This is a genomic window from Streptomyces wedmorensis, from assembly GCF_000716445.1.
Classification (GTDB): Bacteria; Actinomycetota; Actinomycetes; order Streptomycetales; family Streptomycetaceae; genus Streptomyces; species Streptomyces wedmorensis.
This window is the reverse complement of sequence record NZ_JNWK01000005.1, coordinates 230,192-343,756: the sequence shown is the minus strand read 5'-3', so window position 1 is coordinate 343,756 and position 113,565 is coordinate 230,192. Positions and strand designations below refer to the sequence as shown.

Annotated in this window: 100 protein-coding genes and 2 pseudogenes (2 of these 102 only partly in view); 52 read left to right on the top strand and 50 right to left on the bottom strand. The window is 73.5% G+C overall.

What is annotated here, in order from left to right:
- The 3 genes from ureG to OO54_RS05975 all read left to right on the top strand — a co-directional run.
- Positions 1-483 carry the 3' portion of an urease accessory protein UreG gene (gene ureG, locus OO54_RS05985; RefSeq protein ID WP_033201781.1) on the top strand. The gene continues 195 nt to the left of window position 1, outside the view, so the window shows 483 of its 678 coding nt (coding positions 196-678); its start codon lies beyond the left edge, outside the window; the stop codon is at positions 481-483.
- Positions 480-1,223: an urease accessory protein UreD gene (locus OO54_RS05980; RefSeq protein ID WP_033201780.1), complete on the top strand. Its 744-nt coding sequence runs from the start codon at positions 480-482 to the stop codon at positions 1,221-1,223. Before ureG ends, OO54_RS05980 begins: the two co-directional genes overlap by 4 nt.
- A 168-nt stretch (positions 1,224-1,391) precedes the next feature.
- On the top strand, positions 1,392-2,969 hold the full coding sequence (locus OO54_RS05975) for an alpha/beta hydrolase (RefSeq protein WP_017241407.1): 1,578 nt from the start codon (positions 1,392-1,394) through the stop codon (positions 2,967-2,969).
- 63 nt (positions 2,970-3,032) lie between these two features.
- Here OO54_RS05975 and OO54_RS05970 read toward each other — a convergent pair whose 3' ends face one another.
- Together OO54_RS05970 and OO54_RS05965 are read right to left on the bottom strand one after the other, a co-directional pair.
- Positions 3,033-4,073, bottom strand: coding sequence for an NAD-dependent epimerase/dehydratase family protein (locus OO54_RS05970; protein WP_033201778.1), 1,041 nt, complete (start codon positions 4,071-4,073; stop codon positions 3,033-3,035).
- Positions 4,074-4,137: 64 nt separating this feature from the next.
- Entirely contained in the window at positions 4,138-4,857 is a 720-nt protein-coding gene (locus OO54_RS05965; RefSeq protein ID WP_033201777.1) for a lysophospholipid acyltransferase family protein, read from the bottom strand.
- A 78-nt stretch (positions 4,858-4,935) separates the two neighbouring features.
- On the opposite strand from OO54_RS05965, the gene OO54_RS05960 reads away from it, so the two are divergent.
- On the top strand, positions 4,936-5,964 hold the full coding sequence (locus OO54_RS05960) for a DUF3048 domain-containing protein (RefSeq protein ID WP_033201776.1): 1,029 nt from the start codon (positions 4,936-4,938) through the stop codon (positions 5,962-5,964).
- Positions 5,965-6,017: 53 nt separating this feature from the next.
- Here the strand turns inward: OO54_RS05960 and OO54_RS05955 are convergent, their stop codons facing one another.
- The 5 genes from OO54_RS05955 to OO54_RS05935 form a co-directional block, all read right to left on the bottom strand.
- Entirely contained in the window at positions 6,018-6,239 is a 222-nt protein-coding gene (locus OO54_RS05955) for a hypothetical protein (protein ID WP_033201775.1), read from the bottom strand.
- 208 nt (positions 6,240-6,447) lie between these two features.
- Positions 6,448-7,392 carry a cytochrome c oxidase assembly protein gene (locus OO54_RS05950; protein WP_033201774.1) on the bottom strand — a complete coding sequence of 315 codons (945 nt, stop codon included), beginning with the start codon at positions 7,390-7,392 and terminating at the stop codon, positions 6,448-6,450.
- A gap of 104 nt (positions 7,393-7,496) precedes the next feature.
- Positions 7,497-8,522 carry a 6-phosphofructokinase gene (locus OO54_RS05945; RefSeq protein ID WP_033201773.1) on the bottom strand — a complete coding sequence of 342 codons (1,026 nt, stop codon included), beginning with the start codon at positions 8,520-8,522 and terminating at the stop codon, positions 7,497-7,499.
- Positions 8,523-8,680: 158 nt separating this feature from the next.
- Positions 8,681-9,409, bottom strand: a complete 729-nt coding sequence (locus OO54_RS05940) for a type 1 glutamine amidotransferase (protein ID WP_017241400.1) — start codon at positions 9,407-9,409, stop codon at positions 8,681-8,683.
- A 19-nt stretch (positions 9,410-9,428) separates the two neighbouring features.
- A complete protein-coding gene (locus OO54_RS05935; protein ID WP_017241399.1) occupies positions 9,429-10,676 on the bottom strand; it encodes a Mur ligase family protein in 1,248 nt (415 codons plus the stop codon).
- A gap of 125 nt (positions 10,677-10,801) precedes the next feature.
- Between OO54_RS05935 and def the strand changes: the two genes are divergently transcribed.
- A complete protein-coding gene (gene def, locus OO54_RS05930; protein WP_033201772.1) occupies positions 10,802-11,362 on the top strand; it encodes a peptide deformylase in 561 nt (186 codons plus the stop codon).
- A gap of 137 nt (positions 11,363-11,499) precedes the next feature.
- On the opposite strand, the gene OO54_RS05925 is transcribed toward def, so the two are convergent.
- Positions 11,500-12,147, bottom strand: a complete 648-nt coding sequence (locus OO54_RS05925) for a TetR/AcrR family transcriptional regulator (protein WP_033201771.1) — start codon at positions 12,145-12,147, stop codon at positions 11,500-11,502.
- Positions 12,148-12,310: 163 nt separating this feature from the next.
- Here OO54_RS05925 and OO54_RS05920 point away from each other — a divergent pair, with 163 nt between their 5' ends.
- Positions 12,311-13,522, top strand: coding sequence for an acyl-CoA dehydrogenase family protein (locus OO54_RS05920; protein WP_033201770.1), 1,212 nt, complete (start codon positions 12,311-12,313; stop codon positions 13,520-13,522).
- A gap of 8 nt (positions 13,523-13,530) precedes the next feature.
- Here OO54_RS05920 and OO54_RS05915 read toward each other — a convergent pair whose 3' ends face one another.
- The gene (locus OO54_RS05915; protein WP_033201769.1) at positions 13,531-13,998 is read right to left on the bottom strand and encodes a VOC family protein; all 468 of its coding nucleotides are present in this window, start codon (positions 13,996-13,998) and stop codon (positions 13,531-13,533) included.
- Positions 13,999-14,161: 163 nt separating this feature from the next.
- Between OO54_RS05915 and OO54_RS05910 the strand changes: the two genes are divergently transcribed.
- Positions 14,162-15,535: a cytochrome P450 gene (locus tag OO54_RS05910; protein WP_033201907.1), complete on the top strand. Its 1,374-nt coding sequence runs from the start codon at positions 14,162-14,164 to the stop codon at positions 15,533-15,535.
- Positions 15,536-15,596: 61 nt separating this feature from the next.
- On the opposite strand, the gene OO54_RS05905 is transcribed toward OO54_RS05910, so the two are convergent.
- Together OO54_RS05905 and OO54_RS05900 are read right to left on the bottom strand one after the other, a co-directional pair.
- Positions 15,597-16,376 (bottom strand): putative protein N(5)-glutamine methyltransferase, encoded by a 780-nt coding sequence (locus OO54_RS05905; RefSeq protein ID WP_033201768.1) that lies wholly within the window; start codon positions 16,374-16,376, stop codon positions 15,597-15,599.
- Positions 16,369-16,851 carry a glutathione peroxidase gene (locus OO54_RS05900; RefSeq protein WP_033201767.1) on the bottom strand — a complete coding sequence of 161 codons (483 nt, stop codon included), beginning with the start codon at positions 16,849-16,851 and terminating at the stop codon, positions 16,369-16,371. Before OO54_RS05900 ends, OO54_RS05905 begins: the two co-directional genes overlap by 8 nt.
- 36 nt (positions 16,852-16,887) lie before the next feature.
- Between OO54_RS05900 and OO54_RS05895 the strand changes: the two genes are divergently transcribed.
- The gene (locus OO54_RS05895; RefSeq protein ID WP_033201766.1) at positions 16,888-17,115 is read left to right on the top strand and encodes a DUF6011 domain-containing protein; all 228 of its coding nucleotides are present in this window, start codon (positions 16,888-16,890) and stop codon (positions 17,113-17,115) included.
- Here the strand turns inward: OO54_RS05895 and OO54_RS05890 are convergent.
- Positions 17,104-17,853 (bottom strand): hypothetical protein, encoded by a 750-nt coding sequence (locus OO54_RS05890; protein WP_033201765.1) that lies wholly within the window; start codon positions 17,851-17,853, stop codon positions 17,104-17,106. The genes OO54_RS05895 and OO54_RS05890 overlap by 12 nt on opposite strands.
- Before the next feature lie 147 nt (positions 17,854-18,000).
- On the opposite strand from OO54_RS05890, the gene OO54_RS05885 reads away from it, so the two are divergent.
- Positions 18,001-19,071, top strand: a complete 1,071-nt coding sequence (locus OO54_RS05885; RefSeq protein WP_033201764.1) for an RNA ligase (ATP) — start codon at positions 18,001-18,003, stop codon at positions 19,069-19,071.
- A gap of 9 nt (positions 19,072-19,080) precedes the next feature.
- Here the strand turns inward: OO54_RS05885 and OO54_RS05880 are convergent, their stop codons facing one another.
- Both OO54_RS05880 and OO54_RS05875 read right to left on the bottom strand, forming a co-directional pair.
- Positions 19,081-19,944 carry an acyl-CoA thioesterase gene (locus tag OO54_RS05880; RefSeq protein WP_033201763.1) on the bottom strand — a complete coding sequence of 288 codons (864 nt, stop codon included), beginning with the start codon at positions 19,942-19,944 and terminating at the stop codon, positions 19,081-19,083.
- Positions 19,945-19,971: 27 nt separating this feature from the next.
- Positions 19,972-22,485, bottom strand: coding sequence for a DEAD/DEAH box helicase (locus OO54_RS05875; RefSeq protein ID WP_033201762.1), 2,514 nt, complete (start codon positions 22,483-22,485; stop codon positions 19,972-19,974).
- Positions 22,486-22,617: 132 nt separating this feature from the next.
- Between OO54_RS05875 and OO54_RS05870 the strand changes: the two genes are divergently transcribed.
- Together OO54_RS05870 and OO54_RS05865 are read left to right on the top strand one after the other, a co-directional pair.
- Positions 22,618-23,409 (top strand): metal-dependent hydrolase, encoded by a 792-nt coding sequence (locus OO54_RS05870; RefSeq protein WP_033201761.1) that lies wholly within the window; start codon positions 22,618-22,620, stop codon positions 23,407-23,409.
- 21 nt (positions 23,410-23,430) lie between these two features.
- Positions 23,431-24,255, top strand: coding sequence for a DUF429 domain-containing protein (locus OO54_RS05865; RefSeq protein WP_051786738.1), 825 nt, complete (start codon positions 23,431-23,433; stop codon positions 24,253-24,255).
- Between the two features lie 70 nt (positions 24,256-24,325).
- On the opposite strand, the gene OO54_RS05860 is transcribed toward OO54_RS05865, so the two are convergent.
- Positions 24,326-26,107 carry an ABC transporter ATP-binding protein gene (locus OO54_RS05860; RefSeq protein ID WP_033201760.1) on the bottom strand — a complete coding sequence of 594 codons (1,782 nt, stop codon included), beginning with the start codon at positions 26,105-26,107 and terminating at the stop codon, positions 24,326-24,328.
- A complete protein-coding gene (locus OO54_RS05855) occupies positions 26,104-27,912 on the bottom strand; it encodes an ABC transporter transmembrane domain-containing protein (protein ID WP_033201759.1) in 1,809 nt (602 codons plus the stop codon). The genes OO54_RS05860 and OO54_RS05855 overlap by 4 nt, the downstream gene beginning before the upstream one ends.
- Positions 27,913-28,113: 201 nt before the next feature.
- Here OO54_RS05855 and OO54_RS05850 point away from each other — a divergent pair, with 201 nt between their 5' ends.
- Positions 28,114-29,733 carry a peptide-N4-asparagine amidase gene (locus OO54_RS05850; protein WP_033201758.1) on the top strand — a complete coding sequence of 540 codons (1,620 nt, stop codon included), beginning with the start codon at positions 28,114-28,116 and terminating at the stop codon, positions 29,731-29,733.
- Positions 29,734-29,782: 49 nt separating this feature from the next.
- Here OO54_RS05850 and OO54_RS05845 read toward each other — a convergent pair whose 3' ends face one another.
- The 3 genes from OO54_RS05845 to OO54_RS05835 all read right to left on the bottom strand — a co-directional run bounded on the left by OO54_RS05845 (position 29,783) and on the right by OO54_RS05835 (position 34,905).
- The gene (locus OO54_RS05845; RefSeq protein ID WP_051786737.1) at positions 29,783-31,204 is read right to left on the bottom strand and encodes a Gfo/Idh/MocA family protein; all 1,422 of its coding nucleotides are present in this window, start codon (positions 31,202-31,204) and stop codon (positions 29,783-29,785) included.
- 244 nt (positions 31,205-31,448) lie between these two features.
- Positions 31,449-34,373 (bottom strand): FAD-binding and (Fe-S)-binding domain-containing protein, encoded by a 2,925-nt coding sequence (locus OO54_RS05840; RefSeq protein WP_033201756.1) that lies wholly within the window; start codon positions 34,371-34,373, stop codon positions 31,449-31,451.
- A 40-nt stretch (positions 34,374-34,413) separates the two neighbouring features.
- Positions 34,414-34,905, bottom strand: coding sequence for a MarR family winged helix-turn-helix transcriptional regulator (locus OO54_RS05835; RefSeq protein WP_033201755.1), 492 nt, complete (start codon positions 34,903-34,905; stop codon positions 34,414-34,416).
- A 90-nt stretch (positions 34,906-34,995) separates the two neighbouring features.
- Here OO54_RS05835 and OO54_RS05830 point away from each other — a divergent pair, with 90 nt between their 5' ends.
- Together OO54_RS05830 and mltG are read left to right on the top strand one after the other, a co-directional pair.
- Positions 34,996-36,840, top strand: a complete 1,845-nt coding sequence (locus tag OO54_RS05830) for an ABC transporter ATP-binding protein (RefSeq protein WP_017241382.1) — start codon at positions 34,996-34,998, stop codon at positions 36,838-36,840.
- 288 nt (positions 36,841-37,128) lie between these two features.
- Entirely contained in the window at positions 37,129-38,049 is a 921-nt protein-coding gene (mltG, locus tag OO54_RS05825) for an endolytic transglycosylase MltG (RefSeq protein WP_234439437.1), read from the top strand.
- Positions 38,050-38,081: 32 nt separating this feature from the next.
- Here mltG and OO54_RS05820 read toward each other — a convergent pair whose 3' ends face one another.
- The 3 genes from OO54_RS05820 to OO54_RS48715 all read right to left on the bottom strand — a co-directional run bounded on the left by OO54_RS05820 (position 38,082) and on the right by OO54_RS48715 (position 40,687).
- The gene (locus tag OO54_RS05820; protein WP_399522605.1) at positions 38,082-39,209 is read right to left on the bottom strand and encodes an NAD(P)-binding domain-containing protein; all 1,128 of its coding nucleotides are present in this window, start codon (positions 39,207-39,209) and stop codon (positions 38,082-38,084) included.
- A 94-nt stretch (positions 39,210-39,303) separates the two neighbouring features.
- Complete coding sequence (locus OO54_RS05815) at positions 39,304-40,461, bottom strand: LLM class flavin-dependent oxidoreductase (protein ID WP_033201754.1); 1,158 nt, start codon at positions 40,459-40,461, stop codon at positions 39,304-39,306.
- Between the two features lie 142 nt (positions 40,462-40,603).
- On the bottom strand, positions 40,604-40,687 hold the full coding sequence (locus OO54_RS48715) for a putative leader peptide (RefSeq protein WP_367821903.1): 84 nt from the start codon (positions 40,685-40,687) through the stop codon (positions 40,604-40,606).
- 187 nt (positions 40,688-40,874) lie between these two features.
- Between OO54_RS48715 and OO54_RS05810 the strand changes: the two genes are divergently transcribed.
- The gene (locus tag OO54_RS05810) at positions 40,875-41,423 is read left to right on the top strand and encodes a nitrobindin family protein (RefSeq protein ID WP_033201753.1); all 549 of its coding nucleotides are present in this window, start codon (positions 40,875-40,877) and stop codon (positions 41,421-41,423) included.
- A gap of 3 nt (positions 41,424-41,426) precedes the next feature.
- On the top strand, positions 41,427-43,445 hold the full coding sequence (locus OO54_RS05805) for a prolyl oligopeptidase family serine peptidase (protein ID WP_033201752.1): 2,019 nt from the start codon (positions 41,427-41,429) through the stop codon (positions 43,443-43,445).
- A gap of 73 nt (positions 43,446-43,518) precedes the next feature.
- Here the strand turns inward: OO54_RS05805 and OO54_RS05800 are convergent, their stop codons facing one another.
- Complete coding sequence (locus tag OO54_RS05800) at positions 43,519-44,502, bottom strand: LuxR C-terminal-related transcriptional regulator (protein ID WP_200146684.1); 984 nt, start codon at positions 44,500-44,502, stop codon at positions 43,519-43,521.
- A gap of 150 nt (positions 44,503-44,652) precedes the next feature.
- On the opposite strand from OO54_RS05800, the gene OO54_RS05795 reads away from it, so the two are divergent.
- The 7 genes from OO54_RS05795 to OO54_RS05765 all read left to right on the top strand — a co-directional run bounded on the left by OO54_RS05795 (position 44,653) and on the right by OO54_RS05765 (position 51,571).
- Positions 44,653-46,065: an aminopeptidase P family protein gene (locus OO54_RS05795; protein WP_033201903.1), complete on the top strand. Its 1,413-nt coding sequence runs from the start codon at positions 44,653-44,655 to the stop codon at positions 46,063-46,065.
- A 206-nt stretch (positions 46,066-46,271) separates the two neighbouring features.
- On the top strand, positions 46,272-47,471 hold the full coding sequence (locus tag OO54_RS05790) for a sialidase family protein (RefSeq protein WP_051786753.1): 1,200 nt from the start codon (positions 46,272-46,274) through the stop codon (positions 47,469-47,471).
- Positions 47,472-47,621: 150 nt separating this feature from the next.
- A complete protein-coding gene (locus OO54_RS05785; RefSeq protein ID WP_033201902.1) occupies positions 47,622-47,975 on the top strand; it encodes an STAS domain-containing protein in 354 nt (117 codons plus the stop codon).
- A 102-nt stretch (positions 47,976-48,077) separates the two neighbouring features.
- Entirely contained in the window at positions 48,078-48,593 is a 516-nt protein-coding gene (locus OO54_RS05780; protein WP_033201901.1) for a PadR family transcriptional regulator, read from the top strand.
- Between the two features lie 85 nt (positions 48,594-48,678).
- A complete protein-coding gene (locus OO54_RS05775; protein ID WP_234439438.1) occupies positions 48,679-49,890 on the top strand; it encodes a DUF2306 domain-containing protein in 1,212 nt (403 codons plus the stop codon).
- A complete protein-coding gene (locus tag OO54_RS44920; RefSeq protein ID WP_033201748.1) occupies positions 49,887-50,891 on the top strand; it encodes a hypothetical protein in 1,005 nt (334 codons plus the stop codon). Before OO54_RS05775 ends, OO54_RS44920 begins: the two co-directional genes overlap by 4 nt.
- Before the next feature lie 101 nt (positions 50,892-50,992).
- Positions 50,993-51,571 carry an isochorismatase family protein gene (locus OO54_RS05765; protein ID WP_033201900.1) on the top strand — a complete coding sequence of 193 codons (579 nt, stop codon included), beginning with the start codon at positions 50,993-50,995 and terminating at the stop codon, positions 51,569-51,571.
- A 42-nt stretch (positions 51,572-51,613) separates the two neighbouring features.
- Here OO54_RS05765 and OO54_RS05760 read toward each other — a convergent pair whose 3' ends face one another.
- From OO54_RS05760 to OO54_RS05750, 3 genes and pseudogenes are all read right to left on the bottom strand, one after another.
- Positions 51,614-52,210 (bottom strand): TetR/AcrR family transcriptional regulator, encoded by a 597-nt coding sequence (locus OO54_RS05760; RefSeq protein WP_033201747.1) that lies wholly within the window; start codon positions 52,208-52,210, stop codon positions 51,614-51,616.
- Positions 52,211-52,293: 83 nt separating this feature from the next.
- Complete coding sequence (locus OO54_RS05755; protein WP_078905067.1) at positions 52,294-53,052, bottom strand: NADPH-dependent F420 reductase; 759 nt, start codon at positions 53,050-53,052, stop codon at positions 52,294-52,296.
- A gap of 289 nt (positions 53,053-53,341) precedes the next feature.
- Positions 53,342-54,154: pseudogene (locus tag OO54_RS05750) on the bottom strand (AraC family transcriptional regulator); the annotation flags it as partial.
- 49 nt (positions 54,155-54,203) lie between these two features.
- Here OO54_RS05750 and OO54_RS05745 point away from each other — a divergent pair.
- Both OO54_RS05745 and OO54_RS05740 read left to right on the top strand, forming a co-directional pair.
- Positions 54,204-54,638 carry a DUF2000 domain-containing protein gene (locus OO54_RS05745; protein WP_033201746.1) on the top strand — a complete coding sequence of 145 codons (435 nt, stop codon included), beginning with the start codon at positions 54,204-54,206 and terminating at the stop codon, positions 54,636-54,638.
- 140 nt (positions 54,639-54,778) lie between these two features.
- Positions 54,779-57,874 carry an AAA family ATPase gene (locus OO54_RS05740; protein ID WP_033201745.1) on the top strand — a complete coding sequence of 1,032 codons (3,096 nt, stop codon included), beginning with the start codon at positions 54,779-54,781 and terminating at the stop codon, positions 57,872-57,874.
- Here OO54_RS05740 and OO54_RS05735 read toward each other — a convergent pair.
- Positions 57,856-59,676, bottom strand: coding sequence for a serine/threonine-protein kinase (locus OO54_RS05735; protein ID WP_051786736.1), 1,821 nt, complete (start codon positions 59,674-59,676; stop codon positions 57,856-57,858). The genes OO54_RS05740 and OO54_RS05735 overlap by 19 nt on opposite strands.
- Positions 59,673-61,211 (bottom strand): hypothetical protein, encoded by a 1,539-nt coding sequence (locus OO54_RS05730; protein ID WP_033201743.1) that lies wholly within the window; start codon positions 61,209-61,211, stop codon positions 59,673-59,675. The genes OO54_RS05735 and OO54_RS05730 overlap by 4 nt, the downstream gene beginning before the upstream one ends.
- 497 nt (positions 61,212-61,708) lie before the next feature.
- Here OO54_RS05730 and OO54_RS05725 point away from each other — a divergent pair, with 497 nt between their 5' ends.
- Positions 61,709-63,769 carry a SpoIIE family protein phosphatase gene (locus OO54_RS05725; RefSeq protein WP_033201742.1) on the top strand — a complete coding sequence of 687 codons (2,061 nt, stop codon included), beginning with the start codon at positions 61,709-61,711 and terminating at the stop codon, positions 63,767-63,769.
- Positions 63,770-63,853: 84 nt separating this feature from the next.
- Here OO54_RS05725 and OO54_RS05720 read toward each other — a convergent pair whose 3' ends face one another.
- Both OO54_RS05720 and OO54_RS05715 read right to left on the bottom strand, forming a co-directional pair.
- Positions 63,854-64,480 (bottom strand): DinB family protein, encoded by a 627-nt coding sequence (locus tag OO54_RS05720; protein ID WP_033201741.1) that lies wholly within the window; start codon positions 64,478-64,480, stop codon positions 63,854-63,856.
- A 75-nt stretch (positions 64,481-64,555) separates the two neighbouring features.
- A complete protein-coding gene (locus tag OO54_RS05715; protein ID WP_033201740.1) occupies positions 64,556-65,041 on the bottom strand; it encodes an Lrp/AsnC family transcriptional regulator in 486 nt (161 codons plus the stop codon).
- A 113-nt stretch (positions 65,042-65,154) separates the two neighbouring features.
- On the opposite strand from OO54_RS05715, the pseudogene OO54_RS47165 reads away from it, so the two are divergent.
- Positions 65,155-65,946 (top strand): annotated as a pseudogene (locus OO54_RS47165) (serine/threonine-protein kinase); the annotation flags it as partial.
- A gap of 296 nt (positions 65,947-66,242) precedes the next feature.
- The gene (locus OO54_RS47160; protein WP_167348122.1) at positions 66,243-67,025 is read left to right on the top strand and encodes a hypothetical protein; all 783 of its coding nucleotides are present in this window, start codon (positions 66,243-66,245) and stop codon (positions 67,023-67,025) included.
- 69 nt (positions 67,026-67,094) lie between these two features.
- Here the strand turns inward: OO54_RS47160 and OO54_RS05695 are convergent, their stop codons facing one another.
- The 3 genes from OO54_RS05695 to OO54_RS05685 form a co-directional block, all read right to left on the bottom strand.
- Entirely contained in the window at positions 67,095-67,430 is a 336-nt protein-coding gene (locus tag OO54_RS05695) for a YnfA family protein (protein ID WP_033201736.1), read from the bottom strand.
- Positions 67,431-67,535: 105 nt separating this feature from the next.
- The gene (locus OO54_RS05690) at positions 67,536-68,360 is read right to left on the bottom strand and encodes a dienelactone hydrolase family protein (RefSeq protein WP_033201735.1); all 825 of its coding nucleotides are present in this window, start codon (positions 68,358-68,360) and stop codon (positions 67,536-67,538) included.
- A 98-nt stretch (positions 68,361-68,458) separates the two neighbouring features.
- A complete protein-coding gene (locus OO54_RS05685) occupies positions 68,459-69,967 on the bottom strand; it encodes a DUF4246 domain-containing protein (RefSeq protein ID WP_033201734.1) in 1,509 nt (502 codons plus the stop codon).
- Positions 69,968-70,142: 175 nt separating this feature from the next.
- Between OO54_RS05685 and OO54_RS42270 the strand changes: the two genes are divergently transcribed.
- Positions 70,143-72,353 carry a protein kinase domain-containing protein gene (locus tag OO54_RS42270; protein ID WP_051786735.1) on the top strand — a complete coding sequence of 737 codons (2,211 nt, stop codon included), beginning with the start codon at positions 70,143-70,145 and terminating at the stop codon, positions 72,351-72,353.
- 107 nt (positions 72,354-72,460) lie between these two features.
- On the opposite strand, the gene OO54_RS05675 is transcribed toward OO54_RS42270, so the two are convergent.
- Positions 72,461-73,642 carry a hypothetical protein gene (locus OO54_RS05675; RefSeq protein ID WP_033201733.1) on the bottom strand — a complete coding sequence of 394 codons (1,182 nt, stop codon included), beginning with the start codon at positions 73,640-73,642 and terminating at the stop codon, positions 72,461-72,463.
- Positions 73,643-73,810: 168 nt separating this feature from the next.
- On the opposite strand from OO54_RS05675, the gene OO54_RS05670 reads away from it, so the two are divergent.
- The 3 genes from OO54_RS05670 to OO54_RS05660 all read left to right on the top strand — a co-directional run bounded on the left by OO54_RS05670 (position 73,811) and on the right by OO54_RS05660 (position 77,630).
- The gene (locus tag OO54_RS05670; RefSeq protein WP_017241334.1) at positions 73,811-74,506 is read left to right on the top strand and encodes an ester cyclase; all 696 of its coding nucleotides are present in this window, start codon (positions 73,811-73,813) and stop codon (positions 74,504-74,506) included.
- Between the two features lie 315 nt (positions 74,507-74,821).
- The gene (locus OO54_RS05665; protein WP_033201897.1) at positions 74,822-76,318 is read left to right on the top strand and encodes an FUSC family protein; all 1,497 of its coding nucleotides are present in this window, start codon (positions 74,822-74,824) and stop codon (positions 76,316-76,318) included.
- A gap of 262 nt (positions 76,319-76,580) precedes the next feature.
- Positions 76,581-77,630, top strand: a complete 1,050-nt coding sequence (locus tag OO54_RS05660; RefSeq protein ID WP_033201732.1) for a lactonase family protein — start codon at positions 76,581-76,583, stop codon at positions 77,628-77,630.
- A 152-nt stretch (positions 77,631-77,782) separates the two neighbouring features.
- On the opposite strand, the gene OO54_RS05655 is transcribed toward OO54_RS05660, so the two are convergent.
- Positions 77,783-78,706, bottom strand: coding sequence for a sirohydrochlorin chelatase (locus OO54_RS05655; RefSeq protein ID WP_078905065.1), 924 nt, complete (start codon positions 78,704-78,706; stop codon positions 77,783-77,785).
- 144 nt (positions 78,707-78,850) lie between these two features.
- Positions 78,851-79,846, bottom strand: a complete 996-nt coding sequence (locus OO54_RS05650; protein ID WP_078905064.1) for an N-acetylglucosamine kinase — start codon at positions 79,844-79,846, stop codon at positions 78,851-78,853.
- A 71-nt stretch (positions 79,847-79,917) separates the two neighbouring features.
- On the opposite strand from OO54_RS05650, the gene OO54_RS05645 reads away from it, so the two are divergent.
- Complete coding sequence (locus tag OO54_RS05645) at positions 79,918-80,595, top strand: uracil-DNA glycosylase (protein WP_033201731.1); 678 nt, start codon at positions 79,918-79,920, stop codon at positions 80,593-80,595.
- A 77-nt stretch (positions 80,596-80,672) separates the two neighbouring features.
- On the opposite strand, the gene OO54_RS05640 is transcribed toward OO54_RS05645, so the two are convergent.
- Positions 80,673-81,755: a WD40/YVTN/BNR-like repeat-containing protein gene (locus tag OO54_RS05640; RefSeq protein ID WP_033201730.1), complete on the bottom strand. Its 1,083-nt coding sequence runs from the start codon at positions 81,753-81,755 to the stop codon at positions 80,673-80,675.
- Positions 81,756-81,857: 102 nt separating this feature from the next.
- The gene (locus tag OO54_RS05635; protein ID WP_033201729.1) at positions 81,858-82,940 is read right to left on the bottom strand and encodes an NADH:flavin oxidoreductase/NADH oxidase; all 1,083 of its coding nucleotides are present in this window, start codon (positions 82,938-82,940) and stop codon (positions 81,858-81,860) included.
- 123 nt (positions 82,941-83,063) lie between these two features.
- Here OO54_RS05635 and OO54_RS05630 point away from each other — a divergent pair, with 123 nt between their 5' ends.
- Complete coding sequence (locus OO54_RS05630; RefSeq protein ID WP_033201728.1) at positions 83,064-83,441, top strand: ArsR/SmtB family transcription factor; 378 nt, start codon at positions 83,064-83,066, stop codon at positions 83,439-83,441.
- 21 nt (positions 83,442-83,462) lie between these two features.
- Here the strand turns inward: OO54_RS05630 and OO54_RS05625 are convergent, their stop codons facing one another.
- A complete protein-coding gene (locus OO54_RS05625) occupies positions 83,463-84,113 on the bottom strand; it encodes a DUF305 domain-containing protein (RefSeq protein ID WP_051786733.1) in 651 nt (216 codons plus the stop codon).
- 245 nt (positions 84,114-84,358) lie between these two features.
- Here OO54_RS05625 and OO54_RS05620 point away from each other — a divergent pair, with 245 nt between their 5' ends.
- The gene (locus OO54_RS05620) at positions 84,359-85,828 is read left to right on the top strand and encodes an LVIVD repeat-containing protein (RefSeq protein ID WP_051786732.1); all 1,470 of its coding nucleotides are present in this window, start codon (positions 84,359-84,361) and stop codon (positions 85,826-85,828) included.
- Here the strand turns inward: OO54_RS05620 and OO54_RS05615 are convergent.
- The 4 genes from OO54_RS05615 to OO54_RS05600 all read right to left on the bottom strand — a co-directional run bounded on the left by OO54_RS05615 (position 85,807) and on the right by OO54_RS05600 (position 89,048).
- Positions 85,807-86,478: a TetR/AcrR family transcriptional regulator gene (locus tag OO54_RS05615; RefSeq protein ID WP_033201727.1), complete on the bottom strand. Its 672-nt coding sequence runs from the start codon at positions 86,476-86,478 to the stop codon at positions 85,807-85,809. The two genes, OO54_RS05620 and OO54_RS05615, sit on opposite strands and share 22 nt — an antisense overlap.
- Before the next feature lie 129 nt (positions 86,479-86,607).
- Positions 86,608-87,297: a phosphatase PAP2 family protein gene (locus OO54_RS05610; RefSeq protein WP_051786731.1), complete on the bottom strand. Its 690-nt coding sequence runs from the start codon at positions 87,295-87,297 to the stop codon at positions 86,608-86,610.
- Positions 87,298-87,387: 90 nt separating this feature from the next.
- On the bottom strand, positions 87,388-88,323 hold the full coding sequence (locus OO54_RS05605) for a M56 family metallopeptidase (RefSeq protein WP_033201726.1): 936 nt from the start codon (positions 88,321-88,323) through the stop codon (positions 87,388-87,390).
- 128 nt (positions 88,324-88,451) lie between these two features.
- Complete coding sequence (locus OO54_RS05600; protein ID WP_033201725.1) at positions 88,452-89,048, bottom strand: DUF5134 domain-containing protein; 597 nt, start codon at positions 89,046-89,048, stop codon at positions 88,452-88,454.
- A gap of 212 nt (positions 89,049-89,260) precedes the next feature.
- Here OO54_RS05600 and OO54_RS05595 point away from each other — a divergent pair, with 212 nt between their 5' ends.
- From OO54_RS05595 to OO54_RS05575, 5 genes are all read left to right on the top strand, one after another.
- The gene (locus OO54_RS05595; protein ID WP_033201724.1) at positions 89,261-89,812 is read left to right on the top strand and encodes a GNAT family N-acetyltransferase; all 552 of its coding nucleotides are present in this window, start codon (positions 89,261-89,263) and stop codon (positions 89,810-89,812) included.
- Positions 89,813-89,968: 156 nt separating this feature from the next.
- A complete protein-coding gene (locus OO54_RS05590) occupies positions 89,969-91,375 on the top strand; it encodes a DUF6421 family protein (protein WP_033201723.1) in 1,407 nt (468 codons plus the stop codon).
- Positions 91,376-91,410: 35 nt separating this feature from the next.
- On the top strand, positions 91,411-92,172 hold the full coding sequence (locus OO54_RS05585; RefSeq protein WP_033201891.1) for an SDR family oxidoreductase: 762 nt from the start codon (positions 91,411-91,413) through the stop codon (positions 92,170-92,172).
- The gene (locus tag OO54_RS05580) at positions 92,169-93,248 is read left to right on the top strand and encodes a threonine aldolase family protein (protein ID WP_017241316.1); all 1,080 of its coding nucleotides are present in this window, start codon (positions 92,169-92,171) and stop codon (positions 93,246-93,248) included. Before OO54_RS05585 ends, OO54_RS05580 begins: the two co-directional genes overlap by 4 nt.
- A gap of 77 nt (positions 93,249-93,325) precedes the next feature.
- Positions 93,326-93,925, top strand: coding sequence for a transglutaminase-like domain-containing protein (locus tag OO54_RS05575; RefSeq protein ID WP_033201722.1), 600 nt, complete (start codon positions 93,326-93,328; stop codon positions 93,923-93,925).
- 66 nt (positions 93,926-93,991) lie between these two features.
- On the opposite strand, the gene OO54_RS05570 is transcribed toward OO54_RS05575, so the two are convergent.
- Positions 93,992-94,717: a lysophospholipid acyltransferase family protein gene (locus OO54_RS05570; RefSeq protein ID WP_033201721.1), complete on the bottom strand. Its 726-nt coding sequence runs from the start codon at positions 94,715-94,717 to the stop codon at positions 93,992-93,994.
- A 222-nt stretch (positions 94,718-94,939) separates the two neighbouring features.
- On the opposite strand from OO54_RS05570, the gene OO54_RS05565 reads away from it, so the two are divergent.
- The 6 genes from OO54_RS05565 to OO54_RS05540 all read left to right on the top strand — a co-directional run bounded on the left by OO54_RS05565 (position 94,940) and on the right by OO54_RS05540 (position 101,653).
- On the top strand, positions 94,940-95,251 hold the full coding sequence (locus OO54_RS05565; RefSeq protein ID WP_017241313.1) for a TlpA family protein disulfide reductase: 312 nt from the start codon (positions 94,940-94,942) through the stop codon (positions 95,249-95,251).
- Between the two features lie 264 nt (positions 95,252-95,515).
- A complete protein-coding gene (locus tag OO54_RS05560) occupies positions 95,516-96,040 on the top strand; it encodes a flavin reductase family protein (RefSeq protein WP_033201890.1) in 525 nt (174 codons plus the stop codon).
- Positions 96,041-96,234: 194 nt separating this feature from the next.
- A complete protein-coding gene (locus OO54_RS05555) occupies positions 96,235-97,020 on the top strand; it encodes an electron transfer flavoprotein subunit beta/FixA family protein (RefSeq protein ID WP_017241311.1) in 786 nt (261 codons plus the stop codon).
- 65 nt (positions 97,021-97,085) lie between these two features.
- A complete protein-coding gene (locus tag OO54_RS05550) occupies positions 97,086-98,048 on the top strand; it encodes an electron transfer flavoprotein subunit alpha/FixB family protein (RefSeq protein WP_017241310.1) in 963 nt (320 codons plus the stop codon).
- Between the two features lie 156 nt (positions 98,049-98,204).
- Entirely contained in the window at positions 98,205-99,494 is a 1,290-nt protein-coding gene (locus OO54_RS05545; RefSeq protein WP_033201720.1) for a DUF6986 family protein, read from the top strand.
- A gap of 101 nt (positions 99,495-99,595) precedes the next feature.
- Positions 99,596-101,653, top strand: coding sequence for a serine/threonine-protein kinase (locus tag OO54_RS05540; RefSeq protein WP_033201719.1), 2,058 nt, complete (start codon positions 99,596-99,598; stop codon positions 101,651-101,653).
- Positions 101,654-101,712: 59 nt separating this feature from the next.
- Here the strand turns inward: OO54_RS05540 and OO54_RS05535 are convergent, their stop codons facing one another.
- Positions 101,713-102,744, bottom strand: coding sequence for a LacI family DNA-binding transcriptional regulator (locus tag OO54_RS05535; protein ID WP_033201718.1), 1,032 nt, complete (start codon positions 102,742-102,744; stop codon positions 101,713-101,715).
- A 145-nt stretch (positions 102,745-102,889) separates the two neighbouring features.
- Here OO54_RS05535 and OO54_RS05530 point away from each other — a divergent pair, with 145 nt between their 5' ends.
- Together OO54_RS05530 and OO54_RS05525 are read left to right on the top strand one after the other, a co-directional pair.
- Positions 102,890-103,885, top strand: a complete 996-nt coding sequence (locus tag OO54_RS05530; protein ID WP_033201717.1) for an ROK family protein — start codon at positions 102,890-102,892, stop codon at positions 103,883-103,885.
- 168 nt (positions 103,886-104,053) lie between these two features.
- Positions 104,054-105,088: an NUDIX hydrolase gene (locus OO54_RS05525; RefSeq protein WP_033201716.1), complete on the top strand. Its 1,035-nt coding sequence runs from the start codon at positions 104,054-104,056 to the stop codon at positions 105,086-105,088.
- A 9-nt stretch (positions 105,089-105,097) separates the two neighbouring features.
- On the opposite strand, the gene OO54_RS05520 is transcribed toward OO54_RS05525, so the two are convergent.
- Positions 105,098-105,787: an MBL fold metallo-hydrolase gene (locus tag OO54_RS05520; RefSeq protein WP_033201715.1), complete on the bottom strand. Its 690-nt coding sequence runs from the start codon at positions 105,785-105,787 to the stop codon at positions 105,098-105,100.
- Positions 105,788-105,872: 85 nt separating this feature from the next.
- Positions 105,873-107,237: a dipeptidase gene (locus tag OO54_RS05515; protein WP_033201714.1), complete on the bottom strand. Its 1,365-nt coding sequence runs from the start codon at positions 107,235-107,237 to the stop codon at positions 105,873-105,875.
- Between the two features lie 407 nt (positions 107,238-107,644).
- On the opposite strand from OO54_RS05515, the gene OO54_RS05510 reads away from it, so the two are divergent.
- Positions 107,645-108,904: a geranylgeranyl reductase family protein gene (locus OO54_RS05510; RefSeq protein ID WP_234439363.1), complete on the top strand. Its 1,260-nt coding sequence runs from the start codon at positions 107,645-107,647 to the stop codon at positions 108,902-108,904.
- A gap of 74 nt (positions 108,905-108,978) precedes the next feature.
- On the opposite strand, the gene OO54_RS05505 is transcribed toward OO54_RS05510, so the two are convergent.
- Positions 108,979-109,476, bottom strand: a complete 498-nt coding sequence (locus OO54_RS05505) for a nitroreductase family deazaflavin-dependent oxidoreductase (protein WP_033201712.1) — start codon at positions 109,474-109,476, stop codon at positions 108,979-108,981.
- 130 nt (positions 109,477-109,606) lie between these two features.
- Between OO54_RS05505 and OO54_RS05500 the strand changes: the two genes are divergently transcribed.
- The 3 genes from OO54_RS05500 to OO54_RS05490 all read left to right on the top strand — a co-directional run bounded on the left by OO54_RS05500 (position 109,607) and on the right by OO54_RS05490 (position 112,434).
- On the top strand, positions 109,607-110,302 hold the full coding sequence (locus OO54_RS05500) for a TetR/AcrR family transcriptional regulator (RefSeq protein WP_017241301.1): 696 nt from the start codon (positions 109,607-109,609) through the stop codon (positions 110,300-110,302).
- Positions 110,303-110,494: 192 nt separating this feature from the next.
- Complete coding sequence (locus tag OO54_RS05495) at positions 110,495-111,700, top strand: sensor histidine kinase (RefSeq protein ID WP_033201711.1); 1,206 nt, start codon at positions 110,495-110,497, stop codon at positions 111,698-111,700.
- A gap of 68 nt (positions 111,701-111,768) precedes the next feature.
- On the top strand, positions 111,769-112,434 hold the full coding sequence (locus OO54_RS05490) for a response regulator (protein ID WP_033201889.1): 666 nt from the start codon (positions 111,769-111,771) through the stop codon (positions 112,432-112,434).
- Between the two features lie 112 nt (positions 112,435-112,546).
- Here the strand turns inward: OO54_RS05490 and OO54_RS05485 are convergent, their stop codons facing one another.
- Together OO54_RS05485 and OO54_RS05480 are read right to left on the bottom strand one after the other, a co-directional pair.
- Positions 112,547-113,296: a maleylpyruvate isomerase family mycothiol-dependent enzyme gene (locus OO54_RS05485; RefSeq protein ID WP_033201888.1), complete on the bottom strand. Its 750-nt coding sequence runs from the start codon at positions 113,294-113,296 to the stop codon at positions 112,547-112,549.
- A 97-nt stretch (positions 113,297-113,393) separates the two neighbouring features.
- On the bottom strand, positions 113,394-113,565 hold the 3' portion of the coding sequence (locus OO54_RS05480; RefSeq protein WP_033201710.1) for an MFS transporter. It continues 1,058 nt past the right edge of the window; only the last 172 of its 1,230 coding nucleotides appear in the window; its start codon lies off the right edge, out of view — the gene reads right to left on this strand; its stop codon occupies positions 113,394-113,396.

Below are 113,565 nucleotides of genomic sequence, written 5' to 3'. Positions count from 1 at the left end.
CGAGAGGACGCCGAGTTCCTGCTCCGCAACGCGGTCCTGCCCCCGGAGCGGATCAGGGCCGTGGAGACCGGAGCCTGCCCGCACACGGCCATCCGCGACGACATCTCCGCCAACCTCGAGGCCGTCGAGGAACTGGAGGACGCCGTCGGCCCGCTCGACCTGATCCTCGTCGAGTCCGGCGGCGACAACCTCACCGCCACCTTCTCCAAGGGGCTCGTCGACGCACAGATCTTCGTCATCGACGTGGCCGGCGGCGACGACATCCCGCGCAAGGGCGGTCCCGGCGTCACCACCGCCGACCTCCTCGTCGTCAACAAGACCGACCTCGCCCCGCACGTCGGCTCCGACCTGGAACGGATGGCCCGCGACGCCGAGGAGCAGCGGGGCGAACTCCCCGTCGCCTTCACGTCGCTGCGCGCGGAGAACGGCATCGGCCCCGTCGCCGACTGGGTCCTGGCCCGACTCGGGGCCTGGACCGCGTGAGCCTGCGCGCCACCGCCCGGATCACCGCCGACGCCGACGGGGGACTGCCGCTGCTCGTCGGCGACGGCCCCCTCGCCCTGCGCCGCACCCGGGCCCAGGGGCCGTACACCAGGGTCACCGTCGTCGGGGCGATGAGCGCCCCGCTCGGCGGTGACCGGCTCGCGATCGAGGCCGAAGTACGGGACGGGGCCCGGCTCCTGGTCGACGCGGCCGCCGCCACCCTCGCCCTGCCGGGCCGGAGCACCGAGCCCGCCGCGTACGACGTCCGGATCTCCGTCGGCGAGGAGGGCGTGCTCCGCTGGCTGCCCGAGCAGCTGGTCTCCGTCCACGGTTCGGAGCTGCGGATGCGGACGACGGTCGAACTCGCCGCCACGGCCCGGCTCGTCCTGCGCGAGGAGCAGATCCTCGGCCGGCACGGCGAACCGTCCGGCACCCTCGTCACCCGGCTCACCGTCCGCCGCGCCGGACGTCCGCTGCTCGACCAGGAGCTGGCCTTCGGCCCGGGTGCCCCCGGCGGCTGGGACGGCGGCGCGGTCCTCGGCGGCCACCGGGCCACCGGTCAACTCCTCGTCGTCGATCCCGCGTTCGCGGTGAAGCCGGTGGACGCCCGGCCGATCGGGGAGCACGCCGTGGTCACCCCGCTCGCCGGGCCCGCGGCCCTCGTCACGGCCGTCGCTCCCGACGCCCTCGTGCTCCGCAGGCTGCTCGACGCGGCCCTGGCCGACCTCGCCCCCTGCTGACCGGCTCCGACACCGCACCGCTCAGCGGTACACACCTCTCCGGTTATTGGTTCGGCAAAGAAACACACGTTCGGTCTTTCATCGTGTGCCCCAGGAACGAAAGGATCCAGCGGACAACCCGATACGCGGCGCCGCCACGGGGGTGGCGCCCACCCTGGGGGAGGACCTTTGAGACGTACAGCCATGCTCGGCTCGGCGGGCACGCTGATAGCCGGCACGCTGGTCGCGGGCGCGATCGCCGCCCCGGCGGCGAACGCCGACAGCCGGCACCTGCGCGACGCGGAGTCGATCGGCGTCGCCGTCGCCGCCGCGCGTGCCGCCCAGGCGGGCATCGACTGGCAGGACTGCCCCGCCGACTGGGGCCTGGAGAAGCCGATCCAGTGCGGCTGGGTCACCGTCCCGGTCGACTACGCCAAGCCCAACGGCAAGAAGATCAAGATCGCGGTCGACCGCATCAACGCCACCGGCACTCCCGCCGAGCGTCAGGGCGCCCTGCTCTACAACCCGGGCGGCCCCGGCGGCTCCGGCATGCGCTTCCCGCGCCGGGTCACCACCAAGAACAAGATCTGGGCGGGCGCCGCCAAGGCCTACGACTTCGTGGGCTTCGACCCGCGCGGTGTCGGCCACTCGGCCCCCATCTCCTGTGTCGACCCGACCGAGTTCGTCAAGGGCCCCAAGCTCGACCCGGTCCCGGACAGCGAGGCCGACAAGCTGGCGCAGCGCAAGCTCGCCGCCGAGTACGCCAAGGGCTGCGCCGAGAAGAGCGGCGACATGCTGCCCTTCATGACCACGCCCAACACCGCGCGTGACCTCGACGTCATCCGGGCCGCCCTCGGCGAGAAGAAGCTGAACTTCGTCGGCGTCTCGTACGGCACCTACCTCGGCGCGGTCTACGGCACCCTGTTCCCGACGCACGTCCGCCGCATGGTCCTGGACAGCGTCGTGAACCCGTCGACCCGCTCCATCTGGTACGAGGCCAACCTCGGCCAGGACATCGCCTTCGAGGGCCGGCTGACGGACTGGATGACCTGGGTCGCCCAGCACGACGCCACCTACCACCTCGGCGACACCCTCGACGAGGTCCGGCAGCAGTGGAACACCCTCCGCGCCGACGCCAAGAAGGCGCCCCTCGGAGGCAAGGTCGGCCCCGCCGAACTCATCGGCTTCTTCCAGAACGCCCCGTACTACGACTCCATGTGGGCCCCGGTGGCCGAGGCGTGGAGCGCGTACGCCGCGGGCGACCCGCAGCCGCTGATCGACAACGCGGCCGCGGACCTCACGGACACCGCCGGCAACATCGCCTCGGAGAACGGCAACGCCGTCTACACCGCGGTCGAGTGCGCCGACGCCCCCTGGCCGACCAGCTGGAAGAAGTGGGACCGGGACAACTCCCGCCTCCACGAGCAGTACCCGTTCATGACCTGGGCCAACGCGTGGATGAACCTGCCCTGCGCGACCTGGTCGGCCCCGCGCCAGCGCCCGACCGTGGTGAAGACGAACAAGGGCCTTCCGCCCGTGCTCATCACCCAGTCCGAGCGCGACGCGGCCACCCCGTACGAGGGCGCCGTCGAGCTGCACAAGCGCTTCAAGGGCTCGCGCCTGATCACGGAGAAGGACGCCGGTTCGCACGGCATCACCAGCCTGGTCAACCCGTGCCTGAACCCCAAGGTCGAGGACTACCTGCTGACCGGCAGGCTCGACGCCACGGACCAGACGTGCGCCCCGCACGCCACCCCGCAGCCGTAGTACCCGGCACAGCGGGATGAGGGAGGGGCGGCCGTCCGACGGCCGCCCCTCCCGTCGTCCCGGCTACCGCGCGGAGGACGCCAGCCAGGCGTCCTCCGCCGCGTAGTCGAAGAAGTCCACCCCGTACTTCGCGAGACCCGGGAACGCCTCCCGCCAGTCCCGGTCCGCCAGATGACCTGCCAGCCACTCGACCGTCTCCGGCAGCGACCCGGCGTACGACACCACCGGCCGGTACCCCAACTCCCGCTCCGCGGCCGTCATGTCGTAGACGACGGGGTGCTCCGCGGTCCACGGGGTGAGCCCGACGAGGCCCTCCGGCGGCGCGCCCCCGATCAGCACCGTCTCGCTCTCCACGCCCATGACCGCGTCGATCGCGGCCCCGATCCCGGCCACCGTCGGCGCCTCGGGGTCGGCGCCGTTCAGCACCCGGCTGCCCGGATTCGACGCGGCGAGGCGGACGAGCTCGGCGAGGTTGTCCACGTGGACCGGGTGGAACCGCGAGGCACCGTCGTACGCCAGCGGGCGCACCGAGCGCCCGTCGAGCGCCCGCTTGACGAACCACAGCTCGCGCGGCCCCGGACAGTACGGCCCGTGGATGGCGCCCGCCCGCAGCAGCGTCGCCGGCAGCGCGTCGCCCGCGGCGAGCAACTCCCGCTCCAGGGCCACCTTCCGCGTGCTGTACGTGCCGTCGCCGGGCGCGACCGTCCGCCAGTCCTCCGCCACCGGCACCGGGAACGCGGGGAAGCCGTCCGGCCGGTCCTGGGTGTCGAAGCTGCGGCCCTCGGCGTCCTCGTAGACCGCGCCGCTCGACACCACGACCGCCGAACCGATCCGGCCGGCGAGCCCGGTCAACTGCCGCCCGTGCGCGCCGTCGTAGGCGACGATGTCCACGAGCACGTCACAGCCGTCGCCGAGCGCCGCCGCGAGCGCCCCCTCCTCGGTCCGGTCGAGCCGAGCCGTCCGGACCTCCTCGGGCCACCTCGCGTCCCTGCCGCCGCCCCGCGAGGCGGCCGTCACCTCCCACCCGTCCGCGGCGAGGGCCCGCACGGCCGCCCGCCCCACCTGTCCCGACGCACCCAGCACGAAAGCGTTTCCCTTGGTCATGGGTGCGACGCTACGGCCGCCGGGACCGGCGGCCCAGGCGATTGCGCCGTGCGCGGATCCGCCGTCAGCGTTCCCGGCGGGGGAACTTTCGCGGGGCTCCGCCGTCGGAGGCCTCCGCGGCCTTCACCACCGCCGCGTAGTCGTCGACGTACTCCTGCCCCGACAGGCGCAGGATCTCGTACATGATCTCGTCCGTCACCGCGCGGACCACCGCCCGCTCGTCCGCCGAACCCGCGAAGCGGGAGAAGTCCAGCGGCGCCCCGAACCGGATGGTGACCCGGCGGATCCTCGGCACGACCTTGCCCGGAGGCTGGATCTCGAACGTGCCGACCATCGCGCACGGCACCACCGGAACACCGGCCGTCAGCGCCATCACGGCCACCCCCACCTTCCCCTTGTAGAGCCGCCCGTCGTGCGAGCGGGTCCCCTCCGGATAGATGCCGAGCAGCTCGCCCTTCGCCAGCACGCCGAGCCCCTCGCGGATCGCCGCCTGGCCGGCCTCCTTCCCGGACCGGTCCACCGGGATCTGCCCGGCGGCCCGGAAGAACGCGGCTGTCAACCGCCCCTTGAGCCCCGGGCCCGTGAAGTACTCCTGCTTCGCGAGGAAGGTGATCCGCCGGTCGAGTACCACCGGCATCAGGAAGTGGTCGGAGAAGGAGAGGTGATTGCCCGCGACGATCGCCGCGCCCTCCTCCGGGATGTGCTCGAGCCCCTCGATCCGCGGCCGGAACAGCAGCTTGAGGAGCGGTCCGAGCAGTACGTGCTTCATCAGGTGGTAGAACATCCGTGACCCCCGTTCGTCGTCCGTCAAGCCCGTTGTATCCGTGCGCGCGCCCGTGGTCCACTGGTGGGGGAGCGTCACATGACAGGCGAGCGCGGAGCCGGGCGCCCCGGCCGCGCCCTCACGGCGCTCCTGTGCGCGGTGACGGCGGCCGGGCTGTACGGCTGCTCCGACTCCGGCCCGCCGGAGCCGAGCCCCGTGCCGACTACCGCGCCCGCCACGACGTCCGCGCCCGCCACGACGTCCGCCGCACCCACCGGCCGCTCGCCCTTCACCGGGCTGCCCGCGCGCCCCGCGCCCGTCCTCGCCGTGAAGCTCGACAACGTGCCGGCCGCCCGCCCCCACACGGGCCTCGGCGCCGCCGACCTCGTCTACGTCGAACAGGTCGAAGGCGGTGTCACCCGGCTCCTGGTCGTCTACTCCTCCCGCCTTCCCGACCTCACCGGACCCGTCCGCAGCGCCCGCGAGTCGGACATCGCGCTGCTGGGCGACTTCGGACGGCCCGCCCTCGCCTACTCGGGAGCCCAGTCAGCCCTGAACCCCCTCCTGGAAGCCGCGCCCCTCGACCTCGTCACGGAGGGCAGCGCGCCCCAGGCCTTCCGGCGCTCCGCGGACCGCCCCGCCCCGCACAACCTCTACCTGCGTCCGGCACGCGCCCTCGCCGCCGCTCCGGGGGCCGCCGACGCCCGGGACATCGGATTCCGCTTCGGGCCCGCGCCGGCCGGCGGCACCACGGTCGAGTCCTCGACCGTCCGCTACCCGGCGGCCCGCTACACCTTCACCTGGTCCGCCGCCGACCGCGCCTGGCGCGTGGCCATGGACGGCCGCGAGGCCCGCGCCACCGACACCGGACCCGTGAGGCCCGCCACCGTCGTCGTCCAGCGCGTCACCGTCCGCCCGTCCCGCTTCCATGACCGGTTCGGCGCGGTCTCGCCGTACAGCGAGACCGTCGGCAGCGGCACCGCGCTCGTCCTGCGCGACGGCCGCGCGCACGAGGCCCGCTGGTCCCGCCCCACGGCCGCCTCCGGCACTGCCTTCACCACCCCGTCCGGCGCACCGCTCGCCTTCGCCCCAGGCCAGGTATGGGTGCTGCTCGCACCGCGCGCCTGAGGGGTGTCCCGCCGGTCGGGCGGGCTCGCGGCGACGGAGACACCCCTGGACGGTCAGGGCCGCGTCGGGCCGCCGGGGCGTTCCGGTGGGCGGGGCCGGGGGCGGGGCGCGGACGGCACCGCGCTGTCCGACGCGGTCATCCCGATCGTGGCCACGATCAGCACCACCACACCGAACCAGAGCCAGCCGCTGCTGCCGAGCGCCACCGTGTAGGCCGTCGTGAGCACCAGCGCCGCGCAGGTGAGCACCGCCATCGTCTTCGTGGGACCGGTCATCGATCCGCCTCCTCCCGACCCGGGCCGTGGAAGCCGTCCCTGCCATCGTGACCCCGTGAGAGGGGCGCGCGCTACTCCCCGGACGCGCCGGCGTGCGCTGAAAAGCGAACCCTCCCCGTGCGGACATCCAGCCGGAGACGCGAACCGGGTCCGGCGCCGGAGACGGCACCGGACCCGGAAGCGGTCCGCGGGGGAGTCGGTGACGGGGTCAGCGGCTCCGGAGCGAGGCCAGGTACGCGTTGTACGCCTCCAGCTCCTTGTCCCCGTCACGGTCGGCGGCCCGGTCCTTGCGGACGGCCTGCCGCTGCTCGGAGTGGTACCACTGGTAGACCAGGGCGATCAGGACGATCACCGACGGGATCTCGCTGAACGCCCAGGCGATGCCGCCCGCCGCGTTCTGGTCGGCGAGCGCGTCGATGCCGAGCGAGGCCGGCGGGTTGCTGTACGCCTTCACCAGCGGCTCGGAGGCCATCATCATCGCGATGCCGAAGAACGCGTGGAACGGCATGCCTGCGAAGAGCTCCAGCATCCGCATCACGTAGCCCGGCCGGTGCGGGCCGGGGTCGACGCCCATGATCGGCCAGAAGAAGACCAGGCCCACCATCAGGAAGTGCACCATCATGCCGATGTGCCCGGCCTTCGAACCCATCAGGAAGTCGAAGAGCGGCGAGAAGTACAGCGCGTACAGGCTCGCGATGAACATCGAGATCGTGAACGCCGGGTGCGTGATCACCTTCATGTACCGGCTGTGCAGCAACTTCAGGAGCAGCTCGCGCGGCCCGAGCGAGCCGCGGCCGGCCACCGGGAGCGCGCGCAGCGCGAGCGTCACCGGCGCGCCGAGCAGCAGCAGGATCGGCGACAGCATGGAGATGACCATGTGCTGCACCATGTGCACACTGAACATGACCATGCCGTAGTCGTTGAGCTTGGTGCACATGACGAGGGCGACGGTCAGCACGCCGACGACGAAGAACACGGTCCGGCTCACCGGCCACGCGTCCCCGCGCCGCCGCAGCCGCGCCACCGCCCAGCCGTACAGACCGAGTGCCGTCAGGCAGCCGATCAGGAAGAAGAGGTCGGGAGAGAACTCCAGGCCCCGCCCCAGCGTGAACGGCGGCATGTCCGTGGTCATGCCGTGTCCGCTGTGATCCATCGTGTGCACTCCTGGAGCCCGATTCGCGCTTGTTGTCCGCACCAGACTAGAACCGCCCCCGGTCGCGGCCGCGACCGGGGGCGGGTGTCACGCGGTGGCGTCGCTCAGAGCACGCACTCGGCCTCGGCGTACCGGTCGGCCGGGACCGTCTTGAGGGTCTCCACGGCCTGGGCCAGCGGAACCATCGTGATCTCGGTGCCGCGCAGTGCGGTCAGCATGCCGAACTCGCCGCGGTGCGCCGCCTCGACCGCGTGCCAGCCGAAGCGGGTCGCGAGGACGCGGTCGTACGCGGTGGGGGTGCCGCCGCGCTGGACGTGACCCAGGATCACCGGGCGGGCCTCCTTGCCGAGGCGCCGCTCCAGCTCCACGGAGAGCTGGTTGGCGATCCCGGTGAAGCGCTCGTGGCCGTAGATGTCGGTACCCGCGGTCTTGAAGTCCATCGAGCCCTCACGCGGCTTCGCGCCCTCGGCGACGACCACGATCGCGAACCGCTTGCCGGCCTCGAAGCGCTCGCCGACCCGGGCGGTCAGCTCGTCGATGTCGAAGGGGCGTTCGGGGACGACCACGGCGTGCGCGCCGGCGGCCATGCCGGAGTGCAGCGCTATCCAGCCGGTGTGGCGGCCCATGACCTCGACGACGAGGACCCGCTGGTGCGACTCGGCGGTGGTCTTCAGCCGGTCGAGGGCCTCGGTGGCCACGGTGACGGCGGTGTCGAAGCCGAAGGTGACGTCGGTGGAGGCGATGTCGTTGTCGATGGTCTTCGGGACGCCGACGATCGGGAGACCGGCCTCGGAGAGCAGGTTCGCCGCCTTCAGGGTGCCCTCGCCGCCGATCGGGATGATCGCGTCGAGTCCCAGGTCCGCGACGTGCCCCTTGGCGCGCTCGACGCCGCCGACCAGGTGCGCGGGCTGGACCCGCGAGGAGCCCAGTATGGTGCCGCCCCGGGCGAGGATGCCGCCGACCGCGTCGAGGTCGAGCTTCCGGTAGTCGCATTCCAGGAGGCCCCGCCACCCGTCGTGGAAGCCGATGACCTCGTCGCCGTGGTCGACGACGGCGCGGTGCACGACGGAACGGATGACAGCGTTCAGACCGGGGCAGTCTCCGCCGGAGGTGAGCACGCCAATGCGCATAGCCCAAAAACCTTTGCAACGTGGGCCGACTCCCGGACCACGTCGTCCGGCTGGATCCCCGCCACCCTATCGCCGCGGGATGGCGGGGCCGAACCGGATGTCCGCACAGTGGACAACGTACCTTCGTACGAGGGACCCCGTGCGGCGCTCGCGGTGACTCAGGCGGGCTGGGTCGCCGCCGCGATGCGCTCGGCGCGCAGCGCCTCGTACCACCGGTCGTCGGTCGGCGGCAGCGCGTTCACGTCGAGGGCCAGCTTCAGGAGCAGGTCCGCGATCTGCGGGTTCCTCGCCATGACGGGGCCGTGCATGTACGTACCGAAGACGGTGTCGTTGTACGCGCCCTCGGTGCCGTCGCCGGTGCCGTTGCCGTTGCCGAAGACGGTCCGGGCGAACGGCCTGGCCGTCGGGCCGAGATGGGTGATGCCCTGGTGGTTCTCGAAGCCCGTCAGCTGGGGGAGGCCCAGGCGCGGGTCGATGTCCGCGAGGACGTCGCCGACGCAGCGGGCGCCCTCGCCGCGGGTGGTGGTGACGTCGAGCAGGCCGAGGCCCGGCTGCCGCTCGCCGACGTCGTTGATGAACTCGTGGCCCAGGATCTGGTAGCCGGCGCAGACCGAGAAGATGATCGCGCCGTTGGAGGCGGCCCGGGGCAGACCGCCGTCGCGGAGCAGCCGCTCGGCCGCGAGCCGCTGCGGCCGGTCCTCGCCGCCACCGATCAGATAGATGTCGCCGGAGGTCGGGATCGGCTGGTCGCTGCGGACGTCGACGCGCTCGACGTGGAGACCGCGCTGCTCGGCGCGGCGCTGGACGACGAGGACGTTGCCCTGGTCGCCGTAGGTGCTGAGCAGGTCCGGGTAGACCCAGACCAGGCGCAGGCTGCTGTCACTCATGCTGCAAGTCCTCTACGGGTCAGTTGCCGACGCGGCGGCGGACGTCCTGGAACGCGGTGTAGTTGGCGATCAGCTCGATCTGCCCGGGCGGGGCCATGGTGACGGCCTCGTCCAGCGTCTCGCAGACGCGGAAGTCGACACCCGCGACCTCCAGGCGGACCGCCAGGTCGAGCCGGCGGTCGCCGATCACCATGATCGGGTGGCCGGCGAGCCGGCCGTAGTCCACGTCCCACAGCCAGGAGGTGTCCGTGCCGTCGGCGCCGCGGGCGTTGACGGAGAGGATCACCGGGGCGGGCGGCCCGTCGATGAGGGAAAACGTTTCGAGCCAGCCCGCCGGGTTCTTCGCGAGCAGCAGACGCAGGTCGCGGCCCTGGAAGGAGACCACGTCGTAGCGTCCGGCGACGGCCTGCACCTGGTACATCCGCTCCAGCGCGACCTGCGGCGGCACGCCGAAGACGGCGGCGACGGCGGCCGAGGTGGCGGCATTCGCCTTGTTGGCGCGGCCGGGCAGCTGGAGGCGGATCGGCCAGGCCGAACCGTGCGGGTCGAGGACGTGGTCGCCGCTGAGCGCCCAGCTGGGCGCGGGGCGGCGGAAGCCGCACTCGCCGCAGAACCAGTCGTCGCCGGGGCGCTGCATCACACCGCCGCAGGCGGGGCACGACCAGGCGTCGTCCTTCCACTCCTGGCCCGCGGCGACCCACACCACGTTCGGGGAGGAGGAGGCGGCCCACACGATGAGCGGGTCGTCGGCGTTGGCGACGACCACGGCCTTGGTGCCGTTGAGGCCCTCGCGCCACTTCTCGGCGAGCATCCGGGTCTCGGCGGCGCGGTCGAGCTGGTCGCGCGAGAGGTTGAGCAGTGCGATCACCTTGGGCGTGGTGTCCCGGGCGACGCCGGCGAGGTACTTCTCGTCGACCTCGATGACTCCGTACTTGGACTCCGAGCCGCCGGCCAGCGCCGAGGTGATGCCCGCGGGCATGTTGGCGCCGAGGGCGTTGGAGACCACGGGTCCGGCGGCCCGCAGGGCCTCCGCGATCAGCCGGGTCGTGGTCGTCTTGCCGTTGGTCGCCGACACCAGGACGACGTCCAGATGCTGTGCGAGCCGACCGAGCAGGTCCGGGTCGAGCTTCAGCGCCACCTTGCCGCCGATCACCGATCCGCTGCCGCGTCCCGCCGCACGCGACACCGCGGCCGCGGCCCTGCCCGCCGTCACGGCCAGCTTGGCACGCGGCGACAGCGGCTCTGGATTACCGGGGTGTCCTGACATCGTTCTTGTTCCTCCTTGCGTCGGTCCGGGCTCAGCCTATCGAGATCCGGCCAGCAGCCCGAACAGCGGCACCGTCGAGCGGCCGCCCGAAACCGGGAGGTCACGGGGACCGTACCCTTACGGCCATGCGAAACCGGCCCATCCCCGGCAGTTCCGGCCTCGTCCGAGCGATGACTCTCCTCGGCGACCCCGTGCTGCACTCTCCCTGCGCGCCCGTCACCGACTTCGGACCCGAACTGGCCCGGCTCGTGGAGGACATGTTCGCCACGATGTACGCGGCGAACGGCGTGGGCCTGGCGGCGAACCAGGTCGGCGTGGGCCTGCGGGTCTTCGTGTACGACTGCCCCGACGACGAGGAGACCCGCCACCTCGGCCACGTGGTGAACCCGCGCCTGGTCGAGGCGGACGGCGACGTGATCAGGGGGCCGGAGGGCTGCCTCTCGCTCCCCGGCCTCGAGGCGCCGACGCCTCGGTACGACCGCGCAGTGGTGGAGGGCGTACGCCTCGACGGGACCCCGATACGCGTCGAGGGCACGGGGTTCTTCGCCCGCTGCCTCCAGCACGAGACCGACCACCTCGACGGCGGGGTCTACGCCGACCACGTCACGGGGTGGCGGAAGTCACGTCTGCTGCGCACGATCCGCAAGCAGTCGTGGGGCGGCAAGGCGTCCGTGCTGGAGGCCTGACCGGCCCGACCGTGCCCGGGGAGGCGCGGCCGGAGCCCGGGGGAGGCACGGCCGGAGCCCGGCCCGTACGTCAGGTCCAGGGTCCGCCGGAGCGGCCGGGAGGCCGGCCGTTCGTCATCTCGTGCCGCTCGGAGCGGTCAGAAGCCCGGCCCGCCCGGGAGGTCGTCGGCTTCGGCCAGGCGGCCCCACAGCAAGGCGGCCAGGCTCTTGACCAGGTCCGCGCGGGAGCAGGGGCGCTCGCCGAGCCACCAGTCGCCGGCGGCGTGCATCATGCCGACGATGCCGTGGCCCCAGATGCGGGCCTGGACCTCGGCGGCGGGGCCGAGGTCGACGCGCTCGGCGATGACCTGGCCGAGCTCCTCGCCCATGCGGCGCAGCAGCGGGGCCGAGTGGCGGCCGACGTCGAAGCCCTGCTCGGCCTGGTGCGACTCGTCCGCCGGGTGCATGAGGAAGCGGTAGACCTGGGGCATCGCCTCGATGGAGGCGAGGTAGGTGTCGAGGGTGGCCTCGACGCGGCGACGGCGGTCGGCGGGGGCGTCGAGCGAGGCCCGGAGCGAGGCGAGCAGCGCGTCCGTGTGCCGGGTGGCGAGGGCGCGGTACAGGCCGCCCTTGTCGCCGAAGTGGCGGTAGAGGATGGGCTTGGTGATGCCGGCCTCCGCCGCGATCGCGTTCATGGACGCCTTGGGGCCGTCGCGGAGCACCACCCGGTCCGCCGCCTCCAGCAGTTCGCGGCGCCGCTGTTCGGCGGGCGCCTGCCGGTCGGTGGTCCGGTGTGCGATGTCCATAAGCGTGTCTCCCCGCCCGTGCGATTCCGTGAGGCTGTCGCAACGTAACACCCGGCCGGGATCCGGTGTCGGTCGGGCCGAAGTGCTCCGCTGCTGGTTGACAGCCCCTACCCGTCGGTAACAGACTGCTGTTACCGCAAGTAACGTACCGCTGGGAGGGCACATGGGCGAGTTCACGCTCGAACTCAACGAGGACCAGAAGCAGGTCCGCGACTGGCTGCACGGCTTCGCCGCCGATGTGATGCGCCCCGCGGCCGCCGAATGGGACGAGCGTGAGGAGACTCCCTGGCCGATCATCCAGGAAGCGGCGAAGCTCGGCATCTACTCCCTGGACTTCTACGCCCAGCAGTTCTTCGACCCCACCGGCCTCGGCATCCCGATGGCGATGGAGGAGCTCTTCTGGGGCGACGCCGGCATCGCCCTCTCCATCGTCGGCACCGGCCTCGCCGCCGTCGGCGTCCTCGCCAACGGTACCGAGGAGCAGATCGGCACCTGGGTCCCGCAGATGTACGGCGACGCGAACGACGTCAAGGTCGCCGCCTTCTGCTCCTCCGAGCCCGACGCCGGCTCGGACGTCGCCTCGATGCGCACCCGGGCCGTCTACGACGAGGCCAAGGACGAGTGGGTGCTCAACGGCACCAAGACCTGGGCGACCAACGGCGGCATCGCCAACGTCCACGTCGTCGTCGCCGTGGTCGACCCGGAGCTCGGCTCCAAGGGCCACGCCTCCTTCATCGTGCCGCCGAACACCCCCGGTCTGTCCCAGGGCCAGAAGTTCCAGAAGCACGGCATCCGCGCCTCCCACACCGCCGAGGTCGTCCTGGAGGACGTCCGCGTCCCCGGCCACTGCCTCCTCGGCGGCAAGGAGAAGCTGGACGACCGCCTCGCCCGGGCCCGCGAGAAGGCGAAGAGCGGCGAGCGGGTCAAGAACGCCGCCATGGCCACCTTCGAGGCCTCCCGCCCGGCCGTCGGCGCCATGGCCGTCGGCACGGCCCGCGCCGCGTACGAGGTCGCACTCGACTACGCCAAGACCCGCGTCCAGTTCGGCCGCCCGATCATCGAGAACCAGGGCGTCGCCTTCCAGCTCGCCGACATGGCCACCCAGATCGACGCCGCCCGCCTCCTCGTCTGGCGCGCCTCCTGGATGGCCACCGCCGGCAAGCCCTTCACGGCCGCCGAGGGCTCCATGTCCAAGCTGTACGCCAGCGAGGTCGCCAAGACGGTCACCGCCCAGGCCATCCAGATCCTCGGCGGCAACGGCTACACCCGTGAGTACCCGGTCGAGCGGATGCACCGCGACGCCGCCATCTACACGATCTTCGAGGGCACCAGCGAGATCCAGCGCATGGTGATCAGCCGCGCGCTGGCCAAGTAGCCGCCGGCTCACACGACGCAGAACTCGTTTCCCTCCGGGTCCTGGAGGACGACCGCGTAGTAGTCCATGCCGTTCGGCTCGTCCATCGTGTACAGCACGGTGGCGCCGAGGGCCGTCAGGCGGGCCACCTCGCCGTCCACGCGTGCGCGGCGGAGGGCGAGGGGGGCCTCGCGGCCGCCGCCGACCTTGAGGTCGAGGTGGACGCGGTTCTTGACCGTCTTGGGCTCCGGGACGCGCTGGAACCAGACGCGGGGGCCCACGCCCTTCGGGTCGACGATGGACTCCGGGAGCTCTCCGGCGTCCTCGCCGAGCTCCTCCTCGGGAACGCCGACGGCCTCCCAGTACGCCCGCCAGGTCGCGTGCCCGGCGGGCGGGGGGTCGGGGACGTACCGCAGGGCGTCCAGCCAGAAGGGCACCAGCCGCTGGGGATCGGCGCAGTCGATGGTCAGCTGCAGGGTCAGCTCGGGTCGCTCCATGCGGCGAGCCTCGCAGACGCCACCGACAACGGCGCGGAGGGTGCGAGAGCAGGCGGTTTCGCGCCAACAGGCCAGATCCGGTCTGCTGTTCGACCCCGGCTACCCGTGCGTTGCTTCCTGAGGAACAATCACCAGGCCAGTGACGATCAAGGGGGAACCGATCATGGCCACCACCACCGGTACCGACGCGCCCGTACTGCCGGGAAACCCGCTGCTCGGCTCCATGTTCGACCTCAAGAACGACGCGCTGGGCACCTTCCTGCGCGCCCAGCGCGAACTCGGCGACGTCGTCCGGATCACCGCCGGCCCGCCCGGGCTCCGCGCCAACGTCTACGGCGTCTTCTCCGCCGAAGGGGCACAGCAGGTCCTCGCCGGGGAATCGGCCAACTTCCGCAAGGACAACGCCTTCTACCAGGAGATCCGCGAGTCCTTCGGCAACGGCCTGCTCACCAGCCAGGACGAGGACTACCTCCGCCAGCGCCGGCTCGTCCAGCCTCTCTTCACCAAGCGCCGCGTCGACGGCTACGCCGCGGCCGTCGCCACCGAGGTCGCCACCCTCACCGACGAGTGGCGGGACCGCGGGGCCGGAACCGTCGACGTCCTCCACGAGATGACCAGGCTCGCGCTGCGTGCCGTCGCCCGCATCCTCTTCGGCACGGACGTCGACGCGGCCGTCGAGATCGTCGAGCGCAGCTTCCCCGAGCTCGCCGCCTACGTGCTGAGCCGCGGCTACGCCCCGGTCAAGGTCCCCCGCGACTGGCCCACCCCCGCCAACCGCAAGGCGGCCACCGTCCACGAGGCGCTCTACCAGGTCTGCGACCGCATCATCGCCGAGCGGCGCGCCTCGGACCGGGCCCCCGGCGACGGCGACGACCTGCTCACCCTCCTCGTCGAGGCGGAGAGCGCCGAGGACGGCAGCTTCGACGCCACCGAGCTCCGCGAGCAGGTCCTCGTCTTCCTGCTCGCCGGGCACGAGACCACCGCCACCTCCCTCGGCTTCGCCCTCCACCTGCTCGGCAAGCACCCGGAGGCCCTGAAGCGGGCCCACGAGGAGGTCGACCGGGTCCTCGCCGGCCGGGTCCCCGACGCCGCCGATCTGGACGCGCTGCCCTACGTCACCCGGGTCCTCAAGGAGACCATGCGGCTCTTCCCCGCGGCCCCGGCCGTCGGGCGCCGCGCCGTCGCCACCACCGTCGTCGACGGCGTCACCATCCCGGCCGGCGCGGACGTCATCGTCGCCTCCTACGTCACCCACCGGCACCCCGCCTACTGGGAGGACGCGGAGCGCTTCGACCCGGACCGCTTCACGCCCGAGGCGGAGGCGGCCCGCCCCCGGTACGCCTGGTACCCCTTCGGCGGCGGCCCGCGCGCCTGCATCGGACAGCACTTCTCGATGCTGGAGTCGGTGATCGCCCTGGCGATGATGCTCCAGAAGTACGACTTCGAGGCGGTCGACACCGAGGTGCCCGTCGGCTCCGCGATCACGCTCTTCGCGAAGGGTCCGGTCCGCTGCCGCCTGGTGCCCAGGACGGTGTAGCCCCCGGGGACGACAGCGGCCCGGCCCCACCGCGTACGGGGGCCGGGCCGCTCGTGTTCCGCTACGGCCGGGTCGCGACGACCGCCGTCGCCCACCACTCGTCCGAGGTGACGACCTTCGGCACCAGGCCCGCCGCGGACATCACCGCGACGGCCGACTCCGCCTGCCGCTCGCTCGTCTCCACGAACAGGTGCCCGCCCGGCGCCAGCCACTCCGGCGCCTCGGCGGCGACCCGCCGCAGCACGTCGAGGCCGTCCGAACCGCCGTCCAGCGTGATGTGCGGCTCGTGGTCACGGGCCTCGGGCGGCAGCAGCCCGATCTCCTCCGTCGGTACGTACGGCACGTTGGCGACCAGGATCCCGACCCGGCCCCTCAGCTCCCCGGGCAGCGGTGCGAAGAGGTCGCCCTCGTACACCCGGCCACCGCGCGGCTCGACGTTCCGCCGGGCGCAGCGCACGGCCGCCGGCTCGATGTCCGAGGCGTGCACCTCCGCGCCCGGCACCCGGTCGAGGAGCACGGCGCCCGCCGCGCCCGAGCCGCAGCACAGGTCGACGCAGACGGCCCCCGGCCGGGCCAGCTCCACCGCGTGGCCGACGAGGAACTCCGTACGGCGCCGGGGCACGAAGACGCCGCCGTCGACCTCGATCCGCAGCCCGGCGAACTCGGCCCAGCCCACGATGTGCTCCAGCGGCAGGCCCGCGGCCCGCCGCTCGACCATCGCGTCGAGCTCGGCGGGGTCTGCCGCCGCCGCGAGCAGCATCTCCGCCTCCTCCTCGGCGAAGACGCAGCCCGCGGCCCGCAGCCGCTCGACGACCCCCGTGCCGGTCCCCGTGTCAGACAAGCTGGGCCTCGATCGCCGCCACGACCTCCGGGGCGTCCGGCTCGGTGCGCGGGCGGAAGCGGGTGACCGCGCCGTCGCGGCCGATGAGGAACTTCTCGAAGTTCCACTGCACGTCGCCGGCCTCGCCCTCGGCGTCGGCGATCTTCACCAGCTCCGAGTAGAGGGGGTGGCGGCCGTCGCCGTTGACGTCCGTCTTCTCCAGGAGCGGGAAGGAGACGCCGTACGTCGCCGAGCAGAAGGTGGCGATCTCGTCGGCGCTGCCGGGCTCCTGGCCCGCGAACTGGTTGCAGGGCACACCGAGCACGGTGAAGCCGCGCTCGCCGTACTCCTTCTGCAGCCGCTCCAGACCCGCGTACTGCGGGGTCAGGCCGCACTTGGAGGCCACGTTCACGACCAGGACCGCGCGGTCCCGGTAGTCGGCGAGGGAGACCGGCTCGCCGGTCAGGCTCTTCAGCGGAATGTCGTACAGACTCATGGACTGCTCCTCGTCGGAATGAGGTTTGATCTCAACATGGGAGACGAACCACTGGCAATCGACATCGATTCCGCACCGGAGGAGGGACCGCGCCGGGTCCACTGCAGGCTCTGCGGCCGCACCCTCACCGGCGCGGACTCCCGCCGTACGGGCCTGGGCCCCACGTGCGACGCCAAACTGCACCCTCCGGCCCAGGACATCCGCACCCGCCGCCACGAGGTGGCGCAGGACCCGCTGCCGGGCCTGGACCCGTCAGCCGGCTGACGCGACCAGCTCGGAGTACGCCACCCACCGCTCCTCGGGCGTGAGGGCGAGCAGAGCCACCTTGGGCGCCAGGAGCGGGTCGGCATGCCCGGCGACCCGGTCCACCGCGTGCTCGACGAGCCAGGCCTGAAGGCCGGGCAGGAGCGCCTCGCCGTCCGTGTTCCAGGGCAGGACGCAGGGATCGTCCCGGAGCAGTTCGTCGATCCGGTACGCCACCCAGTCGCCGAGGTGCGCGTCCTCGGTCCCGCCCCGGGGCGCGGCCGCCCAGACGTCCAGCAAGGGCCCCGTCGAACCGTGGACGTCCACGCACAGCTCCCAGACGGCCCCGACGCCGTACACGGGCTTCGGGTTGGCGAGCGTCTCCCGCCACCACGCGTCGAGGAAGCCCTCGATCGCCTCCGCCTGCTCGGACGGCCAATCCCGCCAGGCGGTGCGACCGAGTCCGGTGGGCAGGTACCCCATCCCGGAGAAGCGGCCGCCGGCGACGAACGTGAAGAACTCGGGCAGGAGCCGCCGGAGCACGGCGGGATGGTCCGGGAAGTGATCGGGGGCCTTGTGGAACAGCGTTCGCACCAGCTCGTCACCGAGAGGCGCGCGAGGGACCGCGAGCAGCGCCAGTTCCTCCTCGCGGTAGCACCGGAGGCACCCGTCGGGACTCGCGGTCATACCGCCGAAGACGGTCTCCACCCGGCGAAGTGCCGCGGCGAGCGTGGGAGAGGGCGGGGCCGAGGAGGACATGGCATCGGTCCTGACAGGGACTCCACCGGATCGGCGCCCGGCGAAGATCACGACGCTACCAGGCGACAATTCGATCGCCCAGGGGAAATTCGGGTCGGCACAGTGGGCCGCGATGAGATCGAAACCCGAGCAACCGGAGTCCTGAACATGTCGACCCTGCGCGTGACCGCCGAAGTCCTGACCGTCCATCCGCACCCCAACGCCGACGCACTGGAGCTGGCGCAGGTGGGGCTCTACCGGGCCGTCGTGGCCAAGGGGGCCTACAAGACGGGCGATGCGGCCGTCTACATCCCCGAGCAGGCCGTGCTGCCCGCGGGTCTGATCGAGGAGCTGGGACTGACCGGACGGCTCGCCGGCGGGAACGCGGACCGGGTCAAGGCGGTACGGCTCCGCGGGGAGCTGTCGCAGGGGATCGTCTGCCGCCCGGGGGCGCTCGCGGGAGACGACCTGGAGCGGGCGGCGGCCGAGGGCACCGACTTCGCGGAGCGGCTCGGGATCGTGAAGTGGGTGCCGCCGATACCGCCGACCATGAGCGGCGACGTGGAGGTCGCGCCCGACCTGCTGCCCTGGGTCGACATCGAGAACCTCCAGCGCTACCCGCACGTCTTCGAGCCCGGCGAACCCGTCGTCCTCACCGAGAAGCTCCACGGCACCGCCTGCCTGCTCACCTACGGCGCCGAGGACGGCCGCGTGCAGGTGTCCTCCAAGGGGTTCGGGTCCAAGGGCCTCGCCCTCCAGGAGGACCCGCGCAACCTGTACTGGCGCGCCGTCCACGGGCACGGCCTGGCCGCCGTCGCCGAGCGGCTGGCGAAACGCCTCGGGGCGCGCCGGGTCGGTCTCTTCGGCGAGGTGTACGGCTCCGGGGTCCAGGACCTCGCCTACGGCGCCGACGCCCGCTCCGAGAGCGTCGGATACGCGCTCTTCGACGTGTCCGCCGAGATCGACGGCGAGGTCCGCTGGCTGGACCCGGCCGAGGTCCTGGAGCCGGGTGAGGTGCCGCTCGTACCGCGGCTGTACACGGGCCCGTACGACCTGGACACGGTCCTCGCCCACGCGAGCGGACGGGAGACCGTCTCGGGCCGGGAGGCGCACCTGCGAGAGGGCGTCGTCATCCGGCCGGTGACCGAGCGGTACAGCCCGGTCACCGGCGGCCGCGCCATCGCCAAGGCGGTCAGCCCGGCCTACCTGACCCGCAAGGGCGCCACCGAGTACGAGTGACCGGAAGGGCTACAGCTTCCTGAACAGGCCCTCCTGGACCACCGACACCAGGAGCCGGCCCTCACGGTCGTAGATCCGGCCCCGCGCGAGTCCCCGGCCGCCCGTGGCGATCGGGGACTCCTGGTCGTAGAGGAACCACTCGTCCGCGCGGAACGGGCGGTGGAACCACATCGCGTGGTCGAGCGAGGCCATGTCGAAGCCCCGCGGCCCCCACAGCGGCTCGACCGGGATGCGCACCGCGTCCAGGAGGGTCATGTCCGAGGCGTAGGTCAGGGCGCAGGTGTGGACCAGCGGGTCGTCGCCCAGCGGCCCCACGGCCCGCATCCACACCGCGGAGCGCGGGTCCGCGTCCTTGACCTCCTCCTGGGTCCAGCGCAGCCGGTCCACATAGCGGATGTCGAAGGGCTGGCGGCGGGCCATCCGCTCCAGCGCCTCCGGCAGCGCGCCCAGGTGCTCGCGGATCTCGTCCGCGAGGTTCGGCAGGGTCTCCGGGTCGGTCAGGTGGCGCGGCGGCAGCTGGTGCTCGAGGCCCGACTCCTCCGGCTTGTGGAAGGAGGCCGTCAGATTGAAGATCGTCCGCCCCTCCTGGATCGCGGTGACCCGGCGGGTCGTGAACGACCGGCCGTCGCGCACCCGCTCCACCTGGTACACGATCGGCACGCCCGGCCTGCCCGGGCGCAGGAAGTAGGCGTGCAGCGAGTGCACCGGCCGGTCGCCCTCGGTGGTGCGGCCGGCCGCCACCAGGGCCTGCCCGGCGACCTGCCCGCCGAAGACCCGCTGCAGCGACTCCTGCGGGCTGCGCCCGCGGAAGATGTTGACCTCGATCTGCTCCAGGTCGAGCAGATCCACGAGCCTGTCGGCGGGATTGGTCACGGTGGCGACTCCTTCTGCTGGCGGTGGCTACAGCTGTCCGACGGACGTCACGCGGACCACCGCGCGGCCCTCCTCGTCGGAGGCCGCGAGATCCACCTCCGCGCTGATGCCCCAGTCATGGTCGCCGTTGGGGTCGGCGAAGGTCTGCCGGACGCGCCACAGGCCGTGCGCCGCGTCCTCCTCGATGGCGAGCAGCTTCGGGCCGCGCGCGTCGGGACCCGTACCGAGGTCGTCGTACTCGTCCCAGTACGCGTCCATCGCCTCGCCCCAGGCGTCCGCGTCCCAGCCCGCCTCGGCGTCCAGCTCGCCCAGCGCGTCGACGTTGTCGAGGGCGGCCAGCTCCACCCGGCGGAACATGGCGTTGCGCACCAGGACCCGGAAGGCGCGGGCGTTGGCCGTGACCGGCTTGACCTGGTCGGCCTTCTCCTGGGCCTCCTCGGCCGTCTGGACCTCCGGGTTGGCGAGCTGCTCCCACTCGTCGAGGAGCGAGGAGTCGACCTGGCGCACCATCTCGCCCAGCCAGGCGATCAGGTCCTCCAGGTCCTCGGTCTTCAGGTCGTCCGGGATGGTGTGGTCGAGCGCCTTGTACGCGCTCGCGAGGTACCGCAGGACGATGCCCTCGGTCCGCGCCAGCTCGTACCACGAGGTGAACTCCGTGAAGGTCAGCGCGCGTTCGTACATGTCACGGATGACCGACTTCGGCGACACCGGGTGGTCGCCGACCCACGGGTGCGACTTCCGGTAGACGTTGTACGCGTGCCACAGGAGCTCCTCCAGCGGCTTCGGGTACGAGATCTCCTGGAGCCGCTCCATCCGCTCCTCGTACTCGACGCCGTCCGCCTTCATCCGCCCCACGGCCTCGCCGCGCGCCTTGTTCTGCATGGCGGCGAGGATCTGGCGCGGGTCGTCGAGCGTCGACTCGACCACGGAGACCATGTCCAGGGCGTACGAGGGCGACTCGGGGTCCAGCAGGTCGAAGGCGGCGAGCGCGAACGTCGACAGCGGCTGGTTGAGCGCGAAGTCCTGCTGGAGGTCGACCGTGAGACGGATCGTGCGCCCCTCGGCGTCCGGCTCGTCCAGCTGCTCCACGACGCCGCCGTCGAGCAGCGAGCGGTAGATCGCGATGGCCCGGCGGATGTGCCGCAGCTGGGCCTTGCGCGGCTCGTGGTTGTCCTCGAGCAGCTTGCGCATCGCCTCGAAGGCGTTGCCCGGCCGGGCGATCACCGACAGCAGCATGATGTTGGTGACCTTGAAGCGGGAGGTCAGCGGCTCCGGCTCGGCGCCGATCAGCTTCTCGAACGTGGTGTCGCTCCAGGCGACGAAACCCTCGGGGGCCTTCTTGCGGACGACCTTGCGCCGCTTCTTGGGGTCGTCGCCGGCCTTCGCGAGCGCCTTCTCGTTCTCGATGACGTGCTCGGGGGCCTGCGCCACGACCAGCCCCGCGGTGTCGAACCCGGCCCGCCCGGCCCGGCCCGCGATCTGGTGGAACTCACGGGCGCGCAGGGTCCGGACGCGGTTGCCGTCGTACTTCGTCAGGGCCGTGAACAGCACCGTGCGGATCGGCACGTTCACGCCCACGCCGAGGGTGTCCGTTCCGCAGATCACCTTCAGGAGGCCCGCCTGGGCCAGCTTCTCGACGAGCCGCCGGTACTTCGGCAGCATCCCCGCGTGGTGCACGCCGATGCCGTGGCGGACGTAACGCGAGAGGTTCTGGCCGAACTTGGTGGTGAAGCGGAAGTTGCCGATCAGCTCGGCGATCTTGTCCTTCTCCTCGCGCGTGCACATGTTGATGCTCATCAGCGACTGCGCGCGCTCGACGGCCTGCGCCTGCGTGAAGTGCACGATGTAGACCGGCGCCTGCTTGGTCTCCAGGAGCTCGGTCAGCGTGTCCGTGATCGGGGTCAGCCGGTACTCGTACGACAGCGGCACCGGGCGGGTCGCCGAGCGGACCACGGACGTCGGCCGGCCCGTGCGCCGGGTCAGGTCCTTCTCGAACATCGACACGTCGCCGAGCGTCGCCGACATGAGGACGAACTGGGCCTGCGGAAGTTCGAGCAGCGGGATCTGCCACGCCCAGCCGCGGTCCTGCTCGGCGTAGAAGTGGAACTCGTCCATCACGACCTGGCCGATGTCGGCGTACTTGCCGTCCCGCAGCGCGATGGAGGCCAGCACCTCCGCCGTACAGCAGATCACCGGCGCGTCCGCGTTCACGGACGCGTCGCCGGTCAGCATGCCGACGTTCTCCGTGCCGAAGAGCTTGCACAGGTCGAAGAACTTCTCCGACACCAGCGCCTTGATCGGCGCGGTGTAGAAGGTCACCTGGTCGTTCGCGAGCGCGGTGAAGTGCGCCCCCGCCGCGACCAGCGACTTTCCGGACCCGGTGGGTGTGGACAAGATCACGTTGGCGCCGGAGACGACCTCGATCAGCGCCTCTTCCTGGGCCGGGTAGAGCGTGATGCCCCGGTCCTCGGCCCAGGAGGAGAAGGCCTCGAAGAGGGCGTCGGGGTCGGCGGTCGGCGGCAGCTGATCGATAAGGGTCACGACCCCATCTTGCCTGGATTCCGTTCGGATGAGGGAACCGGCCACCGGCCGCCTTGATCGCGGACGATAGGCTCGTCCGTCGACCGGTCGTCAACTGAGCGCCGGCGTAGGAGAAACGGGGCGGCAGCGACCATGATGGGACCGGCGCACTCACTGTCCGGAGCGGCGGCCTGGCTGGGTGTGGGAGCGGCCGCGGCCGCCTTCGACCACCCGATGCCCTGGCCGGTCCTCGTCGTCGGAGCGCTCATCTGCGCGGGCGCGGCCCTCGCCCCCGACCTCGACCACAAGTCCGCGACCATCTCGCGCGCCTTCGGCCCCGTCTCCCGGGGCCTCTGCGAGGTCGTCGACAAGCTGTCGTACGCCGTCTACAAGGCCACCCGCTCCAGCGCCGACCCGCGCAGGTCCGGGGGACACCGGACCCTCACCCACACCTGGCTCTGGGCGGTCCTGATCGGCGCCGGGGCCTCCGTCGCGGCCGTCACCGGCGGCCGGTGGGCCGTCCTCGCCATCCTCTTCGTCCACCTGGTCCTCGCCGTGGAAGGCCTGCTGTGGCGGGCCGCCCGGATGTCCAGCGACGTCCTGGTGTGGCTGCTCGGCGCCACCAGCGCCTGGATCCTCGCGGGCGTCCTCGACAAGCCCGGCAACGGCTCGGACTGGTTCTTCACCGGCCCCGGGCAGGAGTACCTGTGGCTCGGCCTGCCGATCGTCCTCGGCGCCCTCGTCCACGACATCGGCGACGCCCTCACCGTCTCGGGCTGCCCGATCCTCTGGCCCATCCCCGTCGGCCGCAAGCGCTGGTACCCCATCGGCCCTCCCAAGCCCATGCGCTTCCGCGCCGGCAGCTGGATCGAGCTGAAGGTCCTCATGCCCGCCTTCATGCTCCTGGGCGGGGTCGGCGGCGCCTCGGCGCTCGGCTTCTTCTAGATGCCCGGAGGAGGGACGGCGATGGACGCAGCCCGTAGCGGGACGGCGGGCCGGGGCGACGGCGACATGGTCACCGTGGGCATCGACCTCGCCGGCTACACGAGCACCACCGGCGCGTGCCGCGTGACGTGGTCCGACGAGCCCGTGGTCGAGCTCCTCCCCGCGAGGAACGACGAGGACCTGCTGACCGCGATGCGCTCCGCGGACAGGACCGGACTCGACTCGCCGCTCGGCTGGCCCGTCGCCTTCGCCGCCCTGCTCGGCGCGCACCAGACGGGCGCCGCGCTGCCCGTGCGGAGTGGCTACGGGGCCCGCGAGGACGGCAGGCCCGGCCTCGGCAACAGGTTCACCCACCGCCTCACCGACGATGTGGCCTGGAAGCGGACCGGAGCGGGCACGCAGCGGCCCCTGTCCGTCTCGGCGGACAAGCTGGGCGTCGTGGCGATGCGCGCCGCCGACCTGATGGAACGGCTCGCGGACGGCGGCCCGGCACTGCCCCGGGACGGCTCCGGGCCGGTCCTGGAGGTGTACCCCGCCTACGCGCTGCTCCAGTGGGGGCTGCTTCCGGCGGGGACGTACAAGGGGAAGGACGGGGCTCCCGCCCGGGCGGTGATCGTCAAGGCGCTGGAAGACGGCCTGGGCTTCGCACTGCCCGAGGCCGTGCGCGGCCGCTGTGTCCGCAGCGACCACGACCTCGACGCCCTCGTCTCCGCCGTCGTCGCGCGGGCCGCGGCGCTGGGCCTCACTGATCCGCCGGAGACCGACGAGGAGCGGGCCGCCGCCGCGATCGAGGGCTGGATGCACCTGCCACGCCGCGGCGCGCCGCTCGCCGGACTCCGCGGCTAGGGCCTGTCCCGTACGGGGAGACGGGAAAGGGCCCGCACCGTGACTCCGGCACGGGCCCCCTCGTCACGGGTCAGCCGTGCCACGACCTCCACAGGGCCGCGTACGCGCCGTCCGCCGCGACCAGTTCGTCGTGACTGCCGAGCTCGCTGATCCGGCCCGCCTCGACGACCGCGATCAGATCGGCGTCGTGGGCGGTGTGCAGCCGGTGCGCGATGGCCACGACCGTGCGTCCGTCGAGGACGCGGCCGAGGGAGCGCTCCAGGTGCCGGGCCGCGCGGGGGTCGAGGAGCGAGGTCGCCTCGTCCAGGACGAGGGTGTGCGGGTCCGCGAGGACGAGCCGGGCCAGGGCGATCTGCTGCGCCTGTGCCGGGGTCAGCGCATGGCCGCCCGAGCCGACCTCGGTGTCCAGGCCCGCGTCCAGGCCGCGCGCCCAGCCGTCCGCGTCGACCGCCGTCAGGGCGGCCCACAGTTCGGTGTCGTCGGCCCCGGCCCTGGCGAGGCGCAGGTTGTCCCGCAGGGAGCCCACGAAGACGTGGTGCTCCTGGTTGACCAGGGCCACGTGCTCACGGACCTGTTCGGCGGGCATCCGGGCCAGCTCGGCGGCGCCGAGGGTGACGGATCCGGTCCTGGGGGCGTAGATGCCGGCGAGCAGCCGCCCGAGCGTGGACTTGCCCGCGCCGGACGGGCCGACGAGGGCGATCCGGGTGCCGGGCGCCACCTTCAGTGACACCTCGTGCAGCACGTCGACGCCCTCGCGGTAGCCGAACCGGACGTCGTCGGCCCGGACGGCACGGCCCTCGGGCCGTACGTCCCGGTCGCCCGCGTCCGGCTCGATGTCCCGGACGCCGACGAGCCGAGCCAGTGACACCTGCGCGACCTGGAGCTCGTCGTACCAGCGCAGCACGATGCCGATCGGGTCGACCAGCATCTGCGACAGGAGCGCGCCCGTCGTCAGCTGACCGACGTCGATCCAGCCCTGGAGCACGAACACCCCGCCGAGCAGGAGCACCGAGCACAGCACCGTCATGTGGGTGAGGTTGACGACGGGGAAGAGGACCGAGCGCAGGAAGAGCGTGTACCGCTCCCAGGCCACCCACTCGGAGATGCGCCGGTCCGACAGGGCGATCCGGCGCGCGCCCAGCCGGTGCGCCTCGACGGTGCGGCCCGCGTCGACCGTCTCGGCCAGCGAGGCGGCGACCGCCGCGTACCCCGCGGACTCCGAGCGGTAGGCGGCCGGCGCCCGCTTGAAGTACCAGCGGCAGCCGACGATCAGGAGCGGCGCCGCGAGCAGCGCGGCGAGCGCCAGCGGCGGCGACGTCACCGCGAGGCCGCCGAGCAGCAGCCCCGCCCAGACGACACCGATCGCCAGCTGGGGCACGGCCTCGCGCATCGCGTTGGAGAGCCGGTCGACGTCCGTGGTGATCCGGGAGAGCAGGTCGCCGGTCCCGGCCCGTTCGAGCACGCCGGGCGGCAGGCCGACCGCCCGGACGAGGAAGTCCTCGCGCAGGTCGGCGAGCATCTCCTCGCCGAGCATCGCCCCGCGCAGCCGGACGAGCCGCACGAAGACGGTCTGGACGAGGAGCGCGACCGCGAACAGCGCGACCGTACGCTCCAGGTGCAGTTCCCGTGCCCCGTCCGCGAGCCCGTCCACCACCGAGCCGAGCAGGTACGGGCCCGCCATCGAGGCGATCACGGCGACCGCGTTCACCCCGATGAGCAGCGCGAACGCCCTGCGGTGCCGGCGGAGCAGCTCGCGGACGTAACCGCGGACGGTCGCGGTGGCGGCGACGGGCAGTGTCGTCGCCGTCTTCGGGGCCGCCGGGTCGTACTCCGGCGGCGCCAGGCCGATCATGCCGTTTCCCCTTCCAGTGCTTCGAGTTCGTCGGCGAGGCCGACGGCCGTGGCGAGCTCCTCGTCGGTCTCGCGGGTGACCACCGCGCGGTAGCGGGGCTCCGTGGCGAGCAGCTCGCGGTGGGTGCCGACGGCGACCGCCTGGCCCTCGTGGACCAGGACGACCCGGTCGGCGCGGTCCAGGAGCAGCGGCGAGGAGGCGAGGACCACGGTGGTCCTGGCCTTCCGCAGCTCCCGGACGCCCGCCGCGACGCGCGACTCGGTGTGCGCGTCGACCGCCGAGGTGGGCTCGTCCAGGACGAGCACCTCCGGGTCGGCCAGCAGGGACCGGGCGAGGGCGAGCCGCTGGCGCTGGCCGCCGGAGAGCGACCGGCCCCGCTCGGTGATGCGGGTGCGCATCGGGTCCCCGCCGGTGTCCACGGAGGCCTGCGCCAGCGCGTCGAGGACGTCGTCGCACTGGGCGGCGGTCAGCGCGTCCGCGGCCGGCACCGCGCCCGATGAGGGCACGTCGAGCAGGTCGCGCAGGGCGCCCGACAGCAGCACCGGATCCTTGTCCTGGACCAGGACGGCGGTCCGGGCCGACTCCAGCGGGAGTTCGTCGAGCGGCACCCCGCCGAGGAGCACCGAGGTGTGGTCGGCGCCGGGTTCCGCCGGGTGGCCGCCGAGCCGGTCCGCGAGCCGTCCGGCGACGTCCGGGTCGCCGCAGACGACGGCGGTGAATCGGCCGGCCGGCGCGAGCAGGCCGGTCAGCGGGTCGTACAGGTCGCCGGTGGCCGCGCGCTCCTCGCCGCCGGCGGCCGTGGCCGTCGTGGTGCGGGTCAGGGCGAGGACCCGGGCCGCCCGCTTCGCGGACGGTCGGGAGAAGGAGTACGCCATGGCGATCTCCTCGAAGTTGCGCAGGGGGTGGTAGGTGAGGGCCACGGCGCTGTACACGGTGACGAGTTCGCCGACCGTGATCCGCCCGTCGAGCGCGAGCCGCGTCCCGTACGCCACCACCACGATGAGCAGGACGCCGGGCAGCACGACCTGGACGGCGGAGATCAGCGCCCACATCCGGGCGCTGTGCACGGCGGCCTTGCGGACCTCCTGGGAGGCGGCGCGGTAGCGGCCGAGGAACAGGTCCTCGCCGCCGATGCCGCGCAGCACGCGCAGTCCGGCGACGGTGTCGGAGGCGAGCTCCGTGGCCTTGCCGGCCTTCTCGCGCTGGACGTCCGCCCGGCGGGTGGCCCGGGGGAGGAGCGGCAGCACGGCGAGGGCGAGCACCGGTACGCCGACCGCCACCACGACGCCCAGGGCGGGCTGGTAGACGGTGAGGCCCACGCAGATGACCACCAGGGCGACGGCGCCGGCGGCGAACCGGGAGAGCGCCTCCACGAACCAGCCGATCTTCTCGACGTCGCCGGTGGAGACCGCGACGACCTCGCCCGCGGCGACCCGCCGGGTCAGGACGGAGCCGAGCTCGGCGGTCTTGCGGGAGAGGAGCTGCTGGACCCGGGCGGCCGCCGTGATCCAGTTGGTGACGGCGGTGCGGTGGAGCATCACGTCGCCGATGGCGATCGCGGCGCCGAGGACGGCGAGCAGGCCGCCGGCCAGCGCGAGCCGCCCGCCGTCGCGGTCCACGACCGCCTGCACGGCGATGCCGGTGCCGAGCGGCAGGCCGGCGATGCCCAGGTGGTGCAGCAGCCCCCAGAGCAGGGACTTCACCTGCCCGCCCAGTTGACTGCGGCCGAGCCAGAAGAGGAACCGGGGACCCGAGCGGATGTCGGGGACCCCTGGGTCGGCGTAGGGAAGATCTCGAATCTGCATGGCGTCCCAGGGTCTCCGGGTGTGTCTGGGGCACCGCGCGCCGGGGGTTGTTCGACGGCGGTGCGGGCGGGGGAAACCGTGCAAGGTTCGCTTTTTCGCCCGGAGGCGGCAATCGATTTTCACCATGAGGGAACAGATCGCGCCATGTCCGCTCATCGTCCTCTGGACCGTGCGGTGGTGGTCGCGCTTCACTCCTGCCCCATGAGATCACTCAAGATCATGAGCATGATCAGCGGCTTGATCCTGGCCGCCGGAGCGCTGCTCACCGCCCAGCCGGCCGCCGCCGACGGCCCGAACGGCCCGACGCCCCCGGCCGAGTTCACCACCGACTGGCACGACCCGGTCACCGCCGCCCCGCCCGTCGCCACCCCCGGCACCCCCACCTGCGAGGTGTCCCTCGCCGCCGCGCAGTTCCGCGACTTCACCCCGTACCAGGGGAGTTACACCCCGCCAGAGGAGTGCGGCACGCGCTGGAACAAGATCGTCCTGCGCCTCGAAGGAAGCGTGAAGGGCCGTCAGTACGACCGGCTCGGCTACCTCACCGTCGGCGGCGTGGAGATCCTCCGCACGTCCACGCCGCAGCCCTCGCCCGACGGCATCACCTGGTCCGTCGAGAAGGACGTCACCCGCTACCGGGACACCCTGAGCCGCCCGCAGCCGGTCGAGATGCTCATCGGCAATGTCGTGAACGAGACGTACACCGGCGTGCTCGACGTCCGCGTCACCCTCACCTTCCACACCGCGGAGGGCCGGGTGAAACCCGCCACCGGCACCCCCGACCGGGTGATCCCCCTCACCGACTCCACCCTCACCACCCCGCGCAACACCGAACGCCTCCTCGCCGAGGTGTACGCCACCGGCTCGGGCGGCGGTTGCGAGGAGTACTGGTACCTCTCGGTCCCCGACGCCGCCCCGTACTCCTGCCGGGCGACCGACGGCCCGCACCGCGAGGTCCGCGTCGCCGTGGACGGCAGGCTCGCGGGCATCGCCGCGCCCTTCCCCACGGTCTGGACCGGCGGCTGGTCCAACCCGTTCCTCTGGTACGTCACCCCCGCGCCCCGCGCCTTCGACGTCCAGCCGATCGTCTACGACCTGACGCCCTTCGCCGGTCTCCTCAACGACGGCCGCGCCCACCGCGTGGAGGTCACCGTCGCCGGGGTCCCGGCCGGCCTGGCCGGCTGGTCCACCCCCACCAACATGCTGCTCTGGCAGGACGAGGGCAGCCGCGTCGTCACCGGCGGCCTCGACCGGCACGAGGAGGGCACCCCGCGCAACACCTCCGCGTACACCGCGGACGCCGGGGGCGCGACCCCGCACCGGCTCGACACGGACGCCGCGCACCGGCTCACCGTCGCAGGCCACCTGAACACCTCGCACGGCCGCGTCGACACCACCGTCGTCCGGGCCGTCGCCCACACCTCCGTCCACCGGTGGGGCGAGGGCGAGAACCCGGACGCGTTCACCGGCCGCTGGACCGACGACGAGACCGTGACCACCGGCCGGACCGTCACCCGCGTCCGCCGTGCCTACACCATGGACGGCGAGACGACGATCGGCGCCGGCGACCGGCTCCGGACGGTCCTCACGCTCGGGGACCGCGCCGACACCCTCGTCGTACGCGACGGGCGCCGCGTCTCCTGGTCGCGCCTCGACGACACGTACACCGGGGACGCCACCTACACCTCCGGCGTCCCGCGGGACCAGCGGCACGCGGTCGGCACCACGACCGAGCGCTACCGCCTGTACGGCTCCGCGGGCTGCCACGACCGGACCCTGACGACCGTTCAGGGCACCCTCACGGAGGACCTGCGCCGCTGCTGAACCGGCGACGGTGCCCGGCCCCCGTCCGTGGGGGCCGGGCACCGCGTCCTCAGGCCGGTTTGACCGAGTCCACGCCCGAGCGGGCCTTGCGCCACTCGCCGCGGGTGAAGTCGGGGATCTCCTGCGGCGCGCCCTTGGCCTTGATCGACTCGTGGCTCAGCGGCACCGGGGCGGTCCAGGTGGCGGCGTCGTACACGTCGAAGTCGGGGACGAGCCCCAGCCGGACGCACTGCATCAGCCGGTAGACCATGATGTAGTCCATGCCGCCGTGTCCGCCCGGCGGGTTGGCGTGGTCCTTCCAGAGCCAGTGGTCGAACTCGTCCGCGTAGGCCGCGAAGTCGTGCCACTGGTCGTCCTTGTGGTCCGGCTCCAGGTAGACGCGGGCCGGATAGTCCTCGAAGACGCCCCGCGTACCGCCCAGGCTGTTGATCCGGCTGTAGGGGTGCGGGGTGGAGACGTCGTGTTCGAGCCGGATCACCCGGCCCTTGGCCGTCTGGACCAGACTGATCGTCCGGTCGCTCTCGATGTACGTCTCCTTCCAGCTCGGGTCGCCCGGCGGCATGTGCTCCGCGCGGTACTCGGCGAGACCGAGCGCCGGAGTGCCGAAGCTGCTGATGCTCACCACCCGGTCGCCGCGGTTGACGTCCATGTAGTTGGCGACGGGCCCGAAGCCGTGGTTGGGGTAGAGGTCGCCGCGCAGCCGGGTGTGCCACCGCCGCCGCCAGGGACCCTCGTAGTACGTCGGGGAGAACATCAGGGCCCGCAGGTCGTGGTTGTAGGCGCCGGCTCCGTGCAGGAGGTCGCCGAACTTCCCGGCGTGCGCCATCCGCAGGACCCGCATCTCGTTGCGCCCGTAGCAGCAGTTCTCCAGCTGCATGCAGTGCCGACGGGTCTGCTCCGACAGGTCGACCAGGGACCACAGTTCGTCGAGCCGCATCGCGACGGGGCACTCCACGCCGACGTGCTTGCCGTTCAGCATCGCCGCGCGGGCGATCGCGTAGTGGCTGTCCCACGGCGTGGCCACGTGCACGAAGTCGATGTCCGTGCGGGCGCAGAGGTTCTCGTAGTCCTCCTCGCCGTTGGTGTAGACGGCCGGCGCGGGCTGGCCGGCGGCGACGACCTTCGCGGTGGCCCGCTCGGCCTTCTCGCGCACCGGGTCGCAGACGGCGACCACCCGCACCCAGGGGAGGGCGAGGTAGAGGCCGATCATGGCGTTGCCGCGGTTGCCGAGGCCGATGAGACCCACGCGGACCGTGGAGCGGCTCTCGAAGGGGACCCCGGCCATGGTGGCGCCGAGCCGGCGCGGCTCGGCCGCGGTCCCCGGGGGCGCGGTGGTCGTTGTCGGGGCGGAGGCGGCGGACGCGGCGGCGCCCTGGGCACCGGCGGCGGTGATGCCGATTCCCGCGCCGGCCGCCGCGGTGCTCCTGAGCACCTTGCGGCGGCTCGGAGTAGGCGGTTTCTGCTCGTTCATGGAACCTCCCGGAGCTGTGTGCACGGCTGTTTCATGAATCCCGCACAGGACCCTGGCCCCGGTGGCCGATGGTGCGCAAGGGCGCCGATAGGACTCTTGCGACGGGTAGTTGGACTTTACTGTTCCGGATATCGCACCGGGCCGAAGCGAACGGCGACCGTCACTCGAACGTACGAAGGACCCCTCACCACCTGGGGTGAGGGGTCCTTCGGCCCGGCCCTGACGGCCGGAAGACGACGGTCGGTCAGGGACGGGTCGCGCGCTCGAGCGCCAGCAGCACCGACCGGTAGCTCCGGCCCGTCGCCCGGTCCATCCCGATCTCGCACATCCGGTTGGCCGAGAGGTGCGCGTCGAACGGGCGGGACGTGACCTCGGCCGCCTCGCGGGCCGTCGCCGACGCCGTCAACTCCGGATGCAGCATCCCCCGGTCGCCCGCGAAGGCGCAGCAGCCCGCGTCGGAGGGAACCACGACCTCCTCCGCGCAGGCCCCGGCGAGTGCCGTCAGCCGGTCCTCGTCGCCGAGGTGCCGCATCGAGCACGTCGGATGGACCACGGCGGAGGCGACCCGGCGGCGGACCTCCAGCCGGGGGAGCAGCTCGTCCGCCGCCCACACCAGCGAGTCCACGACCGTCAGCTCGCCGTGCAGCTCCCGGTTGTCGTCCGTCAGGTACGGCACCACCTCGTGCGCGATGCCGAGCGTGCACGAGGAGGCGTCGACCACGAGCGGCAGCCTGCCGCCGGCCGTCCACCCCCAGGCCGCCTCGACGATCCGGTTCGCCATCACCTCGTTGCCCCGCGCGTACCCCTTGGAGTGCCAGATCGTGGCGCAGCACGTACCGGCCACGTCGTCCGGGATCCACACGGGCTTCCCGGCCCGCGCCGACACCGCGACGACGGCCTCCGGAAGCGACGGGCCGGTGTGGCCGTCGGGTCCGCCGAAGACGCGGTTCACACAGGCCGGGTAGTAGACGGCGGCGGCCGCCGGGCGGTGGGTGCGGGGCAGCCGCCGGGCCGCCGCGCCGGGGATCTCCGGCAGCCACTCCGGTACGAGGTCGGGCCGCACCACGCGGCGCGCCAGGCCCGTCGCCGCCTCCAGGACCCGGTCGCCGATCCGGTCCGCCGCGGCGACCGCGAGCCGAGCGGAGGCCTCCACCGCGCGGAAGTTCCGCGCGGCGAGCGCGGCGATCCGCTCCTCGCGCGGCGAGTGCCGCTCGTGGCGGAACTCCTTCATCAGCGCACCGGTGTCGATCCCGACCGGGCAGGCCAGCTTGCAGGTGGAGTCGCCCGCGCAGGTGTCGACGGCGTCGTAGCCGTACGACTCCAGGAGGCGCGCCTCGACCGGGGAGCCGTGGGCCTGGCGCATCATCTCGCGGCGCAGCACGATCCTCTGGCGGGGAGTGGTCGTCAGGTCCTGGCTGGGGCAGGTCGGTTCGCAGAAGCCGCACTCGATGCAGGGGTCGGCGATCGGCTCCACGGACGGGATCGTCTTCAGGCCGCGCAGATGGGCCTGCGGGTCGCGGTCGAGGACGATGCGCGGGGCCAGCACCCCGCCGGGGTCGAGGGCCTCCTTGACCCGCCACATGAGTTCGGTCGCCCGCGTCCCCCACTCCAGCTCCAGGAACGGCGCGATGTTGCGGCCGGTGGCGTGCTCCGCCTTCAGGGAGCCGTCGAAGCGCTCCACGGTCAGCTTGCAGAACTCGTCCATGAAGGCCGCGTACCGCTCGACGTCCGAGGGATCGGCTGCGTCGAAGGCGAGGAGGAAGTGGAGGTTGCCGTGGGCGGCGTGACCGGCGACGGCCGCGTCGAAGCCGTGCCGCGACTGGAGGTCGAGCAGCGAGGCGCAGGCCTCGGCGAGACGGTCCGGCGGCACCGCGAAGTCCTCGGTGATCAGCGTCGTACCGGACGGCCGCGAGCCGCCGACCGCCGTCACGAACGCCTTGCGGGCCTTCCAGTATCCGGAGATCCGCTTCGGGTCCCGGGTGAACGCGTTCTCCACGGACGCCACCGGAGCGACCAGGTCGAGCCCGTCGAGGACGGTCCCGGCCGCCCGCTCGTACGCGTCGAGGGCCGCCGGGTCCGGGGCACGGAACTCGACCAGGAGCGCCGCCGCCTCCTTGGGCAGTCCTGCCCAGTCGGCGGGCACGCCCGCGACGTTCACCGAGGCCCGCAGGGTGTTGCCGTCCATCAGCTCGACGGCGAGCGCGCCCGCCTCGTTGAACAGCGGCACGGCTTCGGCGGCGGCCGGCAGCGAGGGGAAGAAGAGCAGGCCCGTGCAGACCTCGCGGTCCAGTGGCAGGGTGTCGAACACGACCTCGGAGATGAAGCCGAAGGTGCCCTCGGAGCCGACCATGAGGCCGCGCAGGATCTCCGCGGGCGTGGCGCCGTCGAGGAAGGCGTCGAGCCGGTAGCCGTTGGTGTTCTTGATGGCGTACTTGGCCCGGATCCGGGCGGTGAGTTCGGCGTCGGCCTCGATCTCGGCCTTCAGCGCCAGGAGCTCCGCGCACAGCCGCGGTTCGGCGCGAGCCAGCTCCTCGTCGGCGTCCGGGGCGCCGGTGTCCACGACCGTGCCGCTGGGCAGCACGAAGGTGAGGGAGGAGACGGTCCGGTACGAGTTCCGGGTCGTCCCGGCCGTCATGCCCGAGGCGTTGTTGGCGACGACCCCGCCGATCGTGCAGGCGACCGCGCTCGCCGGATCGGGTCCGAGGACCCGCCCGTAGGGGGCGAGCGCGGCGTTCGCCCGTACGACGGTGGTGCCGGGACGGATCCGGGCGCGGGCGCCGCCGTCCAGGACCTCGACGCCCGCCCAGTGCCGGCGGACGTCGACGAGGACGTCCTCGCCCTGTGCCTGCCCGTTGAGGCTGGTCCCGGCGGCCCGGAAGACCACCTCGCGCCCCTTGCCGTGCGCGTACGACAGGATCGTGGAGATGTCGTCGATGTCCTCGGCGACCACGACGACCTGCGGCACGAAGCGGTACGGGCTGGCGTCCGAGGCGTAGCGCACCAGGTCGGAGATCTTCGACAGGACCTTCTCCGGGCCGAGGAGCTCGGTCAGCTCCTCGCGCAGTCGCCGGGGCGTGCCCCGCGCCTGGAGTTCCGGCACCCGGTCCGGCGCCGGACTCCGCTTCGCCTTGGGACGGAGGGCCTGCGGCTTCGGCTCGAGCAGCGGCATGTCAGGTCTACCCTTCGGCGCGCACCCCGGCCCGGGCGGATCAGCAGCCGCTCTCCGGGCCGCGGTCGACCAGGGCGGACAGCAGACCTCCGAGCACCTCGCGCTGGTCGACGGTCAATGGAGCAAGGATGTCCTCTGCCGCCGCCCGGCGCGCGCTGCGCAGCTCGCGCAGCGTGGCGCGCCCCGCGTCGGTGAGCTCGATCCGTATCACCCGGCGGTTGCTCGGGTCGGGCACCCGGCGCACCCGGTCGCCCGCTTCCAGACCGTCGACGAGACTGGTCACGGCCCTGGGGACGACTTCGAGGCGGGCGGCGAGGTCGGCCATCCGGGGCGGCTCGCCGAAGTGCGCGACCGTGCGCAGGAGCCGGGACTGGGCGGGAGTGATGCCGACCGGCTCCAGGTGGTGCTTCTGGATGCGGTGCAGACGGCGGGTGAGCCGCAGCAGCTGCTCGGCGAGGAGCCCGTCGGCGTCGGGCGCGCCCGGCCCGTCGCTCGTACGGTCGGGCGCGCTCGTACGGTCGGAGGTGGTCATGTGGGAACAATATCAGGACCTGGTTCATTGTGAGCATAGGTAACAATGAGCTATGCTCTGCTGGAATCGTCGAATACTCCGAAGGAGCCCATGCGCCCCCACGACCAGTCCGACTGGACGCCCCCGTCCCGTGACTCCACCCGGCCGAAGGAGCCCGCCCAGGTGCGGCGCATCCTGCGGCTCTTCCGTCCGTACCGCGCGCGCCTCGCGCTCGTCGGCCTCCTGGTCGGCGCCGCCTCGCTCGTCTCGGTCGCCTCGCCGTTCCTCCTGAAGGAGGTCCTGGACACCGCGATCCCGCAGGGCCGCACCGGGCTGCTCAGCCTGCTCACCCTCGGCATGATCGCCACCGCCGTGCTGAACGGCGTGTTCGGCGTGCTCCAGACCCTGATCTCCACCACGGTCGGCCAGCGCGTCATGCACGACCTGCGCACCGGGGTGTACGAGCAGCTCCAGCGGATGCCGCTCGCCTTCTTCACCCGCACCCGCACCGGCGAGGTCCAGTCCCGCATCGCCAACGACATCGGCGGCATGCAGGCCACCGTCACCTCGACGGCCACCTCGCTCGTCTCCAACCTCACCGCCGTCGTCGCGACCGTGGTCGCCATGCTCGCCCTCGACTGGCGCCTCACCCTCGTATCGCTGCTCCTGCTGCCCGTCTTCGTCTGGATCAGCCGGCGGGTCGGCCGCGAGCGCAAGCGGATCACCACCCAGCGTCAGAAGCAGATGGCCGCCATGGCCGCGACCGTCACCGAGTCCCTCTCGGTCAGCGGCATCCTGCTCGGCCGCACCATGGGCCGCGCCGACTCGCTGACGAAGTCCTTCTCCGAGGAGTCCGAGCGCCTCGTCGACCTCGAAGTGCGCTCCTCCATGGCCGGACGGTGGCGCATGTCCACCATCAGCATCGTCATGGCCGCCATGCCCGCCCTCGTCTACTGGGCCGCGGGCATCGCGCTCGGCCCGGGCGGGGCCACGATCTCGCTCGGCACGCTCGTCGCCTTCGTCACGCTCCAGCAGGGCCTCTTCCGGCCCGCCGTGAGCCTGCTCTCGACCGGCGTGCAGATGCAGACCTCCCTCGCCCTGTTCCAGCGCATCTTCGAGTACCTCGACCTGCCCGTCGACATCGACGAGCCCGCCGAGCCGGTCGAGCTCGCGCAGGTCCGCGGCGAGGTCTCCTTCGAGAAGGTCGAGTTCCGCTACGACCCCGAGGGGACGGGCCGCCCGACCCTCGACGCCATCGACCTGACCGTCCCGGCCGGCGGCAGCCTGGCCGTCGTGGGCCCCACCGGCTCCGGCAAGTCCACCCTCAGCTACCTGGTGCCCCGGCTGTACGACGTGACCGGCGGCCGGGTCGCCCTGGACGGCGTCGACGTGCGCGACCTGGACTTCGACACGCTCGCCCGCGCGGTCGGCGTGGTCTCCCAGGAGACGTACCTCTTCCACGCCTCCGTCGCCGACAACCTCCGCTTCGCCAAGCCGGACGCCACCGACGAGGAGATCGAGGCCGCCGCGCGCGCCGCCCAGATCCACGACCACATCGCCTCGCTCCCCGAGGGGTACGACACCCTCGTCGGCGAGCGCGGCTACCGGTTCTCCGGCGGCGAGAAGCAGCGCCTGGCCATCGCCCGCACCATCCTGCGCGACCCGCCCGTGCTCATCCTCGACGAGGCGACCAGCGCCCTCGACACCCGGACGGAGCACGCGGTGCAGCGGGCCATCGACTCGCTGTCCGAGGGACGCACCACCATCACCATCGCCCACCGGCTCTCCACCGTCCGCGACGCCGACCAGATCGTCGTCCTGGAGGCGGGCCGGATCGCCGAGCGCGGCACGCACGAGGAGCTGCTCGCCCTGGACGGGCGGTACGCGGCCCTGGTTCGCCGGGACGCCCGTACCGAACAGGCGAACGTGGGATCGGTTGTTCCCCAGAACGTGTGATCGTTCCGGGAATCGTTGCCCCGCTCCCGTGCGGCATCGGAAGATTACGGAGTGCGAGCGACGTGCTGCAGACCGCGATCGCACCGTCCCACTGATGCACCTGTACGAGGAGAAGCACCACCATGAACGTCATCACCAACCTGCTCGCCGGCGTCCTCCACTTCCTGGGCTGGCTCGTCTGACGATCGCAGTGCCCGGCGCCGTCGGTCCCCCGTCCCAGGGGACCGGCGGCGCCGCCGCGTGCGCTGGTTCCCGGGATTCCCGTACCGGCCGGGTTAGCGTGCGGCCATGACCTACCGGTCGCCGTCCCCGTACGCACCCCCACGCCGTCCCCGCCGCCCCGCGCTGCCCGTGCTGGGCCCCCGCAGCCCCGCGCCGGTCCGGTCTCCCCGCCGGACCCGGCTCACCCGGCGCGGCCGCCTCGCCCTGCTCCTCGGAGCGCTGCTCACCGTGGCCGCCACGGTCTCCGTCCCGCTGCTGCTCGGCCACGACGAACCGGCCGTCGAGCAGCCCCGCGGCCTGCTCGTCCCCGAGGGCTGGCGGACGGGCCAGGTCTACACGGCGGTCGACCGTGCCCTCGGCCTGCCGCAGGGAACCGCGCGGAAGACCGCGACCGCTCCCGGCACCGCCCTTCCGTTGCCCGCCGAGGCCGGCGGCAACCCCGAGGGCTACCTCTTCCCCGCGACCTATCCGGTGCTCACCGCGACCTCGCCCGAAGGGCTGCTGCGCTTCATGGTGGACACCGCAGGGAAGCGCTTCGGGACCGCGAGGGTCGCCGAGGGCGCGCGGGCCCACGGCCTGAGCGTCTACCAGACGGTGATCGCGGCCAGCATCGTCCAGGCGGAGGCGGACAACCCGGAGGACATGGCCAAGGTCGCGCGGGTCGTCCACAACCGACTCGCCCGGGGCATGGCCCTCCAGATGGACTCGACCCTCAACTACGCGCTGGGCCGCAACACCGTGGACACGACGTACGAGGACACGAGGACCACCAGCCCGTACAACACCTACGAGCGCAAGGGCCTGCCACCGACCCCCATCGGCAATCCGGGGGACCAGGCCCTCGACGCCGTGATCCGCCCGGCGGACGGCGACTGGCTCTACTTCGTCACGGTCGCGCCCGGTGACACCCGCTTCACCGCCGACTACGAGGCCCACCGGGCGAACGTGGCCGAGTTCAACGCCAACCGGAGCGCAGCCAGGCAGTGAGGCGCCGCAGCCCCGGCCGTCGCGTTCCGGCCTCAGCCGGTGGCGACGCCGGTGCGCTCGCGGGTGAGGAGGCGGCGGATCTCGGAGACCGCCGCGCGGCCGGCGCGGTTGGCGCCGATCGTCGAGGCCGACGGGCCGTAACCGACGAGGTGGACGCGTTCGTCGCGTACCGCGCGGGTCCCCTCGACCCGGACGCCGCCGCCGGGCTCCCGCAGCCGCAGCGGGGTCAGGTGGTCGATCGCCGCCCGGAAGCCGGTCGCCCACAGGATCACGTCCACGTCGGCGGTCCGGCCGTCGTCCCAGGCCACCCCGGTCGGAGTGATCCGGTCGAACATCGGCAGACGGTCCAGGATCCCGCGCTCGCGCGCGTCGCGGATCGCGTCGTTGAGGGGAAGCCCGGTGACCGAGACGACGCTGCGCGGGGGCAGCCCCTGACGCACCCGCTCCTCGACGAGCGCCACGGCGGCCCGTCCCTCCGCCTCCCCGAAGGGGCCTTCGCGGTAGACGGGCTCGCGCCGGGTCACCCAGAACGTCTCGGCGGCGACGTCGGCGATCTCCATCAGGTGCTGTGTGCCGGAGGCGCCGCCGCCGACGACGAGCACCCGCTTCCCCGCGAATTCCTCGGGGCCGGGGTAGCCGGAGGTGTGCAGCTGGCGCCCGCGGAAGGTCTCCTGGCCGGGGTAGCGCGGCCAGAAGGGCCGGTCCCAGGTGCCGGTGGCGTTGATCAGGGCACGGGTCGCGTACAAGCCCTCCGAGGTCTCCACCCGCAGCCGCCCGTCCTCGCCCTCCCGGACGGCGGTGACGTCCACGGGCCGGTGGACCCGCAGGTCGAAGGTCCGCTCGTACGCGTCGAAGTACGCGCCGATCACCTCCGAGGAGGGGCGGGCGGGGTCGGCGCCGGTCAGCTCCATGCCGGGCAGCGCGTGCATCCCGTGGACCTTGCCGTACGTGAGGGACGGCCACCGGAACTGCCAGGCGCCGCCCGCGCGCGGGGCGTGGTCGAGGACGACGAAGTCCCGGTCCGGTTCCAGACCGCTGCGCCGCAGGTGGAAGGCGGCCGAGAGCCCCGCCTGTCCGGCGCCGATCACGACGACGTCCACCGTGCGGGCCTCGTGGGCCCCTGCCACGGCTGCGGCCTCTGCGACCTCGAAATCGTTCACGTTTCTACCAACCGGGGCGGGGGCGCGGATCTTCCCGCGCCGGTTCCGCGCCTCCGCCCCCGTCCCCGATCCGGCCTGACCGACAAGACACCCCCTACCGCGCGCCGGGCACGGGCGGCTCGGCGGCCTTCGCCGCCGACGGCAGCAGCCCGCGCGAGGCGAGCTCGGGCGTCACGCCCTCGCCGAACCAGTACGCCTCCTCCAGGTGCGGGTATCCGGAGAGCACGAAGTGCTCCACGCCCAGGTCGTGGTACTCCTCGATCCGGTCGGCGACGTCGGCGTGGCTGCCGACGAGGGCGGTCCCGGCGCCACCCCGCACCAGACCGACCCCCGCCCACAGGTTCGGCGCGATCTCCAGCTCGTCCCGGTCGAGCGAGCCACCGCGGTGGAGGGCCAGCATCCGCTGCTGGCCGACGGACTCGCTGCGACCGAGGAGCTCCTGCGCGGAGGCGACCGTGTCGGCGTCGAGGTCGGCGAGCAGCCGGTCGGCCGTGGCCCAGGCCTCGCGCGCCGAGTCCCGCGAGATGGAGTGCAGTCGGATCCCGAACCGGACCGTCCGGCCGCGCCGCTCCGCGAGCCCGCGGATCCAGTCGATCTTCTCCTTCACCTGCCACGGCGGTTCGCCCCAGGTGAGGTAGACGTCCGCGTGCTCCGCCGCCACGGGACCGGCCGCCCCGGACGAGCCGCCGAAGAAGATCTCGGGCAGCGGGTCCGGCGGCAGTGCGGTGAGCCCGCCGTCGATCCGGAAGTGGTCGCCCTCGAAGTCGAACGGCCGGCCGCTCCAGACCCCCCGCACCACCGACAGGAACTCGGCCGTGCGCGCGTACCGCCGGTCGTGGTCGAGATGGTCGCCGAACCGCCGCTGCTCGGCCGCGTCACCGCCGGTCACCACGTTGAGCAGCAGTCGCCCGCGGGTGATCCGCTGGTACGTGGCCGCCATCTGGGCCGCGAGGACCGGGGAGATCACACCCGGCCGGAACGCGACCAGGAACTTCAGCCGCTCGGTGTGCTGGGCGAGGGCCACCGTGGTCAGCCAGGCGTCCTCGCACCACGTTCCGGTGGGCGTCAACACCGCTTCGAAGCCGAGGCGTTCGGCCGCCTTGGCGATCTGGACCAGGTAGTCGACGTCGGGCGCGCGCACACCGTGCCCGGCCTGGTCCCGGCTGATCCCCCCGTCCGCGTAGGCGTGCCGGTCGACGAGCGTCCGGCCGTCGCCGCCGGTGGGCAGGAACCAGTGCAGGTGAACCGTCATGAGGGGCCTTTCCGTGGGAGTGCCGCGGCCACCGGGGGCCGGGAGGCGCGGTCAGGGGTACGCCTCGGCGCCCGTGGGCACGGAGGGAACGCGCGCGCACGGCGGTCAGGGCGTCAGGAAGGGTGGTGCGGGTGAGGGGGCGTCAGCGACCGCGGCGACACGCGGCGGAGGCCACCCGCAGCAGGTCGATGTGACCGCGCGAGGTGAGCAGGGCTGAACGCGACATGGCGCGAACGTAACCGCCGCCACCTGCCGGGTCAACGACCGTCTCGGAGCCCGGACGTACCCGTCTCGCCGACCCTCCCGCCGACGTAGCCGGACGGCCGGAGCGTTCCCTCGTCTCCGGCGCCGGTCAGGAGGGGGTACGACCTAAGCTGCGATCCGGCACCGACCACGAACCAGGAGCGCACCTCATGATCGACCGCGACCGGCACCACCCCTACCCCGACGCGCTGCGGCCGGACGAGTCGCCCGCGCCGCACGAGCTGCTCGCGCCGGTGACCGGGCTGCTCGGGACGTGGGTCGGCCGGGGGAGGGGCCAGTACCCGACGCTCCCCGAGGAGTTCGCGTACGAGCAGGAGGTGACGTTCAGCCATGACGGCCGGCCCTTCCTCCACTACGAGGCGCGCGCCTGGCTGGTCGACGGGGACGGTACGCCGCTGCGGCCCGCGGCGCGGGAGAGCGGCTGGTGGCGGATGAAGCCCGACGGCGGTGTGGAGGCGCTGATCACGCAGCCGACGGGCATCGCGGAGATCATGGTCGGCCGGGCCGAGGACGGCACGATCGACCTCGCCACGCACGCGGTCGCCCTCGCTCCCACGGCGAAGGACGTCCAGGCGACCCGCCGCCGCTATACGCTCGCGGACGACGGCACGCTCGACTTCCTCCACGACCTCGCGGCGGTCGGGCAGCTGCTGGGACACCACCTTTCGGCTCGCCTGCGACGTGAGGACGGGAAGTAGCACATGGGAGACGTGACCGGAGACGACCCGTACCTGTGGCTGGAGGAGGTGGAGGGCGAGGCCGCGCTCGCGTGGGTGGCCGAGCGGAACGCCGAGACGGCCGACGCGCTGTCCGCCGACCCCGGCTTCGACCCGCTGAAGAAGCGGCTCCGGGAGGTGCTGGACGCCTCGGACCGCATCCCGTACACCGTCCGGCGCGGCCCGCACCTCTACAACTTCTGGCGGGACGCCGAGCACGTGCGGGGCCTGTGGCGGCGCACGACCCTGGAGCAGTACCGCAAGGACGCCCCCGAATGGGACGTCCTCCTCGACCTCGACGCGCTCGCCGACGCCGAGGGGGAGAAGTGGGTGTGGGACGGGGCGCGGGTGCGCCGCCCCGATCACGACCTGGCGCTGGTGCGGCTGTCCCGGGACGGCGGTGACGCCGTCGTGGTGCGCGAGTTCGACCTCGAGACGAGGCAGTTCGTCGAGGACGGGTTCCGGCTGCCGGAGGCGAAGACGCGGATCGGGTGGATCGACGCCGACACCGTCTTCGTCGGCACGGACACCGGCCCCGGCTCGCTGACCGACTCCGGCTATCCGCGCCAGGTGTGCCGCTGGCGCCGCGGCACCCCGGTGGCGGACGCCGAACTCGTCTTCGAGGCCGGACAGGAGGACGTGTCGGCCTGGGGACAGCACGACAGCACGCCGGGCTTCGAACGGGACTTCGTGGGCCGTTCGCTGGACTTCTTCCGCAGCGAGACCCACCTGCTCAGGCCGGACGGCACGCTCGTCCGCCTCGACGTACCGGACGACGCGCTCGCCTACGCGCACCGCAGGCACCTGATCGTCACCCTCAAGTCCGAGTGGCTGGGCCGGCCGACCGGTTCCCTGCTCGCCTTCGACTTCGACGCCTTCCTGGCGGGCGACCGCACCCACGAGGTGCTGTTCACGCCCGACGAGCGGACCGCCCTGGCCGGGCACGCCTGGACGCGCGGTCACCTGATCCTGGAGACGCTGCGGGACGTCAGCACCCGGATCGAGGTCCTCACCCCGGCCCCCGCGGGCGGATGGACCCGGGAACCCCTCGTCGGGGTCCCCGAACTGTCCGCCGTCAGCGTGGTGGACACCGATCCGGACGTCTCCGACGAGTACTTCCTCGACGTGTCGGGCTTCCTCCAGCCGTCCGCGCTGTACCGCGGGCGGATCGGCGGCGACACCGAGACACTCAAGCAGGCCCCGGACCGCTTCGACACGGCCGGCCTCGCCGTGCGGCAGCACTTCGCGACCTCCCGCGACGGCACCCGCGTGCCGTACTTCGTCATCGGCCCCGACCACGCCGCCACCGGTCCCGGCCCGACCCTGCTCTACGGCTACGGCGGCTTCGAGGTCTCCCTCACCCCCTACTACGGAGCGGTGACCGGCCGGGCGTGGCTGGAACAGGGCGGCACCTATGTCATCGCGAACATCCGGGGCGGCGGCGAGTACGGGCCGGACTGGCACCAGTCCGCCCTGCGTGCGGAACGGCCGCGGGCCTTCGAGGACTTCGCGGCCGTCGCGGAGGACCTCGTCGCCCGCGGCATCACCACGCCGGCCGCGCTCGGCGCGGCGGGCGGCAGCAACGGCGGCCTGCTGATGGGCGCGATGCTCACCCGCTACCCGGAGCTGTTCGGCGCCCTCGTCGCCCAGGTGCCGCTGCTCGACATGACCCGCTTCCACAAGCTGCTCGCGGGCGCGTCCTGGATCGCCGAGTACGGTGATCCGGACGTCGAGGCCGACCTGCCGCACCTGCTCGACCTCTCGCCGTACCACCGGCTCGAAGCGGACCGGACCTATCCGCCGGTCCTGCTCATGACCTCGACCCGTGACGACCGCGTCCACCCCGGCCACGCCCGGAAGACGGCGGCGCGGCTGCGGGAACTCGGCCATCCGGTGCTGTTCCACGAGAACACCGGCGGCGGCCACGCGGGCGCCGGCGACAACGAGCAGGCCGCGCACAACAGCGCCCTGATGTACACCTTCCTGCGGCGGCACCTGGCCTGACACGACCGCAGCGGCCCGGGCCCCGGTGATCCGGGACCCGGGCGGCGGGGACCCGGCCGGGCCGGGCCCCGGATCACAGCCAGCCCGAACGCTGGGACTGGAGCGCCAGCTGGAACCGGTTCGTCGCGCCGAGCCGGGCCATCAGGACCTGGATGCGGCGGAAGAGCGTACGGCGGCTGACGCCGAGCTCGCGGGCGATGACCTCGTCGGCCGCGCCGCCGGCGAGCAGCCGCAGCAGGCGCCGGTCGGCCGGAAGGAGTCCGGCCGGCCGCGTGGCGCGGCCGTGGAAGGGCAGCGCGCTCTGCCAGGCCTGCTCGAAGAGGGCGACGAGCGCGGAGAGCAGCCCGCACGGCTGCACCACCAGCATGGTGTGGTGGACGTCCGCCTCCTTGATGGACAGGGACACCATCGCGTACGCCTCGTCGATGATCACGAGCTTCACCGGCACCGACGGCAGGACCCGGGCCTGCTCGCCGGCCTCGATGCACGGCTCGATGGCCGACTCCAGGTTCCCCGGATGCTCCAGCGACTCCCGCGAGTACACGACCCGCTGCGTCACCCCGCGGGCGAGCGTGGCCAGGGCGTCCTCGGTCGCCCCCGGCAGGGGGAAGTACGGCGGTGAGTCGAGCTGCCGGATCTGCTCGCGCGCGCTCGCCCACGCCTGACGCATCCGGAGCCCCACGGCGTCGCCGGTGACGACCTCCACGAGGGCGTCGCCGTGGGTGGCGAGCCGCCGGCGCCGGAAGGTCTCGAACGCGCCGCCGACGGTGATCCGGGACTCGTCGAGCTCGGCCGCCCGGTGCCGGCCGAGGATCTCCAGACCGGCGGCCGGCGGCACCGGCGCCACCACCTCGGACCCCTCGTCGGCGGTGCTCGCCAGACCCGCGTCGACCAGCTCCCCGTACGCCGCCGCCAGCTCGGCGCCCGCCAGACCGGCCGCGGACCCGATCGCGCTCAGCGGCGCGGGACCGAGCTCCAGGAGCCTCAGATAGACCCGGACGGCCTCGTCGCCGATCCCCAGGATCCGGAGCGCCTCACCGAGCTTCGCGTTCGCCATGGAACGCATTATCGCCGCCCGCCGCCCCGGGATGTGGCCGATCAGTGCCACTGGCGCTCCTGGGCACCCGGCGGCCGCGCGGCGCAGTACCGTCCGGATGCCACCGACGACCGGTGGCCTGGAAACTCCACCCGGAAGAAGGTGCAGGACGTGGCGAAGGGTCGCAAGAACGGCCTCTACAACGGCGTCTCCGAGGAGCTCTCCGCCCTCATGAGGACCGGCTGGGCGGACACCGAGCGGCACGGTCTCGAACCGGACGAGCAGGCCCCGTACGCGGCCCGCCGCCGCGCGGCGCTCTCCGCCCGCTTCCCCGGCGAGCGCCTGGTGATCCCGTCGGGCAACCTCAAGACCCGCTCCAACGACGACACGTACCCCTTCCGCGCGTACTCCGGCTACGTGCACATGACCGGCGACCAGGCCCGCGACGGCGCCCTCGTCCTGGAACCCCGTGCGGACGGCGGCCACGACGCCTACTGCTACCAGCTGCCGCGCGACGGCCGGGACACCGACGAGTTCTGGATCGGCTACACGGCCGAACTGTGGATGGGCCGCCGCCGCACCCTCGCGGAGTCCGAGGTCGTCCTCGGCCTCGCCTGCCGTGACGTCCGCACCATCGCGGAGGACCTGGCCGCCGGCTCCGCCGTGCCCACCCGGATCGTCCGCGGGATCGACCCGGCCCTCGAAGCCGCCGTCACCACCGACGAGGAGCGCGACGCCGAACTCGACGGGACGCTCAGCGACCTCCGGCTCGTCAAGGACGAGTGGGAGATCGGCGAGATGCGCAAGGCCGTCGACTCCACCGTGCGCGGCTTCACCGACTGCGTCGGCGAGCTGTCCCGGGCCGTCGCCTCGTCCGAGCGGTGGATCGAGGGCACCTTCTTCCGCCGGGCCCGCCTGGAGGGCAATCACGTCGGCTACGGCTCGATCTGCGCCGCCGGCGAGCACGCCACGATCATGCACTGGACCGACAACGACGGCCCGGTGCGCCCCGGCGAGCTGCTCCTGCTCGACGCCGGCGTGGAGACCCACTCCCTCTACACCGCCGACGTCACCCGCACCCTTCCCATCAGCGGCACCTTCAGCCCCGTGCAGCGCCAGGTGTACGACGCGGTGTACGAGGCCCAGGAAGCCGGCATGGCGGCGGTGAAGCCCGGCGTCCCCTACCGCGCCTTCCACGAGGCGTCCCAGCGCCACCTGGCCGCCCGGCTGGTCGAGTGGGGCTTCATCGAGGGCCCCGTCGACCGCGCCTACGAGCTCGGCCTCCAGCGCCGCTTCACCATGGCGGGCACCGGCCACATGCTCGGCCTCGACGTCCACGACTGCGCGCAGGCCCGCACCGAGGAGTACGTCGACGGCGTCCTCGAACCCGGCATGGTGCTCACCGTCGAGCCAGGCCTGTACTTCCAGCCGGACGACCTGACCGTGCCCGAGGAGTGGCGCGGCATCGGCGTCCGGATCGAGGACGACCTCCTCGTCACCGGCGACGGCCACGAGAACCTGTCGGCGGGCCTGCCGCGCTCCTCGGCCGACGTCGAGGCCTGGATGGCCCGGTTCGCCGGCTGACCTCCCGTACGCACACGGGATTCCTCCGCGCGGAACCCGGCGTCGGCCCCGCGTTCAGACCGCCGCCTCCTTCGGCGGCGATCTTCGGCCGGTGAGCCGCACCGCGGGTGCGGCGGCGGAGCGGCAAGGGGACCCGTGTGGGGTGGGGCGGAGCGGCGGGGGGACCCGTGCGGCGCGTGGCGTGGGGCGGTGCGGCGCTCCTCGCCATGACGGTCACCTGGCTGCTCGCCGCCGGGCCGCTCGGCCCGCCGGCGCCGGGGCAGCCGACGCGGGGCCGTGCGGGGCCCGCCGTCGGCTGCCCGGTGTCCGTCCCGTACACCGCCGGGACCGGTGGCTACGCGAGCTACCGCATCCCGGCGGTCGTCCGGACCCGCGCCGGCACCGTGCTCGCGTTCGCCGAGGGACGGACCGGCGGCGTCGGGGACAGCGGCGACATCGACATCGTGGTGCGGCGGTCGCTGGACGGCGGCTGCACCTGGCAGCCCGCGAGGGTCGCCGCCGACGGGCACGGGGACACGCGCGGCAACCCGGCCCCGGTCGTGGACCCGCGCTCCGGCGACGTGGTCCTCGTCAGCTCGTACAACGGCGCCGAGGCCACCGAAGGCCGGATCCTCGGCGGCGACGTCCCGGCCGCGCGCGGCCGCCGGGTCTTCGTGCAGCGCAGCTCCGACGACGGCCGGACCTTCTCCGCGCCCCACGAGATCACGGCGGCCGTCAAGAGACCCGGGTGGCGGTGGTACGCCACCGGACCCGGCCACGCCCTGGCCCTCGCCCGCGGCCCGCACGCCGGACGCCTCGTCGTCCCCGCCAACCACTCGGCCGCGCCGCCCGCCGGCTCCCCTGACACCGGCCGCGAGCCCCGCCACTACGGGGCCCACGCCCTCTACAGCGACGACGGCGGACGGAGCTGGCGCCTCGGCTTCGTCGACGACACCTACGACGGGTTCGTCAACGCGAACGAGTCCACCGCCGTGGAACTCCCCGACGGCCGCCTCTACTTCAGCGCCCGCGACCAGCTGGGCAGCAGCCCGGGCAACCGCGCGGACGCCGTGTCGGCCGACGGCGGCGCCACCCTGGCACGCCCCTTCGCACCCCAGCGCGCCCTGGACCGGGTCCCCGTCGTGCAAGGCAGCCTCCTGTACGTCGGAGGGCCGGACGGCACCCTGCTCTTCTCGGCCCCCTCGGTGCCGACCGAACGCGCGGACCTCGCCCTGTGGAGCAGCACGGACGGCGGCCGGACGTTCCGCCCGGCCCTCACCGTCTCCCGGCGGAAGGCCGCCTACTCGGACCTGGTGCGGCTGGACGAGCGAACGGTGGGACTCCTGTACGAGACCGGGACGTCGAGCGCGTACGAGGCCGTGGAGTTCCGGCGGACGACGATCGACGCGGTCGGGCCGCGCCCGTAGCGCGCCCGTTCGGAATCCGGTTGCGGGAGCGGACGGGGGCCGGGCGCGGTTTCACCGATTCAGGTGACAGCGGCGAAGGCGAAACGTCCCTGCCCTGGGCGGCACGGCCACGCTCGAAGGGACACATGGAGCCGCCCTGTGGAGCGTCCGATGCAGATGATCCCCCGTCACGACCCGTATCTCGTCGTCCGATCGACCGGCGGCGTCACCGTCGCCGTGCTCAGCGGCGAGCTCGACCTCGTCCTGGTGCGGCACCTGCGGCCCGATCTCGACGCCCTGGTCCGGGAGTCCGACGCCCTCACCGTCGACGCCCGGCGCCTGACCTTCTGCGACGCCACCGGGCTCGGCCTCCTCGCCCACTGCGCCGGGGACGCGCACCGGCGCGGCGCCCGCTGGCGGCTCCTCTGCGACCAGCCCTGGATCCTGCGTCTGATCCGCCTCACCGCACTCGGCGACCTCCTTCGCCCCGAGTCCACGCCACCCGGCGGCCTCGCGGTGGAATGACCGGCGCCGGTCGCGTCGGGGCGTGGCGGGTTCCGGACCGGGGGTGTGGCGGATGGCCGCCTCACCAGGGACTTCGGCCGGATCGCGCGGTACGGTCGCCGCATGTCTGAAGTCCGGTTGACCACACCCTCCTTCCTCGTGCTCGGCATCATCGACAAGCTGGGTGAGGCCAGCCCGTACGACGTGAAGGTCGAGGCGGCGCGGACGGTGGCGCCGTTCTGGTCGATGCCGCACGCGCAGGTCTACGCCCAGTGCGACCGGCTCCTGGAGGCGGGCCTCCTGTCGGAGGTCCGACAGTCGGGCGGCCGGAACCGGCGCCTGATGCGGCTGACCGACGAGGGGGCGGCGGCCCTGCGCGGCTGGCTCGCCGACCCCGCCTTCGTCCCGGTCGAGGCCCGCGAACGGGGCATCCTCAAGCTGTGGTTCGGTGCGAGCCCGCGGGTCCACGCGCCGGTCCAGATCGAGGAGCACCGCAGGACCCTCGACGGCTACGAGGAACTGGCCGGGGACGTCGGCGAGTTGCTGACCAGGGGGCAGCGCGAGGCGCTGGAGTTCGGCATCCGTTATGAGCGGATGATGGTCGATTTCTGGCAGTGGGTAGAGAGTCGCGAGCCCTGATTCTGTTACCGACCGGTTGACCTCTCCCGGGCCCCGCCCTACCTTCCTCCATAGTCCAGACAGGACTATGGAGGAGGGGGCCGCCGTGGGGCGTCCGACAAGCACGAGACGGGGGCGGGCCGCCACCGTCGCGGTGACGGTGGTCTGCCTGGCGTACGCGCCGATCGCCATGACGGAACTGTGGCCGTACGCGAGTCCCGGGGCCCCGGCCATCGGCGAGTGGATCCTCGGCCGGTCCGTCTCCCCGGAGTTCGTGGCCGAGGCCGTCCGCGACCGGATGGAACCGTACGGGCGCAGCCTGCTCCCGCTGATCGTGCACTCGGTCCTGGGCGGCCTGCTCATGCTGCTCGGCCCGGTGCAGCTGCTCTCGGCCGTGCGCCGCCGCGTCCGGCTCCACCGCGTGACCGGCACCGTGTTCGCGGTCACCGTGTACGTGTCGATGGCCGGCGCCGCGCTCTACCTCGTCCGCACCCCGCCGGAACGGGCCTTCAGCGGCGCCGCGTTCTGGATCGTCCTCGCCGTGATCCTCGTCGGCACCGTCGGCAGCGTGACCTTCGGCATCCTCGCCGCCGTCCGCGGCTTCCCCGACCTGCACCAGCGCTGGATGCTGCTCTGCTACGGCTTCCTCATGACCGCGCCGCTCCTCCGGCTCGAATGGGGCTTCCTGCCCTCCCTCTACCCCGGCCTCGGCATCCTCGACATCAACCGCGTCGCGATCATGCACCTCGGCTCCCTCGTGGCCTTCGGCGCCCTCCTCGCCTCCCGCGCCCTCGACCGGCGCGACACCGTCCCCGGCCTGACCGGCACCTGGTGCTCCGCGCCGGTGCGGGTGGCGGCCCACCTCGCGGGGGCCGCCGGCCTCGCCTGGATCACGGCGGCCTTCCTCGACCAGGGGACCGCGGGGCGGCGGCTGCTCGTCGCCTACCTCGTCCCGTACGCCGTGACGTACGCCGTCATCGCCGTGCGCGCCGTACGGTCCGGCGCCCGCGGCGCCGAGTGGGCGCGCGAGGAGTGGCGGCTGCACCTCGCCGCCCTCTGCCTGGCCCCCGCGTTCTCGGCCGTGACCGTGCCCGTGCTGGAACGGTCCATGGGCCTCGACCGGCCCACGGCCCTGCTCGCGGGCGTCGGCATCGGCGGCGGCATGCTCGCCTACGCCGCCGTCACCGTCGTCAGCCTGCGCGTCCTGTACGCCCGCGAACTCGTCAAGCGGCGGGCGGCGTTCGCCGACCTGCCGACCCGCCCGGCCGAGGGCCTCGGGGCGGCCCCCGCCACCGCGACGGAAGGACGCCGGGCATGAGCGACACCGGACGACGGAGCACCGTGGAGGGCCCGGGTGCGCCGGAAGGGCGGGAACTCTCGCCCGCCGTCGTGGTCCTGAGCGGCGTCGTCGGCGGGATCAGCCTCGCCGTCGGCGGTCTGCTGGCCGTGACGGGCCTGTTCGGCTACCGGGCGGGGGCCTGGGTGTCCCCGGAGGCGCTGAGCCCGGGGCTCGTCGGCGCGGCGATGCTGGGCGTGGCACCCGCGTTGTTCACCATCGGCCGGGCGCGCGTCTGGGAGGACGTGCGGAGCCTCGCGCTGCCGCTCGTGACCGTGCTCGTCGGCCTCTTCGCCGTGAGCCTGCTGAACGCCGGCAGCCTCCAGGCCTTCCACGGCGGCCCGATCTTCCTCGCCCTGTTCAGCCTCGGCTGGGTCGCCACCCTCGGCGTCCTCGCCCTCGCCGCCGTCGGCTGCCTCGCCGCGCAGTACCGCAGGCCGGTCAGAGCCGTACGCCCGGCCGACGACGGCGACGGTGACGGCGACGGCGACGGCGACGGTGACGGCAACGGCGACAGCGAGGGCGACCACGACGGGCACGCGGGGCACGGTGCGGGCGGCGCGCCGCACCGGCCGGTCGCGCCGCTGCCCGGCTGGTCCAAGCCCCTGCTCGCGGTCCTCGGATCGGGCTGGCTCGGCATCGGGGCCGGGCTGCTCGCCTTCCCCGGCTTCTGGGGCCCGTTGGTCCCCTGGACGGTGAACCGCGCCGACGCGCAGGGCCTCGGCGTCTGGGCGCTGTCCCTCGGCGTCGGCGTCCTCGCCTCCCTCGCAGAGGACGACCTCGCCCGCACCCGCCCCGCTCTCCGGGCCGTCCCCGCGGTCGCCCTCGCCCTCTCCGTCGTGCTCGCCGTGCGCGCCGGCTCCGTCGACTGGGCCTCGGGCCCCGGCGTCTCCCTGGTGGCCCTGGTCACCGGCCTGTTCGTGACCGGGGTCTCGGGCCGGTGGCTCCTGTCCCGGGCCGAGCGCCGGAGCACCCCCGGCTGAACCGGGCCGGCCCGACGGCCCGGAGCACAACGGGCCGTCAGGCAGGGCCCGGCGGTGGAATTCCGTCGCGTGGGCGGGCCCGGGGGCGTGATGATGGCGGGATGACTCAGCTCGTGCAGCCCGTGGACGCCCTGATCGTCGTGGACGTGCAGTCGGCGTTCGTCACCGGAGACGGGGCCGTGCCCGCGGCCGCCCGCCTCGTCGACCGTACGGCGGATCTGATCGCCCGGGCCCGCAGCGGCGGGGCGCTCGTCGTCCACCTCCAGAACGACGGCCCGCCCGGGTCCGAGGACGAACCGCACACGCCGGGCTGGGAACTCCACCACCCGGTCGAGCGCGGCCCCCGCGAAGTGGTGATCCGCAAGCCCCGCGACGACGGCTTCCACGCGACCCCGCTCGGCGGCGTGCTCGCCGACGCGGGGGTGCGGGCGCTCGCCGTGTGCGGAGTGATGTCGGAGATGTGCGTCCAGGCGACGGCCCGTACGGCCCTGGAGCGCGGCTACCGGGTCGTCGTGCCGCACGACGCGCACGCCACCCAGGACTGCCCGGCCGTCCCGGGGGTCAGCGAGCCGGTCCCGGCGGCGATCGTCTCCCGCGTCGCCGCCTACGCCCTGGGGAGCGACGCGGAGGTCACCGTGCCCGCCGCCGCGGTCACCTTCACCGCACCCGCGGCCGACTGAGCGTGGCGCCTGACCGACGGGCGCGCCCGAAGTCCCCGGAGCTCACTCCGGGCTGAGCGAACGCCAGACGCGGTCCGGCAGGACGCGCGCCGCCTCGGTGAGATCGACGTCGTACGTGCTGGAGAGCCAGCGGCGGGCGGTCTCCGCCGCCGGGCCGATGACCAGTGCCTCGATCACCGGCCCGGGGGTCGGGGCGATCTCGCCCGCCTCGACGAGCGGCCGGATCCAGTCCCCGATCGCCGACAGCAGCGGCTCCTTGGCCGCCCGGATGCGGTCGGCGTGGGCGACGAGGTGACCGGAGTACGCGGAGGCGTGGATGAACAGGGCCGCGTCCGGGTGCTCCTCGGTGAACCGGAGGTACGCCGTGATCACCGCGCGCACCCCGGTGCGGCCGGTCCTGGTACGGGTCAGTGCGGCGACGACCTCGCCGCACAACTGCTCCATGCACCGGATGTACAGGGCCGCGGCGAGGCCGTCGAAGCTGCCGAAGTGGTGGTACAGACTGCCGAGGCTGACGCCGCTGGCCGCCGAGACCGCGTTCACCGTGAAGCCCTGCTGGCCGGAGTCCGCGTACACCCGCAGAGCCGTCGTCAGCAGGCGCTCGACCGTGGCCTCGCCACGCTGCTGCTTGGGGGACATGCCGGACACCCTAATGCAGCAGTGACTCCCCGTAATTGGACGCGGATTCCAGTAACGGCCGGACGTTCCCCAGTGACGCGGAATCAGCCGCGGAAGCCCGCGGGCCGCTCGGGCGAGGCCTCGGCGAGGGCCTTCGTCACCGCGTCCACGCCCTCGCGGAGCCCGTACACCGGGGTGTCCGGCTGCTGGCGCCAGGATTCGTCGATGCCGCCCGCGTCCACGGTGTCGAAACCGAGCTCGTCGATGAGGCGCCGGACCCGCTCCTTCGCCGCCGCGTCGTCCCCGGCCACCGGCAGCGCCAGCCGTGCCGGGTCGCCCGCCGGGAGCGGCCGCTCCAGGATGTCCTGCGCGTAGGTGCCGTTGAACGCCTTGACCACCGGGTGGCCGATCTGGCGCTCGGTCCAGCGGCTCTCCGTCAGCCCCTCGTCCTCGATGGCGGCGATGCGGCCGTCGCGCTCCCTGGGGTAGTAGTTGCCGGTGTCGATGACGACGAAGCCGTCCGCGGCTCCGTCGAACAGGCCGGACGGCAGGTCGGGGACGTTCTTCAGAGGGACGGTCACGACCACGACCTCGGCGCCCCGGGCGGCCTCGGCGGCCACGACCGGCGTGGCACCCGTCTCCTCGGCGAGCGCGCCGAGGCTCTCGGGGCCACGGGAGTTGGCCACGGACACGTCGTGTCCGAGGGCGGTGAGACGGCGGGTGAGGTTGCCGCCGATGTTGCCGGCGCCGATGATGCCGATCTTCATGGTGCTTCCTTCTGTCCGGCCGGTCGTCCTGGCGGGCTGCCTCGGACCGGCTTCCGTCGACGTACGTTCCGACAACCCGGGACGAGGCCGTCCCATTCCCCGCGGGCACGATCGGTTCGCAGTCGACGCCGACCACCACGGCGATCACCCGGTCGCTCCGTCGGCGGGGCGGGCCCGGCGGGGCGGCCAGGCAGGACCCCGTCAGCACGGCCCGGCCGGATCATCACGCTCCGGCGCCGCGCCGCTCGCCGGAGTTGACGCCGATGGCGTCGACCCGCCACGGCCGGGGGCCGTTCGCGGCGCTCCCACCCGGTGCGGCGTGGCCAGTCGTCGACACGGGCGGGCCGCCGGTCGCCGACGAGGGCGTCTCGCCGGTCGCCGAGGCGGGCCCCGGCACCCGGCCGGCGTTCTCCCGGACGAAGCGTCCGGGAGTGGTGCCCACGAGCCGTTTGAAGGCGCGCGTCAGATGCGACTGGTCGTAGAAGCCGGTCGCGGCGGCGACCTCGCCGGGCGCCTGCCCGTCGAGCAGCAGCCGCCGGGCGCGGTCGAGGCGCCGGGCCGTCAGGTACTGGTGGGGCGCGATGCCGAAAGCACCGCTGAACGCCCGCACCAGATGCGCGGGATGGGCATGCAGCAGCCCTGCCGCCTCGTCCAGGGACAGCCCCTGCGGCAGCCGCTCGTCGAGCAGGTCCCGCAGGTCGTGGGCCACACCGGGATCGGCGGGCCGTGAGCGGGTCACCAGCCGGGGCCGCAGGTGGTCGCGCAGCCGTTCGCCGATGAGCGCGAGCCGGCTCTGCGCCTCCAACGCCCCGCCCGGATCCGCGAGCGCGGTGTGCAGCTGCCCGACGCGTCGGCGCAGCAGCGGATCGACGAGGTCGGGCCCGTCGACCGCCGGGCCGATGAAGCTCTCGTCCAGCTGGGACAGGTCCAGGTAGAGCACCCGCTTGCGGAAACCGCGCGAGGTGGCGGGGGAACCGTTGTGCGGGACCTGCGGCGGCAGCAGGGACACCGTGTCGTCCGGAGTGCCGCGCTCACGGCGGTCCAGGTCGTAGCGGACGGCCCCGTCGTCGACGATCAGCAAGGTCCACACGTCATGGACGTGCATCGGATACGCGTGCTCCGTGAAGTGCGCGTGGAAGACCTCCACGACCCCCGGTACGTGCGGCCGCCACGCCGAGACCTCTTGCCGGGCGGGCATGCAAAGAATGTACAAGACGCCGCCGAGGCCCGGTCGGCACTCTCGGAGCATGACGACCACCGACACCGCACCCGTCCGATTCGACACCAAGATCGCCGTACTGCTCCGTGAGGACCTGGAGACCTGGCAACGCCTCAACGTCACCGCGTTCCTGGTCAGCGGCCTGGGCTCGCAGATCCCCGAGGTGATCGGCGAACCGTACGCCGACGCCGACGGCGTCCCGTACCTGCCCATGTTCCGTCAGCCCGTCCTGGTCTTCGAGGGCACGAAGGAGACGCTGACCGCCGCGCACGCCCGCGCCCTCTCCCGCTCCCTGCCCCGGTCCCTCTTCACCACCGACCTCTTCGCCACCGGCAACGACCGTGACAACCGGGCGGCCGTACGTGCCGTCGGCACCGCCCGCCTGGACCTGGTCGGCCTCGCCGTCCACGGGCCGCGCAACGCGGTCGACAAGGTCCTCAAGGGCGCCCGCATGCACCCCTGACGGCGGCGCCGAAACCGACCGCGTGCCCCCTCACCAGGGGTTGCGGGCGCCGTTGTCGGTGGCGTGCCGTACAACTGGGAACCGGGAAAAAGCAGGACGGTACGCCGCATGACGTACGGCCGTACGAGGGGGGCTGGCACATGGAGACGTTCGGGGACCGGGGGTGCGCCGACCGCGCGCCCCTCGTCGGGCGGGCCCGCGAACTCGACCGACTCGACGCGCTGCTGCGCCTCAGGTCCGGGGGCACGGGGCCGGTCGCCGTCGACGTCACGGGAGAGCCGGGCATCGGCAAGACCCGGCTCCTCGCCGAGTTCGCCGTACGCGCCCGCCGACGTGGCACCGTCGTCCTGCACGGCCGCTCCCGCCCCGCCGGCACGGACCACGGCACCCCCTTCCACGTCTTCGCCGACGCCCTCGCCGACCTCGACGACCGCGACCGCGCCACGACCCCGGCCCTCGCCGAGCTCGCGGACCTCGTGGAGTCGCCCCCGCTCCCGGAGCCGGAGGAAGGGCCGGCCGCCGGCGCATACGCGGCCGGACGGACCGGACCCGCGGTCCTCGGGGCCGGAGGGATCGAGTCCGAGGACCCCGAAGCCGGCGGGACCGGTGACCCCACGGCGGGACGGACCGGACCTGCGATCCAGGCGGCCGGACGGGCCGGCCACGTGCGCCGGATCGCCGCTGCCCTGGGGAGGGTCACGGACCGCGGACTCGTGATCGTCCTCGACGATCTGCACGAAGCGGACCCGGTGTCCGTGGAACTCGTCGACCACCTGCTGCGGCACCCCCGCCGGGCGCCCGTCCTGCTCGTACTGGCCCGCCGGGAACGCCAGACGACGCCCGACCTCGCGGCGGCCCTGGCCCGCGCCGTCGACTCGGGGGCCGTGTCACCGCTGGCCCTCGGGCCGTTGGGGGAGCAGGAGTGCGCGGCGGGGCTCGCCCCCGAACTCCCGCCCCCAGCGGCTCTGGAGGTCCACCGGGCCAGCCTGGGCGTCCCGCTCTACTACCGGGCCCTCGCGCTCGCGCGCACCGGCCGGGGCGAGCCGGTCGGCATCGGGCCGGTGGCGGTGCTGCTCGACGAACTCAGCCCGCTGCACGCGGCCGAGCGGGGCGTCGTCGAGGCGATCGCCGTGCTCGGCGAGCGGGCGACACCCGAACTGGTCGCGCGCGTCGCCCCCACCGCTCCCCACCGCATGGAACGGGAGGACGTCGACAAAACCCTGAGCGCCCTCGCCCGCCGTGACCTCGTCCGGCCCGACGGGCGGGGACGCCTCCTCGGACTGCGCCACCCCGCCCTGCCGGAACTCGTGCGCGGCGCCCTCGACCCGTGGCGGCGCCAGGAACTGCACCGGCGGGCCGCGGCGGCCCTCGCCGAGGCCGGAGCACCCCTGACCGAGCGCGCCCCCCACCTCGTGCGGGCCACGACCGCCTGGGACCCGCACACCGCCGCCGAACTGGTCCGGGCCGCCGAACTCGTCGGCGCGGCCGACCCCGCCCGCGCCGCGGAGTGGCTCGCGGTCGTCCTCGACCTGCTCCCCGACGCCCCCGGCCACCGCGCCACCCGGCGGGACCTGATGCTCCGACGGGCCCGCGCCCTGGGATCCGCGGGCCGCGTCGCGGAAAGCCGCGACCTCCTCCACCGGCTCATCGACGACTGCGGCCCCGACCGGCGCGGCGACGCGGGACCCGGTGTCGGACACGCCGACGCCATACCCGATGGCGAGGCCGACGATCCCGCAGCCACGGCGGAACTGCGGACCTCCGCCGTACTCCTCTGCGCCTTCATGGAGCGTCACCTCGGCCGGTATCCGGAGGCCGACGTGCTGCTCCGGCGCGAGCTGGAGCGGACCCCCGGGCCTCGGCCCGACCTGAGGACATGGCTCGTCGTGGAATGGGGGTGCAGGGCCCTCTTCGCCGCCCGGTACCCCGAGGTGCGCTCCGTCGTCGCGGAGGCGCTCGACGAGGCGAGACGGCGGGGTGACGAGCCGGGGACGGCCGAGGTCCTGACGCTCGCGGCGCTCGGCGAGGCGTACGAGGGGGACACCGCGACCGCACGCGCGTACGCGACGGAGGCGGCGGCGCTCACGGACGCCTTCACCGACGGCGAACTGGCCGACCACGCCGAGTCGCTGGTGCGCCTCGGCTGGTGTGAGGTCTTCCTGGAGCAGTACGGGGCCGCCGGGCGCCACGCCACCCGCGGCGTCGAGATGGCCCGCCGGCACGGCCGGCCCTTCGCGCTCTCCCAGCTCCTCCTCTGCGGCGCGTACGTCCACTTCCTCACCGGCCGGATGAGGGCCGCCCTCGATCTGGCGGACGAGTCCGTATCCGTGGCCGGCGCACTCGGCGGCGCCGAACTCCTGGGATTCAGCCGGGCCATCCGGGCCATGGTCCTGCTCCACGCACGCCCCCTCGGGGACCCCGAGGCGCCGGCCGCCGCCGCGGAGGCGGCGGCGACGGTGGGGACGGCGGAGGGGTGGTGGGCCACCCAGGCCCGCTGCCTGCTCGGCTACGGCATCCCGCTGACCCAGGACCCGCACCGGGTGCGGGAGGTGCTGGTCCGGGCGGGAGGGGACCGGGACCTGCCGAGGGTGCAGCCCTCACTGCGCCCCGGCTATCTCGAACTGCTCGTCGGCGCGGCCCTCGCCGCGGGCGACCTCGCCGAGGCCGAGCGGGGGGCGGAACTCGCCCGGGCCGAGGCGGACGCCCTCGGCCTGCCCGTCCAGCGGGGTGCGGCGCTGCGTGCCGAGGGACAGATCCTGGCGCAGCGGGGTGAACCGGCCGCGGCGGCCCGGACGTTCGTCGAGGCGGCCATGGACAGCGCCCGCTCGGGCGCTGCCGTGCGGGAGGCCCACAGCCTGCTCCTCGCGGCCCCCCAACTGCACGCGTCGGGCGACGGAGCGCAGGCCGCCGCGGTGTGGCGAAGAGGGCGCCGGCTGGCAGCCGAGGCCGGCTCCCGGATGCTGGTGGACCTGGCCGACCGGACCAGACCGGCCCCGCCGGAAAGCGCGGCAGGGGGGCGGCTCGCCGTGCTGACCCCGCGCGAGCGGGAGATCTCGGCCCTCGTCGCCGAGGGGCTCACCAACCAGGCCGTCGCCGACCGGCTCTGTCTCAGCCCGCGCACGGTCGAGAGCCATGTCGCCCGGGTCTACCGCAAGACCGGCGTGGAGACGAGAGCCGGACTCGCCTCGCTCGTGGTCCGGGCCGGGGCCGGCGGAGGTCAGTTCTCGCGCGGATAGGTGGCGATCACCCGGCCCTTGGCGTCGGTCTTGAGGTACGCGGAGCCGTACGTGTCGGAGAGGTAGACGCTCAGTCCGGGACCGCTGCCGAGGAGCGTGGAGCCCGGGTTGACGACGAGGTAGCGGCTGGTCGGTTCGGCGACTCCCAGCTCCTTGTCCGCGCGTTTCATGAGCGCCGGCAGGACGTCCCAGTCGAAGGCGTCCAGGTCGGTCGGCACCGTTCCGGGGAAGACGGTGCCGCCGGGGCCCTGCCGGACGGCCACGTCCTCGCCCCGGTACATGTACCGGTCGTACCGCTTCGTGCTGCCCTTGACGAGCGACTCGGCCACCGCGTAGTCCGGGTAGACGACGAAGCCCGACACCTTGGCGCCGCCCGTGGCCGCGTGCACCGCGGCCACGGCCGCCCGCACCCCGTCGGGGGTCAGCAGATCGCGCCGCGCCGGCGTCGTCGACTCCTCCACCGGCGCGGTGGAGGCGGAGGCGGAGGACCGTCCGGCGGTCGGGCCCCGCTGTGCCGGAGGAGCGGCGGTCGGATCCCCTCCGGGCTCGCCGGGCCGCCAGTCCCAGGCCATCACGCCGACGGGGATGCCGACCGCGAGGACCACCACGGCGACGAAACCGAGCAACCGCCGGGCACGCCCACCCCGCCGCCCGCCGGCGACCCGTGCCGGAGAGGCGGCCGTGGCGGGTACGGGTCCCGTACCCGCGCCGGGCGCGTAAGCCGGGCCCGAGGGAGCGAAGGCGCCCGAGGCGGACGCGGACGAGGCCGAAGGCGTGGCCGACGCCGCTGCGGACAGTGCCTGTGACGGGGGCGCCAGGTGGAACGAGGTCGTCTCCGCCGGGCCGCCGGCCGTGGTTCCGCCACCGGCCGTGCCGCCGCCCGCCATCCGCGGCCCCGCCGCTCCGGGCCGGCGCTCGTCCTCCAGCGGTGGCCGCGCCGTGTCCCGTACCCCGCCCGTGTCCTGATGCCCCGTCGGTTCCGCCGTCGCCACGGCCGCGAGGGCGCGGTCGAGCTCCTCCGTGCCGGGGCGGGCGGAGGGGTCGTGCACCAGGAGGCGGGTGAGGACGCCGGTGAGGGGGCCGGCCCGCAGCGGCGGCGGCACGTCGTCGGAGAGGACGGCCGCCAGGGTGGCGAGGGTGTTCTCGCGGCGCAGCGGGTGACGGCCCTCGACGGCGACGTACAGGAGCATGGCGAGGGACCACAGGTCGGCGGCCGGTCCGCTCGCACCGCCGCGGATCCGCTCGGGGGCCATGTAGTCCGGGGACCCGATGATCGAGCCGGACGCGGTCAGGACGGTGGACTCGCGGATCGCCGCGATGCCGAAGTCGGTCAGCACCGGCCTGCCGTCCGGGCGCAGCAGGACGTTGGCGGGCTTCACGTCGCGGTGCTCGATGCCCAACTCGTGGGCGGCGCGCAGGGCCGACAGCAGCCCGCGGCCGATCGAGGCGGCCTCGGCGGGGGTCATCGTGCCCCGGTCCAGCCGGTCCTGGAGCGAGCCGCCCGTGACGAGCTCCATCACGAGCCACGGGTACGTTCCCTCGCCCGCGTCCACGATGTGATGGATCGTCACCACGTTGGGGTGGTCGATCCTGGCCAGCGCCCGTGCCTCGCGCAGCACCCGGGCGCGCAGTGTCCGGGCGCTCTCGGTGTCGTGCTCGGCAAGCGCGGGATCGGGCGGCCTGACCTCCTTGAGCGCCACGTCGCGGTGGAGGGCCAGGTCGCGGGCGCGCCAGACCGTTCCCATGCCGCCGCCGCCCAGCCGCTCCACCAGTTCGAAGCGGCCGTCGATCACTCTGTTCACACGCACCCCTGCACTCGGGTCCTCGGGACCGCGACGGTGTTCCGCCCGGTCCCGCCCACGTCGCCGTACACGTTCACCTGGTACCGCCCAGGCTGCCCGTACGGCTCCGGCAGCCCGCGCAACTCCGACCGCGGACCGGCGCAACCGGCCCCGGCCCGGTCGGTCCGCTCCGGCGAGCCGGCGGCGGCGCGCGCTCGCGCCGCCACACGGCCCAGGGCCTCGGCGTGCCGAGGATCCTCCCACTGCCCGGCCCGCGCCGCCGCGCGCGTGTACTCCCGCCCGGCCCGACCGGCATCGCCCAGGCACTGCGCGCTGTGCGCGAGCCAGGCCCCGGCCCGTACGAGCCCCGCCTCGTCGCCGTCCTCCGCGAACCCCCGCAGGGCTTCCTCGAGCAGCCCGACGGCCTCCCGGCACCGGCCGAGCTCGGCGTACGCGGAGCCGAGCCGCAGCCGGGCCAGCGCTCCCAGGCACGGATCCACGGCCGCCCCGCCGGTCAGCCGGACGGCTTCCACGAGCAGCGCCACCTCCTCGGCCTCGACACGCCGCCGCCCGTCCGTTCCACGACCGGGTCCGCGCGAGCCAGCGGACCCCTCCCCGGTCCCGACGCGCCAACCGCCCCGTCCGCGACCGGCCGCGTGCGGGCCCGCGACGGCCCGTGCGAGCGCGAGGCAGAGCCGGGCCCGGTCGCCGCGGCGGAGCGAGGCGGCGGAGCCGTCGGAAGGGAGGGCGGCACGGAGCAGCGCCGCCGCCTCCTCGTGGGCACCGCTGGAACGGAGCAGTCCGGCGAGCACCAACTCGTGCTCCGCGGCTCCCCACGGCCGCCCCGCGGCCCGGTGGCCCGCCACGGCGGCCCTCAGGTGGACCAGGGCCCGGGCCGGGTCGTCCGGCGCGCTGATCCGGCCGAGGAGTGCGCGGGCGTCGGCGAGCGGACAGAGCACGGCGGGGTCCGCGCGGTGCGGTGCGGCGGAGGTGATCAGCCGCCCGAGTTCCTCGCGCAGCCCGGCGGCCCCGGCGGCCGGGTCGGGGAGGGTGTCGAGGCGATCGGCCCGCGCCCGGGCGTGGAGCAGGAGAACCGTCGTCGCCTGCCCGGCCGTGGCCCGCCCGGTCCGGTAGAGGACGGCGGCCCGTTCGCACAGCTCCCCGAGCTGGAAGCGGGCCGTGCCCCCGGCGTCCTCGCCTGCCAGCACCGCCCGCATCCGGGAGACCAGCGCCTTGCCGTGCTGCCCCGCCCGCTCGTGCAGATCGGCGGCCCGCGCGAAGAGCGGCCCGGCGGCGGCGCGTGCCCTTCCCCGGCAGTCGAGCGCGGTCGAGTCCAGCGCGTCCGCGTGATCCCCCGGCGTGATCGTCCCGCCGGCGCGCCGCAAGGCCGTCGCGGCCCGCTCCCACGCCCCGCCCGCCGCCGGGTGCCCTTCGGCGGTGAACCGGCGGGCCCGGTGCAGCTGCTCGCGAGCCTCCACCGGCTCATCGCCCGCGCCCGGCGTGCCGCCGTACGACGGCACGCCGAGGCAGAACTCGTCGGGCGAGCGGCTGCGCATGCGAAGTGCTCCGGGAAGAGGTGGCGAGCGGGAAACGGGGGGCGAACAGGAAGAGGACGACGGTGACGGGCGAGCGGGGACAGGGCGCGGAGGCCGGGCGCGGAGGCCGGGCGCGGGAGCGGGTCGGCAGCGGGCGCGGAAGGAGGCGGGCGCGGAAGGAGGCGGGCGCGGAAGGAGGCGGGCGGGGGAGGAGGCGGGCGGGGGAGGAGTCGGGCAGGGACAGCACGGACGGTGGGCGAAGCCGGCGGTGACGCGGGCAGGGGACGGCAGGGGCGGGGCACGCGGCCACGCCCGTGGTGACCGAGGTCGGCACGGACGATGTACGCAGGGGTCGGACCGACTCTCGCAGGCCCGCTCCGCTCCGCGCATCCGTAGAACTACGGAACCGGCGGTCCTCGATCGGCCGCACCGCGCAGGGCCTGCCGTCGGCGACTCGGCTAGGGTGAATCGGTAGGGATTGCGCCCCCTGGGGCCGGGCCGATGCGTAGGTCGATGCGTTGGAGACAGATCAGTCGTCGAGCAGGGTTCCGCAGCCGCCCAGGGCGGCCGTCGGGGACGCGGGCGTGCTCCGCGAGCTGCTGCCGATCGCCCTGTGGCGGGAGGACGCCGACGGCCGGATCGTCGAGTGGTCGCTCGCGGCCCAGGACCTCCTCGGACACCGCCCCGAGCACGTGCTGGGACGGCTGGCGACGCCGCTGCTCGTCCCCGATGCCAACCGCGAACTCGCCGAGCGGCTGACCGACCGCGTCCAGGCGGGCGAGACCATGGTCGGAACGCTCCCCGTGCGCCATCGCGACGGGCACACCGTCGCCATGGAGATGTGGATCGTGCCGGCCGCCGACCCGGAGGGCCGGCCGGGGGCGATGCTCATCGCGGTGGAGACCTCCGAGGTCCTGCGGATGCGGGAGAACCTGGCGGCGATGGAGAGCCTCTTCACCCAGTCGCCGATCGGCCTCGCGCTCCTCGGCCCCGACCTGCGCTTCCTGCGCGTCAACGACGCCCTCGCCCGGATGAACGGCATGCCGGCGGCGGAACACGTGGGCCGCCGCCTCACCGAGGTCGTGCCGGGCGTCAACGCCGCCTCGCTCGAGTCGCTGATGCGGCAGGTCCTCGACAGCGGGAACGCCGTCGTCGACGCCCGCCGGGTCGGCCGCACCCCGGCGGACCCCGACCGGGACCACATCTGGTCCTGCTCGTACGCGCCGCTCGTCGACCGCACCGAGAGCCGGTCCCTCGGGCTCATCGCCTCCCTCGTGGACATCACCGAGAGCCAGGAGGCCCACACCGAGGTCGAGCGGGCCCGCCACCGCTTCGCGCTGCTCGCCGAGGCGGGCGCCCGGATCGGCACGACGCTCGACCTGAAGCAGACCGCCGAGGAGGCGGTCCGCTTCCTCGTGCCCCAGCTCGCGGACTCCGCGGACGTACAGATGCTGGAGTCGGTCCTCGAACCGGACGATCCGGCCGCCTCCACCCGGGGGGTCCTCCGGCGGCTCGCGGCCCGCTTCCCCGACCCCACCGCGCCGACGTCCCTGCTCGCCCCCGGACAGACCTTCCAGATCCCCCTCGACTCGGTGTACGAACAGGTCGTCGTCCACGGGCGGCCCACGAACCTCTACACGTCCGACATCCGGGAGCTCTTCAAGGACCCCCGCACCGAGGCACTCCGCACCTACCTCGCCACCCGCATCGGCTCGGCGCGCCTGGTCCCCCTGGTGGCCCGGGGGCAGGTGCTCGGCGCGGTGACGGTGACCCGGTTGCGGACCCGGGAGCCGTTCGACGCGCAGGACTGCGTCCTCATCGACGAGGTGGTGGCCCGCGCCGCCCTCAACATCGACAACGCCCGCCTCTACACCACCCAGCGGGAGGCGGCGATCACCCTCCAGCGCAGCCTCACCAACAACGAGCTCCCCTCCGTCGCCGGCCTCGAACTCACCGGCCGCTACCTGCCCGCGAGCGCGCACGACGTCGGAGGCGACTGGTTCGACGCGATCGCCCTGCCCGGCGGCAGGACGGGCCTGGTCATCGGCGACGTCATGGGGCACGGCATCCACGCGGCGGCCGTCATGGGCCAACTCCGCACCGCCGTGAGGACCCTGGCCCGCCACGACATCCCGCCGGCCAGAATGCTGAGTTCGCTCGACGCGGTCGTCGCCGACCTGGGCGAGGACGAGATGGCGACCTGCGTGTACGCGGTCCACGACCCGGCCACCGGCAGCTGGGTCATCGCCCGCGCGGGCCACCCGCCACCGGCCGTGGCCACCGCCGACGGGACCGTCACCTTCCTCGAAGGCCCGCCGGGCACCCCGCTGGGCACCGGCGCCCACGACTTCGGCACGGAGGAGGTCGCACTGCCCGAGGGAGGCCTCCTCGTCCTCTACACCGACGGCCTGATCGAGGCCCGCGACCGCGACCTCGACGAGGGCATGCGCCAGCTCGCCCAGGCGCTCCGGCCCCTCGACCGGCCCCTCGACACGCTCTGCGACGAGGTCCTCGGGCAGCTCCTCGCGGGCCCCGCCCAGGACGACGTGGCGATGCTGCTCGCCCGTACGACCCGCTGAACTCCCGTACCGGCGAAGGGAGGCGGCCCGTCGACCAGGCCGGCCGTGGCGAGGCCGACCCGGGCGGCCGGGCACCGTGCGGCGTCAGGACGCCGCGTTCCCCAGCCGGTACAGGTCCCTGAGGAGGGCGATCTCCGCGCCGTGGTGCAGGATTTCCTGGTTCACCCACCAGACGACGTCGAGGAAGAGCTCCTCGGGGTCGCTGCCGTGCGGGTAGGTGCAATGGCCCACCGTGTCCAGGGCCTCGTCGTCGGCGGAGAGCAGGGCGTCCCGCCAGGCGTCGGCGGCGGCGGAGAAGGCCTTGACGGCGGTGGCGACGTCCCCGCTGACCCGGTAGTCGTCGCGGGTCAGGGAGTGGCTGCCGTTGGTGTGGTCGGCGCGCAGCGCGAGCAGTTCGGCGAGGTGGCTGAGGCGCCAGGCGATCGTGGTGAACGGCGCCGGCTCCGGGTGCGGCGGCGGCGTCGTGTCCCGGCCGAACTCGCCCGCGCCCACGAGGACGGTGGCGCCCGGCCCCGGTCCGTCCGCGTGCCGACGCACCGACCAGCAGCCCGGCCCCGGCTCCCAGAGGTACTCCGCGTCGGTCATCGGACCGACCTGCACCTCCGTGCCGTTCCCGCTGTCCATCAGCGGGCCCGCCATCCGGTCGCCGAGCCGCTGCCGGGCGAAGTCGAACTGGGCGAGCAGAGGGGCGAGTCGGGCGGGTACGGGCATCGGTCACTCCGGATCAAGGGACAAGGGCTCGTACCCTGCCACAGGCCGTCGCCGCCCGCCCGTGAATTTCGCGGCTCACGGCCGGCTGCTCCCCGACCTCCGCCCGACCGCCTCGACGAGCGGCAGCAGCCGGTGCGCCACCCGCTCGCGCAGCGCGATCTCGGTGCGGGTGCGGACCACCCCCGGCAGCCGGATGAGCCGCTGGATGACGTCCTCCAGGTGCCCGGCGTCCCGCGCCACCACCCGCGTCAGCAGATCGCCGCCGCCGGTGATGGAGAAGGCCTCGACGATCTCGGGCACGCCCGCGAGCGCGTCGCCCACCTCGTCCAGACGCCCCTGGGTCACCTCGACGTGGACGAAGGCGAGCACCGGGTGCCCGAGTGCGGCCGGGGAGAGGACCGGCCCGGTAGCCGTGATCACCCCGTCCCGCTCCAGGCGGTCGATGCGGGCCTGCACGGTGCCCCGCGCCACCCCCAGGATCCGCGCGTACTCGCGCACGCTCGTCCGCGGCTGCTCGATGAGCAACCGCAGGATCCTGGTGTCGAGCTCGTCCACCGCCATGCTCCGTCGGCCTCCTCTGTCCCCGGTCGCCTCGACCGAACCGTTCCCAACCGCCCACATGGTCCGAACCCCGTCCGAACGCGTGTGAACGCACCCGATTCACGACTGTACCGATGGGCACTCGCCGCATCCCGTACGGTCGGTGCCATCGGACCGGGGGGAACGGGAGAGAAATGACGGGAACGCCGCAGGTGCGGCCGCTTCAGGGAGACGACCCGGAGCGGCTCGGCTCATACCGGTTGATCGGCCGGGTCGGGGCCGGCGGGATGGGCCGGGTCTACCTCGGCCGCACCGTCAGCGGCCGTCTCGTCGCGGTCAAGACCCTCCTCGCGGAGGGCGAGGTCGCGGAGTCCGACCGGCGTCGGTTCGCCCGCGAGGTGGCGCTGGCCCGCCGGGTCACCGGGGTGTTCACCGTGTCCGTCCTCGACGCGGACGCGGACGGTCCCCGGCCCTGGATGGCCACGGAGTACGTCCCCGCCCCCTCCCTCGCCGAACTGGTCCGCGACGGCGGCGCCCTGTCCCCGGCGGCCGTGCGCTGGATCGCCGCCGGAATGGCCGAGGCGCTGGTCGACCTCCACCGGGCGGAGATCGTGCACCGGGACGTGAAGCCGGGCAACGTCCTCCTGCCGCTCACCGGGCCGCGGCTCATCGACTTCGGCATCTCGCACGCCCTGGACCTGACCCGCACGTCCCTCACGCTCGGCACGATCGCGTTCACCTCGCCCGAACAGGCCCGCGGCGAGGGATCCACACCGGCCTCCGACGTCTACTCCACGGGCGCGACGCTCTTCCACCTCGCCACCGGACGGCCGCCGTACGAGCCCGGTGCGGACGCCTTCCGCCTCCTCGCACGGGTCCAGCAGGCCGAGGTCTCCCTCACCGGCCTGCCCCCGGACGTCGACGACCTGATCAGGCCCCTCCTCCACCTCGACCCGGCGGCCCGCCCCACCCCCGCCGACCTGCTCGCCGCCTTCGAACGCCGACCCACCGGCGGCAGCGAACTCCTCCCCACCGCCTGGACATCACTGATCCGCTCCCACCACGACTACGTCCCCCCGGTCAGCCCCGCCGACCACGGGGCAGCCGGCCCGCCGACCTCAAGGCCGACGGCAGCCGGCCCGCCGACCTCAAGGCCGACGGCAGCCGGCCCGCCGACCTCAAGGCCGACGGCAGCCGGCCCGCCGACCTCAGGCCTGACGGCATGCCCGACGTACCCCGCCCCGACGGCCGACCCGACGTCCCCCGCCCCGACGGCCGGCCCGATGGCCTCCGGTCCGACCGCGCCCAAGTGGCCGACGGCATCAGCGCGGTGCACCACGCCACCACACGGACGGCCCGCCCGCAGCGCGTCCCGGTTCCGGCACCGGCCGTGGCACCGGCCGTGGTTCCGTCCCCACCCCCGCTCCCGGCCTCACCCCCGAGGGCGCGTCCTCGGGCGGGCGCGGTCCTCCGTACCCGCCGGGTGTGGATCCCCACGGCCGCCGCGCTCACGGCCGCCGTACTCGTCGGCGGCTACGTCGCCTATGACCGACTCGGTGAGGAAAAGCCGGTGGAGGTCGGCGCCTGCCTCTCCAACACCCGTACGGCTCCGGCGGCCTACAGCCCCGGGGAAGCGCGCGAGGTCGACTGCTCGGCGTCCACCGCACGGTTCACCGTCACGGCCGTGCCAGGGGCCGACGGCGCCTGCCCGTCCGACGGCCGGCCGACCGAGCGCTTCCGGACGCGGAACCTCTGTGTCAGCCCGTACGTCCGCGAAGGGGACTGCCTCGACACGTCGAAGGGCTTCGCGGGCCTCCTGCCCGCGGACCTGCTCTGGACGGCGCACCCCTGCGCGGACGGGGGCCCGTTCCTCCAGCTGAGGGTGACCGGGGTCGCGGAGTCCGTCTACAACAGGGTGGAGTGCGGCCCGGCATACACCCTCGAGCCGGAGAGTCTTCCGTGGACCGAGACCAGCCACACCGACTACTGCCTGAAGCAGGCGTAGCGGCGACGGCCGGCCCGACGCGCCGGCGCGTCGGGCACCCGGTGCGGCAGGGGCGCGTCGTGGGCGAGGTCAGTGGCCGCGGGGGGCGTACATGATCACGCCCATGCCGACGAGGCAGATCACGGCGCCGACGACGTCCCACCGGTCGGGCCGGTAGCCGTCGGCGACCATGCCCCAGGCGATCGACCCGGCCACGAACACGCCGCCGTACGCGGCGAGGATGCGCCCGAAGTGCTCGTCCGACTGGAACGTGGCGACGACGCCGTACAGGCCGAGGGCGACGACGCCGGCACCGACCCAGGCCCACCCCCGGTGTTCGCGGATGCCCTGCCAGACGAGCCACGCGCCGCCGATCTCGAACAGGGCGGCCACGGCGAACAGAGCGGCGGAACGGGCGACGGTCATACGGCCGGAGCCTACCGACACCCACTCCGCCGACGCCCCCGGGGACGCGCCGCCGCCCTCCTCGTCCTCGGCCTCGCCCAGCGCGACACGGCGCCGGCGGGACGCTCACGTGTCAGAGGTCAGCAGTCGGGCTCGGAGATGATCCAGGACCCGGTCGAGGGCCTCGCGGGTGGGCTGACCGGGTTCGTCGACGAGGTGCTCGGTGACGGTGGAGTGCGGAGGGGTCAGGGCGTGGGGGTTCGCCGCGCCGTCGTCGAGTTCGATCCCGATGAACGCGTCGCCGAGCCTCGCCCTCAGCAGCGCGAACCGTTCGGCGGGGACGAGCCGGTCGCCCCGGAAGCGGAGTCCGAGGACGGTCAGGCCGGCCTCGCAGCGTCGTTGGACCGTGTGCAGGTCGGCCGGGGAGATGTCGAGGGAGCGGCGGTTGCGCGCGCTGACCGCGAGCGGCAGCGACGGCTGGCAGAGGACCGGCGCGAGGAGGCGCTCGTCGGTCGCCATCGCGAGGGCGTAGCCGCCGGTGAAGCACATGCCGACGGCGCCGACACCCGGGCCTCCGCACCGTTCGTGCTCCCGGGCGGCGAGCGCCCGCAGCCAGCCGACGACGGGAGAGGTGCGCCCGGCCGCGAGCACGGTGAACTCCCGGCTCACGCAGATGTCGGCGACGGCTCGCAAACCCGTCACCACGGTCCCCGTCCGGCCGTGGGCCGCCGGATCGGGGTCCCGTCCGGCGACCCCGAAGAGGTCCGGCATGATCACGGTGCAGCCGATGTCGCGCACCCGCCGCGCGAACCGCGCCACCTTCGGAGTGATCCCCGGGATCTCGGCCATGACGATGACCGCCGGACCCTTCCCGGACCGCAGCACCGTGTGCGACCGGCCCTCGTGACGGAAGCGTTCGCGGGTGAAGTCGGTCAGCCCGTCGTCCGTCACGTGTCCTCCTGGCTGTCGTCCGGCAGGGGCCGGCAGGGAAGTGCCGGCGTCAGACCCTACTCGTGAGTAGCCGCGCCTGGGAGGGTTCCGGCGAAGGTTCAGTGCTCGCAGAGCGAGAATTCCCGTTCGTAGAGCTGCTCGTTGTGTTCGTCGACGAAGAACTTGCGTTCCTGCATGAGCTGTTCGCGGTACTCCTCGGCCTGTTCGAGCGTCATGGTCGAGGTGTCGGACCACGGCTGCTGCGGAGGCACGTCGGACGTCGAGACGATCCTCCGCTCCGGGTCGACCAGGAAGAACGCCAGGATCTTGCGATGCCCCGGGCGGTCGGCGTCCGCGAGGCGGAACGAGCCGACGCGGTGCTGCAGGATGTTCGGGAACGCCAGGCAGCGGCCCGCCGGGGTCGACGCCGATCCCAGCACCTGGTTCAGCGCGTCCTCGTTCTCCAGGCCGTAGACCTCGCGCATGCCGTCGTCGTCGCTCTGCTCGTACTCCGGATCGTCGAGCGCCGCCCGGAAGCTCAGCCGGCTTTCGGTGATGTTCTCGCTGTCCCAGTAGTAGATGCCCGTCGAGACGATCCGCTCGTTCAGCATCCCCTCGACGTGCCAGGAACCGCCGGGGTACTCGGGCCTGTCCGGGGTGAGGTGGATGGTGGCGAGCTTCACGATGACCTGGAGACGGCGACCGCGCAGGTCCACCCGGGCGGCGTCGTCGGGCGACTCGGGCGGGGTGAAGACCGGGGCGTCCGGGACGACCGGGCGGCGGTTCTCCCACCACTCGTCGTGAGCGTCCCGCCATGCGAGGACGGCTTCGTTGAAGGCCGCGTCCTCGCTGAACGAGGACTTGGCGGGGTACGTCGGCGCCGCTCCGTACCACCCGTAGGGATCCGCCTCGATCCGCAGGGGCCGCGGATGGCGCAGGTCGGTGAGCACGTTCTCCAGCAGCGGACGCATGCGCGCGAACAGGTCCGGCAGGACCGAGGCCAGCGCGCGATGCTTCTCGGGATGGACGTTGTTGACGTACGAACGGAAGGCGACGTCGCCTTCGTCACCGACCTCGACGTCCGTGGGCAACCACTGGAACCTCTCCGAGAACTCGTACTTCGAGTAGCGGTCCGTCGGGTTCTCCCAAGCCTGCTCGGGCGCGCCGCTCACATCTCTCACCAGGCAGAACAGGGAGGGGTGTACGAGATCCAGCACCTGGCCGTCCGATCCGGGATGCCAGTCCCGCTCCGCGTCGGGGACCTGCTCCAGCACCCGGACCGCCTCGCTCAGCCGGGACCTGAGCCCGTCGTCGATCAGCGCGTCCGACTGCCACACACCGTCGACGGCGGACACCTCGACACCGGTGCGTCCGTCCCGCAGCCCGGCGTAGTGGTCGAGTTCGGCGAGCACGTGACGCACCTGCGCCTCGGTGAGGCCCTGGGCGACCGCTTCCCGCGTCCACTTGGCGACGATGTCCGCGTCGTTCCTCTTGTCGAACCATCCCGGCTTCGCCCGGATGTGCGCGCTGCACTCCATCATCTCGAGTTCCCGAAGCGTCCGGGGCGTCGCGAACGCCAGGGAACGGGAGGACTGGAAGGGCAGCGGGAAGGCGGACGAGCCGGTCAATTCTCTTGTTCCTCACGGTCGGTGTGCGGTGGCCGGAAGAATACTTCAGCGGTCTGACACCCCAGCCGGGCTCCTCTCGCCGGCACGGAGGCGCCGGTCCGGGGGCCGCGGGTGATCCCCGCCCCGGTGGCCTGGGTAGTCTCTGCGGCGTACACGCAGAATCAGGGGGTGGGGCGTGGGGCTCTCGGAGAGTGATCCGCGCCAGGTCGGCGGGTACGTGCTGGTCGACCGGCTGGGGGTCGGGGGCATGGGCACGGTGTATCTGGCCCGGGCCGAGTCCGGACGGTCGGTCGCGCTCAAGCTCGTCCACGAACAGTTCGCCGCCGACGCGGAGTTCCGTACGCGCTTCGTCCAGGAGGTCCGCGCCGCACGCCGGGTCAGCGGCGCGTTCACCGCGCCCGTCGTCGACGCCGACCCGGAGGCGGCCCGGCCGTGGATGGCCACCGCGTACGTCCCGGGGACGACCCTGCGCGGCCGGGTGGAGGCGGAAGGCCCGCTCCGGGGAGCCGACCTGCGGCTGCTCGCGGTCGGACTGGCCGAGGCCCTCAGGGACATGCACACGGTCGGCGTCATCCACCGCGACCTGAAGCCGGACAACGTCCTCCTCACCGACGACGGCCCCCTCGTCATCGACTTCGGCATCTCCCGCGCCGCCGACCACCAGACCATGACGGTGACCGGCCGCATGCTCGGTACGCCGCCGTTCATGTCCCCGGAGCAGGTCAACGCCCCGCACCGGGTGACCTCCGCGTCCGACGTCTTCTCCCTGGGATCCGTGCTGGCCTACGCGAGCATCGGCCGGGGCCCGTTCGACGCGGGCAGCGCGTACATGACCGCCTACAGCGTCGTCCACGAGCCGCCGCGCATGGCGGAGCTCTCCGGCACGGTCCGCGAGATCGTCCGGTGGTGCCTGGCGAAGGACGCGGGGGAGAGGCCCAGCCCCGACGACCTCATCGCCGCGTTCAAGACCGTCGCCGAGGACGAGTGGGGAACCTGCGCTTCCGTTCCGCCCCGGGCGACGAAGCCGGCGACCGAGGGCCCTTCCGTCCCCACGGGCCGCCGTCGACGTCGTCCGCTTCTCATCGCCCTGGCCGTCGCCGTGGCCCTCACGGCCGGTGCGGCGGGCTACGGGGTCTGGGGCGGCATCGGCGGCCGTGGCCAGGCCCCGGCCGCGGGGCCGTCGGCGAACGGCCGGTCGCCCGACGGGGGCTCCCGGGTGCCGGACGCCGCGGTGCTGGCCGCCGACACGCCGTACAGCCCCACCCTGGGAGGGGACGCCGGCAACCTGGACGCGTACGCGGACTCTCCGGAGCGCCGGCCGAAGGCGTGGCGCTCCTGGGTGACCGAGAAGGTCTCGGGCCCCTGCGTCTACGCGGCCGCGTCGCTGGTCTGCGTGACGGTGGACGAGCGAAGAGACGAGCGGGGCCTCGTCCGCGTCGACGCCGCCACCGGGGCCGAGATCTGGCGCGTGGGCGCCGCATGGGGAGGCGGCGATCCGCCGGCCGTCGTCGGAGACACCGTCGCCCTCGCCGTGTCCGGAGGCATCCAGGGCTTCGCGGTCGAGGACGGGCGGCGGCTGTGGAGCCACACCGCCGACGGGTCCGTCGACAAGCTGACCGTGGACGGTTCCCGGCTCTACGGCGCCACGTTCAACGGCCGCGTCGTCGCCGTCGGCGCGGTGGACGGCAAGGCCCTGTGGCGGCGTGACGTGGGCTCCCGCGGCATCGCGTACCCCCGGGTGAGGGTGGCGGACGGGTTCGTCCACGTCCTCACGCCGGAGGCCGGGGGGACCGGTGACGGCAAGCGCATCACGAGCCTGGCGGCGTCCGACGGCAAGGTCGTCGACACGACGCGCCTCGACAAGGAGTGCGAGCCGTGGAGCCTGAGAATCGTCCCCGCACAAGGGGAGTACCGCTGGAACCATCGCTTCCTCTGCGAGATCTCCCACCGGACCCCCGAAGGCGGCTACCTGACGCAGTCCTACTTCGACGCGCACGGCGGCACGACGAGCAGCCTGCGCGACGCCTTCTCCCTCACGGTGTCCGAGCGAGGCTGGTTCGGCGTCACCGGCGGTGACGGCGCCTCCTCCGACTTCTCCGAGATCGGCCAACTCGGCGGGGCCGTCTGGCGGGTCCCCCTCGCCCTGTCGTGCCCTCCCGGCGCTTCACCGGCCGTCGTGACGGGACAGCGCGCCTACGTGCTCTGCGGCACCTCCGGCGCCGTCGTGGACCTCGTCCAACACCGCGTCAGCCACCGCTTCGCCCTCCCCTCCCCGGCCGTCACCCCCTCGGACCGCGCCGCCACCTTCCTCGTCGCCGGCGGAATCGTCTACGCCGCCACGACCAAGGGCTGGGCCTCCGTCGACCCCTACGCCTCCCCGGCCTGACCGGGGCACGTCGCCGACCCGTCCCCCGGCGTGCTCCGTGTCCGCGGCGAGGGACAGTCGGACCCGGTCGCCCGCCGGGGGCGGCAGACGTCCGTATGCGCGTGCCCTCACACGGTGGGCAGGAAGCCGTTGACGGTGGCCTCGACCATGCGGGAGACCCGCTCGAGTTCGGCTCTGGTCGGGTCGGCGGGGACCTTGAGGTTCTGCCACACGACCACGAAGTCGAGGTCCCGGTTGCCGTCGTGCACCTTGAGCGCCTCCGAGACCACTTTGTGGACGACGCCGGCGCTGTTGGGCTTGAGGGGGCCGATGCCGATCTTGGAGTGCGTGGCGGAGAGCCCGCCGTTCGGCCACAGGAGTTCGCGGTGGAACCAGCTGCGCCCGCCGCCCGCGAGCATCTGGACGAGATCGGTCGGGCTGCCGCTCTCCAGGCTGCCGTCGAACATCCGGGTGACGAGTCTCGCCATGTCCACGGTCGTGGTCGCCTGGGCGACCTGCCCGTCGTTCGTGGACGCGATGCGCACCGCGGTCCACTGCCCCAGGTAGTCGCCGGCGAGCCAGATTCCCTGCTGGGCCGGCTCCCGGAAGAAGCCGTCGTCCCCGGCCTTGGCGTTCATGAAGCCGAACGCGACGCCGTGGATGCTGGCCGCCGCGCCGGCGTTCTGCTGCTGGAGGAGCATCTCCCTGAGCTGGGTGCGGTAGCCGAAGGTGAACTCGACGCCGACGGGCCGCCCCGACGCGTCGAGTTGGGGTTCGAGGACCGTCCGGTAGTCCGGCACGATCTTGGCGTCGTCGCTCCCGTGCTGGAGGGTGATCTTGCTCGGGGTCTTCTGTCTGATCTTGCCGTTGAAGGCGCTCTCAAGACCGAGGAAGAAGGCGTCCGAAGACGGCGGATGCTGTTCCAGGATCAGTTGGCGGGAGAAGAAGCGCAGGGTGTGCGCCGCGTACATGGCCAGGAGTTTGACCATGCTGCCGGAGTAGTGGACCTCGTTCTGCCGGTGACCCGCCCACGCGCGTTCCTGGGTGTCCTCCAGGGCCACCACGGTGAGGGCGACCCGTTCGAGTGCGGCGCGGTCGGCCCCGGTCAGCCCGTTCATGAAACCGTCGAGAGCGTTCTGCATGCTCCGGTTGCGGTCGGCCGCCCCCTCGGCCTGGAGGTTGTCGCCGTACGCCCCGGTGAACAACTCCATCTCGATCGATCCTTCCTCGCTCGCGCGGGAGAGGAACGCCGCGAGGACGACGACGGCGCTGCCGAGCCGAATCTCCTTCGATTCTCGTACGCCGCCCACTCGGCTTCAACTCCTGGGAATCGGCTCGCACCTGGGCGGCAGGCGACTCGGCGCGACCCGGGCCGCCACCGGCTCGGATCCGTTCCGGTCGGGCGGTCCGGGGGCACCGACCGCGGGCCGGGCATAGCCTGAAGCTGTCGTGGGCCGCGTCGGATGATGGGAGCCGTGATGACGTTCGTACAGGTCATCGACTGCACGACGAGCAGGGTCGATGAGTTGAACCAGCTGATGGATTCCTGGGTCGAGGCGACCCGGGGCAAGCGGACGGCGACCCACTCGATCGTGGGGCGCGACCGCGCCGACTCCACCCACGTGGTGGAGATCGTGGAGTTCCCCTCCTACGAGGAGGCGATGAAGAACTCGCACCTGCCCGAGACCGACCGGATCTTCCGGGAGATGGTCGCGCTGTGCGACAGGGAGCCGTCGTTCACGGACCTCGACGTGGTGCGTGACGAGCAGCTCAACAAGGCCGTGGTCCGGAGCTTCTTCGACGACGTGATCAACGCGGGGAACGTCGACGCGGCGGACGCGATCTGTACGGCCGACTACCGCGAGCACGACCCGTCCCTGTCCTCGTACGACATCGGGCTCGAACAGGCCAAGGTCGAGAACCAGGAGATCATGGCCGCGTTCGAGCCCGTGGCGACCATCGAGAGCATGGTCGCCGAGGGCGACACGGTGTGTGTACGCGCATCGTTCAAGGGGCGTCACACGGGCGCGTACCAGGGCATGGAGGCCACGGGCCGCGAGGTGACCGGAACGGCCCACGCGACCTTCCGCTGTGCGGGCGGCAAGATCGCGGAGAGCTGGTGGAACTTCGACGACCTCGGCCTGATGAAGCAGCTCGGAGCGATGGAGGGCTGAGCACGGTCGGCGGACCGCGCGGACGGCGTGCGGGCTCGTCGACATGGGCCAATGGCTTTCATCCGGTCACTCTCACCGCGCCGGAGGTGAGCCATTGGCTCAGCGTTTCGCCCGGCGGTTGAGCCGCTATGCCCCTTTCGGTCTATCCTTGTAGGCAACACATACCTTCGGCGCCGCGCAGCGCCGTCCGGCGACGAGGCCGGACCGGCCCGCGGTGCTTTCGTCGTGTCCGAGCCCCCACCACCCCAGGGGAGCCTCGCGCGCGGTGAGGACAGATCAAGGGGGGCGGGATTGGCCGCCGTGCGGAAGTACTTCATGGCACCGGATCCGGGCCGGGTCAGGCTCAGGGTCTCGCTGCGTGCCGTCCTCGGCATCGCGCTCGCGGTCGCCCTGGCCGAGATGCTCGGCCTCTCCCTCGTCGCGTCCATCACCGCCGGTCTCGCCGCGCTGCTCGCGCTCTTCACGGTGGCCGACCCCACGGTCCGCCGCCAGGCCGTCACCACAGCCCTGCTGCCGACGGTCGGCTTCCCCGTGCTCGCCCTGGCGACCCTCCTGCACGACGTGCCGCTCGCCCGCGACGCGGCCTGGCTGCTCGTCGTCTTCGCCGGCGTGTACGCCCGCCGCTGGGGCCCGCGCGGCCACGCCCTCGGCATCTTCGCCTTCATGCAGTTCTTCGTCACCCAGTTCCTGCACGCGCTGCCCGCCCAGCTTCCCGAGCTGTACGCGGCCGTCGCCCTCGCGCTGCTCGTCGTGGGAGCGGTTCGCTTCGGGGCCTGGTGCATCGAGCGCCGCGTCCCGCCGCCGACCGCGCCCGCCCCGCTGCCGGGGTCGGGCCTGGCCCGCGCGACCACCCGGCAGGCCGTCCAGGCCACGGCGGCCTGCGCCATCGCGCTCGCGGCCGGCCAGATGATCTCCCACGAACGCTGGTACTGGGCCGTCGGCACGGCCTGGTGGATCTTCGTCAACACCGCCTCCCGCGGCGAGACGCTCGTACGGGGCTTCCGCCGCGTCCTCGGCACGGTCGCGGGCATCGCGGCCGGACTCCTGATCGCCGTCCCCCTCGGCGGCGCCGCCGGCCCCACCGCCCTCCTGGTTGCCGTGTGCGTGTTCGGGATCTTCTACACCGCGCCCCTCTCGTACAGCTGGATGATGTTCTTCGTGACCGTCATGGCCGGGCTCCTGTACGGGCTGCTCGGCGTGCTGCACCCCGGGCTGCTGCTGCTCCGCTTCCAGGAGACGGCCGTCGGGGCGATCGGGGCTGCGATCGGGGTGGCACTGCTGCCGGTGACCACGCACGCGGCGACCAACGCCTGGATCGAGCGTGCGGTGACGTGTGTGCACACGTGCACGACGGCCGCGGCGCGGCGGCTGGCGGGGGACCCCGCCGCGGATCCGGCGCGGCACGCGCAGGAGCTGGAGCTGCTGCTGGGGCGGGTGCGGCTGTCCCTGGCGCCGTTGGTGCACCCGCTGAGCCCGTTGCGGGCGCGGAAGGCGAGGGCGCGCCGGGTGCTGGCCCTCCTCGACGACTGCGCACGGGAGATCAGGGGGCTGACCGTGGTGGCCGCCGACCCGGACGCCTCCCACGACGCCCGGCTGGCGGCGGCGGCCTGGCGGGTCGAGGCCGCCGTCCGCGCCCTGGTGCCGCAGGCGCGTCCCGCGGGGGCGGTGGCCGCCGAGGCCGACGGCGTCCCGCAGCACCACCCCGGGGCCGAGACGGCCCTCGGTCACCTGCACGGCCTGGAGCAGGCGCTGGTGGACCTGGCCGCACCGCTGCGCACGTCGCCGCGCGCCCCCCTGGTGCCGGCGGCCTGAGCGCGCCGCCCGCCCGCCAGGGCGCGACGTCCGGTCGTCCCATTCGGGCCGGCGGCTGGGCCCTGTCCGGGCCTTGCGCTCGTACCCACCGGACACCGCGAGCCCTGCCCTCCGGGCAGACGGCGCTGCTTTCCGGACAGGGCCCGGCGTCTCGTCCGGCCCGTCCCACGCTCACGCTTTGGTCTAGACCGCCTGCTACCGTCGGGCCGACGGACGACGACGGCCGGTCCACCGTGACCGGCCACGGGGCAGGGGAGGGGCCATGGGCGGCACAGGGGCGGCACCGGGCGGGGCGCGGGCGTACATCGGATCGTTCACGTCGGCGGGCGGGCGCGGGGTGCTCGCCGCGGAGGTGGACCCGGAGACGGGCGCGCTGACGGTGACCGGCGGGAGCGATGCCGTCGCCGATCCCTCGTTCCTCGCGCTCGCGGGCCCGGTGCTGCACGCCGTGTCGGAGACCGAGGCGGGGGCGGTGGCCGCGTTCGACGTCACCGGGCCCGTACCGCGGCCGCTCGGCCCGCCCGTGCCCGTCGGTGGCGCGGCTCCCACCCATCTCGCGGTCGCCGACGGCCACCTCCTCACGGCCAACTACACCTCCGGCAGCGTCACGGCCCTGCCCCTGGCCGAGGACGGCACCGCGCGCGCCGCCACGGCCGTCCTGGCGCACGAGGGAAGCGGCCCCGTCGCCGACCGCCAGCGCGCCCCCCACGCCCACCAGGTGCTTCCCGATCCCAGCGGCCGGTGGGTCGTCAGCGTGGACCTCGGCACCGACTCCGTACGGATCTGCGCGCTCGACGGCGACACCGGGGCGCTCACCCTGCACGGCGAGACGGCGCTGCGGCCGGGTACGGGACCGCGCCACCTCGCGTTCCACCCGGCGGGCACGTACGCGTACGTCCTGAACGAGCTGGAGCCCACCCTCACCGTCTGCCGCTGGGACGCCGTGGCGGGCGTGCTCGAACCCGTCGGGGAGACCTCCGTCGTCCCCGAGGGCGCCACCGGCCCCAGCCACCCCTCCGAGGTCGTCGTCGCCCCCGACGGCCGCTTCCTGTGGGCCGCCGTGCGCGGCGACGACACCGTCGCCGTGCTCGCCCTCGACGCGGACGGCGCCGGGGCGCGCCTCGTCGCCACCGTGCCCTGCGGGGGCCGCTGGCCGCGCGACCTGACCCTCGACCCCTCCGGGCGGCGCCTGTACGCCGCCAACGAGCGTTCCGGCGACGTCACCTGGTTCACCCTCGACCCGGTGACCGGGATCCCGTCCCGCGCGGGCGCCGTCGAGGCACCCGCGGCCTCCTGCGTCGTCTTCGGCTGAGGGCAGCGTCCCTTCGCGGGGGCAGGTGCCACGAAGGGCCCGTCCCCGCGCCGCGGGCGGCCCTCACACGGGGGCGCGGCACGGCGAGGGGCCCGCCCCGGACGATTCCGGAGCGGGCCCTCCCGTACGACTGCGACGCGGGACCGGGGACCTCAGAGCGAGGGCGCGTCCTGCGGCTGCTGCGGCGGGATGCCCAGCGCGGCCGTGTACTGCGTGAGCACCAGCTTGCCGATGGCCGGGTAGGCGCCCAGCGGCTCGGCGGCGGCGCACCCGGCCTCCTTCGAGGCGACGTCCAGGAGGCCGTCGGCCAGCTCGGGGCCGATCAGGTACGGGGCGAGGGCCAGCTGCTCCGAGCCGGCGGCGCGCAGCTGGTCGGCGATGGAGGCGATGGAGCCCTCCTGGTCGAGCGCGGCGGCCATCACCGGCACGGCGAGGCGCGCGGCGAGCAGCATGCCGGTGATCCCGGCGGCCTGCACGGCCTCCTCGCCACCGACCGTGGCCAGGATGATGCCGTCGGCGGCCGTGGCGACCGTGAACAGCCGGGCGCGGTCGGCCCGCGCCAGACCCGCCTCGGACAGGCGCACGTGGAGCGCCTCCGCGAGCAGCGGGTGCGGACCGAGCACGTCGGTCAGCTCGGCCGTGTTGCCGCCGTCCATGACGGCCTGGCGCACCAGGCGCATCTGGGCGCTGTCCGGACCCGCGAGCAGCGGGACCACGACCGTGGCCGGACCGGTCGGGGCGCTGACCTCACGGCCGGCGGCCACGGCCAGCTCGTACCGCTCGGTGCGCAGCGCGGCGGCCGACGTCAGCACGGTCGCCAGTGCGGGGTACTCGGTGTCGTCGCCCTCCAGGAAGCCGATCGCGGCCTCCAGGCCGGGCAGCTCGGAACGGGCGATGCTCACGACCTCTTCGGCCAGCGAGCGAACAGCGGCGGACGGAACGCCGGGAACGGCGAGAACCAGTGCGGGAGCGCCCTCGGGCGCCGCCGCGGGTTCGGGGCGACGGTGCCGCCCGGACTGGCGGGGTCGAGGCATTCGTACAGGCAGGCCGGAAGCAGGCCCATTGGGGGAGCTCATGGCGCCGCATGCTACTGGTTTCGTCCACGGCGCCGTCGGCTGAGGTGCGGTCGCGCGCCTTCTGCCCCTCTATGTCCGGTCCGGAGGTCCGCCGCGGCCCTCTCGGCCGCGCGTACCGCCCCCCACCTGGGCGGATGCCCCGGCCTACGCCGCCCGGCCCCCGAAGACGCGCAGCAGTGCCGGGTCCTCGGGAAGCCGCAGAGTGCCACCGGCCAGCGCCGTGGCGAGGCCGACCGCCCCGGCGAGCGGATCACCGGCGGGCGGCACCTCACGCGCGTGCGGAACCAGCTCCCCGAGCGCCGCCCGCAGCGGGACGAGCAGCGCGTCGCCCATCCCGAACAGCCCGCCGGTCAGCGCCACCACGGCCCCCGGCCCGCCGGGGCAGGCGGCCGCGGCGGCCTCGGCGACGTGGCCGGCGGCCCGCGCCAGGATGTCCGCCGCCACCGGGTCCTCTCCGGCGCACCGCCCCACCTCGGGGGCGAACGAGGCGAGCACGGCGGCCCTGTCCGTACGGGGGTACAGCGCGCCCGGCACCCCGGCCGCCGGGCCGAACAGCTTCTCGGCCCGGGCCAGGAGCGGCACCGAACCGCCCCGCCGCCCGTCGTACGCGCGCATCGCCGCCTCAAGACCGGCCCGCCCGATCCAGGCGCCGCCCCCGCAGTCGCCGAGGAGGTGCCCCCAGCCGTCGGCGCGCCGCCATGCCGTCAGGTCGGTGCCGAGCGCGATCATGCCCGTCCCGCCCGCGACGACCGCCCCCGGCCGCTGCCCGAGCGCCCCGGCGTACGCGGTGACCCCGTCGGCCGCGAGCGCGACCCGCCTCACCCCCCACGCCCCGGCGAACGCGCCCGGCAGCTCGGCCCGCAGCTCGTCCCCGAGGGTCGCCATGCCGGCGGCGCCCACCGCGACCGCGACCACCGGACGCGACGCGTACGGCTCCGCCAGCCCACGGACCGCCGGAAGCACCTGCTCGAGGAAGTGCGCGGCGGAGATCCCACCGGCCCCGGTCCGCACCGGTTCACGCGAGACCACGGTCCCGAGCACCGCCCCGCCCCCCGCTCCGGCCAGCGCGATCCGGAGCCCCGACCCACCGGAGTCGACGCCGACGACCAAGCCCTCGGACCGTTCGTTCACGGGATCCACGTGCACCGTCCTCACTGCGGGTGGAGCGGAAGAAGGTTCGCTGTCACTGTAGGCCGGTAGAGTGACGGACCGTGACAGCGCGACCCTTGAACGAACTGGTGGAGCCCGGCTGGGCGGAGGCTCTGCGTCCCGTCGCCGGACGTGTGGCGGAGATGGGCGACTTCCTGCGGGCGGAGATCGCCGCGGGCCGCACGTACCTGCCGTCGGGGGCGAACGTCCTGCGGGCGTTTCAGCAGCCCTTCGACGACGTCCGTGTGCTGATCGTGGGTCAGGACCCTTACCCTACGCCGGGGATGGCGATGGGGCTGAGCTTCTCGGTCGCGCCCGAGGTCCGTTCGCTCCCGGGCAGCCTGGAGAACATCTTCCGGGAGCTGCACACGGACCTGGGCCTGCCCCGGCCGTCGAACGGCGACCTGACGCCGTGGACCCGGCAGGGTGTCCTGCTCCTCAACAGGGCGCTGACGACGGCTCCGCGCAAGCCGGCCGCGCACCGCGGCAAGGGCTGGGAAGAGGTCACCGAGCAGGCCATCCGGGCCCTGGCCGCCCGGGGCAAGCCGCTGGTGTCGATCCTGTGGGGCAGCGACGCCCGCAGGGCCCGCCCGCTCCTGGGCGACCTGCCGGCGGTCGAGTCCGTGCACCCGTCCCCGATGTCGGCGGACCGCGGCTTCTTCGGCTCCCGTCCCTTCAGCCGTGCGAACGACCTGCTCCTGAAGCAGGGCGCACAGCCCGTGGACTGGCGCCTGCCCTGATCCCGTGCGGCGGCGTGCTCGGAGCGCCGCCGCCCGCGGCGGGAAGGCGCCCGGGAGTGTCCGGCGGGGAGGTGTGCTCAGAGCACCGCCGCCCGCACACAGAGGACGTCCGGGAGGTGCTCGGCGAGCAGGCGCCAGGTCTCGCCGTCGTCGGCGCTCGCGTACAGCTCGCCGTTGCGGTTGCCGAAGTAGACGCCGGCGGGGTCCGCGTCGTCCGTGCAGAGGGCGTCGCGGAGCACGGTGCCGTAGTGGTCGCCTTCGGGCAGGCCCCGGGTCAGCGGTTCCCAGGTGGATCCGGCGTCGGTGGTGCGGTAGACGCGGCAGCGGTGGCCGGCCGGGACGCGGTCTGAGTCGGCGGTGATGGGGAAGACGTAGGCCGTGCCGGGGCGGTGGGGGTGGGCGGCGACCGCGAAGCCGAAGTCGGAGGGCAGGCCGGAGCCGATGTCGGACCAGTGGGCGCCGGCGTCGTCGCTGCGGAAGACGCCCCAGTGGTTCTGGAGGTAGAGCCGGTCCTTGTCGCCCGCGTCCTGGGCGATCTTGTGGACGCACTGCCCGAACTCGGGGTTCGGCTCGGGCAGGAAGGCGGCGGACACCCCGTGGTTGGAGGGCGCCCAGGCGGCGCCGCCGTCCCGGGAGCGGAACACGCCCGCGGTGGACACCGCGACCGTCAGCGCCTCCGGGTCGCGCGGGTCGGTGACGACGGTGTGGACCGCCTCGCCGCCGCCACCGGGCACCCATTGCGAGCGGGTCGGGTGCTCCCACAGCGGGCGGACGAGCTCGAAGGACTCCCCGCCGTCGGCCGAGCGGAAGAGCGCGGCCGGCTCGGTCCCCGCGTACACGACGTCGGGGGAGTGGTCGGGTGCCGGGTGCAGCTGCCAGACCCGCTCCAGGGAGGCCCCGGTGTCCTCGGGGAACTTCACGGCGGGCCTGGCCGGCTCGGTCCAGGTCTTGCCGAGGTCGTCGGAATGGAAGACGGAGGGGCCCCAGTGGGCGCTGTCCCCGCCGGCGAGCAGCCGCGGGGTCGGCCGCCGGGTGTCGATGGCGACCGAGTAGACCGCCTGGGCGGGGAAGGCCGGTTCGTCGAACTCCCACCGGTCGTCGTGCCTGCGGCCGATGAAGAGGCCCTTCCGGGTGCCTACGGTGAGGAGTACGTCGGGCATGGCTGCCACCTCCAGGACGCCGTTGTCGCGGATACGGGCCAGTCTGCACCCGCGTACTGACAACGCCCCCCGGAACACACCCGTCCCCGGGGCGCCGGGCGGTCAGATCGCCCAGGCGTACGGCGCCGGGGCGTGGGTCTCGGCGCCGAGCTCCCGGGCGGCGCGGCGCGGCCAGGAGGCGTCGCGCAGCAGTTCCCGGCCGAGGAGGACCGCGTCGGCCTCGCCGTTGGCGAGGATCTTCTCGGCCTGCCGACTGTCGGTGATCAGGCCGACGGCGGCCACCGGCAGCCCGGTCTCCGCCTTGACGCGGGCGGCGAAGGGCACCTGGTAGCCGGGGCCGACCGGGATGTCGGCGGGGCCGCCGTTGCCGCCGCTGGACACGTCGAGGAGGTCGACGCCGTGCTCGCGCAGGAGCGCGGCGAAGCGCACGGTCTCGTCGGCCGTCCAGCCCTGCTCCTCCAGCCAGTCGGTGGCGGAGACGCGGAAGAAGACGGGCAGTTCCTCGGGCCACACGGCCCGCACGGCGTCGACGACCTCCAGTGCGAGCCGGGTGCGGTTCTCGAAGGAGCCGCCGTACGCGTCCGTGCGCTTGTTGCTGTGCGGGGAGAGGAACTCGCCGATGAGGTAGCCGTGGGCGCCGTGCACCTCGACCACCTCGAAGCCCGCCGCGAGGGCCCGGCGGGCCGCGTCCGCGAACTGGCCGGTGATCTCCCGGATCCGCTCCACGGTGAGCTCGGTCGGCACCGGGTAGCCCTCGGCGAACTCGACCGGGCTGGGGGCGACGGGCTGCCAGCCCGGTCCGCCGGGCGCCACGGGGCCGCGGCCTTCCCAGGGGCGGTTGGTGGAGGCCTTGCGGCCGGCGTGCCCGATCTGGATGCCGGGCACGGTGCCGTGCTCCTTGACGAAGCCGGCGATCCGGCGCAGCCCCTCGATCTGGTCGTCGTTCCAGAGGCCGAGGTCCGCCGGGCTGATCCGGCCCTCGGGGGCGACGGCGGTCGCCTCGACGAGGATCAGGCCCGCGCCGCCGGTGGCCCGGGCGGCGTAGTGGGCGAAGTGCCAGTCGCCGGCGACGCCCGCGTTCGGGCCGGTCGTCTCCGCGGAGTACTGGCACATGGGCGCCATCCAGACCCGGTTGGGCACGGTCAGCGAACGCAGGGCGTAGGGCTGGAACAGGGCGACGCTCATGACGGACTCCGTTTCGGGGGGCCTCGAAGATGCTCGTACGATACGCATCGTAGTACGGCACCTGTCAAACTACGAGAGGTCTCGTACAATGGGCGTCATCCCGGATGAAGTGGAGCCGCCGCCGTGACGACCACGACCAGCCCCCGCGCCCTCGAACACCCCACGCGCGACCAGATCCGTCTGGAGGCGGTGCTGCACGCGCTCGCGGATCCGGTGCGGCTGCGGATCGTGTGCGACATGGCGCGCGAGGGCACCGAGCTGAGCTGCTCGTACTTCGACCTCCCGGTGACCAAGTCGACGACGACGCACCACTTCCGGGTGCTCCGCGAAAGCGGCGTGATCCAGCAGATGTACCGCGGCACGGCGAAGCTCAACGCCCTGCGCGGCGACGACCTGGACGCCCTCTTCCCCGGCCTTCTGGACGCCGTCCTCGCGGCGGCCGGCGCCCAGGCCGGGCGGGAGGGCGAAGGCGGTCGCGGAGGCGGCGACGGGGTGTCGTGACGCCCCGGGCCCGGCCGGCCCCTACAGCGACCGCATCCGGCTGATCTCGGCGGTCTGCTGTGCGATCACGTCGTTGGCCATCTCCTCCACGAGGACGTTGTTGCCGTCGCCGAGGACCTCGGCCGCCATCGTCACGGCGCCCTCGTGGTGCGTGATCATGAGCTTCAGGAACAGCTCGTCGAAGGCCTTGCCCGTCGCCTTCCCGAGCTGTGCCAGCTGGGCCTCGGTCGCCATCCCCGGCATCGAGTGATGGTCGTGGCCGCTCTGTTCGCGTGGTCCGCCGTTGTTCTTCAGCCAGCCCTCCATCGCGTCGATCTCCGGCTGCTGGGCCGCCGCGATGCGCTCGGCCACCTTCCTGACCTGGGGGGAACCCGCCCGCTGCGGGGCCAGGGCCGTCATCGTCAGCGCCTGCCGGTGGTGGGCGATCATCATCTGCGCGTAGCGGAAGTCCGCGCTGTTCGGGCTCTCGTCGGGCAGCAGCCGGGCGGCCTCCTCGGGGGATATCCGTCGAGCCGGCTCCCCGGGCCTGCCGGGCGCCACCACCGAGGCTCCGGCCGAGCCCTCGCCCTGCGGCGCGGCGGCCTCCGGCTCCGACTCGCAGGCGCCCAGGGCGAGTACGGCGCCGACGGCGAGTGCCACGGCGGAGAAGAGACGCTGACGGTAGATCAACAAAACGGCCTCCAGGCGTTCTTGCGAGGTGGGCAAGGACCGTTCCTAGCACCTTTCTCGAAGCGACCGATCAGAAACCTTCATTACGTCTGTGTTGCCGTCTGTTGATATGTGCACGGCAAGGCGGATACTGCCGGGGTCCAGCACTTGTTCCATGTCGAACGGCTACAAGGGAGGACAGAGTGACGTCGTTGCGTACCTCGCGTACCGCTTCGGACACGCGCAACCCCCGTGCACGGATCAGACACATGGGCGTGGCATCCGCCGCGGCCGGACTGTTGGCCACACTGCTGGCGGTGAGCCCCGCGGCCGCCACGCCCGATCCCGGGGACGCCCCGGTGGGCGGCACGGTCTCCGCGGAGCAGGCGGCCGACGCGCGGGCCGCCATCCAGAGCGGTGAGATACCCGGCGTGGACGAGATCGTCCACAGCGGCAACATCGAGCACCTCGCCAACATCCCCAAGGACGCCCTCAAGGGCTCCAACTCGGATCTCGCCTTCCAGGGAAATTACGCCTTCGCCGGCAACTACGACGGCTTCCGGATCTTCGACATCAGCGACCCCAAGGCCCCGAAGTCGGTCGTCCAGGTCCTCTGCCCGGGCTCCCAGAACGACATCTCGGTCTCCGGGAACCTCGTCTTCCTCTCCACCGACTCCTCCCGGAGCGACGACTCCTGCGCCAGCACCACGCAGCCCGCCTCGGTCAAGGAATCCTGGGAGGGCATGAAGATCTTCGACATCAGCGACATCGCCAACCCGAAGTACGTCGCCGCCGTCGAGACCGCCTGCGGCTCGCACACCCACACGCTCGTGCCCCAGCGCAGGGACGTGTACGTCTACGTCTCCTCGTACTCGCCCAACGTCGCCTTCCCCGACTGTCAGCCCCCGCACGACGGCATCTCGGTCATCAAGGTGCCCCGCAAGGCGCCCGAACAGGCCGCCGTCGTCGACTTCCCGGTCCTCTTCCCGGGCGATGGCCCGGACGGCGGCGGAAACCCGGGCGGACCGACCAACCCGGGCGTCTCCAAGACCACCGGCTGCCACGACATCACCGTGCTGCCGGAGAAGGACCTCGCGGCCGGCGCGTGCATGGGCGACGGCATCCTCTTCGACATCGAGGACCCCGAGCACCCGCGGGTGATCGACCGCGTCCAGGACAACGTCAACTTCGCCTTCTGGCACTCCGCCACCTTCAACCAGCGGGCGAACAAGGTCGTCTTCACCGACGAGCTCGGCGGCGGCAGCGGGGCCACCTGCAACGCCGTCATCGGCCCGAACCGCGGTGCCGACGGCATCTACGACATCGTCGGCAAGGGCAAGAACCGCAAGCTCGTCTTCCGCAGCTACTTCAAGATCCCGCGCCACCAGGCCGCCACCGAGAACTGCGTCGCCCACAACGGCTCGCTGATCCCGGTCAAGGGCAAGGACCTCATGGTCCAGGCCTGGTACCAGGGCGGCATCTCCGTCTGGGACTTCACCGACTCGGCCAAGCCGAAGGAGATCGCCTACTTCGAGCGCGGCCCGCTCTCCGCGACCACCCTCTCCACGGCCGGCTCGTGGTCCGCGTACTACTACAACGGCCACATCTACTCGAACGACATGGCCAAGGGCTTCGACGTCCTGAAGCTCTCCGACCCCCGTACCGACCCCGCGAAGCGGATCCGGATGGACGAACTCAACGTCCAGACCCAGCCGGACTACTTCGACTTCGACGACTGACGGGAAGCGTGACGGCCGGCTGACGGCCCGAGCGCCTGAGTGCCGCCGGGCGGACCGCCGTCCGGCGGCACACCCATGTCCCAGTCGAGGCCGTAGCGGTGGAACAGCTCCGCGCGCAGCCGCGCGAGGGGCATCGGCGCCCCCGGCAGCAGCACCGCCACCACCGTGCCCATCAGCAGGGCGCGGAGCAGCGGATAGTCCGTGTCCACGTCCTGCGAGCCGTACCGGGTGACCGTGTCGCGCAGCAGGAAGGCGAGGCGCTGCTGCTCCTGGCACTGCACGAACCCCTCGGCCTGGAGGATGCCCGCCATGTGGGTGCGCATCAGCGTGGGGCGCGCCGCCGCGAGCCCCAGGATCGCGTCGATCGCACGGGCCAGCCGCTCGCGCCCGTCCTCCGTGCGCGGCTCGCGCTCCAGCCCCTCCTCCAGCGTCAGGTGCATGAGCCGGTGCACCGCCGACTGGAGGAGCTCGCGCTTGCCGGGGAAGTAGTACGAGATCAGTCCGCGCGCCGTTCCTGCCCGCTCCGCGATGTCGCCAAGGGTGGTCGACTCGTAGCCGTTCGTGTCGACGAGCTCCACGGTGGCCTGCAGAATACGCTCTCGCGACCGGCGTCGGAGCTCTTCATTGACCGATGGGCTACGCGGGGACATGCTGGGCTCCTGCGTTGACTGGCTGCCAGCCAATATACTCGGCGCATCCGGTCGGCACGCCTGCGTGGTGGGTCGTCCGGCATGCCGTCTGTTCTGGGCGACACGGGGGATCGTCCAGAACAGGCGGCTTCATCGTTCCTCTCCCATTCTGCGCCCCGGCGTGCCGCCGTCGGGTGCCGCCGTCGCGGTCCGCGCCGGCCTCCGCTCGCTCCACCGGTACGTCAGGATCGCCAGGGCCACGCAGAACCAGCCGAGGAGCCATCCGCCGAGGACGTCCGAGGGCCAGTGCACCCCGAGGTAGACCCGGGTCCAGCCCACGCCGACCACCGAGACGACCGCGGCGCAGGCGAGGGCGGCCCAACCGCGCCACTCCGCCCGCCAGTGCAGCGCGAGCACCCAGAGCAGCAGTCCGCAGGTCACCGTCGCCGTCATCGCGTGCCCGGACGGGAAGGCGTCGTACCGGGCCGAGTCGACCGGATCGGGCCACTCCGGCCGGTCCCGTCCGACCAGGGCCTTGAGTCCCTGCTGGAGTCCGACGGCCAGCAGGCTCGTCCCCGCCACCCACAGGGCCGCCCGCAGCTCCCGACGCGCGCACAGCAGCACCACGGCGGCGGCGGCCAGGGCGCGCATCGTCCACGGGTCCCACACCCAGTCGCTCAGCACCCGGTTGACGCGGGTGAATCCGGGGTGGGCCAGGGCGCTTCGGTGGAGTGCCTCGGCGACCCACCGGTCGAAGGAGACCAGTGGCGACCAAGCCGCGGCGACGAGCACGAGCAGCAGTACGGCCAGGACTCCGGAGACCACGGCGGAGGTGCGCATGCGCCGATCCTGCCCGACGAACCGGTCCGCGCGGCCGTCCGCGCGCCCTCCGCGCGCCGCCGCTGCCGCGGCGCCGGCCGTCACCGGCCGCTATCCGAGTGCGCTGAGGGCCGGGACGAAGGCGATGAGCACCGGGATCACGGGCACCAGGGAGGCGGCCGCGGTCAGCCGCAGCCGGCGTCCCGCCGTGAGCCGGGGGGCGGCGGTCAGCAGCCGGTTCACCCGCTGCGGCAGATCCGCGTCCGGGGCGGGGCCGGGGCCGAACACTCCGCGGTCCTCGTTCAGTTCGACGAGGGCGAGCGCGATCGTCAGGCGGCCGAACCGGCGCGAGGCGACGTCGTCGGCGGCCAGCTCCACCAGCCGGTGCATCTCCTCGCGGAACTTGGTGAAGACCGGGATCCCGGGAAACCCGTCGGCCAGCGCCGCCGAGCAGTGCCGCAGCCAGTCGTGCCGGGCCCGGGCGTGGCCCTGTTCGTGGGCCAGGACCGCGTCCAGCTGACGGCCCTTCAACCGCCGCAGTGCCGCCGTGGTGATGACCAGCCGGGGCGCGGTGCCCGCCATCCACCAGGCGCCGGCCCGCTCGCCCTCCAGGACGACGAGCCGCTCGCTGCCCGGCTGCTCGCCGGGCAGCAGGGGCGAGCGCACGAGGAGGTCGCGGCGGCGCTGCCCCCGCCGGGCGCGGGCCCGGCCGATCTCGCGGCCCAGCATCGCCCCGGACCAGACCCCGCCCGCCGCCAGGACGACCGCGAGCACCGCCGACCACGGCCCCGTCGTGCCGAGTTCGTAGGCGTCGACCACCGCGCGCGGCGCGGGCGCGAAGAGCTGCCCGCGTACGGCCTGCCAGGCGGTCGAGGCGCTGAGCGTCATGGAGAGGGCGAAGCTGAGGAGCACTCCGGCGACCACGCACTGCCACACCCACAGCGCCACCACGGGTTCTCGCTCCACCCAGTCGGCCCGGGCCAGCAGCCGAGGTGCCGCGAGGGCGGTCAGAACGCCGAGCAGGAGCAGTGCGAGGGAGACCCACATGGGCGTCAGCCTATGAGCGCGGTACGGATCGGGGGTATGGGCTCGGAGGGCAAGTGACGTACGCCACGGTTTCGTTGCGCGTGCCGGGCGGCGCCTCCCGCCCTCGCCGTCTCACCGGCATCGGGACCTCACAGCGTCACGAGCATGGCCAGCATGGCGAGCGCCATCGCGAGCCGGCACGCGAGCGCCAGCTCCGGCCGGGCCGCCCAGCCCGTCGCGGATCCTCCGGCCGCCGCCGGCCCTCCTGCGGTCGCCGGTCCTCCTGCCGTCGCCGCCACCGGGACGAGCCGCGTCCCCGCGTGCAGCACGTACCCGACGTAGTAGAGGAGCAGGGCGCCCGTCAGGACGGGTATGCCGCCGGCCGGGCCGGCCACGGCCGCCGGGTGTCCCGCGTGCGCCCCCGGCGCGCCCATCGCCACCGCCATGTACAGCATCGCGAGCGAGCCGATCAGATGGTGCAGATGGTGGCCGCCGCGCCGGAGCGCCGGCAGGGCGTGCAGGGTCGCACCGCCGAACACCGCCGCGTACACCGCCCAGCTCCAGCCGGGCTGTGTGAGGACGGCGGCGGGCAGCGCCATGACCGCCATCCCGAACCCCATGACCGCCTCGGCGCCCGCCCCGCGCCGCTCCTCACCGGCCGAGGCCCGCATCCGGAGCAGGCAGGACAGGCCCGTCACCGCGCAGAGCGCGCACAGCAGCCACCCGGACAGAGCCGGTTCCCACACGGCACACCTCCCCCTCGACGCCGTCCCGTCGAGGGAGACATGCCCGAGGCCCGAGGCCCGCACGCGGGCGCACGGGCGCGCACAGGCGTACGAGAGGGGAGGGGGAAGGCGCGCGCGTTAGGCTCGTCGACGATCGCGCACCGATCGCGCGCGCCCGAGGCGTGCGCCGTCGGCAGCGCCCGCACGTCTGCGCCCGAGGGAGCCACGCTCGTATGGACACCGCCATTCCCCAGGAGACCGGCCGGATCACGTACCGGGAGGCTGTCCTCGACGACGTTCCCGTGCTGGTCCCGCTCGTCGAGTCGGCCTACCGGGGCGACGCGAGCAGGGGCGGCTGGACCACGGAGGCGGACATCCTCCAGGGGCAGCGGACCGACCCCGACGGCGTCGCCGCCGTCATCACCGCCGCCGGCAGCCGGCTCATGGTCGTGGAGCGCGACGGCGGCATCGTGGCCTGCTGCCAGCTGGAGCACCGCGGGGAGGTCGCCTACTTCGGCATGTTCGCGGTCCGCCCCGAGCTCCAGGGCGGCGGTCTCGGCAAGCAGATCATCGCGGAGGCCGAGCGCCGGGTGCGCGAGCTGTGGGACGTCCGCGAGATGCAGATGACGGTGATCTCCGTGCGCGAGGAGCTCATCGCCTGGTACGAGCGGCGCGGCTACCGGCGGACCGGGCGGACGACCCCGTTCCCGTACGGCGACGAGCGTTTCGGGGTGCCCCAGCGGGACGACCTGGAGTTCGAGCTGCTGATCAAGCCGCTGGACTGATCGTCCGGCGGAAGAGCCGCTTCCTCCCCAACCGACAGGAAAAACTTCGGTCGCAATGGGGGTCGCGCAGGATAATTTCTCTTGCTCCCCCTTGTGGAGAGGAACCGTCGATGGTTACGGTGTCTTAACGCGAGGTTCTCCTGTGGAGGAAGAGGAATGACGGAAATTCTTGTGCAGGACGTGACCGGTGGGGGCATAGCCACCGACGCCCGGGTGATCGACCACCCGGCCTGGACCCAGCTCAAGAATGCCGTGGAGGAGTTCCGCGTCTGGCAGAGCGCTGACGGTTCCATCGACTTCGAGGCCGAGGGTGCCCCCGCCCGCTCCCTCGTCGAGCTGACCGTCGACCGCGTCGTCGCCGCGGTCGAGCAGCTCTCCCCGCTGGTCCCGCACGACGGCGCCTACCACCGCGCGCTCGTCTCCGACCTGCGCAAGTGGGTCGAGAGCGGCTTCACGGTGCCGGACTTCCTGGACTCCCTGATGGAGTTCCACCCGGCCGCCGGCCGTGCCGACGGGCTGCAGCACCTCGTGCTCTTCCCGATGTACACGCAGAACGGCAACCCGGACCGCAACTTCGAGGCCGTCGTGCTGCGCATGGTCTGGCCGGAGTGGCTCTCCGAGCTGGAGCGCACCCGCTACGACAACCCCGGCTTCTGCGGCATCACCTTCGAGGACTTCACCGCCGGGTACGACACCAACTCGGCCGTCCTCTTCCCGGAGACCGTCGCCGTCCGCGAGGTCCCGGAGCGCTTCACCTGGGGCGGCATCTTCTGCGACCGCGAGGCCGCGCGCTTCCGCAAGGTCACCGAGGCCGCGGTCGACACCCTCGGCGTCAAGCTGCCCGAGGACATCGCCGTCATGCTCGGCGACCAGCAGCGCTGCCAGCAGGCCTTCGCGCTGTGGGACCTGGTCCACGACCGCGCCCACAGCCGCGGCGACCTGCCGTTCGACCCCTTCATGATCAAGCAGCGCCAGCCCTTCTGGATGTACGGGCTCGAGGAGCTCCGCTGCGACCTCACCGCCTTCAAGGAGGCCGTGAAGCTGGAGGCCGAGGGCAACGGCCACGGCCGCGACGTGCAGTACGCGGTCCTCTTCGACCGGATGTTCCGCTTCCCGCTCACCGGCGACCGCAACCGGAACTACGACGGCCTCGGCGGCCAGCTCCTCTTCGCGTACCTCCACAAGAACGACGTGGTGCGCTGGACGGACAACGTCCTGACCATCGACTGGGACCGCGCTCCCGAGGTCACCAACCGCCTCTGCTCCGAGATCGAGACCCTCTACCGCGAGGGCATCGACCGCCCGAAGCTGGTGCACTGGTTCAAGGCGTACGAGTTCGTCTCCGCCTACCTCGCCCCGCACCCGGGATCCAAGTGGGCCAAGGGCCCCGACGCCCTGGACCTCTCCCTCCCGCCGCGCAAGCTCGTCGACGACGTGCTTCCGGACGAGTTTCCGCTCAGCATGTTCTTTGAGGCCCTCTCGAAGAAGCTGAAGGGCGTGATCGCCGACACCAAGGGGATCACCGCCGCCGACGTCCCGAGCACCGTGCGGGCCGCCGCGTGAGCGACCTCACCGAGCGCACGGAGGAGGCGTCGCCCATGAACGCCAACGGAAACGGCGGGCCGCTCGACGGCGCCGTCATCGCGGTCGCCGGCGCGGCCGGCCCCGCGGGCCGCGCCACGCTGATCCGCCTCGCCGAGGCGGGCGCCACCGTCGTCGGCTCCGACGCCGACCCGGCGCGCCTCGCGGAGGCCGTCGACGCCGCCCGCTACGCCCACGGCGGCGCCAAGGTCATCGGCGACACCGTCGACCTCCTCGACCTCGACGCCACCCGCGACTGGGCGGCGAAGACCGAGAAGGAGTTCGGCCGGATCGACGGCCTGGTCCACCTCGTCGGCGGCTGGCGCGGCAGCGCCTCCTTCACCGAGACCGACCTCGGCGACTGGGACTTCCTGGAGAAGCTCCTGATCCGCACCGTCCAGCACACCTCGCTGGCCTTCCACGACGGGCTGCTGCGTGCCGGCGGCCGCGGGCGCTACGCCCTGATCAGCCAGGTGGGCGCGCACAAGCCGCTCGCCAACAACGCCGCGTACAACGCCGGCAAGGCGGCCGCCGAGGCCTGGACCCTCGCGATGGCGGACTCGTTCCGCAAGCTGGGGGGCGATGACGGCCCGCAGGCGGCGGCTGCGATCCTGGTGATCAAGGCATTGGTGCACGACGCCATGCGCGCCGAACGCCCCAACGCGAAGTTCGCGGGCTTCACCGACGTCAAGGATCTGGCCGACGAGATCGCCGGTCTGTGGGACAAGCCCGCCCAGGAAGTGAATGGACAGCGTCTGTGGCTGACCCCCAAGCCGTGACAGCGGCCCTCGGCCCCAGGACCGACGCACGTCGTCACCACGACCCGTCGGTCCGGGGCTTCGCCAGCGACAACTACGCCGGCGCCCACCCCGAGGTGCTCGCCGCCCTCGCCCTCGCCAACGACGGCCACCAGGTCGCCTACGGCGAGGACCAGTACACCGAGCACCTCCAGCGGATCATGCACAGCCACTTCGGCCCCACCGCTGAAGCCTTCCCGGTGTTCAACGGCACCGGGGCGAACGTGACCGCCCTCCAGGCGCTCACCGACCGCTGGGGCGCCGTGATCTGCGCCGAGTCCGCGCACATCAACGTGGACGAGGGCGGTGCGCCCGAGCGCATGGGCGGCCTCAAGCTGCTCACCGTGCCCACCCCGGACGGCAAGCTCACCCCCGAGCTGATCGACCGGCAGGCCTGGGGCTGGGAGGACGAGCACCGCGCGATGCCGCAGGTCGTCTCGATCACCCAGAACACCGAGCTGGGCACGGTCTACACGGTCGAGGAGATCCGCGCGATCGTCGAGCACGCCCACTCCAAGGGCATGAAGGTGCATCTCGACGGCGCCCGGATCGCCAACGCCGCCGCGTCGCTCGACGTGCCGATGCGCGCGTTCACCAACGCCGTGGGCGTGGACGTGATCTCGTACGGCGGCACGAAGAACGGCATGCTCTTCGGCGAGGCCGTCGTCGTCCTCAACCCCGACGCGGTCAGCCACATGAAGCACCTGCGCAAGCTGTCCATGCAGCTCGCCTCGAAGATGCGCTTCGTGTCGGTGCAGCTGGAGGCGCTCCTCGCGAAGGACCTCTGGCTGCGCAACGCGCGCCACGGCAACGCGATGGCCCAGCGCCTGGCGGCCGGGGTGCGCGAGGTCGACGGGGTGGAGATCCTCTACCCGGTGCAGGCCAACGCCGTCTTCGCCCGTCTCCCGCACGAGGTGACCAGGCGGCTGCAGGAACGGTTCCGCTTCTACTTCTGGGACGAGTCCGCCGGCGATGTCCGGTGGATGTGCGCCTTCGACACCACGGAGGACGACGTCGACGCCTTCCTCCAGGCGCTGAAGGAAGAGATGGCCCGGTAACCGGGAATCGTGCATGAATATACGACCGGACGGAAAGTCATTGACTCCGTCCGGTCGTCTTCATAAGGTCGTCCCGCATGGAACTCATCCAGCAAGACCCGGACATCCACGCGTACCTCGCCGCGAGCGAGGCCGTCGACCATGACCACCCGCTGGTCCGGGACGTGGCCGAGCGGCTCTCCCGTGATCACCCCGACGCATACTCATACGCCGAAGCCGCCTTCGAGTTCGTGCGCGACACCATCCCGCACTCCGCCGATTCCGGGGACCTCCGCGTCACCTGGCGCGCCTCCGACGTCCTGGAGCGGCGCACCGGGATCTGCTACGCCAAGTCGATCGCGTACGCCGCGCTCCTGCGGGCCCGCGGCATCCCGGCCGCCCTCTGCTACCAGCGGCTCGCCGACGACGACGGCTCCGCCCCGGCCGTCCACGGCCTCGTCGCCGTCCTGCTGCCCGGCACGACCGGCTGGGTCCGCCAGGACGCGCGGGGCAACAAGCCGGGCGTCGACGCCCGGTTCTCGGTGGAGAAGGAGCAGCTCGCCTGGACCGTACGGCCGGAGCTCGGCGAGGTGGACTACCCGGAACTCCTCACCGCGCCGCACCCGGCGGTCCTGGCCGCCCTGAAGGCCGCCAGGGACCGCCCGCACCTGTGGCGGACGCTCCCGACGGAGCTCTGAACGCCGGGGTCGTCTCGCGCCCGCCTCGGGCCCGAACGCCGGGGCCGTCTCGCGCCCGCCCCGGGCCTACTTCTCGGTGGCCTTGACCTGCTCCGGCGTCGGAGCCGTCCCGCCGAGGTGGGCGGGGACCCACCAGGTGTCGCTCGCGTCCTTGGGGCGGACCGGGTAGGCGCGCTGGGCGGCCTCGAGGAGCTCCTGGACGCGCTCGCGCAGGCGCCGGGTGATGGCGCCGGCGTACTGGTCGGCAGGGGCCTCGAGGGGCTCGCCGACGCGGATCGTCACGGGGATGTGGCTGCGCTTGAAGTTCCGCGGACGGCCCTTGGTCCACACCCGCTGGGTGCCCCACAGCGCCATCGGGATCAGCGGCACGCCGGCCTCCTGGGCGAGGCGCGCGGCGCCCGTCTTGAAGCCCTTGAGCGTGAACGACTGGGAGATGGTCGCCTCGGGGAAGACGCCGACGATCTCGCCGGCCCGGAGGGACTCGAGGGCGTGCTGGTAGGCGTGCTCGCCCTGCGAGCGGTCGACGGGGATGTGCTTCATGCCGCGCATGAGCGGACCCGAGACCTTGTGCCGGAAGACGGAGTCCTTCGCCATGAAGCGGACCAGACGCTTCTGCGGCAGGGCCGCGAGGCCGGTGAAGATGAAGTCCAGGTAGCTGATGTGATTGCTCACGAGCACGGCGCCTCCCGTCCGGGGGATGTGCTCCGAACCCTGGGTGTCGATCTTCAGGTCGAGCGCCTTGAACAGGGTCAGAGCGGCGCCGACGACCGGTCGATAGACGAGTTCTGCCATCGGAGAGGAACCTCTTCTTCGTGTGCCCGGAGCGGGTGCTCCCGGCGAAGTTACGCGGCCGTAGGTTTTCGGCTTTGGGCAGATCGTGCCCCATGTGGGGCCCCGTGACCAGTCCAGGCGGCTTCGTACAGGGAGATTCTCGTCACTCGCGGTGGCCGTGGCGGGAATCGAACGCCGCCGTGCGACGCTGCACCCGGTGACGGGGACGGAAGGGAAGAGACGATGGGCGAGATCCTGGGGCCGGAGGCGCTCGGCGCCGAACTGGGGGAGCGGGCCACGCTCGTCCAGTTCTCGACCGCCTTCTGCCAGCCCTGCCGGGCCACCCGCCGCACCCTCGCCGAGGTCGCCGCGATGGTGCCCGGCGTGGGGCACGTGGAGATCGACGCCGAGGAACGGCTCGATCTCGTGCGCGAGCTGGGCATCGCCAGGACCCCCACCGTGCTCGTCCTCGACGGGGCGGGCCGCGTGGTCCGCCGGGCCTCCGGCCAGCCCCGCAGGGTGGACGTCATCGCCGCGCTGGGGCAGGCGGTCTGACGCGCCGCCACGCGTTCGGAGGGCTCCGTCGCCCGCTTCGAGGGGACCGGGGCCATGCCTCATCTGACGCGGTGACGCTTCTCCCATATTGCGGTACGCACTTGACTGCACCCGCCAACGATCGTCACCCTGACGGGGTGCCCATAGAACTCCTTCTCTACGGCCGCGTCCACGTGGACCTGGCCCGCAACGCGAGTGCGCGCTGTCCGGGTGTCTGACCACCCAAGGACCTCCCTCATGCCGCCCTCGCAGAAGGACAACTCCATGACGGTTTCGCCCGAGCTCCGCGCGGTGCCCACGATCGGCGCACCCCGGCAGGCCTCTCCCGATCTGCTCCGCTCCGTCTTCCGCAGGCACGCCGCCGGTGTGGCGGTGATCACCGCGCACGGTGAGCGTCCCGTCGGCTTCACCGCGACCTCGCTCAACTCCGTCGCCGCCGAACCCCCGCTGGTCTCCTTCGGCGTGGGCACCTCCTCGTCCAGCTGGCCCGTGCTCTCCGAGGCCGAGTTCGTCGGCGTCCACATACTCGGCGAGCACCAGCAGGAGCTGGCCTCCACCTTCGCCCGGAGCGGCGCCGACCGGTTCGGCGAGGGGACCCGCTGGAGCATCGGTCCCGAGGGCGTGCCGGTGCTCGACGGCGTACTCGCCTGGCTGGTGTGCCGGGTCGTGGCCCGGGTGCCGGCCGGGGACCACCGGATCGTGATCGCGCAGGCCGTCGCCGGGGACCCCGACGGGGCGGGCCGGCCGCTCCTGTACCACCACGGGCGCTTCAACGCGCTGCGCGACTGAGGGTTCCGTACCCGCCTCTTCACCGTGCGTTGGCCAGATCACATAGCTGAGCGCTTGCTTACTGGTAACGGACTGGGTGTACTGACGAGTAATATTTCGGTCGGGGCGCCCGGCGCCCCGACCGGAAACCCGCCCTTCAGGCGCCTATGCTGCGAGCAGCAGCCCAGTTATCACGATGCAGTAGGAGAGCCGGCGTGAGCTTGAGGATCGTTGTCTGTGTGAAGTACGTGCCCGACGCCACCGGCGACCGGCACTTCGCCGATGACCTGACCGTCGACCGCGACGACGTCGACGGCCTGCTGTCGGAGCTCGACGAGTACGCGGTCGAGCAGGCCCTGCAGATCGCCGAAGAGGCCGACGACGCCGAGGTCACCGTCCTCACGGTCGGCCCCGAGGACGCCAAGGACGCGCTCCGCAAGGCGCTCTCCATGGGCGCCGACAAGGCCGTCCACGTCGAGGACGACGACCTGCACGGCACCGACGTCATGGGCACCTCGCTCGTGCTGGCCAAGGCGATCGAGAAGACCGGCTACGACGTCGTCATCGCCGGCATGGCCTCCACCGACGGCACCATGGGTGTCCTCCCGGCCATCCTCGCCGAGCGTCTGGGCGTCCCGCAGGTCACCCTGCTCTCCGAGGTCTCGATCGAGGACGGCGTCGTGAAGGGCCGTCGCGACGGCGACAGCGCCTCCGAGCAGCTCGAGGCGTCCCTCCCGGCCGTCGTGTCCGTGACCGACCAGTCGGGCGAGGCGCGCTACCCGTCCTTCAAGGGCATCATGGCCGCCAAGAAGAAGCCGGTGGAGTCCCTGGAGCTCGACGACCTGGACATCGACGCGGACGAGGTCGGCCTGGCCGGCGCGTGGACCGCCGTCGACTCCGCCGCCGAGCGTCCGGCGCGTACCGCGGGCACGATCGTCAAGGACGAGGGCGAGGGCGGCAAGCAGCTCGCCGAGTTCCTCGCGAGCCAGAAGTTCATCTAAGGCTCCCGCGAGCCGCTCTGTCCCCTCAGGCCGTCCCCTTTCCGTTCGCAGGAGATTGAAGTCCCATGGCTGAGATTCTCGTCTACGTCGACCACGTCGACGGAGCCGTCCGCAAGCCCACCCTGGAGCTGCTGACCCTCGCCCGCCGCCTCGGCGAGCCGGTCGCCGTCGCCCTCGGCAACGGCGCCGCCGACACCGCCGCCGCGCTCGCCGAGCACGGCGCCGTGAAGGTCCTCACCGCCGACGCCCCCGAGTTCGCCGAGTACCTCGTCGTCCCGAAGGTCGAGGCCCTGCAGGCCGCGTACGAGGCTGTGTCCCCGGCCGCCGTGCTCGTCCCGTCCTCCGCCGAGAACAAGGAGATCGCGGCCCGCCTCGCGGTCCGCATCGGCTCCGGCATCATCACCGACGCCGTGGACCTGGAGGCCGGTGACGAGGGCCCGGTCGCGACGCAGTCCGCGTTCGCCGCCTCCTTCACCACCAAGTCCCGTGTCTCCAAGGGCACCCCGGTCATCACGGTCAAGCCGAACTCGGCTCCCGTCGAGGCCGCCCCGGCCGCCGGCGCCGTCGAGGCGCTGTCCGTCTCCTTCTCGGAGAAGGCCCACGGCACCAAGGTCACCTCGCGCACCCCGCGCGAGTCGACCGGCCGCCCGGAGCTGACCGAGGCCGCGATCGTGGTCTCCGGCGGCCGCGGCGTCAACGGCGCCGAGAACTTCGCGATCATCGAGGCGCTCGCCGACTCGCTCGGTGCCGCCGTCGGCGCCTCCCGCGCCGCGGTCGACGCCGGCTGGTACCCGCACTCCAACCAGGTCGGCCAGACCGGCAAGTCGGTCTCGCCGCAGCTGTACATCGCCTCCGGCATCTCCGGCGCGATCCAGCACCGCGCGGGCATGCAGACCTCGAAGACCATCGTCGCCATCAACAAGGACGCCGAGGCCCCGATCTTCGACCTCGTCGACTACGGCGTCGTCGGCGACCTCTTCGACGTCGTCCCGCAGCTCACCGAAGAGGTCAAGACCCGCAAGGGCTGATGACCTGCGGTTCTGTCGGTCCCGGGGGCCGCACGGCGATCTGTCGCCGTGCGGCCCCCGGCCGTTTCGGACAACCATTGACTCAGGTCCCGACCGCCTACTAACTTCGCTATACGGATTGTTGATTCCGTGCAGCGGAAAACAGGAGGATGCAGGATGGGTCAGCAGGAGAAGGTGTCGACGAGCCTCGCGGGCGCGGTCAGCGAGGGCATCAGCGCCTCCCTCGCGGCGGTGGACGCCGAGCTGGACCGGCGCTACCCGGGAGACCCCGGCACCCGGCAGCCCGTCCACACCGTCTACGTCCCCGGCAACGTCTTCGACGCCGGAACGATCCGCTCCTGGGGCGACCAGGCCCTCGCCGCCCTCGACGAGCACGCCCCGGACGCCGCCTCCTTCGCCGCCGTCCTCGGCCTCTCCGACGACCTCGCCGAGGACGTCTACGGCCGCGTACGGGCCAAGCTGGAGCGCGAACCCGTCGAAGACCTCCGCGTCGACTTCGAGGACGGCTACGCCGGTCAGGACGAGGACCAGGACGCGGCCCGCGCCGCCCGCCTGATCTCGGAGGCGTACGCGAACGGAACCGCGGCCCCCTACATGGGCATCCGCATGAAGTGCATGGAGTCCGCCGTACGCGACCGCGGCATCCGCACCACCGACGTCTTCCTCACCGGCCTCCTGGAGAACGGCGGCCTCCCCGACGGCCTCGTCCTCACCCTGCCCAAGGTGACCTACCCCGAGCAGGTCTCCGCCTTCGTCCGCCTGCTGGAGGCCTTCGAGAAGGCCCACGGCCTCGACGCCGGACGCCTGGGCTTCGAGATCCAGATCGAGACCAGCCAGTCCATCCTCGCCACCGACGGCACCGCCGCCGTCGCCCGCATGATCGGTGCCGCCGAGGGCCGCGCCACCGGACTGCACTACGGCACCTTCGACTACAGCGCCTGCCTCGGCGTCTCCGCCGCCTACCAGGCGAGCGACCACCCGGCCGCGGACCACGCCAAGGCGATCATGCAGGTCGCCGCCGCCGGCACCGGCGTCCGCGTCTCCGACGGCTCCACCAACGTCCTCCCCGTCGGCTCCACCGAGCACGTCCACGAGGCCTGGCGCCTGCACTACGGCCTCACCCGCCGCGCCCTCGCCCGCGCGTACTACCAGGGCTGGGACATGCACCCCGGCCACATCCCCACCCGCTACGCCGCCGTCTTCGCCTTCTACCGCGAGGGCTTCGAGGCCGCCGCCAAGCGCCTCTCCGCCTACGCCAACCACGCCGGCGGCGACGTCATGGACGAGCCCGCCACCGCCAAGGCCCTCAGCTCCTACCTGCTGCGCGGCATCGACTGCGGCGCCCTCGACACCGCCGAGGTCGACGCCCTCACCGGCATGACCCGCGCCGCCCTCGACCGCTTCGCCGCCCCGCGGCGCGGCGACCTCACCGCCTCCGCCGAGTAGGCACGAAGATCAGATAAGGGACACGATCCAGCCAACTGCCCCGTACCCTGTACGAGTTCACGCGCACTCGCGCACATGCTCGACAGGGGAACGGGGCAGCGGTGTCATCGGGGGAGAACGGGCGGCTCGCCGGCCGCTACAGAATCGTGCGCCGACTCGGGCGCGGAGGCATGGGAGTCGTCTGGAGGGCCGTCGACGAGGTCCTCGGCCGTGAGGTGGCCGTCAAGGAACTCCGTACCTACACGGACACGGGCGCGCCCGAACTGGCCGACCTGCACCTGCGGATGACCCGTGAGGCCCGCGCCGCCGCCCGGGTCCGGCACCCCGGAGTGGTCGCCGTCCACGACGTCACCGAGCACGAGGGCCGGCCGGTCATCGTCATGGAACTCGTCGACGGGCCCTCCCTCGACGACGTCCTCGGCGAACAAGGCCCCCTCGACGCCGCCGACGCCGCCCGGATCGGCGCCGGCGTCCTGGAGGCGCTGGCCGCCGCACACGACGTCGGCGTGCTCCACCGGGACGTGAAGCCCGGCAACATCCTGCTCGACCGCTCCGGCCGCATCGTCCTCACCGACTTCGGGATCGCGACCATGGAGGACCCGGGAGACGGGTCCGCGACCCGCCTCACCCGCAGCGGCGAGATCGTCGGGTCCCTCGACTTCCTCGCCCCCGAGCGGGCCCGCGGGCAGGACCCCGGCCCCGCCTCCGACGTCTGGGCCGTGGGCGCCACGCTCTACGCGGCGGTCGAGGGCGCCTCGCCCTTCCGCCGTACGTCGACCTGGTCGACGCTCGCGGCCATCGTCACCGAGCCGCTCCCGGAACCCCGCCGTGCCGGACCCCTCGCCCCCGTCCTGCTCCGTCTCCTCGACAAGGACCCCGCCCTCCGCCCGACCGCCCGCGAGGCGGCCCGGCTCCTCGGCGCGGTGGCCGACGCGGCACCCGGAGCAGCGGCGGCCGTACTGGCGGGCCCGGAGTCGGCAGTCGCGGCACCGGCGGCTCCGGCGCCGGGAGTCCCGGCACCGGAGGCAGGTCCGGTACCGGCGGGTCCGGCGTCCGAGGTCCCGGCACCTGCCGCCGCGCCGGTGGCGGGCTTCGGAGATCCGTACACGGGCCCGGTGGAGTCGTTCCCCGGCGCGGGTTCCGTCGAGCCGTTCCCCGGAGCCGGGGCCGCGCAGACCCCGCCCCCGGCTCCCGTACCCACCCCTCCGGGCGGTGCGGCGGCGCTCGGCGGGGGGTTCGGTCCTCCTGTGCCCGTGCCCGAGCCGGTGTCCGTCCCAGGGGCCGCGTCATCCGCACCCGGGATCGCGTCCGTACCCGGGACCGGGTCCTCCGAAGGTCCGGGTACGGGCCGGCGGGCCGCGCGGCGCGCGGGGCCGAAGCCGCGCCGGGGGAGCGTGCTGGTGGCGGCCTCCGTGGCCGCCGTCCTGCTGGCGGGCGGGGGGATCACGTACGCCCTCATGGACGGCGACCCCGGGGCCCGGGCGGCCGGTGACACCTCGCAGGACGGGGGGCGGGGCGCCGCGTCCGGCGGTGACACCGGGCGCGTGCCGGCCCCGGGGACCAGCAGCGCGCCGCCCTCGGGGAAGCCGAGCGGCACGGCCTCGCCGTCCGTCGGGACGGGCCCCGGGGGCCCGTCGGCCTCCGGCCCGGCGCCCGGCGCGGACGCGGGCGGCGGCGCCGGCGCCGGTGGGTCCGACCCGGGCGCGGCGTCCGGCGACGCGGCGGCGGGCGGCTCCGGGACGCGAGCCCCGTCCGGGGGCGGCACGACGGCCCCGGGCGTTCCCGGCGGCCCCGCTCCGACGGGCGACACGAACGCGACCGGCGACCAGGGCGGCGGCGCCACGACCGCGCCCACCACCCAGGCCCCGCCGCCCGCCGCCACGGGCTGCGCCGCGTCCGGCTCCTCCGCCACCTGCCAGGTCCTGCGGAGTGCCACGACCACCCGCTACGACGGCGGCGAGATGGGCACGGTCGGCGCCGGCCCGCACGCCTTCTTCTGCCAGGTCGACCTCGACCGCACGGAGTCGTACGGCGGCCGCACCAGCCGCTGGTTCGCCCGCACCGACGACGACAGCGGCAACACCAACGTGTACCTCAGCGTCCTCCACCTCTCGGGTGGAGCGGGCGGCGGCTCCGTGGCGGGCCTCCGCATCTGCTGAGGCGGACCCGAGCGGCCGGCGAGGGAAGACGCCGCTCCGGGCGCCCGGAACATGGGGTCTCAGGCGGCCGGCGGCGTCTCGCCCGAGCCGCGGGCGAGGAGGGTCGTGCCGAGGACGACGCGCGCCGGCGCCTCGTCGGCGCCGTCGAGGCGGCGGAAGAGCCGCTCCGCCGCCGTACGGCCGAGCGCGGCGGCGTCCTGCGCGATGACCGTCACGCCGAGCAGGTCGGCCAGTTCGATGTCGTCGAAGCCGACGAGGGCGACGGGACGCGGGTGGTCGGCGAGGGCGCGGACCACGGTGACCGTGACCCGGTTGTTGCCGGCGAACAGTGCCGTCACCGGCTCGGGCGCGGTCAGCAGCTCGCGTACCGCCGTGCTCACCCGCCCCGGGTCGGTGGAGCCGAGCGAGACCCACTCGTCCCTGACCGGCAGGCCCGCGTCCTCCATCGCCGCGCGGTAGCCGCGCAGGCGTTCGGCCGAGGTGTGGATGCGGGGCCGGTCGCCGATGAAGCCGATCCGGCGGTGGCCGTGGGCGATGAGGTGGGCCACGCCGTCCCGGGCCCCGCCGAAGCTGTCGGACAGGACGGCGTCGGCGTCGATGCGGCCGGCCGGACGGTCGACGAAGACCGTGGCGACGCCCGCCCTGATCTCCGGTTCCAGGTAGCGGTGGTCGTCGCCGGAGGGAATGACGATGAGGCCGTCGACCCGGCGCGCGCACAGCGCGAGCGCCAACTCCTGCTCACGCTCCGGGTCCTCGGCGCTCGACCCGTTGATGAGGAGCGCCCCGTGCGCCCGCGCGACCTCCTCGACCGCGCGGCTGAGCGGCCCGTAGAAAGGGTCGGCGAGGTCCTCGAGGACCAGTCCGACGGTCGCGGTCCGGCCCTTGCGCAGGACCCGCGCGCTGTCGTTGCGGCGGAAGCCGAGTATCTCGATGGCCTCCCGCACCCGGCGCTCGGTGTCGGGGGTGACTCCCGGTTCGCCGTTCACGACCCGGGACACCGTCTTGAGGCCGACGCCCGCCCGGGCGGCGACGTCCTTCATCGTGGGCCGATTGCCGTAGCGGTTCTCGGGGTGGCGGGCGGTGTCGGCCACGGTGCGCGGTTCCTCCGTCGTGTCGGGATCCTGGCGAGATCCTGGTCTCAGGTCGAGCATAGGGCCTGGACAACGTTGTCAAGGCCCTGGGAGACTGGATGGAACGACCCCTCGCTCCCGGCCGCCGACTGGAGACTCCACGTACATGCACACCGACTTCGCCGCGGGTCTCGTCGCCGCGCTCGACATCGGCGGAACCAAGATCGCCGGGGCCCTGGTCGACGCGGCGGGTCGCGTCCTGCACCGGACCCAGCGGCCCACGCCCGCGCGTGAGTCCGGCGAAACGGTGATGCGCGCGGTCGAGGAGGTGCTCGCCGCCCTCGCCGCCTCGCCGCTGTGGGACGCCGCCGGGGCGGTCGGCATCGGCAGCGCCGGCCCCGTCGACGCCTCACGGGGGACCGTGAGCCCGGTGAACGTGCCCGGCTGGCGCGACTACCCGCTCGTCGAACGCGTCCGTCGGGTCACGGGCGGACGGGCCGTCACCCTCGTCGGCGACGGCGTCGCCATGACGGCGGCCGAACATTGGGTCGGGGCGGCCAGGGGCCACGACAACGCCCTGTGCCTCGTGGTCTCCACGGGTGTCGGCGGCGGCCTCGTCCTCGGCGGACGGATCCACCCCGGCCCCACCGGAAACGCCGGCCACATCGGCCACGTCGTGGTGGACCTGGACGGCGACGTCTGCGCCTGCGGCGCGCGGGGCTGCGTCGAACGCATCGCCAGCGGCCCCCACCTCGCCCGCCGCGCCCTGGAGAACGGCTGGCGGCCGGGGCCCGACGGCGACGTGTCCGCCGCCGCGGTGGCCGCCTCCGCCCACGCCGGGGACCCGATCGCCCTCGCCTCGTTCGAACGCGCGGCCCAGGCGCTCGCGGCGGGCATCGCCGCCACAGCCGCCCTCGTCGAGATCGACATCGCCGTCGTCGGCGGTGGCGTCGCGGGCGCCGGCGAAGTCCTCTTCGCCCCGCTCCGGCGCGGCCTCGGCGCCTACGCCACCCTCTCCTTCGTCCGCGACCTCACCGTCGTGCCGGCCCTCACCGGCACCGACGCCGGCCTCCTCGGCGCCGCGGCGGCCGCCACGCGCGCGCGTGACGGCGGAGCGTGGGCGGCTTCCGGCGGTGGAGAGGGCGCCTGGGGCGGTTCCTGAGGCGGGTCGCCCGGCGACGGCGCGCGCCGCGCATGGCGTCCCGTCACCCACCCCCGTACGCCCGGGAGGACGTCCGATCGGGGCGCCCCATCGGTCGGACATGTGTTCGTGGTTTCCGTGGCAGGGTGTTGAGGGCAAGCCACAGTGGGCTACCGATGAGGGGGAATCGTGATCGTCTGGATCAACGGGACGTTCGGCGCGGGGAAGTCCAGCACCGCGCGCGAGCTGGTCGATCTGATCCCGCACAGCACCCTGTACGACCCCGAGGTCACCGGCGGGGGACTGCGCCGCCTCCTGCCGGCCAAGCGGCTCGCCGAGGTCGAGGACTACCAGGACCTGCCGATCTGGCGCCGCCTGGTCGTCGACACCGCCGCCGCGCTGCTCGCGGAGGTCGGCGGCGTGCTGGTCGTCCCCATGACGCTGCTCCGGCAGGAGTACCGGGACGAGATCTTCGGCGGCCTCGCGGCGCGCCGGATCGAGGTGCGCCATGTCCTGCTCGCACCGGAGGAAACGATCCTGCGGCAACGGATCGACGGCCGGTCGGAATACGGCGACCCCGAGATCGACGCACGCGTCCGCGAGTGGTGCCACGCGCACCTCCCGCCGTACCGCGCCGCCCTGGACTGGCTCGCCGCCGACGCGTACACCGTCGACACCTCGGGCCTCACCGTGACCGAGGCCGCCCGGACCGTCGCCGACGCGGTCATGGCCGGCCGGGCCGCCCCCTGCGGCATCGTCCAGACCCCCGAGCCCACCGGCGAGACCCTCGCGGCCGGTGTCCTGCTCTTCGACGAACAGGACCGCTTCCTGCTCGTCGACCCCACCTACAAGCCCGGCTGGGAGTTTCCCGGCGGCGTCGTCGAGCCCGGCGAACCGCCCGCCCGGGCCGGCATGCGCGAGGTCGCCGAGGAGATCGGCCTCGAACTCGACGCCGTACCCCGCCTGCTGCTCGTCGACTGGGAACGCGCCCAGCCGCCCGGCTACGGCGGGCTGCGCCTCCTCTTCGACGGCGGCACCCTCCGCGGCGACGACACCGCGCGCCTGCACCTCCCCGGCGCCGAACTCCGCGACTGGCGTTTCGTCACCGAGGAGGAGGCCGCCGAACTGCTGCCCCCCGTCCGCTACCGCCGCCTCCGCTGGGCCCTCCGCGCCCGCGAACGCGGCACGGTCCTCAACCTGGAGGCCGGGGTCCCGGTGGGGTGATCCCCGCGTCTACGCGACCGCGCCGGCCAGCAGGTCCGCCGCGTCCGTGACCACCGGGGCGCCGTGCCCGCAGCAGAGCACCGACGGGCGGAGCTTCGCCAGCGTCCGCATCGAGTCCATCGCGAGCGCGCGGTCGACATGGAAGACGCCGAAGGTCACACCCTGCACCGTCGCCACCGTGTCCCCGGTGAACAGCACGCCGTGGCGCGGCAGATGGACGGCGATCGAGCCGGGGGTGTGACCGGGGGTGTGGACGACCACCGTGCCGTCGCCGAACCCGAACTCCTCGCCGTCCTCGACCTCGCGGTCCACCCGCGTCGGCGGCGCCTCCGGCACGGTCAGGCCGTGCTCGAACAGCGGGACCTCCCATTCGAGGAGGTCGGGATCGGGCACGGGCGCCTCGCCCCGGACGACCGGCGCGTCGAGGCGGTGCGCGATGATCTCGGCGCCGTACAGCTCCGCCAGCTCGCCCGCCGCACCCACGTGGTCGCGGTGGCAGTGCGTGAGCACGATCCGGCGCAGACCGGCCGGATCGAGGCCCGCCGTCCGTATCGCCTCGGCGATCGCGGGCGCCGAGCCGACCCAGCCGGCGTCGATCAGGGTCAGCTCCTCCCCGTCCCGCCAGAGGTAGGCCTGGCCGATGGAGAAGTCGAGGAGGTGCAGCCGCGGGGTGATCCGGGTGAGTCCGATGGATGCCATACGGCGAACCTACGCATCCGCGCAGGTCCGCCGTATGCCTCTACGCTCTCGGCGAGGTTCGCCGAGCGCGGACGCCGAACCGGGGTCAGCCCTGCTTCGAGCGGGCGTAGTTGAGCAGGAAGTGGGCCTCGGCCACCGAGAGGCGCTCCAGCTCCTCCGGCGAGACGGACTCGTTGGGCGCGTGGATCTGCGCCTCGGGCTCGCTCAGGCCGATCAGCAGGATCTCCGACTCCGGGTACAGCGAGGCCAGCGTGTTGCACAGCGGGATCGAGCCGCCCATGCCCGCCGTCTGCATCTCCTCACCCGGGTACGCGATCCGCATCGCGTCGGCCATCGACGCGTACGCCGGGCTCGACGTGTCCGCCTGGAAGGCCTGGCCCTGACCGACCTGCTCCAGGGACACCCGCGCGTTCCACGGGGTGTGCTTCTCGATGTGGGCGTAGAGCAGCTTCGTCGCCTCGGCCGCGTCCTGGCCCGGCGGCACCCGCAGGCTCAGCTGGGCGCGGGCCGACTTCGGGATCGACGGGGTCGCCCCGGCCACCGGGTGGCAGTCGATGCCGACCACGGTGACGGCCGGACGGGCCCAGATGCGGTCGGCGACCGTACCGGAGCCCGGCAGGGACACGCCCGTCAGGACCTTGGCGTCCTGACGGAAGTCTTCCTCCGGGTACTGCAGCCCCTCCCACACCTGGTCGCCCGGCAGACCGTCGACGACGGTCGAGCCGTCCTCGGCGCGCAGCGAGTCCAGGACGCGGATCAGCGCGGCCAGCGCGTCCGGGGCGGCGCCGCCGAACTGACCGGAGTGCAGGTTGCCTTCCAGGGTGTCGATCTGCACGCGGATCATCGTCATGCCGCGCAGCGTCGCCGTCACGGTCGGCAGGCCCACGCGGAAGTTGCCCGCGTCGCCGATCACGATCGCGTCGGCCGCGAGCAGTTCGGGGTGCTGCTCCGCGTACCGCTCCAGACCACCGGTGCCCTGCTCCTCCGAACCCTCCACGATCACCTTGACCGTGACCGGGACGCCGCCGTTCGCCTTCAGGGCGCGCAGCGCGAGGAGGTGCATGACGAAGCCGCCCTTGCAGTCGGCGGCGCCGCGCCCGTACCAGCGTCCGTCGCGCTCGGTCAGCTCGAACGGCGGGGTGAGCCAGGCGGACTCGTCGAGCTTCGGCTGGACGTCGTAGTGCGCGTACAGCAGGACGGTCGGCGCGCCGGCCGGGCCGGGCAGGACGCCGTACACGGACTGGGAGCCGTCCGGGGTGTCGAGCAGCGCGACGTCCTGGAAGTCCTCGGCGCGCAGGGCGTCCGCGACCCAGTTCGCCGCGGCCTCGCACTCGCTGCGCGGCGCCACGGCCTCGTCCGCCACCGACTCGAAGGCCACCAGAGCGGCCAGCTCGGCCTTGGCCGTGGGCATCAGGGACCGGACGGTCTCGGCGATCGGATTGGAGGACATGGGCACGCTCCTGGTGGGTGCGACGTTACGACGGAGGGACGGCGTTCGGCGTAGGTCGTGGTACGGCGAACGCACCGTCGATCCTACGGCTCTGTGGCCTGGCTACCGCGCCGTAGGATGCGTCAGGAGCAGACCACCGGTCGGATCAGGAGCAGAAGAACATCGTGAGCAGCGAGCACGGAGAGAACGCCGGTCCGGAGCACACCGAGCCCGCCGAGGCGGCTCCCGAGGGCACCGGTGCGGAGGCGGCGAAGGAAGCGGACCAGGACCCGAACCGGGACGCCGCGGCGACGTCGGTCGAGGCGGACGGCGACACGTCGGTCGATGCGGACCGGGACGCGGCCGGCGACGAGGCGGCGCACGGGGCGGACGACGACGCGGCGGACGAGTCCGCGGACGTCTGGGACGTGGTCGTCGTCGGCGCGGGACCTGCCGGAGCCTCCGCGGCCTACGCGGCGGCGGTGGCCGGGCGCCGGGTGCTGCTCCTGGAGAAGTCCGAGCTGCCCCGCTACAAGACCTGCGGCGGCGGCATCATCGGCCCCTCCCGCGACTCGCTCCCGCCGGGCTTCGAACTGCCCCTCCAGGACCGGGTGCACGCCGTCACCTTCTCGCTGGACGGACGCTTCGCCCGCACCCGCCGCTCGCGCCGGATGCTCTTCGGGCTCATCAACCGCCCCGAGTTCGACGCGCAGCTCGTCGAGCACGCGCAGAAGGCCGGCGCCGAACTGCGGACCGGTGCCACGGTGGTCCGGGTGGAGCAGCACGGCCCGGCCGTGCCGGACCGGCGGACCGTCGCCGTCGTCCTGGGCGGCGGCGAGACCGTCCTCGCCCGCGCGGTCGTCGGTGCCGACGGCAGCGCCAGCCGGATAGGCGCTCATGTCGGGGTGAGGCTCGGCCAGGTCGACCTGGGCCTGGAAGCGGAGATCCCCGTGCCGCCGTCCGTCGCCGAGGACTGGAAGGGTCGCGTCCTCATCGACTGGGGCCCGATGCCCGGCAGTTACGGCTGGGTCTTCCCCAAGGGCGACACGCTGACCGTCGGCGTCATCTCGGCGCGTGGCGAGGGCGCCGCCACCAAGCGGTACATGGAGGACTTCGTCGCCCGGCTCGGCCTCTCCGGCTTCGAGCCCACGATCTCCTCCGGCCATCTCACCCGCTGCCGCACCGACGACTCGCCGCTCTCCCGCGGCCGGGTCCTCGTCTGCGGCGACGCGGCCGGACTCCTGGAGCCCTGGACGCGCGAGGGCATCTCGTACGCGCTCCGCTCGGGACGCCTCGCGGGCGAGTGGGCGGTACGGGTCGCGGAGGCGAACGACGCGGTGGACGCCCGGCGTCAGGCCCTGAACTACGCCTTCGCCATCAAGGCGGGGCTCGGCGTCGAGATGGCGGTCGGGCGCCGGATGCTCGCCGTCTTCGAGCGCCGCCCGGGGCTGCTGCACGCGGCGATCACCGGTCTGCGGCCGGCGTGGAACGCCTTCGCCGACATCACGCGCGGCTCGGCCACCCTCGGCGGCATGGTCCGCTCGAACGGCCTGGCCAGGCGCGCGCTGGAGGCCCTGGACCGGCGGATGGACACGTCGTCCGGGGTCGGCCCCGCGGGCCGGGGCGTCACGCAGCGGGATCGGACGGCGTCCGATCCGACGGACGGTGAGGCTGCCGAGGAGCTCTGAGCTCCTCGTTCCCCGGCGTCGGTCGCCGGGGACGGGTACGGGCTCCGCTACGGGCTCCGCCGTCCCGGCCGCTGTCATGCGGCCGGGGTGACGGGGCCCGTCGTCGTGATGCGGAAGACGGGGTGCTTGGGCGCGACGGCGCGCAGTTCCTCGGTGGAGGAGTCGGGGCCGACACCGGCGAAGAAGACGCCGACCTCGGCCTTCCAGCGCTTGAGGTAGGCGCGGAGCAGCACGGGCTTGTCGTCGTCGGCCACCTCGACGGCGGTGAACTCCTGCACGTGCTTGCCGAGGTGCAGCTGCCCGCCGCCGGCTGCCCGCATGTTGTGGGTCCACTGGACGTGGCCGCGGGGGGCCACCAGGTAGCGGTCGCCGTCCACCGTCAGGAGGTTGACGGGGGTGCGGCGCCATTCGCCGCTCTTGCGGCCGCGGACGGCGAGCACCCGGGAGCCCCAGACGCTGATGCCGCGGCGGGTCATCCAGGCGACCGCGCGGTTGAGGACGTTCACGGTGAACCAGCCGGGCTTCATGACGTGCGTGGCGGGGGTGGCGGGGGTGGTGGGCCGAGCGGACATGGGGTCCTCCTGGGGAGTCAAAGTGTGAGCACTGCTCTCGCTTGAGATCAGTGTGCACGGATCGGCGCTCGTAATCAAGAGCGGTGCTCTCGTTTCGTTGCGGTGCTCCGGAAATGGCACACTGCTCTCCATGACGACCGTTCGAGGAGCCCGCGCCCGCGCCCGCATCGAGATCACCGCAGCCATCAAGGACGAGGCGCGCACCCAGCTCGCCGCCGAAGGCGCCGCCAAGCTGTCCCTGCGGGCCGTCGCCCGCGAGCTCGGCATGGTGTCCTCCGCGCTCTACCGCTACTTCCCCAGCCGCGACGACCTGCTCACCGCCCTCATCGTCGACGCGTACGACGCCGTCGGCGCCGCCGCCGAACAGGCCGCCGCCGACACCGCGGCGCAGCGCCCCCTCGCCCGCTGGACCGCCGTCTGCCGGGCCGTCCGCGCCTGGGCCGTCGCCCACCCGCACGAGTACGCCCTGATCTACGGCTCCCCGGTCCCCGGCTACACCGCGCCCCAGGACACGATCGCCCCCGCCGCCCGGGTCGGCCTCGTCCTCATCGACATCACCCGCCGCGCCCACGACGGCGAGGGCGTCGCCCTCCCGCCGCTCCCCGACGACCTGCGTCCCGAGGCCGAGCGCATCGCCGCCGACATCGCCCCGGACCTGCCCCCGGCCCTGGCCGTCGCCCTGGTCGCCGCCTGGTCGCAGCTCTTCGGCCTCGTCTCCTTCGAGGTCTTCGGCCAGTTCCACCGGGTCGTCGAGGACCGCGACACCTTCTTCGCCACGGCAGCCCGCCGCCTGGGTCAGGACGTGGGCCTCCTGCCGCGCGGCTGAACCGCCCGATGCCCGGTGTCCGGTGTCCGAGCTCGCGGCCCGCACCCGGTGCCCGCGCCCAAGGCCCGGCGGCACGTCGGAACCGGCCGGGAGGGTTGGGGCGGCGGAGCCCCGGCTACTCCGGCGGGAGTAGGCGTGACCACCCCGCCGGGCCGACGTCCCCGCGCACGGCGCGGGGCTAGCGTGGCCGGTATGGACGAGGCGTGGACGGGCGGGAGCGGCGGCGGGCCCTTCGGGCGGTGGGGCGGGACGCCCGGCGGCCGGGGCCTGCCCTGGCGTTCGACGCTGCTGATCGCCGTACTGGTCATGGTGGGCACCGGGCTCGCCGCGCGGAACCAGCCCGACCGGGAGGCCCTCGACGCGCTCGGGCGGGTCCTGCTGCTGCTCGCGGCCGCGCCGCTGCTGTTCCGGCACCGCCGGCCCGTGCCGGTGGTGTTCGGCGTCGCGGCCGTCACCCTCGGCTATCTGGCGGCCGGTTACCCGTACGGCCCGGTCTTCGCCCTGGTGGCCGTCGCCTGCTTCGCCGCCGTCGTCCACGGGCACCGCACCGCCGCCTGGTGGGCCGTCGGCCTGTTGTGGGCCGGACACCTGGCGCTCGCGCACTGGCTCTACCGCGTCCTCCCGCCGGCCGGCGACGGCCCCGCCCCCTGGGGGCAGGAACTGTCGGCCGCCGCGTTCGCCGTGGCCGTGCTCGCCGCGTCCGAGCTGGTACGGGTCCGGCGCGAGCAGTGGGCCCAGCTGCGGGCCGAGCGGGCCGCGGCCGAGCGGCGGCGCGCCGGCGAGGAGCGGCTCCGGATCGCCCGGGAGCTGCACGACGTGCTCGCCCACTCGATCTCCGTGATCAACGTCCAGGCGGGGGTGGGCCTCGCCCTCCTGGACTCCGACCCCGAACAGGCCCGCACGGCGCTGACCACCATCAAGGCGGCCAGCAAGGAGGCGCTCGGCGAGGTGCGGCAGGTCCTCGACACCCTGCGCACCCCCGGTGACGCCCCGCGCGCCCCGGCCCCCGGCCTCGGCAGGCTCCCCGAGCTGGTCGAACAGGCCGGCGCGGCGGGCCTGACCGTCACCGTGACGACGAGCGGCCCGCGTACGGCCCTGCCGCCCGGCGCCGACCTCGCCGCCTTCCGGATCGTGCAGGAGGCCCTCACCAACGTGGTGCGCCACTCCGGCTCCCGTACCGCCCGGGTCGAGATCGCCCGCGGCCCCCGGCGCCTGGACCTGCGCGTGGACGACGACGGCCCCGCCACCGGCACCGAGGCCGGCGGCAGCGGCAACGGACTCGCCGGCATGCGGGAGCGGGCCGGCGCCCTCGGTGGCACCATCGAGGCGGGCGTCCGGCCCGACGGCGGCTTCCGCGTCCACGCCGTACTCCCGCTCCCCCCGGAGGAGACACCGTGACCGGCGCAGACCCCGTGACAGGCGTGGCCCCCGGCGGCGGCGCGGCCCCCGGAACCGGCGGAGCCCCCGTGATCCGTGTGCTGCTCGCCGACGACCAGTCGCTGGTCAGGGCGGGCTTCCGCGCGCTGCTCGACGCCCAGCCGGACATCGAGGTGGCGGGGGAGGCGGCGGACGGGGTCGAGACCGTGGAGCTGGTCGGGGCGCTGCGGCCGGACGTCGTCCTCATGGACATCCGGATGCCGCGGCTCGACGGCCTGGAGGCCACCCGGCGCATCAAGGACGACCCGGGCCTCGACGGGGTCCGGGTCGTCATGCTGACCACGTTCGAGCTCGACGAGTACGTCTTCGAGGCGATCCGTGCCGGCGCCTCCGGCTTCCTCGTCAAGGACACCGAGCCGGAGGAACTGCTGCGGGCCGTGCGCGCCGTCGTCCACGGGGACGCGCTGCTCTCCCCGGGCGTGACGCGCCGCCTGATCGAGGAGTTCGCCGCCCGTTCCAAGGCGCCGGCCGCCACCGGCGCCCTCGGCGCGCTGACCGAGCGCGAGCGGGAGGTGATGGCCCTGGTGGGGATCGGCCTCTCGAACGAGGAGATCGCCCGCAGGCTGGTCGTCAGCCCGCTCACCGCCAAGACGCACGTCAGCCGTGCCATGGTGAAGCTGGGCGCCCGGGACCGCGCCCAACTCGTCGTCATGGCGTACGAGTCGGGGCTCGTGCGACCGGGCTGGCTGGGCTGACCGGGCAGGCGGCGCGGCTGCGGTCCACCGCACCGGTGACGCCGGCTGCTCACGGGAGCGGGCGGGCGGCTCGTAGGCCACCGCCCGCGCGGCCCCGGCCCCGGCCCCGGGATCAGACGATCCCGGAGTTCTCGCGCCAGAGCAGGGCGAGGGCGGCGTCCCCGGTGACGGTCACGGCGTCGCCGGGCAGCCGGTTCCAGAGGGTGAGGTACAACCGGTGGGCGGGGCCGCTCAGTTCCGTGTCGGCGACGGCCTCGGCGGACGGGGTGCCGCGCTCCGTCCGGGGCGGCTGCGTCGCCGACAGGCGCACGGTCCAGACGTCGCCGGTGTCCGTGGCGCGGACGCGCAGGGTGCGGAGCTCGGGGGTGCGCACCCTGCTGCGGTCACGGGCGTGGAAGCCGCACAGCAGCTCGTCGATGCCGTCGGCGGCGAAGGTCGCGTCCACCGGAGCCGGGCCGGTCGCGAGGGCCGACTCGGCGTCCGCGCGGTGGACAGCCGTCTCGTGGGCCTGGCGCCGCGCCCAGAAGGCGAGCGGCGAGGGTGCGGGCAGGAAGGTCCAGCACTCCAGGGTCTCCGGCGCCGCGCGCAGGGCGGCGACGAGCCGTGCGTGCCCCTCGCGGTAGTGGGCGAGCAACTCGTCGCCGTCGAGGGCTGGTTCGCCGCCCTCGGGGTGGTACGCGGTGTGTCCCTCGACGACGAAGGCGGTGGCCCAGCGGTGCACCGTCGTCGTGTGCCGCAGGAGGTCGCGGATCCGCCACCCCGGGCAGGTCGGCACCTCCGCGTCGGGTCCTGCCTCGGCTGCCGCCTCCGCGAGGGCGTGGCCCGCCGCCTCCAGCGCGTCGATGTGTTCCGTGATCTTCATCGGGTGTGCGGTGATCGCGTCCATGGGGTGGATTCTGGCAGGTCCGAGCAGTCCGGCGGGGCGGTGGCGCCGATGGGGCCGGCGCCGCCCTTCGTGCTCAACTCGCCGCGTGATTTCCCGCGTTGCGCGCCCAGTAGCCCATCGCCGCCGCGCCGGCGGCGAGTACCGCGACCGTGGTGAGCGCCACCGGCAGGGAGAACCAGTCGGCGAGGAAGCCGATGGAGGGCGGGCCGAGCAGCATGCCGCCGTATCCGAGGGTGGACGCCGTC

Excerpts from the sequence above, each read along its gene's own strand:
- OO54_RS05970 (WP_033201778.1), bottom strand. The coding sequence starts at position 4,073 with ATGACCAAGGGAAACGCTTTCGTGCTGGGTGCGTCGGGACAGGTGGGG.
- OO54_RS05965 (WP_033201777.1), bottom strand. The coding sequence starts at position 4,857 with ATGTTCTACCACCTGATGAAGCACGTACTGCTCGGACCGCTCCTCAAG.
- OO54_RS05960 (WP_033201776.1), top strand. The coding sequence starts at position 4,936 with ATGACAGGCGAGCGCGGAGCCGGGCGCCCCGGCCGCGCCCTCACGGCG.
- OO54_RS05955 (WP_033201775.1), bottom strand. The coding sequence starts at position 6,239 with ATGACCGGTCCCACGAAGACGATGGCGGTGCTCACCTGCGCGGCGCTG.
- OO54_RS05950 (WP_033201774.1), bottom strand. The coding sequence starts at position 7,392 with ATGGATCACAGCGGACACGGCATGACCACGGACATGCCGCCGTTCACG.
- OO54_RS05945 (WP_033201773.1), bottom strand. The coding sequence starts at position 8,522 with ATGCGCATTGGCGTGCTCACCTCCGGCGGAGACTGCCCCGGTCTGAAC.
- OO54_RS05940 (WP_017241400.1), bottom strand. The coding sequence starts at position 9,409 with ATGAGTGACAGCAGCCTGCGCCTGGTCTGGGTCTACCCGGACCTGCTC.
- OO54_RS05935 (WP_017241399.1), bottom strand. The coding sequence starts at position 10,676 with ATGTCAGGACACCCCGGTAATCCAGAGCCGCTGTCGCCGCGTGCCAAG.
- def (WP_033201772.1), top strand. The coding sequence starts at position 10,802 with ATGCGAAACCGGCCCATCCCCGGCAGTTCCGGCCTCGTCCGAGCGATG.
- OO54_RS05925 (WP_033201771.1), bottom strand. The coding sequence starts at position 12,147 with ATGGACATCGCACACCGGACCACCGACCGGCAGGCGCCCGCCGAACAG.
- OO54_RS05920 (WP_033201770.1), top strand. The coding sequence starts at position 12,311 with ATGGGCGAGTTCACGCTCGAACTCAACGAGGACCAGAAGCAGGTCCGC.
- OO54_RS05915 (WP_033201769.1), bottom strand. The coding sequence starts at position 13,998 with ATGGAGCGACCCGAGCTGACCCTGCAGCTGACCATCGACTGCGCCGAT.
- OO54_RS05910 (WP_033201907.1), top strand. The coding sequence starts at position 14,162 with ATGGCCACCACCACCGGTACCGACGCGCCCGTACTGCCGGGAAACCCG.
- OO54_RS05900 (WP_033201767.1), bottom strand. The coding sequence starts at position 16,851 with ATGAGTCTGTACGACATTCCGCTGAAGAGCCTGACCGGCGAGCCGGTC.
- OO54_RS05895 (WP_033201766.1), top strand. The coding sequence starts at position 16,888 with ATGGGAGACGAACCACTGGCAATCGACATCGATTCCGCACCGGAGGAG.
- OO54_RS05890 (WP_033201765.1), bottom strand. The coding sequence starts at position 17,853 with ATGTCCTCCTCGGCCCCGCCCTCTCCCACGCTCGCCGCGGCACTTCGC.
- OO54_RS05885 (WP_033201764.1), top strand. The coding sequence starts at position 18,001 with ATGTCGACCCTGCGCGTGACCGCCGAAGTCCTGACCGTCCATCCGCAC.
- OO54_RS05870 (WP_033201761.1), top strand. The coding sequence starts at position 22,618 with ATGATGGGACCGGCGCACTCACTGTCCGGAGCGGCGGCCTGGCTGGGT.
- OO54_RS05865 (WP_051786738.1), top strand. The coding sequence starts at position 23,431 with ATGGACGCAGCCCGTAGCGGGACGGCGGGCCGGGGCGACGGCGACATG.
- OO54_RS05860 (WP_033201760.1), bottom strand. The coding sequence starts at position 26,107 with ATGATCGGCCTGGCGCCGCCGGAGTACGACCCGGCGGCCCCGAAGACG.
- OO54_RS05855 (WP_033201759.1), bottom strand. The coding sequence starts at position 27,912 with ATGCAGATTCGAGATCTTCCCTACGCCGACCCAGGGGTCCCCGACATC.
- OO54_RS05850 (WP_033201758.1), top strand. The coding sequence starts at position 28,114 with ATGAGATCACTCAAGATCATGAGCATGATCAGCGGCTTGATCCTGGCC.
- OO54_RS05845 (WP_051786737.1), bottom strand. The coding sequence starts at position 31,204 with ATGAACGAGCAGAAACCGCCTACTCCGAGCCGCCGCAAGGTGCTCAGG.
- OO54_RS05840 (WP_033201756.1), bottom strand. The coding sequence starts at position 34,373 with ATGCCGCTGCTCGAGCCGAAGCCGCAGGCCCTCCGTCCCAAGGCGAAG.
- OO54_RS05835 (WP_033201755.1), bottom strand. The coding sequence starts at position 34,905 with ATGACCACCTCCGACCGTACGAGCGCGCCCGACCGTACGAGCGACGGG.
- OO54_RS05830 (WP_017241382.1), top strand. The coding sequence starts at position 34,996 with ATGCGCCCCCACGACCAGTCCGACTGGACGCCCCCGTCCCGTGACTCC.
- mltG (WP_234439437.1), top strand. The coding sequence starts at position 37,129 with ATGACCTACCGGTCGCCGTCCCCGTACGCACCCCCACGCCGTCCCCGC.
- OO54_RS05815 (WP_033201754.1), bottom strand. The coding sequence starts at position 40,461 with ATGACGGTTCACCTGCACTGGTTCCTGCCCACCGGCGGCGACGGCCGG.
- OO54_RS48715 (WP_367821903.1), bottom strand. The coding sequence starts at position 40,687 with ATGTCGCGTTCAGCCCTGCTCACCTCGCGCGGTCACATCGACCTGCTG.
- OO54_RS05810 (WP_033201753.1), top strand. The coding sequence starts at position 40,875 with ATGATCGACCGCGACCGGCACCACCCCTACCCCGACGCGCTGCGGCCG.
- OO54_RS05805 (WP_033201752.1), top strand. The coding sequence starts at position 41,427 with ATGGGAGACGTGACCGGAGACGACCCGTACCTGTGGCTGGAGGAGGTG.
- OO54_RS05800 (WP_200146684.1), bottom strand. The coding sequence starts at position 44,502 with ATGGCGAACGCGAAGCTCGGTGAGGCGCTCCGGATCCTGGGGATCGGC.
- OO54_RS05790 (WP_051786753.1), top strand. The coding sequence starts at position 46,272 with ATGACGGTCACCTGGCTGCTCGCCGCCGGGCCGCTCGGCCCGCCGGCG.
- OO54_RS05785 (WP_033201902.1), top strand. The coding sequence starts at position 47,622 with ATGCAGATGATCCCCCGTCACGACCCGTATCTCGTCGTCCGATCGACC.
- OO54_RS05780 (WP_033201901.1), top strand. The coding sequence starts at position 48,078 with ATGTCTGAAGTCCGGTTGACCACACCCTCCTTCCTCGTGCTCGGCATC.
- OO54_RS44920 (WP_033201748.1), top strand. The coding sequence starts at position 49,887 with ATGAGCGACACCGGACGACGGAGCACCGTGGAGGGCCCGGGTGCGCCG.
- OO54_RS05765 (WP_033201900.1), top strand. The coding sequence starts at position 50,993 with ATGACTCAGCTCGTGCAGCCCGTGGACGCCCTGATCGTCGTGGACGTG.
- OO54_RS05760 (WP_033201747.1), bottom strand. The coding sequence starts at position 52,210 with ATGTCCCCCAAGCAGCAGCGTGGCGAGGCCACGGTCGAGCGCCTGCTG.
- OO54_RS05755 (WP_078905067.1), bottom strand. The coding sequence starts at position 53,052 with ATGGGACGGCCTCGTCCCGGGTTGTCGGAACGTACGTCGACGGAAGCC.
- OO54_RS05745 (WP_033201746.1), top strand. The coding sequence starts at position 54,204 with ATGACGACCACCGACACCGCACCCGTCCGATTCGACACCAAGATCGCC.
- OO54_RS05740 (WP_033201745.1), top strand. The coding sequence starts at position 54,779 with ATGGAGACGTTCGGGGACCGGGGGTGCGCCGACCGCGCGCCCCTCGTC.
- OO54_RS05730 (WP_033201743.1), bottom strand. The coding sequence starts at position 61,211 with ATGCGCAGCCGCTCGCCCGACGAGTTCTGCCTCGGCGTGCCGTCGTAC.
- OO54_RS05720 (WP_033201741.1), bottom strand. The coding sequence starts at position 64,480 with ATGCCCGTACCCGCCCGACTCGCCCCTCTGCTCGCCCAGTTCGACTTC.
- OO54_RS05715 (WP_033201740.1), bottom strand. The coding sequence starts at position 65,041 with ATGGCGGTGGACGAGCTCGACACCAGGATCCTGCGGTTGCTCATCGAG.
- OO54_RS47160 (WP_167348122.1), top strand. The coding sequence starts at position 66,243 with ATGCCCGACGTACCCCGCCCCGACGGCCGACCCGACGTCCCCCGCCCC.
- OO54_RS05695 (WP_033201736.1), bottom strand. The coding sequence starts at position 67,430 with ATGACCGTCGCCCGTTCCGCCGCTCTGTTCGCCGTGGCCGCCCTGTTC.
- OO54_RS05670 (WP_017241334.1), top strand. The coding sequence starts at position 73,811 with ATGACGTTCGTACAGGTCATCGACTGCACGACGAGCAGGGTCGATGAG.
- OO54_RS05665 (WP_033201897.1), top strand. The coding sequence starts at position 74,822 with ATGGCACCGGATCCGGGCCGGGTCAGGCTCAGGGTCTCGCTGCGTGCC.
- OO54_RS05660 (WP_033201732.1), top strand. The coding sequence starts at position 76,581 with ATGGGCGGCACAGGGGCGGCACCGGGCGGGGCGCGGGCGTACATCGGA.
- OO54_RS05655 (WP_078905065.1), bottom strand. The coding sequence starts at position 78,706 with ATGAGCTCCCCCAATGGGCCTGCTTCCGGCCTGCCTGTACGAATGCCT.
- OO54_RS05640 (WP_033201730.1), bottom strand. The coding sequence starts at position 81,755 with ATGCCCGACGTACTCCTCACCGTAGGCACCCGGAAGGGCCTCTTCATC.
- OO54_RS05635 (WP_033201729.1), bottom strand. The coding sequence starts at position 82,940 with ATGAGCGTCGCCCTGTTCCAGCCCTACGCCCTGCGTTCGCTGACCGTG.
- OO54_RS05620 (WP_051786732.1), top strand. The coding sequence starts at position 84,359 with ATGGGCGTGGCATCCGCCGCGGCCGGACTGTTGGCCACACTGCTGGCG.
- OO54_RS05615 (WP_033201727.1), bottom strand. The coding sequence starts at position 86,478 with ATGTCCCCGCGTAGCCCATCGGTCAATGAAGAGCTCCGACGCCGGTCG.
- OO54_RS05610 (WP_051786731.1), bottom strand. The coding sequence starts at position 87,297 with ATGCGCACCTCCGCCGTGGTCTCCGGAGTCCTGGCCGTACTGCTGCTC.
- OO54_RS05605 (WP_033201726.1), bottom strand. The coding sequence starts at position 88,323 with ATGTGGGTCTCCCTCGCACTGCTCCTGCTCGGCGTTCTGACCGCCCTC.
- OO54_RS05595 (WP_033201724.1), top strand. The coding sequence starts at position 89,261 with ATGGACACCGCCATTCCCCAGGAGACCGGCCGGATCACGTACCGGGAG.
- OO54_RS05590 (WP_033201723.1), top strand. The coding sequence starts at position 89,969 with ATGACGGAAATTCTTGTGCAGGACGTGACCGGTGGGGGCATAGCCACC.
- OO54_RS05585 (WP_033201891.1), top strand. The coding sequence starts at position 91,411 with ATGAACGCCAACGGAAACGGCGGGCCGCTCGACGGCGCCGTCATCGCG.
- OO54_RS05575 (WP_033201722.1), top strand. The coding sequence starts at position 93,326 with ATGGAACTCATCCAGCAAGACCCGGACATCCACGCGTACCTCGCCGCG.
- OO54_RS05570 (WP_033201721.1), bottom strand. The coding sequence starts at position 94,717 with ATGGCAGAACTCGTCTATCGACCGGTCGTCGGCGCCGCTCTGACCCTG.
- OO54_RS05565 (WP_017241313.1), top strand. The coding sequence starts at position 94,940 with ATGGGCGAGATCCTGGGGCCGGAGGCGCTCGGCGCCGAACTGGGGGAG.
- OO54_RS05560 (WP_033201890.1), top strand. The coding sequence starts at position 95,516 with ATGACGGTTTCGCCCGAGCTCCGCGCGGTGCCCACGATCGGCGCACCC.
- OO54_RS05550 (WP_017241310.1), top strand. The coding sequence starts at position 97,086 with ATGGCTGAGATTCTCGTCTACGTCGACCACGTCGACGGAGCCGTCCGC.
- OO54_RS05545 (WP_033201720.1), top strand. The coding sequence starts at position 98,205 with ATGGGTCAGCAGGAGAAGGTGTCGACGAGCCTCGCGGGCGCGGTCAGC.
- OO54_RS05530 (WP_033201717.1), top strand. The coding sequence starts at position 102,890 with ATGCACACCGACTTCGCCGCGGGTCTCGTCGCCGCGCTCGACATCGGC.
- OO54_RS05520 (WP_033201715.1), bottom strand. The coding sequence starts at position 105,787 with ATGGCATCCATCGGACTCACCCGGATCACCCCGCGGCTGCACCTCCTC.
- OO54_RS05515 (WP_033201714.1), bottom strand. The coding sequence starts at position 107,237 with ATGTCCTCCAATCCGATCGCCGAGACCGTCCGGTCCCTGATGCCCACG.
- OO54_RS05505 (WP_033201712.1), bottom strand. The coding sequence starts at position 109,476 with ATGTCCGCTCGGCCCACCACCCCCGCCACCCCCGCCACGCACGTCATG.
- OO54_RS05500 (WP_017241301.1), top strand. The coding sequence starts at position 109,607 with ATGACGACCGTTCGAGGAGCCCGCGCCCGCGCCCGCATCGAGATCACC.
- OO54_RS05495 (WP_033201711.1), top strand. The coding sequence starts at position 110,495 with ATGGACGAGGCGTGGACGGGCGGGAGCGGCGGCGGGCCCTTCGGGCGG.
- OO54_RS05485 (WP_033201888.1), bottom strand. The coding sequence starts at position 113,296 with ATGAAGATCACGGAACACATCGACGCGCTGGAGGCGGCGGGCCACGCC.